Consider the following 97492-nt stretch of genomic DNA (forward strand, 5'->3'; position numbering starts at 1 on the left):
GTGCCACAACGCGTCCGGGCAGTACTTCTCCACGTCGCTCACACCAGCTCAACGAATGACCTTGCACTCCAACAACCCCAAACGACACACGGTCTAAGGGTCACCGCCGGCCGCCCGCTACGCCCGACGGTCAGGAGCGGCTGGCCGGCCAGATCCGGCGGGCGGGCCGGCCGTCGGCCGCGGGCAGCGGGCGGGTCGACTCCCACAACCGCCGCCACTCGGCGGCCTGCGGCCCGGTGGTGGAGGCGACCGCGGCGGCTGGCGGGGTACGCAGCGACTGGTACCAGCCGACCTCCTCCTCCACCCAGAGACGACCGATGGCGGCGGACATGCGCTCGTGGAAAGCCCGTGCCCCCTCGCCCTCGCGGGGCCACAGCGGCCGGCCGTAGCGCACCACCACCGTGCGCCGGCCGGGCACCGGCCAGTTCCGGCCGCGCGGCATGGCACCGAACGTGCCCCGCAGCGCGACCGGCACCGCCGGCACGTTGTGTGTGCAGCACAGGTGCGCGGCGCCCAGCCGCATCCCGCTCATCCAACCGTCGGTGGACCGACTGCTCTCCGGGAAGAGCAGCAGGCTCCAGCCGTCGCCGAGCAGCTTGGTGGCGAGGCTGCGCAGCCGCCGATCGCCCTGACGCTCGATCGGGAACGCGTTGAACACCAGCGACGTCACGACGGCGCGCCAACGCGCGTCGAAGAAGTAGTCGGCCGCCGCGCCGACGGCCAGCCGCCGCGCGAAGCGGCGCGGCACCGAGCCGAGGATCAGCGGCGTGTCCAGGTGACTCGCGTGGTTGGAGACGAAGACGGCGGGGCCCTGCAACCCGTCCAGGTATTCCGTGCCGCGGACGACCGGGTGGGTCTGGGTCCAGGCAATCGACCTGAGCACGCCCCGCTGCAGGCCGAAGCGGACCGCCCCCGCCGCCCGGGTGCGGGCCCAGGCGGTGGGGAACTCGGAACGCTCGCGGCGGACCTCGTACGGCTCGGCGGAGCGCGGGGTGGTGGCCCGGCCACGCCAGTCGCGGCGCCCGCGCAGCAGCCTCACCTCGTCGATCAGGCGCACATCGCCTCCCGGGTCATCGGACGTCCGCCAACGTCACCGGCGGGGCGTGCAGGTAGGTGATGCTCGGGCTCGACCCGACGGTGTCGCGTGCCATCTCCAGCGCGTCGGCGAGCGAGGAGGCCGCCCGGAAGCCCATCACCGCCGCCGTCTTCCGGTCGGCGCCAACGAAGATCACGTCGCCCAGGTGCTCCATCGCGTGCGCACCCCAATACCACATGTAGAACGGGTGCACGCCGTGGTACGCGTAGCTGGTCCGGTACAGGTGCCGGTACCAGGGGTCCTGCGCGTACTGCTGCTCGTACTTCGCCTCGATCGCCGCCGGGTCGGTGGTCTGCGGCAGGACCTCCTCGAAGAAGTCGATGTAGCTGGGGTGGTGCACCGGGTGGAACTCCTTCGGCATCGGGTGGTAGAAGATGCCGACTCCACCGCGCCGCACGATGGGCTGGTTGCGGTAGAGGTTGAAGAAGTAGCCCAGGCCCAGCGACATCACCAGGATCGGATTCATGATCGAGTTGACGTTGTACGGGCAGATGAAGGGCAGGCCCCAGACGCCGATGTCACTCTGACCCTGCACCTCGGTGAGCTGCTGACGGTGCACGTTGGCGAGGGTGAGCGGGTGGACCGAGTCCGGACGGCCCGCGTTGACCCCGGTCACCCCGTACGGCGCGTCGTTGTTCTGCCAGACGCGCCGGCGCAGCTTGGGCGGCGTCAGGTCGTTGGCCCGTTTGGCAGCCAGGTAGGAGAGCTGGTCACCGATCCCCCACTCCCACTCCCGGCGGTTGAGGAAGCCGACGTGGTTGGGGAACGAGTCGAGGTTGAGCGTGGTCTCGACCGTGAAGACCTTGACCGCCTCGCCCAGCACCTCGGCCATCCGGTCGTACGAGTGGTGCATGGCCGAGTTCGGCGGGTCGTTGAAGGACCGCGAGTGGCGCAGCGTGTGGACGTTGTGGTGGTGGCGCAGACTCTTGTAGGAGCCGAGCCCAACGGTGACCGACTTGCTGCCACCGCTCATCGCCGTGAGGTTGATGTTGGCGTACACGATGAGATCGCTCTCGGCCGCCCGCCGATTGATCTCCACGTCCTCGCCGTGCGGGGTGGTGCCGAGGTGGACCAGACCGTCCGGGTCCTCGGCGTCATGGTTGCGCAGGTGCTTGGGGAAGAACGCCCGGAAGACCCGCTCACCGACGATCCGCTTCAGCTCGGCCGGCGTCATCCGCCGGTGCAGCGAGTTCGCCGCGATCAGCTCGACGTCGTCCACGCCCGCCTCGGCGGCGAGTTCCAGCACGTTCTCGATCACCCGCTGCCGGATGTCCGGCGGGCGCATCTGCGGCAACGGGAGCGACAGGTCGTCGAAGACGATCGTCAGTCGCATCCCGGGGCGGAGCAGGTCGGGCAGCGGCGGGGAATCCACCGGATGCAGCAGCGCACGCTGGATGGCGGCGTCGACGTTGGCGATGGGCGGAAGCGAGTCCGGCGGGTACACCACCCGCGTGCCGAGCGGGAACCGCTCGAGGAGGAAGCCCTCCCCCTGGTGTACGAGCAGCGGCGGCGTACGCTCGTCGACCTCGAGCACGAAGCCAGGTCTGCTCATGAATTGTCCTCTCGTCGTTCCGGCTCGTGCGGGTGTGTCCGGCTGGTGGATCAGTTGCGGCTGGGGTCGAAGGCGACCTTGACGGCGCCCAACTGCCCAGCCTTGGCGGCATGACCGAGCGCCTCCCGCCAGCGCGACAGGGGGTAGACCGCGTCGACGTAGCCGTCCAGGGGCGCCTCGGCGGCCAGCGCCATCGCCTCGGCGAACGTGCCGCCTGCGGGCTCGCCGGCCCCCTGCTCGTCGGCCGCGCCCTCAGCGGTGGTGGTCCCGGTGGCCGGGCGACCGCTGGAGGCGTACGACCCCACGAGGTTCAGCTCCCGGAACCACACGGGCGTCAGGTCCACGCCGCCGGAGGGCATCCCGGAGAGCAGCACCGTGCCACCCGCCCGGACCAGCCGCAGCGCCATGTCCAGACCGGCCCCGGCACCGGTGCACTCGAACGCGACATCCGCCCCGCCGAGGAGGAAGTCACCGCCGATCATCGGCTGCTCCAGCGTGCCGCCACAGGCGCGGCGCACCGCCCGAGCCGCGCGGGACGGCTGGAACACCTCGGTGGCACCGAGCTCGCGCGCCCGAGCGTGCTGGTGCGCGTGCTTGGCGACCACGTAGATCGGGCCCGCCTTGGTCAGGGCGCGCAGCGCCAGCAGGGTCAGCAGGCCGACCGTGCCGGCGCCGAGGATCAGCACCGCCGACCCCTCCGGCACCTGCGCCCGGCGCACCGAGTGCACCGCGCAGGACAGCGGCTCGACGAGCACCGCGCGGCGGTCGTCCAACGTGTCCGGTACGGCGTGCAGCTGGGCGGCGTGGGCGACCATCTGCCGACCCCAGCCACCGCCGGTGTCGGTGCAGTAGCCGGTCTGCAGGCCGGCGGAGACGCGGCCGGCGGTGACCCGGTCGCACCGGCTGTGCTGCCCGGCGACGCACCAGCGACAGGGCTCTCCACCGCGCACCGCGCAGGACAGCACCGGGTCGACCACCACACGACTGCCCTTGGGCAGGCCGGGCAGGTCGTCCAGGGTCTCCGCGACCACCTCGTGCCCGGGCACGAACGGCATCGACACGACGGCGCCGAAGTACGGCGAGGAGCGGCCCGTCAGCAGGCTGACGTCCGAGCCGCAGATGCCCGACAGCAGCGGTCGCAGGCGGACCCAATCACCACCGGAGGGCAGGCTGGGCTCGGCCCGGTGTACCAGGCGGAGCGGCGCCACGTTGCTGGCCAGCACGCCGGACATCCGACCGCCGAGCTTCGTGGAGCTGGCGCCACGGGCGGCGAGGAAGCGAGGAGTCGACTGGCGGTACTCCAGGGCCGGCATCATCGGGCCGCTCCCCGCGCGCCGGGGCCGGCAGCCGAGGTGGTCAGCTCGACCATGGTCTCGACGGCCCCCACCGTGTGACCGCCCCACTCCTCGATGCGCCAGTTCTGACGCTTGGCATGGCGGTACAGCTTGGGATCGGGGTTGACTGCCACCGGGTTGCCCACCCCCTCAAGAAGTGATCGGTCGGAGAAGCTGTCGCCGTACGCGTAGGAGTTGCCCAGGTCCGCGCCGATGTCGTCGGCGTGGTGGCGGAGCCAGGCCAGCCGGGCCTCGCCCACCAGGGGCGGCGAGGCCAGGAAGCCGGTCAGGACGCCGTCGCGTACGTGTAGGCGGCTCGCGACCACGTCGTCGAAGAGCGGCCGCAGCGATTCGATGAGGATGTCCGCGGTACCGGTGATCAGGATGGTGCGGTGACCGGCCGCCCGGTGCGCGCGAATCTGCCGGATCGCCTCCGGCAACGCCCGGCGCAGCAACGCGTCACCCATCCGCTCCCGGATCAGCTCGCGCAGGGCCTCCTCGGAGGCACCGGCGTACCGCCGCATGAAGGTCCGGATGAACTCGCCGCGACTGCGCTGCTCGGCGCGCAGGTAGCGCGGCGCGGCGCCGGCGAGCGCGGCGAACTCCCGGGCCCAGCCGCCCTTCGGCCGGTCGGAGAGGCGGGCCCACAGGAAGGTCTCGATGAGGTTGGACGCCACCACCGTGCCCTCCAGGTCGAAGACCGCCACGGTGTCGCGGCCCTCGGGCAGCGGCCCGCGCCGGGTGGAGCGGGAACGCCGCGTCACCGACTGCCGCAGCAGCGCGGTGATGGCCGGGCAGTGCACCTCCTGGAGGTAGTGCGGCCAGTCCACCTCGGCGACGTCGAAGCTGCCCCGGCTGACCACCTCGTCGGGCAACTGGCGGTGCAGCGCCAGCACGTTGCCATCGGTGTAGATGGCCTCGACCTCGGTGTAGACGCCGTACAGGTCGGACAGCCGGCGCAGCGACTCGATCCGCTTGGTCTCCTTGTGCACCTTCGTCATCCAGTCGCGGGTGCGCGGTGACGCCGGAAGCCGCAGCAACGTCCGTTCGGCGAACGAGACGGCGCGCTCGCCGGCACGCAGCCTGCGCTCGATCTGGCTCGCGCCGGGAAAGCGCCACGTCGGCACGGCGATGTGGCCACGACCGGCCTCGGGCAGCGGGTGACGACGGAAGTAGTTGCGGATGTTCTCGTCGAGCTGGCGCTGGGTGAGCGGGTTCCGTGCGCCGGTGCCGACGTGGTAGTAGACCGGCGCGGCGGGCTCCGGCTCGACGGCCGCGACCGCCAGCAGGGCGTTGGTGACGAGGTCGATGGGGACGATGTCCACCACCGCGTCGGGCAGGCCCGGGAAGTCCGGAAGTGTGCCGCGCCCGTACGACAGGATGATCGGATCCACCATCTTGAAGGAGTCGAACCACCCGGGGAACGGATGACGCAGAGCGCTCTGCACGATCGCCGGGCGCACCACGGAGAGGCGCAATCCCTCGTCGCGAGCGTACTGCTCGGCGACCCGCTCCCCCAGGGCCTTGGTGAACGTGTAGACGTCCGGCCAGCCGACGCTGTGCGCCCGCAGCCGGCCGTAGTCGACCAGACGCTCGGTCACCTTGCGACGCCGCGCCTCCTCGGCGGCTCGCGCCGTCGCCTGCGGGCCCGCCTTGCCGTGCTCGGCGCGGGCCTCGGCCAACAGCGCGCGCAGCGCCTCGGGGCGGCGGGAAGCGCGCTCCACCTCGGCGCGGGCGGCCAGCGCGGCGGTCAGCTCGGCCTGCCAGTCGACGTCGTGGTCGAGTGGGGCCTCGGGCACCACACCCTTGCGGGCGCCGGCCACGTACGCCGTGGAGACGTGGACCACGTGCGGACGTCGCGGCAGCGCGACCACCGCGTCGTAGAGGTTGACCAGGCCACCGACGTTGACCTGGAACGCGTCGTCGATCGGCGGGTCGAAGGACACGGTGGACGCACAGTGCAGGACGGCGGTCAGGTCGTCGGGCAGCGCCGGAACCGAGTCGGTGAGGTCACCCTCGACAACGCTGACCCGCTCGGCCAGCAACTGCGCGAGCGCCGGTCCGCCGATCCGGCGACGCAGTGTGCGGAACACCGGCTTGCGCACCAACCCGGCGACGCGGTCGGCGCCCGACGTCGCGCCGCGCCCGCGCACCAGGACCGTCACCCGGGTGTTGGGATGGTCGGCGAGCAGCCGCTCCAGCGATGCCTGCCCCAGGAACCCGGTGACACCGGTGAGCAGGACGTGAGCACCGTCGAGAGACCAGTTCGGCGTGGCGGGTCGGTCACCCGGGTTGTAATTCACCAGATGAGGATAGCGTCATTCGGGCCGCGCGTCAGCCCACCGATTCGGAGAAAAACCGCGCCCTCCGTCAGCGCCAGCGATCCGGATCGTCGAGCAGCTCGTTCATCGATCCGGAGCGGAACGCCTCCACGGTGAGCGGCACGTCGGGAAACCCGGCCGCGCGGATCGCCGCCGCGAGCCGCTGGTCGGAACGGGCCCGCTCCACGACGGGCGCGTCGACCTCGAGACGGACGCCGTCGCCCAGGTCACGGACCCGCAGGTCGACCACCCCGTGCGGGTCCAACACACGGTGCGCGGCCAGCTCGGCCAGCTCCACCCGGGCCAGTCGGGCCGGCGAGATGGGCACGCCGTACGCGATGCGGCTGGCCAGGCAGGCTGCTGCCGGCTTGGCGGCCGTGTCGAGCTCCCAGAGCCCGGCTATCGCGCGTACCGCCGGTTTGTCCAACCCGAGGTCCGCCAGCGGCGTGCGGGCCGCACGTTCGGCGGCCGCGGCGATCCCGGGGCGGAAGCCGGCCGCCACGTCCGAGGCGTTGGTGCCGGTCACCACTGTCGCGAAGCCGAGCCGGTCGGCCAGCTCGCGCACCGTGTCGATGAGCGTGCTCTTGCAGAAGTAGCAGCGGCGGGGGCCGTTCTCGCGGTAACCCTCGACCTCCAACTCGCGCGTGCCGAGCACGTGGTGCGCCACGCCGAGCCGGGCGCAGAAGTCGCGGGCGGCGGTCACCTCCGCGGCGGGCACCGCGGCCGAAACCGCCGTCACCGCAGCGACATCGGCCGGCACCAGGGCCCGCACCGCCGCCGCCAGGGCGACGCTCGAGTCCACGCCACCGGAGAAAGCGACGAGCGTCTTGCCGTATCGTGTGAATTCCGCGACGAGCTGATCCGCGGCCCCCCAGGCCCATTCATCAGGTCTCACGGCTCGACAGTACTGGAAGGAGCGTGAGGTGTCCGCACCGGAATTCATCGACCTAGGATTCGCACGGATGGACGTGGACCGTCTGTCGCGCACCGGCGACCCCGAGGTGGTGTACGGCGCGGGCAAAACCCCTGAACAGGTGACCGGAGCGATGCACGCGTTACGCGTCGCCCACCCGGACACGCCGATCCTCGCCACCCGGCTCGCCGACGCCGCGATGGCCCGGTGTGTCGACGAGTTCGGCGCCGACGCGGTGGACCCGGTGAGCCGTACCGCGGTCGTGGGCCCGGCCCGGACACCCGTGGGCACGGTCGCCATCGCCTGCGGCGGCACGAGCGACCTGCCGGTCGCCCGCGAGTGCGCGGCCACCGTCGCCGTCTTCGGCGCCCGAGCGGACCTCGTGGTGGACGTGGGTGTGGCCGGCCTGCACCGACTGCTGGCCGAGCGGGACCGCATCGCCCGCGCCGACGTGGTGGTGGCCATCGCCGGGATGGAGGCCGCGCTGCCCTCGGTCCTCGGTGGACTCGTCGGCAGCCCGCTCATCGCGGTGCCCACCAGCGTCGGTTACGGCTGGCACCTCGACGGCCTCACGGCGTGGCTCGCCATGCTGAACTCGTGCGCGCCGGGCGTGCTGACCGTCAACGTGGACAACGGCTTCGGCGCCGGCGTCGCCGCCGCCAGGATCGCCCGCCGCACGCCGAGCTGCGCAGACGCGAATGGCTGAGCCGCGGACGATGGCCGAGGAGAGCACGACGACCGCACCGGCGACCGCCCTGTGGGTCGACCCCAGCAACGGCGCGGCCGGCGACATGCTGCTCGCGGCGCTGCTGGACGCGGGCGCGAGCCTGTCCGTCGTGGAGCAGGGCGTGGCGCGACTCGCGGTCGAGCCGGTGGCACTGAAGCTGGAGAGCGTACGCCGGCACGGCCTGCGCGCCGCCCATCTGATCGTCACCGCGCCCGACAGCGGCACCCACCGCGACCTGGCCGCGGTGACCGCCATCATCACCCGCGCCGCACTCCCGCCGGCGGTGCACGCGTTCGCCGTCGCCGCCTTCACCACGTTGGCCCGAGCCGAGGCGCGGGTGCACGGCGTACCCCTGGCGGACATCCACTTCCACGAGGTCGGCGCCCTCGACGCGGTGGTCGACCTGGTCGGTTGCGCCCTCGCGCTCGCCGACCTGGGGCTGCTCGACGCGCCAACCCGGGTCGTCGGTCCGGTCGCCGTGGGCTCCGGTGTGGTCCGCACCGACCACGGCCCGATGCCGGTGCCCGTGCCGGCCGTCCTGGAGATCCTCACCGCGGCGGGTGCCCCCATCGCCGCCCACCCGGCCACGATGGAGCTGTGCACGCCGTCGGGCGCCGCGCTGCTCGCCACCCTCGCCACCGGTTGGGGGCCGCCGCAGGCGCTGGTGCCCCACGCGGTCGGCGTCGGCGCCGGCACCAGGGACCCGGCCGGCCACCCGAACATCCTGCGCGTGCTGGTGGGCACGTCCGCCAGTCGGGATTCCGACGGCACGCCCTGGCAGGGCGAGCCGCTGCACCGGATCGACACGACAATCGACGACGTGGACCCGCGGGTCTGGCCGGACCTGCTGGAGCAGTTGCGGGCCGTGGGCGCGGCGGACGCCTGGTGCACTCCGGTGCTGATGCGCAAGGGGCGGCCGGGGCAACTGCTCAGCGTCCTGGTCGCACCGGCGCAGCTCGACCTGGTCTGCCGGCTGGTGTTCACCCGCACGGGCACGCTCGGCGTGCGGGTGTCCACCGTGCAGCGTCGCCGGCTGCGCCGCGACCAGATCGCCCTGCCGTACGGCGACACGGCCGTACGGGTCAAGCGCGGTTACCTGGGTGACCACCTGGTCAGTGTCCAGCCGGAGTACGACGACGCCCTGGCGGTCGCGCAGCGCGCGGACGTACCGGTCGCCCGGGTCCTGGACGAGGTACGCGCGGTGGCCCGCACCGCCGGCCCGTCTCCGGAGGCCGGCGCGCTCCCGGAGTCGGGGACCGCATGATCTGCCTCATGCCGCACTGCGGCTTCCTGTCCGCCACCTCCCGCATGCTGGAGATCTACCGGGCGCTCCGCCAACGCGGGGTGACCGCCCGCATCGCGACGCACGGCGGCACCTACGAGCACGTGCTCCGCGACGTCGGCGTCCCGTACGACATCGTCGGTGAGCGCATGACGCCACAGCGGTGCGAGCGGTTCATCCGCGACGAGATCGGCATGGGGTACGTCGGTCAGAGCATGTACACCGACCGGGAGATGCGCGACTACGTCACCGCGGAGACCGAATACTTCCGTCGACACGACATCCGGACGGTGGTCACCGGCTTCACCCTGACCACCCTGCTGTCCACCCGGCTGGCCGGCGCGTCGCTGGTCACCGAGCACGCCGGCAGTTGGGTGCCGCCGCTGTTCGAACGCGGGATGCTGCCGGCCCCCAGCCAGGCTCACTTCGGCCTGCTGCCGGCGTCGGCGCTGCGGTGGATGTCGAACTCCCTGCCACCCCGGGTCGGCTTCTACTGCGGCGGGTTCAACCGGCTGGCCGCCGACCTGGGCGTTCCGCGCGTGCCCAGCCTCGCCGCGCTCGTCCTCGGCGACCTGGCGCTCATACCGGAGGTGCCGGAGGTGCTGGGGGTGTCCGCGACGGACGTGGCCGACTGGCGGCCGAACGGCCGTTCCGGTTACCGCGCCAGCACGCGGCTGCGCTGCGTCGGGCCGCTCTACGCTCGACTGGACCTGCCGCTGCCGGAGCGGGTCGCCCGTTTCCTCGCCGAGCCCGGCCCGGTCGTCTACGTGGCGGTCAACTCGGCCGAGGTCGGCTTCGTGCGGCGCGTGGTGACGACCATCGCCGCGCTGCCGGTGCGCGTGCTGGTCGCCGGCACCCACCACGACCTGCACGACATGGCCGGCGACCGGGTCATGGTCGGCGGCGTGCTGCCGAGCCACCTGATCATGCCGGAGGTGGACCTGGCGGTCACCGCCGGCGGTCAGGGCAGCGTGCAGACAGCGATGGCCGGCGGCACACCGGTACTCGGATTCCCGCTCCAACCGGAGCAGGACCTGAACCTCGCGCTGCTGGAACGGATCGGCGCGGCGCGGCTGCTGGCCCCGAGGCACGTGGGCGCGAGGCTGGCCCCGCTCGTCGCGGAGATGCTGGCCGACCGGTCCTACCGCGAGGCGGCCCAGCAGGTCCAGCGCTGGTACGAGGCCACCGACGGGCCGGCGAACGCGGCCGACGCCATCCTGGCACTGCACGACGCCGACGAGGCCGACACGATCGGCCCCGCCGGCGTCCCGGGTTGATCCCGCTGGGTCGACCCGCTACGCGGCCGGTGGAGCGCCCGTCCCCGCCGGCCGTACGACCGGGCCGGTCGACCACTGCTCCTCGTGGTCGGCCTTGCGAAGGAGTTCGTCGGCGCTGTGCGCCACCCGGGACATCGCCAGCCGCAGCAGCGGAGGCGCCATCATCGACGTGACGATCGCGACGAGCGCGATGATGGTGAAGGTCGCGATGTCCAGGACACCGAGCCGCAGTCCCACCATGGCCACGACGATCTCGACGACGCCCCGCGCGTTCATGCCGGCGCCGACGGCCAGGGACTCCCAGTGGCCGAGCCGACTGGACCGCGCACCGAGGTAGGCGCCCGTGAACTTGCCGAGGATCGCCGCCGCCAGCACGACGATCGCGGCGATGGCCACGTCGCGGTCGAGCAGCACGCCGAGGTCCATCCGCAGTCCGGCGGAGGCCAGGAAGATCGGTGCCAGCACGGTGAGCACGATGGTGCGCAGCGGTGCCAGCACCGCCCGCCGCTCCCGGACCGCGTGCCCGACGAGGATGCCGGCGACGAACGCCCCGAACACCGCCTCCATGTGCAGGGACTGGGTGATCGCCGCGCCGGCGAGGACGATGATCACGGCCGTGACGATTGTCGGTCCGGTCTCCGTGGAGCGGCCGGCGAGGCGCAACGCGCCGCGTACCAGCGGCCGGCCGACGACGATCGCGGCGACCACGAACGCCACCAGCAGCAGCAGCGACAGCGCGACCTGGTTGGCGCGTACACCGACGGTCGCCATGGCCGACACGACCGACAACAGGAACCAGCCCACGGCGTCGTCGACCATGCCGGATGTCATGATCAGCTGGCCGACGTCGCGGTGGATGAGCTTCATGTCCGCCAGCGTCTTGGCGATCACGGGAATCGCCGTCACGCACATGGCGACGGCGAGGAACAGCGCGAACACCGGGCGCTCGGTGGTGTCCGGTATCAGGACGGCCGGGGCCAGATAACCGATCAGGATGCCGAAGCCGATCGGGATGGCCAGGCCGCCCAGGCTGATCCGAACGGCCGACGTGCCGCGGCGGCGGACGATCCGGGTGTCCAACTCGATACCGGCCACCCCCACCAGCAGCAGAACGCCGATCTGGGCGACCGCGTCCAGCAGGTGCATCTGCGCCGGGTCGGCGGGAAACAGCCAGTCGTGGACCGCCGGAACGGCGTGGCCGAGCAGCGACGGCCCGAGCACCACGCCGGCCATCAGCTCGCCGACGATCGGGGGCAGCCCGAACCGCGCCACCAACCGGCCCAGACCGAGGCCGAGCAGGAGCAGGGACGCGATCTGGACGAGCAGGATCACGACCTGTCCGCCAGCCAGCGGCATGATGGGTGCGTTCATACCGGCCTCACCTCCGAGATCAGGGCCGCCAGTCGGTCGAGCCCCTGCTCGATCTGCGGTGGCTGCAGAAGGCTGACCGACAGGCGGAGTTGATGACGTCCGCCCCCGTCGGCGTAGAAGTGGTGCATGGGTGTCCACAACACACCGAAGTCGCGGGCGGAGCGCTCCAGGAGCGCGTCGTCCACCACGAACGGCACCGTCACGACGACGAAGAAGCCGCCACCGGGGGTGTTCCAGGAGACGCCGGCACCCTGCCCGAAGCGCGCGGCCAGGCCGTCCAGCACGTGCCGCAGATTGCGCCGGTACGCCTGGGCCTCGCGCTCGTTGGCGCGTACGAGACTGCAGTCGTGCTCCAGCAACTTGCCGGCGATGACCGCCTGCGCCAGCGGTGAGGTGTTGACGGTCACCATGCTCTTGATCTTAGATAGCTCGTCCGCCAGCAGGCCCGTTCCCCCGGGCCCGGCCACCGGCTGGTCGGCGACCACGTAACCCACCCGGGCGCCGGGCATGCCGGTCTTGGCGAACGAGCCGAGATAGACGACACGACACTCGTCGTCCATGGCCTTGAGCGTGGCCGGGCGCTCGCCGCCCGCGTGGAACAGCCCGTACGGGTTGTCCTCGATGATCAGCAGGTCGTGTTCGGCGGCCGCGCGGAGCACCGCGACCCGGGTGTCGGTGTCCAGGCTCGCCCCGGCCGGATTGGCGAAGTCGGGCACCAGGTACAGCGCGCGAGGGCGCTGTCCCGCCGCCCGGGCGGAGCGCACCACCCGGGCGAGGTCGGCCAGATCGATGCCCCACGAACCGTCCCGCACCGGCAACGTGGTCATGTCGACGAGCGACGCGGCCCCCCGAATTCCCACGTAGTTGGGCGAGACCGCCAGCAGCACGTCACGCGGATCGGTGCGCAACGCCCGCACGACGAGGAACATCCCCTCCTGCGCGCCCACCGTCACCACGACGGCCTCCGGGTCGACGTCCATCCCCTCGTCGACCGACAGGTTGGTGGCCACCAGGTCGTGCACGATGCCCTTGGTCCGCCCGTACTGCAGCAGGACGCGGTTGACCTGACGCTCACCCATGCCGTGCTCGTCGCGCAGGTGGTCGCAGTAGCGGCGCAGATAGCGATGCACCGCCTCCACCTCGAAGAACTCCTCGTACGGCCGGCCCGCCGCGAAGGACACCGCGTCCGGGAACCGGCCGGCGATCTCGTTGAGGAAGGTCATCGAGTCGAGCACCGGATCGGCCAACGAACCGTGCAGGTCGGCCAGCGCGATCGGCGCGCGGGCCCCCACGGTGGTCGTCGCCGACACGCCCGTCACGGCGACCACCCCGCGAGGGTGTCACCGGACGCTCGGCCCCGCACCGTCGACCCGGAACCGCTGGCGGCCACCGTGGTGCCGTGGCCCAGCGCCCGCAGGTCGGCGCAGCCCATCATCGCCATCGCATCCTCCAACTCGGTCCGCAGCAACGACAGCACCCGGCGGGCGCCGGCCCGGCCACCCACGGCCAGCCCCCAGAGCGCGGGCCGGCCCACCAGCACGGCGGATGCGCCGAGGGCCAGCGCCCGTGCCACGTCCACACCGCTACGGACGCCGCTGTCCACCAGGACCGCGCACCGGTCGGCCACGGCCGCCACCACCGGCTCCAGCGCCGCGATGCTGGGCACCGCGCCGTCGAGCTGACGGCCACCGTGGTTGGACACCACGACCCCGTCGACTCCCAGGTCCGCCGCACGCACCGCGTCGTCCGGATGCAGGACACCCTTCACGACGATCGGCAGACGCGTCCGTCGACGCAGCCAGTCCAGGTCCCGCCAGGACAGCTTCGGGTCGAACGCGAGACCGGTGTGCACCATCAGCGCCGAACTGTGCGCGCTGCCGGAGTGCGCGGCCGCGCCGACGGCCGGCGGCAGGTTGGCGGCCACCACGTCGTCGGGCAGCGTGAAGCCGGATCGCATGTCCCGCAGGCGGCGGCCCATCCGCGGCACGTCGACAGTCAGCATGAGAGCCCGGCAACCAGCGGCCTCGGCCCTGGTCACCAGGTCGGCGACCAACCCGCGGTCGCGCAACCAGTAGAGCTGCATCCAGACCGCCGCCTGGGTGGCGGCGATCCGCTCGATCGGCTCGCTGCTGAGCATGCTGGCCACGAACACCGCGCCCTCGTCCCGGGCCGCCTCGGCGAGCGCCACCTCGCCGTCCGGATGCAGGAGCCGCTGGTAGGCCATCGGCGCCACCCCGACAGGCAGACCCATCGGGGTGCCCAGCAACTCCGTGCCGAGGTCGTAGGCGTCCGTGCCCGCCAGCACCCGCGGCACCAGGTGCACGCGGTCGAACGCGTCCCGGTTGTCCCGCAACGTCGACTCGGTGCCGCTGCCCCCGGCCACGTAGTCCCAGACCGGCTCGGCCAGCACCCGCCGCGCCGCCACCGCCACGTCGTCGAGGCAGAGCAGGGCGGCCAGGTCGGTTGCCCGATCCGCGATGGTGGTCACAGGACGTCGTGGGTCTTGGTCCGCTCCGCCTCGACCGCCTCGTACAGCGCCCGGATGTTTCCGCTGCCGAAGGTGCGCGCACCCAGCCGCTCGATGACCTCGAAGAAGAACGTCCGGCGCGGATGGGTGGACCTGGCGAAGATCTGGAACAGCTGCCCGTCGTGGTCCTCGTCGACGAGGATGTTGCGGGACCGCAGCTGGTCCACGTCGTACCTGGCGAGATCGAGTCGCTGGCCGAGCAGGTCGTAGTACGTCTCCGGCGTCCGCAGGAATTCCACGCCGCGATCGGTCAGCGCCGAGATCGCCGAGACGATGTCGGTGGAGCACATCGCCACGTGCTGCACGCCGGGGCCACCGTGCCCCTTGAGGAAGTCGTCGATCTGGCCGGCGGCCGCGGAGGCGTCCGGCTCGATGAGCGTGAGCGTGACCAGCCGGGACGGGCTCTGCACCACCTTGGAGAACATCGCCTGGCTGCCGACCAGGATGTGCTCCTCGAAGGTCACGTCGAAATCCAGCACCGTGCGGTAGAAATCCACCGTCGGGTCGAGGGTGCCCGCCTCGAGACAGACGGCGAGGTGGTCGACCACACCCAGTCCCGGCGTCGGGCCCGCCTCCGGCAGGTGACCGCCCGGAAGACCGGGAGTCAGGCCGGGCAGTACCAGCCCGGCCGACTCCTCGGGTGGTTGGACGAACGTGTGCGTCACGTCGCCGAAGCCGCCGACGGTGGCCGTGACGAACCCGTCGCGCACGGCCGGTTCGGCCACCGCCCGCGCGCCGCGGGACACCGCGACCTCGAACGCCGCCCTCGCGTCCGGGGTACGCATCGCCAGGTCGGCGACGCCGTCGCCGTGCTGTTGCACGTACAGGCTGGCCGGGTGCGCGTCAACGAGCCCTTCGGTGACCACGAGAACTGTCGAACCCTGCCGCAGCGCCACCGACACGTGGTCCTCGACGCTGCGCGAGCCGACGACGGCGAAGCCGTACTGTGCGGCGAGCTCGCGTGCCGCCCAGACCGCGTCGGTCACGTGGAATTCGACGTGGTGCACGGCCAGGTCACTGAACACACTGCTGCCCACGCTCACTGATGTCCCCCTACCGGGGCCGCACGGCCCCCCTTGTGAATCAGAAGATGGGAGCCGCCGTCGGAGCCGACAGCTCACCGAGATACGGATGCCAGAGATGTTCGGGGTCCTGCTCGACGGCCCGGATGGTGTTCCGCATCTCGACGAGCGCCTTGGGCTCGGCCTCGTCGTACATGTTGCCCTGCAACATCTTCAGCACGTCGAGTCGATACCGCGGGTCCTGGACGAACGCGGTGAACAGGATGTTGAGCCGGTAGTAGACCGAGATGAACTCGTACCAGTTGCGTACGCCGCGCCGCAGCAGCATCTCGTAGGTGGCGAACCGCTCGCGCTTGAAGTCGCCCGCCTCGGCCGCCGCGATGATGTCGTTGCAGGCCAACCGGGCGCTGTTGAGGGCGATGCTGACGCCGGTGGAGAAGATGGGATCGACGAAGCGGGCCGCGTCGCCGATCATGACGAAGTTGTCCCCGCAGATCTGCTTCATCGCGTAGCTGTAGTCGCCCTCGGCCTTGAACGGCCGCACCTGCTCCGAGCTGCGCAGGGCCGCCTCCAGCTCGGGCCGGCTGCCCACGCACTCCCAGAAGAACGCTTCGAGATCCTCCCGGGCCGCCTCGGCGAACCGGCTCTTCTGCGTGACGACGCCGATCGACGTGATCGTCTCGGTGATGGGGATCTGCCACACCCAGGTGTCGGTAAGCGGCAGGAAGTGGATGAAGATGAAGTCGGACTTCGACTGCTCCGCCGACAACGCCTGCCGATCGAAGCCGTCGAACCAGGTGTGGATCGCGTACTGGTTGAAGACCGAGTCGGCCACCTTCACCTTGAGCTGGCTGCCCAGGGTGGTGCTCCGGCCGCTGGCGTCGACCACCATCCGCACCGACACCTCGCGCTGCCCCTCGTCGGAGCGCGTGTGGATGACGGGATGCTCGCCGTCGAAGTCGACGCGGTTGACCCGTACGCCGTGGTGGACCTCCGCGCCGAGACTCGCCGCGTTCTCCAGCAGGATCTGGTCGAACTTGCCCCGGTCGACGTGGAAGGTGTAATCGCGGTCGACGCCGGCCTGGTCCCGCTCGTTGAACATGACCTCCGCGAGCCGGAAGTCGTGGGTGAGATTGGAGAAGCCCATGTGGCTCACGGGCCGCGACTCGGCCGACGTCCACGCCGCGCCGAACTTGCGGGGGAAGCCGGCTGCCTCGACGGCGGCCATCGCCCCGGTCTCCAACAGCACCGGCGTGGTCGCCGGTACCAACGACTCACCCACGTGTTCGCGGGGGAAGTGCGCGCTCTCGAAGACCACGACGGACAGCCCCGCCTTGGCCAGGTAGGCGGCGGCGGTCGACCCGGCGGGCCCGCCTCCGATGATGCCGATGTCCCACTCTGCTGGTTTGGTGTTCATGGCGCCTCCTCGGCAGGCCTGTCAGGCGCGGGGCAACGACAGGATCAGGTCGGTGATGGTGTCGAGACTGCGGAAGTGTCGTCCCGTGATGTGCGAGGGCGGCACGTCGACGTCGAGCTCCGCCCGGACGAACGCGATGAGCCGAGCCGTGTTCAGCGAGTTCAGGACGCCCCACTCCAGCAGAGGCGAGTCGGGGCGCAGGTCGACTCCGGTGACCCCCTCGTCCTGGTCGCCGATCAGCTCGTGGCGCACGTACACCATCAGTTGGCCGAGTATCTCGTCGCGTTGGTCTGTCGGCACAAACCCCTCCCAGGTCGCCGGACGTGGTCTCCCCGTTGAGCTGTCACCCGGGAGGCCGCGACATCCGGCGGCCCTTCCCCCTCTGATGACATCCCTACTCGGTGAATTCTAGAAGCCCGGACGGGTTCGTCAAGGGGGATGCTGTGCAAGGATCGACGCCAGCCACTGGCACGACGATGGTCGTGCCAGTTCAGCGCGGGCGGATCAGGCCAGGACGCCGGTGAGGTAGGTCTGGATCGCCTTGCCCGTGCCCGCGGCCAGCGCGGCGGCGGTGAGCTCGGCGATCGCCGGCACGCGGAAGACGTACCGGGTGGTGGCGAGACCGATCAGATGCGAGCCGACCATGGCGGCGCGCAGCTCCGGCTGGGTGTGACCCAGCGCCTGGGTCAGCGGCAGGATCACCTGGTCGCCGAGGAAGTTGCGGACGGCGTCCGCCGCCATGTCGTTGGCCGTCATCGACCGCAGGATGCCGCCGAGCCGCGCCGCCGTGTCCGGCTCGTCCCAGTGGCTGAAGAACAGCTCGACCGTGCGCCGGCCAACCTGGCCGCGCGGGCCCTTCATCACCCGCTCCACCAGGTCAGGCGGCTGCAGGGCGCCACGCACCGCCGCCTCGAACAGGCCCTCCTTGGTGAGGAAGAAGTGGTGCACCAGCGCGCTGTCCACCCCCGCCTCCTGGGCGATGGTACGCACCGTGGTGCCCTCGTAGCCGCGCTCGGCAAACTGGCCACGAGCGATCTCGAGGATGAGCTGATGGCTCACCGTCGGCCCGACACGTCGCCCCGTCCGTCGTCGTGGAGCACCGTTCGGGGACACCTCCGCGCCCACAAGTTCACCTTTCCCAGTTCATCGCATGCCCTATTCATCGTATGGGGGCAAAGGACATAGTATCGCCATCCTAGGTGCGGAAATACGGAGGATCTGCGGCGAGGCAACCACAACAGTACGTAACGATGCCTTGACACGGTGCCCCGCACTCGCCGTAGCATGGCGCAGTGCTACGAACACGGGCGGTTGTCGGGAGTCTTGTCTTCTTTTGCGCCGCACCGGGCGTGGTCGCGGGCCTCGGTCCATGGTGGATATCGGACTGGGAGGTCGAAACACCGTTCGCCTTCTACCAGCCGGTGCGAGTCCTCGGCGCACTGATGCTGGTTGCCGCGGTGGCGTTTCTTCTTCAGTCGTTCGTGCGGTTCGTCGTGGAGGGCCTGGGCACTCCGGCCCCGGTGGCGCCGACCGAGCATCTGGTGATCGGCGGGCCCTACCGGTTCGTCCGCAACCCGATGTACGTCGCGGTGGTGACGGCCATCCTCGGCCAGGCGCTGATCTTCGGCCAGGCCGCGCTGCTGTGGTACGGGTTGGCCATCGCCCTCATCCAGGCCGCGTTCGTCCGGTTCTACGAGGAACCCGGCCTGCGCCGACGGTACGGCTCCGAGTACGACACCTACCGCGCCGCGGTTCCGGCGTGGATTCCCCGGCTACGCCCATGGCAGGGTGCCAGCTCACCGCAGATGTGACCCGATCAGCGGACCACCCGAGGTGCGGCCGGTCCACCGAGCCGCCGACCCGCGAAGGGAGTGCGATGCCGTCGTCCCCGAGGGCTGTCCACCCCCCGCCGCACGACGGGGGGGCGACCAGCCCTTCTAGGACACCCGCTCCCGGGTCGGCAACTCCGCCTGCGTCACGGATGCCTGGCAACTGGCGGTCAACACCGGTAGCCGACCGGAGACCTCTGCGATCAACTCGCCTCGCAAGAGGTCGTCCCCGGCCGGTTCCCCCCAGATGATGAGCCGGCAGTTCACCTGCTCCGCGCGCACCGACGCCGAGGCCGTCCAGATGATGGGCATGCGGTGTCGTGCCGCTCCCAACAATTCCACTGTGACGAACTCGGGTGCCGTCTTGTCAGTGCCATCGCACTGCTCGAAGCCGACGTGCGCCGTAATCTCACCACTGCCCAGGTAACTCAATTGAAACATTACGCGATACTCGCGCCCACCTACATCCGCCGGTAATAATCCCGCTGTCAATAACAGCCCTTCCGGCTCGTAGAAGAGTACCTGGACATCCGTAACGGCTAGCGCTGATGCTTTCATATCCCTGGTGGCCCCATCCCCCATTAGCGTACCGCCAGTTCATCGATGGATGTTATCCTGTCGAGGACCTCGCTGTCCCCCCCTAATTGGGTAGGCCATGGCGCGGCACGGTCGGGTTGCGGACCGTTCCGGCCGGAACAGGTCTCATCGGGCATGGCGCGCCGAGGCCGATGTGTCGTACACGAATCCGAGCACGGCAATCGGCTGCGGCACGACAGTCTCGTTGACGTGGGACAACGCGATATCGAGCCCGACGTGCCGCGCACATCACACCCCGGCGACGCCGCCCGGACGCGCCCCGACCGTGCCGCCACACCTCTCGCGCGGCACCCGGATTCGTCCTTCGTACGGCCTGCCAGTATTCCGACACCGGGTGCCGGCGGCCCACCCCCGGACCGCTCGACACGACGCCGACACCCGCCCAAGCCGCCATCCGGCCTCGACGGGCGCCCGCGTCCCGGCCACGCCGGCGCCGCGCCTGTGGCCCACCGCCCGCTGATCGCTCAATTCGCCGCAGGCACCACCCTCAACGGGCGCGGCCGAGGCCCCGACCATGGGGGTCGGGGCCTCGATCCGGTAGGACCACTCAGGTCGGGGCGCCCGCGGCGAGGACCTCTTCCTCCTCCTCGACGGCGTGACCGTGCCCCTGTGTGCGCAGGTGCGGAATGAACAGCGCGATCAGCGCGCCCGCGGCGAGCGCACAGGCAGCCACCAGGTGGGCCTCCTGCAGACCGTTGACGAACGTGGCCACCGACTCGTAGCCGCCGTTCGCGCCGAGGATCGCGCCGCCCACCGAAACACCCATCACGGTGCCGGTCTGGCGGATCGCGTTGGAGACACCGGAGGCGACGCCCTCCAGCTCGGCAGGCGCGAAGCCGAAGGCCAACCGACCGATCGGCGCGAGGAAGATGCCCAGGCCGAGCCCGGTGATCACGAACGGCACCACCAGCTTCGAGTACGTCAGGTCGTCGACGACCGAGCCGATCCAGCCCACGCCGATCGCCTGCATCGTCAGGCCCAGGATCACCAGCGGCTTGCCGCCGATCTTGTCGGTCAGGATGCCGGAGATCGGGGCCGCGATCATCGGCATGGCCGTCCACGGCAACGTGCGCAGGCCGGCCTCCAGTGGCGAGTAGCCAAGGATGCTCTGCAGGTACTGGGTACCGAGGAAGACGGCCCCGAAGACACCGAACGGCATGATGATCGTCGCCACCATGGTGAGGCTGAAGCCTCGGCTACGGAACAACGACAGCGGCACCATCGGCGTACGCGCCCGCGACTGCCAGAAGATGAACACGAGCACGAGGATTCCGCCGACGATGAACCCCGCCAGGACGGAAGGGCTGTCCCAGCCGGCGCTGTTGCCCCGCACGAGGCTGGACACGATGCCGAGCATGCCGGCGGTGATCAGGACGACGCCCACCGGGTCCAGGCGACCGTAGCCGCCGCGGCTCTCGCGGACGCGCGTCATCACCGGCAACAGCAGCAGACCGATGGGCACGTTCACCCAGAAGATCCACTGCCACGACCAGGCTTCGGTCACCGCACCGCCGATGACCGGCCCGAGGGCGATACCGAGACCCACCATCGCGCCCCACAACCCGAACGCGTGGCCGCGCTGGCGTGCCGGCACCACGCTGGCCAACAGGGTGAGGGTGAGCGGGAGGACGACAGCGGCACCCAGGCCCTGCACCGCACGTGCGGCGATCAGGAATTCGATGTTGTCGGCGAGGCCCGCCAGCGCAGACGCGAGGGTGAAGACCAGCAACGCGATAGTGAAGATCTTCCGTCGACCGAAGCGGTCACCGAGCGCCGCGCCGGTCAACAGAAAGACGGCGAATGTGAGCGTGTAGGCGTTGACGATCCATTCAAGATCTTCAAGGCTCGCGCTGAGCTCGGTCCGGATGACCGGTAGCGTCGTCGTGACGACGAGGGTGTCGATCGCGACCATGAACACCGCGACCAGGGCCGCTATCCATGTCCATACGGTGCTGTGGGTCGCTGGTTGGTTCTTGTCCACTCTGTTTCCCTACTCGAGATGGATTGGCTGGGAAGGATCGCTGGGGCGCTGCCCGTTGCGCTCCTCTCGTCGGTAATGGGGTTGAGCGACCCGGACGTACGTCCCGCGCCAATACCCCAGCGGGAATCGGTCCGGCGTCGTCGCGCCGCCGACGAGGCGGCCGAGCACGATGACGTGGTCACCGGCGGCGATCACGTCGTGCAGCGCGCACTCGGTGAAGGCGACGGTGGGTTCCAGCCGCGGCATGCCGGCAACGTCGCCGGGACGCCAGGCCACGTTCGCGAACTTGTCGCTGTTGTAGCTGGCGAACAGGTCGGAGACCTCGTGGCCGTCCGCGTCGAGGAAGTTGACGGCGAATCCGCCGGTCTCCCGGATGGCGTCCAGGGTGGAACTCACCTGCCGCACGCAGAACAGCAGCAGCGGTGGGTTCTTGGAGACGCTGCACACCGACGACGAGGTCAGGCCGTGCGGCCGACCGGACGCGTCGAGCGCGGTCACCACGCTGACGCCGCTGGCCAGCGAGCCCATGATCGCTAGGAACGCACTCGGCTCCACGTTGACTAGTTCGGTGCCAGTAATGGTCCACCTCCTTCGATCGCCGCCAGAAGCGCGGCTCGATCGGTCTTTCCGTTCGGGGTGAGCGGTAGGCTCGTGGCCGCCTGGACGGAGTCGACGATCATGTAGGTCGGCAGTTGTCCCGCGCACCAACGCTTGATTTCCAACAGGCCGGGGCGGCGGTCGCCCGCCGGCACCACGACCGCGTGCAGCCGCGCGGCCAGCCCGACGCCGGCGACGACCACCGCGGCCGCCGCGACGTCCGGGTGCGCGGCGAGGACGGCCTCGATCTCGCCGGGCTCCACCCGGTTGCCGCGCACCTTGGCCATGTCGTCGCGTCGGCCCAGATATTCGAGAGTGCCGTCGGATGCCAGCCGCCCGAGATCACCCGTGCGGTACGGCCCACGCTGCGGCTCCCGGCCCCAGTATCCGAGCATCACCGTGGGCCCGTCGGCCACGATCTCGCCCGCCGGGACGTCGCCGCCACCGTCACCGTCGACACCGGTGGACGCCGGCGGGTCCAGGGTCAGCACCGCGCCGCTGGCCGGGCGGCCGATCGGCAGCGGACGGTCCCGCCCGGTGTCGGCGTCGGTCACCTCGTACGACGCACACACGTTGGTCTCGGTGGGCCCGTACCAGTTGAGCAGCCGTACGCCCGGCCAGGCGGCACGCAGCTCGTGCACGTACCGGATCGGCATCACCTCGCCGGCGAAGACGCAGGCCCGCAGTACCGGCGGCGGCCGGCCCTCCAGCATCCCGCCGTCCCGGATCATCAGCGTCAGTGCCGACGGCACCGAATACCAGATGGTGATGCCCTCCTCGCGCACGAATCGGGCCAACTGCACCGGCGCGTACGCCAACTCGGCCGGGACCAGGTGCACCGACGCGCCCGCGCGGAACGCCGCGTAGAGGTCGAAGACCGACAGGTCGAAGTTGAACGGGGCGTGGTTGGCCAGCCGATCCCCTGGCGACACCGCGAGCAGGTCACCGGCCCACTCGACGAACGCGGCCGCGTTGCGGTGGCTCAGGCAGACACCCTTCGGGGTCCCCGTCGACCCGGAGGTGTAGAGGATGTACGCGGGGTCGTCCGGGGCCGGCTGGTGCACCGGTGGCGCGTCGCCCTCGGCCCCCAGCCGCTCCAACTCGTCGAGCGTCACCAGCGGCGGCCCGCCCGGGGCGCCGCCCTTACGCGCGACCCGCTCGGCGGCCGGCCCGTCCGCGACGACGACAGTCGCCGCGCAGTCCTCCGCGATGCGCCACACGCGGGCGGGTGGATTCGCCGCGGACACCGGCACGTAGGGCGCGCCCAGCGCGAGCGCCGCCTGCATGACGGCCACCGCGGCGGCCCGCTTGTCGGACCAGAGCACCACCCGGTCACCCGGGGACACCCCTGCGCGCGCCAGCCCGGTCGCGAGGCGACGCGCGGCCGCCGCCAGCTCGGCGTACGTGAGCTGCTCGTCGTCCGCGATCACCGCCGGCGCGTCCGGTGTACGCCGAGCCCACGCGGCCACGTAGCCGTGGATGCCCGCGCCACCTGGCGTCTCGGACCGGTCCGCGTCCCGCACTGTCGGCACCTCCCTGGTCACGGTCGCCGCCCTCACAGACCCAGTTCGCGGGCGATCAGCAGCCGCTGGACGTCCGACGTACCGGAGAAGATGGTGCTGGGGACGGCGTCGCGGAGCACGGTCTCGATCCCGGCGTCGCGCAGATAGCCGAGGCCTCCGAACAGGCGCACCGCGTCCAGTGCGCTGGCGACGGCCGCCTCCGAGACGGCCAGCTTCGACAACGCCACGTTGAGCTCCGATCCGGTGCCGTTGTCCATCTCCCAGCAGCAGCGGTAGAGCAGCAGCCGCGCCGACTCGGTCCGCAGTTTCATCTCCACGATCCGGTTCGCCACCGCCTGGAAGTCGCCGATGCGTCGGCCGAACTGTCGGCGCGATCTCGCGTGCTCGACGCAGCGCTCGATCAGGCGGTCCAGCAGGCCGACGTATCCGGCGAACAGGCAGGCGCGTTCCCAGCGCATGGAATGTTGGAAGATGGCCGCGCCCTGGCCCGGCTCACCGAGCACCCGGTGCGCCGGCACCGGACAGTCCCGAAAGGACACCCGGCCGGCCGGCGCCGACACGAGCCCCATCTTGTCGAACGGCTCGCCGACCGTCAGGCCGGGAGTGTCCCGGTCCAGCACGAACGCGGTGACACCGAGGTGGCCGGCCGTCGGATCGGTGGTCGCGTAGGTCACCAGCACGTCGGCCACCGGCCCGTTGGTCACGAACGTCTTCTCGCCGCTGAGCAGGTACCCGTCCGCCGTCTGCGTCGCCGTCACGGCGAGCCGTGAGACGTCGGAGCCCGCGCCCGCCTCGGTCATCGCGTTGCCGGCCACCACCTCGCCCGAACAGATCCGCGGCAGGAGGCCCTTCTTCAGCTCCGGCGTGCCGAACCCGGCGATCGGCACCGCGCACGCGAACTGGTGTGCGCTGGCGGCGAACACCAGCCCGGTGTCCGCGCACCCCCGACCGAACGCCTCGACGCGCAGCGCGGTGTCCAGAGCGCCCAGCCCACCCCCGCCGTACTCTGCGGGAATGCAGAGGCCGAGCAGCCCCAGCCGGCCGAGATGCCGCCAGGCGTCACGGTCGTGCAGCCGGCTGGCATCGGCGGTCGGCGCGAATGTCTCCTCGACGCTCGCGCGCACCTCGTCGTACGCGTCCCGCTGTTCAGGCGTCCAGGCGAAGTCCACGCTGCCCCCTCGACCGCGCGATGAGACGGCGCGGCGAAATTGCCGGCTTGCAGGAGCAACCCGGACCGGACTGACATATCCTCAAAGGTCTAGACTTAGGCATTTGATCGGGTCGTGCGCTCGGGCGTACGGGAACTCGTAAGAGGTTGCCTTGACGACGCAGCAGGGATTCGACGGTGGCAACGGCATCCGGCAGGCGATCCTCGACGTCACCCGGCGGGAGATCTCCGAGTGCGGCCTGACCGGGGTGAGCATCCGCAGTGTCGCCCGGCGCGTGGGTGTCGACCCGCGGCTCGTCCGGCACTACTACGGTTCCAAGGAGCAGCTCCTGCGCCACGCGGTGCAGGTCGACGGCAACCCCGTTGAGCTGGCCGAACAGCTCCTGGGTGGCAGCCGCCGCCGGTTGGGCCGGGCCACCGCGACCGCCCTGCTCGCCCACTGGGACAGCCCTCGCACGACGATCTCCTACCGGGCCCGGCTCTCCGCCTCGCTGACCAGCGACGAGATCGCCGAGCTGATGCGCGACGAGTTCGTGCGGGCGTTCTTCGGCACGCTGGCCGAGGGCGTCAGCCCCGACCGGCACGAACTGCGGGCGGCGCTCGCCGCGTCCCAGGTGATCGGCCTGGCCCTGTGCCGCTACCTGATCGACGGCACCGAGCTGTCCCGGCACGACCGCGACGATCTGGCCCGGATGATGGGTCGCACGATCCAGCACTACCTCACCGCCGACCTGGCTGAGTGACGCCCGGCGCGTCGGCAGCCGAGCCGTCCGCCAGCCCGTCGTCGTGGGCGGCGAGCCGCCCGTCGTCCGCCGACGCCCGCTCCCGGACCGGCGACGGCGCGTCATCCCGCCGGCCGGTGACGTTGTCCTTGGTCAGCAGCCGCTTGAAGTCCCCGGGCGCCACCGTCATGACCCACGCCACCATGAGGAGGCGACGGGGCATCGTGAAGTGGTAGTACCGCGCATTCGGGTCGCCGAAGCGGTACAGCGGCGGCACGAAACGGGCTCTGCGCAGTTCGCGGAAGATCATGTCAGCCGCCTGGGCCTGCCTCAGCCCACCGTCGCGTACGCGGGCGAAGACCTCGAAGAACCAGTCCAGCATCTGGCGCAGGCCGTCCGGGGTGCGGAACCACAGCCCGCCGTCGGCGAACCGCTCGACCGGCTCCCACGTGCCGGCGGCGCGGGCATCGTTCGTGGCCCGCTTGAGCGACAGGTGGGCCAGGATCTGCCAGAGCAGCCACACCCGGCTGTACGCGTTCCACAACGCGAAGCTGCCGGCAGCCGTACGGGCCGCGGCCAGCATCTTGTCGTTGAAGTCGATCAGGGCGTCCTGGAACGCCGCCGCCTCGGCCAGTACGGCGCCCGCCGCCTGCTCGTCGCGTATCGCTCGCGGCAGCGCCGCCCCGAGCGCGTGGACCACCTCCGCGGTCATCGTCACGTCCCGGGACAGGAACTCGTCGGTACGGCACGCCGAGCGCTCCATGGCGAACCACCGCGGCCCGTGGGTCAGCGCCGCCCGGCGCTGCCACTGGGCCGAGGTGGTCCAGCCGCCCTCCGCCGTGGCGGACGCGAACTGCTCCGCCAGGCTCGGAAATGGCGCCACCAGCGCCCGGAACGCGGCGTCCGGGTCAGCCGGCAGATCGCCGAACCGGTCGTGGTCCAACCCCACCGTCACGCTGCACAGGTCGTTGGCCGCGTCATCGTGGTTGCGGAAGTCCACCACCTGGATCCAGCCGCCGTCGAAGAGGTGGTGCACCGTCCCCCGCGACCAGGTCGTCGCCCGGTGGTAGTCGCTGAGCCGGCTGCACTCCTCGAACTTCCGGACGTCACGCAGGTAGGCGTGCATCATCCGGGACCGCAACAGCAACGTGCCCGGATCGCCGTCGGCGGACGCCGCCCGCAGCGGTGACTCCTCCCCGCACGCGTCCACCACGAACCGCGCGCTCGCCGTCTCTCCCGAGGCGAAGGCCAGGTGTACGGCATCGGGCGCCAGCCGGACCTCGGTGGTGGACGCCTTCTCCGCGAGCACCGACGCGCCGTACCGGACGGCCAACTCCCGGGCGTACTCGTCGACGACCGGCCGGTAGAGGTGCCACTCGCTGTGCTCCCCCGGCACGTGGAACTGCACCGCGTGCGCCGGGTCGTGCCTGCGGCCCGCGGTGTGGTGCAGGAACGCGAGGCTCTTCTTGATCCCGCTGCTCCGGCGCACCGGCTCCGGGAGGTCCTCGAAGGCGGCGAAGGAGGCGATCTCCGGCACGTCGAACCGCTCGGCCAGCAGGTGCAGCACGGCGGTCGTGTACGGCACGGTGCTGTCGCCCGACGGCAGCACCGTGTCGTCGGGCGAGCCGACGAGCAGAACCCGCAGGTCCTGCTTGGCCAGTACCGTGGCGAGCAGGCCGGTCGCCAGATGGCTGCCCAGGATCACGACGTCGTACATCACCGGGGCGTCGCGTTCGGTGGTGGTCATTCGGTCTCCTAGAAGATTTTCCGGCCCATGAGCTGCTCCTTGCCGGCCTCACGCAGGAAGCCGAGCATCAGCCGCCGCACGTCCGGCGGCGCCTTGGTCGCCGCCCACAGCATCGTTCGGCCGATCTTGAGCGGAGTCGGGTTGATGAACCGCAGGTGGCGGTCCTTCCAGCCCCAGTGGTCCGGCACGAAGGGCGCCCGGTTGAGGTGGTCGTAGAGGGCGTCCGCCGCCTCGTCGCCGGTGATCTTCCCGGCCTCGAAGTCGCCGCACTGCTTGACCATGTCCTCGAACAGCTCGCCGTAGCCCTCGTGGTCGGACCAGTGCAGGCCCGGGTTCTTCACCTCTTCCAGCTCGTTCAGGTGCTTGTCGTCGCCGGTCGAGCGCCAGCGGCGGTACGCCTCGTGGGCGCGGAAGGTGCCGGCGTTCGAGCCCCACGCCCAGATCCGGAAGACGGCCGTCCACAGCGAGTAGTGCTCGAACGAGGCGTACGCGGCGTTCACCAGCTTGTCGTTGCCGTCGAACAGCGCCTGCTGGCGGGTGTTGACCCCCTCGAAGCGGTCGGCCGAGAAGTCGTCGTCGCCGACCGCCCGCAGGATCCGCCAGGCCAGCACGTTCACCGCTTCACAGGTGTTGGACAGGCCGCGGGAGAACAGCGGGTCGATGAACGCCGCGGCGTGGGCCAGCAGCACCCACCGGTCGCCGACGGTGGTCTTGGACGAGTACTGCACCCGGTCGGTGCCCACCCACTCCCGCATCGGCCGAGCGCCCTCGAACTGCGCAGCCATGCCCGGGAACCGCTGCATGTGCTTCCAGAAGTCCTCCTCCGGCGACATGCCAGGCGTCTTCGGGTACTTGCGCGGGTCCATGGTCAGACCGACGCTGCACAGCGGGTTCTTCGAGTCCTTGTGGTTGTTGAACGCGATGACCCACGACCAGCCCCGCGGGAACAGGTGGTGGACCGTGCCCTCGTAGAACGGCACCGGCGGCTTGTCCGCCCCGGTGCGCTTGAACACCTCGTCGGTGGTCTTGAGGTCGATCATGTGGTTCCAGACGGCCCGCGAGTGGTGCTTGTAGCGGCACGGGTCCTCACGCAGGCCGAACTTCTCGGCCAGCGGGGACCGGTAGCCGCTGGCGTCCACCACGTAGCGGCTGCGGAACTGCTCGCCACGGGTCGAGCTGACCGTCACGCCGGAGTCGTCGAAGTCGACGTCGGCGATCGTGAAGTTCACCCGGGCGGTGCAGCCGTACTTGATCGCCGCGTGGAACAGGTACGCGTCGGTGTCCTGCCGGTACATGTGCGGCGTCTCGTGCAGCAGGCTCGGGAAGTTGAACATCGTGACCTGCATCGGGTCCTGCGGCTTGCCCTCCTGGTGGTTCAGGAAGGCGAAGTGGTCCTTCTTTCCGTGCCAGGGCGAGATGATCTTCTGGCAGGCGGTCAGCGTCGCCAGGGTCATCAGCTCCGGCACCTTGTACCGCTCGGACATGGTGCGCAGCGACACCAGCATGTTGGGGATGGTGGACTCGCCGATGGCGAACTTCGGGTGCGCCTTGGCGTCGACCAGCAGCACCTTCGCGCCGTTGCGGGCCAGGATCGCGCCGAGCATCGAGCCGGCGAACCCCGCGCCGAGAATGGCGACGTCATATGTGGCCTTCTCAGCCTCGATCAATTCACTCACCGTGTGCTCCAATTCCTCGTTTTACTTCGGCTCGGGGACGCGCAGCCGGGAGCCGAACACCGGCCAGCCGGAGAGCTTCTGCTTGATTTCCTCGACCGGCTCGAACTCGCCCCGGGCGAAGCGCTTGCGCATGAAGAGGGTCAGACCCTCGTAGGTCAGCTCGCCGATCGCCGGCGGAGCGTCGCGCTTCGCCCAGCGCAGGGTGCCGAGCACCTTGGCGGCGGAGGCGCCCGTGATCCGGATCGCCGGGTCGGCCAGCCCGAACGCCGGCGGCACGAACCGCGCGCGGGCGAGCTGGTCGCGGATCTGCTTGGCGACGTCCTTGGGCTCCGCCTCCCCCGCGTCGACGGCACGCATCATCCGGCTGACGCCGGCCAGGAACTCGAGCACCTCGGCGTGGTCCGGATCGTCCACCTTGGATCTGTCGAACTCCCGCAACTCGACGCGCCACCACGGCCGTTCCATCCGCCTCAACACGGCGGGGTCACGGGTCTTGGAGTAGAGCGCGTAGCCTCGGTTGATCTCGAAGGTGGAGAGGATCTGGGTCAGCGCCCAGACCCGGAACCAGGCGTCCCACAGGTCCCAGTCCCGGAACGCGATGTACGCGTTGTTGACCAGGTCGTCGTTGAAGTCGAGCTGGCCCTGCTCGAGTTCCTGCACGTACTCGAACCGCTCGACGGCGAAGTCGTCGTCCTTGAGCGCGTCGAGCAGCCGCTGGGTCAGCGCGTTGATGATCTCCATCGTGTTCGACAGACCGCGCGAGAACAGCGCGTCGACGAAGCCCGCCGCGTGCGACATGAGGCACCAGCGGTACCCGACCGTCTGCTTCGGCGAGTACTGCAGGCGACCCGTCCGCACCCACTCGCGCACCGGCGTGGCGTTGGTGAACTGCTGCGCGATGCCCGGGTACCGGTCGAGGAACTGGCGGAACTCCTCCTCCGGCGAGCAGTCGGGCACCGGGTACATCCGCGGGTCGAACTGCACGCCGACGCTGCACAGGTCGTTGGTGGACCGGGGGTGGTTGTCGAACGGGATCACCCACATCCAGCCGCCCTCGAAGATGTGGTGCAGCGTTCCCTCGTGCCACCGGGTCGGGTTGCCGTACGTCTCGCGCGGGGCGAAGTCGTCGTACGGCCGCACACCGACCATGTGCGTGAACAGCGACCGGGAGTGGTGTTCCAGCCGGGTCGGCGCCTCCCGCAGGTCGAACTGCTCGGCCAGCGCCGAGCGGAAGCCGCTGGCGTCCACCAGGTAACGAGCCCGCACGGGTGCGCCGGGGCCGACGTCGAGCGTCACGCCGTCCTCGTCCACCTGCACGCCCACGATGCGCGTCTGCTGCCGGATCACGGCGCCGTACTTCGCGGCGACCGTGAGCATGAAGTTGTCGATGTCCTGCCGGAAGAAGTGGTTCTCGGTGTTCAGGATCTTCGGGATCTGGAACATGTTCGCTTCTTCGGGCCGCTGCTGCTCGCCCGGCCGCTGGTAGACGAAGCCGAAGTTCCTCTTCACCCCGCCGGTGGTGTTGATGTGCGCGTACACCGACTCGAAGGTGCTCAGGTACTTGATCTCCGGCACGCCGTACCGCTCGCTGATCAACCGCATCGCCATGGAGGTGTACGGGATGGTCGACTCGCCGACGGCGAAGCGGGGGTGCGTTCCGGCGTCGATCACCAGCGTGTGCGCGCCGTTGGCGGCCAGGCACGCCGCCAGGGTCGAGCCGGCGAGCCCGGAGCCGATCACCACCACGTCGTACATCCCGTTGTGCGCGGCAGCACCTTCCATCATGGACTCCTTATCCATCGGATTCACTTCGGCGTCGGGACGCGGAGCCGCTTACCGATCACGGGCCAGCGCGCGAGAAGGTGCTTGAGTTCCTCGCCCACGGCGAACTCGCCGGGCGAGAAGCGCTTCTTCATGAAGAGCGTCAGGCCGTCGTACGTGAGGTCGCCGACGGCCTTCGGCGCCTTCTTGCGAGCCCAGCGCAAGGTCTTGCCGATCTCGAAGAAGTTGGCGTCGGTCCACTGGTTGTCCGGGTCGGCGAGGCCCCACGCGGGCGGCACGAAGTCCGCCTCGCGCAGCAGCCGCAGCAGCTCGGCGGCCGTCTCACCGGAGTCGGCCCGCCCCTCCTGCACGGCTCGGGTCATGTCGTTGACCTGCTGCAACAGGACCATGACCGCTCCGTACGGCGAGTCCTGCGGGATGACCCGACCCCGCCACCACGGCCGCTCCAGCGGGGCCAGCACCGCCGGGTCGCGGGTGTCCAGGAAGCGGGCGTACGCCCGGTTCACCTCGAAGGTGGCGATGAACTGCCCGAGTGACCAGATCCGGAACCAGGCGTCCCACAGCCGCCAGTCACCGAACGACGTGTACGCGTTGGCGACCAGGTCGTCGTTGAAGTCCAGCAGACCCTGCTCGAACTCCTGCATGTACTCGAACCGCTCGACCGAGAAGTCGTCGTCCTCGATCGCGGACAGCAGGCGGTGCACGAGCGCGTGCATCGTCTCCAGCGAGTTCGACAGTCCCCGGGAGAACAGCGGGTCCAGGAAGCCCGCCGCGTGGGAGGTCAGGCACCACCGGTAGCCGACGGTCTGCCGCGACGAGTACTGCAGCCGGCCGGTGCGGGTCCAGTCACGCACCGACCGGGCCTCGGCGAACTGCGGCTCGATGTCCGGGTACTGCGCGATGAACCGGCGGAACTCCTCCTCCGGGGAGCAGTCCGGGACCGGGTGGATCCGCGGATCGAGCTGCAGACCGACGCTGCACAGGTCGTTGGTGCCCCGCAGGTGGTTGTCGAACGGGATAACCCACATCCAGCCGCCACGGAACAGGTGGTGCAGGGTGCCGTCGTGCCACGGGCTGGGGTGCCCGTACCGGGACTTGGGGGCGAGCTCGTCGTACGGCCGGATGCCGACCATGTGGGTGAACAGCGACCGCGACTGGTGTCGGAACCGGGTCGGCCCCTCCCGCAGGCCGAACTGCTCGGCCAGTACCGAGCGGAAGCCACTGGCGTCGACGACGAACTTGGCCCGGAAGTGGCCGCCGGTGTGATTGAGCGTCGCGCCGTCGTCGTCGATCTCCACGCCGGTGATCCGGACCTGCTGGCGGACCGTGGTGCCGTACTTGGCGGCGACCGTCAGCATCCAGTTGTCGATGTCCTGGCGGTAGAAGTGACTCTCGGTGTGGGTGACCTTCGGGATGGGGAACATGTGGGTCTCGCGCGGGTCCTGGCGCTCCCCCGGCCGGTGGTAGACGAACCCGAAGTTGCGCTTGACCCCGGACGTGGTGTTGATCTTGGACTGGACGCCCTCGAAGGTGGACAGCCACTTGATCTCGGGGACCCCGTACCGCTCGCTGACCAGCCGCATCATCATCGACGTCGCCGGGATGGTCGACTCGCCGATGGCGAACCGCGGATGGGTCGTGCCGTCGACGATCAGCACCTTCGCACCGTTGCGGGCCAGGCACGCGGCCAGCATCGTGCCGGACAGGCCGGACCCGATGATCGCCACGTCGTACTCCGGCGTGCTGCGCGGATGATCAGTCATGTCGATCGAGCTCCTTCATCGGCCGCTGTGGGAGCGGGCAGGTAGCCGGTCCGCACCATCCAGCGCAGGTAGGTGTCGAGTAGGTCGTCATCCAACGGCGGGCATCGGAGGTCGGTGTCCCGCAGTTGTTCCTCGGCGTTGCCGACGGCGTAGTGGACGGCCTCCTCGCCGCCGACCACGAACTCCTGGACCACCGGCATGACCGGGTGCAGCTCGTTCGTGCCGACGGCATAGGTCGCCTTGAGCGCCTGCCACCACTCCTCGACGGGCACGACCTCGACCGCGAAGCCGTGCCGGCGCAGCGCCCGCACCACGTCGGAGAACAGGGCCTTGTACGGGCTCACCAGGTGGTACGTGCCACCGAGGGCCGGGCCGTAGCGGGAGATGTGCACCAGCGCGCTCGCCACGTAGTCGACAGGTGTCATCTCCACCTTGATGTCGATGTCCGGAGCCAACCCGAGCTGCACGCAGCCCTTCATCACCCGAGTGGTGAAGTGGGTGGTCAGGCTCGCGCCGGTGCGAGAGTCGCCCAGCACCCGGCCGGGCCGGTAGATGTCCGCCGGCACGCCACGTGCGCGGGCCAGCTCGACCAACCGCTCCGACGCCCACTTGGTCTGCACGTAGCCGGTCACCAGTCGGCCGGCCGTGGCGATGTCGTCGTCCTCGCCGACGACGTCCCGGCCCGGGGTCGGCAGGCCCCAGATGCCGTACGTCGAGACGTGGTGGACCGCGGTCGGCCGGCCACGCGCGGCCAACCGCAGGATCTCCTCGGTCCCCGTGATGTTGTCGGGGCGGAGCTGGTGGTAGTTGTAGCCGAAGTGCACCCGGGCGCCGCAGTGGTAGATCCCGTCCAGGTGCTCGGACAGCTCGTCGTACCGGTCGTCGGACAGGCCCAGCCTGGGCTGCCCCAGGTCGCCCGGCAGCACCGTGATCCGGTCGACCGCCTCCGCTGGCAGCGGCAGGTAGCGCTGGATGTTGTCCAGCAGCCGCCGCAGGCCGGTCTCCTCGTCGGCGCACCGCACCAGGCACGACACCCGGGCCGTGGTCGTCTCGAGCAGGGTGTGCAGCAGGTAGCCGCCGACGAAGCCGGTCGCGCCGGTCAGCAGGACGTGCCGGGGGTCGCGTACCCGGGCCGGTGGATCGCCGACCACCCGGATGTCCGGCGCGAGGGTCACGTCGGCCGCGATCCACGCCGGGTCACCCGCCTGGTCGGCCGCGAGGTTGTCGCCGGCCTGGTCGGCGGTGGGCTCGCCGCCGTCGGCGGACGTGTCCACCGACCCGTCGGCCAGCAGTCCGGTGAACAGGTCCGCCCACTGTGCCGGGCTGGCGAGGGTGAGCAGGTCACCGGCGCGTACGGTGAGGCCGAGGTCCCGTCGACAGCGGCGGACCGCGTCCATGACCATGAGCGAGTCCATGCCGCTGGCCAGGACGTCGCTCTCCTCGTCGAGGGCACCCGAACCCGCGCCCAGGACGTCGGTCGCCAGCTCGACCGCGTACGCGCCGAGCATCGCCCGCACCCGACGTGAGTCGCGCTCGGCGCGCAGACCGGCCAACAGCGGCGCGTCACCGGCCTCGTCCGTCGCCGGTTCGTCGGCGGTGATCCCGCGCAGCATCGGCCGCTCCGTGCGGGCCTGCATGACCGGCTTGAACACCGACCAGTCCACCGCGCACACCACCCGCTGCGGGGCGTCACCAGCCGCGAGCGCGCTGAGCATCCGGATGCTCTGGTCGGCCGGCAGCGGGCGCAGCCCGGTGGCCTTCAGGAACGCCATCACCTCGGCGCCGAACAGCGCCGAGGGCAGGTCCCACGGGCCCCACGCGACGGACAGGGCCGGCAGGCCGGCGGCGTCGCGGTGCCCGGCCAGCGCGTCGAGGAACGCGTTGCCCGCCGCGTAACTGGCCAGGTGCTGCGAGCCCCAGGTCGCGGCGATCGACGAGAAGCCGATGAAGAAGTCCAGCTGGGCGTCGCGGGTGAGCTGGTGCAGCAGCCAACCGCCGACGACCTTCGGCCGCCACACCCGCCGGTACGCCGCAGCGGTGGCCGCACGGGCGAACTCGGGCTCGGAGACACCTGCCGCGTGCACGACCCCGCGCAGCGGAAGGGGGTTGCCCGCCAGCTCGGCGAACACGTCGGCCATCGCCGCCTCGTCGACCACGTCCGCGGCGACCACGTCGACCCTGGTCCCCAACCGCTCCAGCCGACGTACGGCCTCGATCCGCCGCGCCGCCTCCCCGGTCGCGTCCGCCCAGCCGTCCCGCTCCGGCAGTGGCGTGCGGGCGAGCAGCACGAGACGACCGGCGCCGGCGCGGGCCAGCCACTCCGCGACGGCCAGGCCGATCCCACCGAAGGCTCCGGTGATCAGGTACGTGGCCTCGCCGTCGACCGGCGGCCGACGACGGAGCGCCTCGGGTGGCAGCGGTGCGGGCACCAGGCGCAGCGCGTACCGACGGTCGGCGCGCAGCGCCTGCTGGTCGTCGTAGCCGTCCTCTGCGTCGGCGGGACCGCCGAGGGACGGATCACCGGTGACCAGCCCACCCGTGGTCAGCGCGGCCAGCAGCAGTCGGTCCTCGCCGGGCCGGCGGTCCGGGTCCAGGTCGAGCACGCCGCCCCACCGGTCCGGGTGCTCCAACGCCAGCACCCGACCCAGACCCCAGAGCGTGCCGGCGACCGGGGCAGCGGCGACCGGGGCAGCGGCGTCGGTCGGCACCCGCATGGCAGCCCGGGTCACCAGCGTGAGGCGCGCGTCGGCGCACTCCGGGTCGTCGAGCATCGCGCCGAGCAGGGCGAGGGTCGTCAGGTCCGCGCGCCCGGCGTACTCCTCCAGGCTTCCCGCGTCGCAGTTCGCCGACGCGGGCGCGTCGAGCCCGGTCAGGACCACCGCGAGCGAGGGGCGGACCGGGCCGGCGGACCAGGTGGTCACCAGCTCCCGGACGGCGTCGGGATCGGGCCGGCAGTCCGGACCCTCCCCCACCACCGGCGGCGCGGCCACCGTCACCTCGGCGTCCCGCTCGCGCAGCAGCGCGGCCAGCCCGGTCACCAGCGCGGCGTCCTGACCAGCCGGGTCGGCCACCAGCAGGTAGCTCCGTCCGGCCAGGTCGGCCGGCGGCTGCGGGTACGGCCAGGGCAGGGGCACCCAGGTCTGTTCGTAGAGCAGGTCGGCCGGATCGTCCCACTGCGCCGGCGCGGGCACCGGCGCGACGATCACGTCCTGGGCGTGGCCGATCGGGACGCCGTCGGCGTCGAGCAGGTCGACGGCGCCGGTCACCGTGTCACCGAGGGCGCGCACTGACCCGGCGCGGACCCGCACCGCACGTACGCCGCCCGGTGCCACGGGGCCACTGGCCGCTGCGGGCGCGCCACCGAGCGCGCCGCAGCCGGCGATCGTCGACCCAGCCTCCGGCTCCGCCCCGCCGGCCACCGTGACCGCCGAGCGCGCGGCGTCGAGCACCTCGTGCCAGCCCGCGCCGTCCGGCACCGGGATCTCCGGCATGGACGCCGCGTCCGGATCGGGGTACGGGCGGTCGGCCGGCCACCGACGACGCAACAGTCCGCTGGCGTGACGAATCCACGGCGCGGCCAGCGCCTCGCGTGCCGCCGTCGCACCGAGCAGCTCCCAGGCGGCCGAACCGTCGTCCCGTGCCATGACGGTGAGGCGCAGGTGCCCACGGTCGCCGCTCGGGAGGGACGCGTGGACGGTCAGATCCTCGGCGCACCGCCACACGCCACCCAGACAGTCCGCAGCGGCCCGGGTCGCCACGTCCAGCACCGCACCCAGACCCGGCGACTCGCCGGGCAGCGCCTCGGCCGTCACCTCGTACGCCGGCACCGGTCCCGGTAGGCGGCGGCCGACGCCCGGGATGTCCCCGCCCACGACGGCGGCCCCGGTCTCCTCGCTGTTGTCCGCCGCCGGCACCGGCGCGGCCACCGGCCCGACCTCGCGGAACCAGTAGTGCGCGCCGCGCCACGGCGTCGTCGGCAGCGGTACGGCGCGCAAGTCCGCGCCCTCGTGGAAGGCCCGCCAGTCCGGGCGCGAACCCCGCAGGGTCACGGTGCCGACCGCGCCCAGCACCCCGCGCAGGTCCTCGCCGCCCCGCCGCAGCGTCGGCACGAACGCGCACTCCGGCTCACCGGCGAGAGAACGGGCGGCGAGGGCCGTCAGCACCGGCGCCGGACCGAGCTCCACGAAGGTGCGGGCGCCCGCCTCGTGCAACGCGCGTACCCCGTCGCGGAAGCGGACCGCGCCGGCCGCGTGCCGCAGCCAGTAGTCCGGGCCGACCTCGTCGTCGCCCCACAGCCGGCCGGTCACGTTGGACGCCAGCGGAATGCGCGGCGGGTGGAACGACAACCCGGCCAGCACCGCGCGGAAGGGCTCCAGCATGGGCCGGATCAGCGGCGAGTGGAACGCGTGCGACACGGCCAGCCGCCGGGTGCGCACGCCGTCGGTCGCCAGCCGTTCCAGGACGGTGCCCAGGTGGGCGGCGTTCCCCGAGATGGTGACGTCGGTGGGCCCGTTGACGGCCGCGACGGCGACGGTGTCCGCATACCCGTCGATCGCCGCGACGGCGACCTCCTCGGTGCAGCCGGCGGCGGCCATCGCGCCACCCGACGGCAGCTCGGCCATCAGCCGCGACCGCGCGCTCACCAGGGTCGCGGCGGCGGGCAGGTCCAGCACGCCGGCGACGCAGGCGGCGACCAGCTCACCGACGCTGTGGCCGCCCACCGCCGACGGCCGCAGGCCCCAGGAGAGCCACATCTGGGCCAGCGCGTACTCGACCGCGAACAGCGCCGGCTGGGTGTACCGGGTGTCGTCGAGCGGAGTCGCGCCGTCGGCCCACAACACGTCCGCCAGGGGCCGGGGCAACCCGGTGTCGAAGAGCGCGGCGACCTCGTCGAACGCGGAGCGGAAGGCGGCGTTCCCCAGCAGTCCCCGGGCCATGCCCTGGTACTGGGCGCCCTGGCCGGTGAACAGCCAGGCGACCTTGCGATCGCGGCGGCGGGGCAGCGCGGCGACCGTCAGCCCACGCGGTTGGCGGCCCTGGGCGTACGCCGACAGGACGTCCGCCAGTTCGTCGGTGTCCGCCGCGGTCACCGCGAGACCGTGGGTCTGGACCGCGCGGCCGACATGCGTCGTGTAGCAGGCGTCGCCGAGGGACGGGGCGTGGGGACCGCGCAGCCACCGCGCGTGCCGCTCGGCCATCTCACGCAGCGCCTCCTCCGTGCGCGCGGACGCCAGGAACAGCCCGTACGGCTGCGGTGCGGCGGTGCGGTCGGCACCGACCGGCGGTGCCGCGAGCACGACGTGCGCGTTGGTTCCGCTGGCGCCGAAGCTGCTCACTCCACCGGTGCGCGGGTGACCCCGGTCCGGCCAGGGCGTGCACGAGACAGGCACGCGCACGTGCAGACCGGACCAGTCCAGGTTGGGGTTCGGCTCGCTCAGGTGCAGGTGCGGCGGGATCTCACCGTGCGACATGGCCAGGACGACCTTGAACAGGCCGGCGATGCCGGCGGCCGGCTCCAGGTGCCCGATGTTCGTCTTGACCGAGCCCACCAGCAGCGGGTCGTCGGGGCGGCGGTGCCGGCCGATGACGGCTTCCAGCGAGCGCAGCTCGATGGGGTCACCGAGCGAGGTGCCCGTCCCGTGCGCCTCGACGTAGTCCACGCCGTCCGGCCCGACGCCGGCCTGGGTCATGGCCGCGCCGACGACGTCCTGCTGAGCGAGCGGGTTCGGCACGGTGAGGCCGCTGGAACGACCGTCGTGGTTGACCGCCGAGCCACGGACGACGGCGACGATCGGGTCGTTGTCGGCCAGCGCGGCGGACAGCCGCTTGAGCACCACGACACCCGCGCCCTCCCCACGGGCGTACCCGTCGGCCGACGCGTCGAACGTCCTGCACCGTCCGTCGGCGGACAGCCCACGGAACTTGCTCATCATGACGAAGCCGTACGGGGACAGCAGCAGGTTCACCCCGCCCGCCAGGGCCAGGTCGCACTCCCGCAGCCGCAGCGCCTGGCACGCCTCGTGCAGAGCGACCAGTGACGACGAGCAGGAGGTGTCGACGACCTTGCTCGGCCCCCGCAACCCGAGCAGGTACGAGATGCGGCCGGCCAGGAAGCTGGGCTCGCCGGTGAGCTGGTAGAAGTCCACGTCGTTGATGTCGCCGACGGCCTGCCGGGCGCGTACGTAGTCGGTCGTGCTCAGCCCGAAGTAGACGCCGGTGCGCGAGCCGTCGAGCCGGTCGGGCGCGTAGCCGGCACGCTCCAGCGCCTCCCAGCAGATCTCCAGCGCGATGCGGTGCTGTGGGTCCATGCCCAGCGCCTCGCGCGGGGAGATGCCGAACGCCTCCGGCTCGAACCGGTCGACCTGGTCCAGGAAGGCGCCCCGGATCGTGTAAGCCTTGCCCGGCTCCTCCGGGTCCGGGTGGTGGTACGCCCGAGCGTCGGCGCGCTCCGGCGGGAACTCGGAGGTCGTGTCCACCCCGTTGCGCAGCAGGGTCCAGAACTCCTCCGGCGAGTGCGCCCCGCCGGGAAAGCGGCAGGCCATCCCGACGATGGCGATCGGCTCGTCGAGCCACCCGTCCCGGCTGTCGGCCAGACGACGGCGCAGATCCTCGATGGTGCGCAGCGCGTCGGCCATCAGCCGTCGGCTGTCCGGGGTACGCGGAGCGGTCGTCGTCATCTCAGCCTCCCTCCGCGAGCGCGGCCGACAGCCGCGCGATCAGCTCGTCCTCGGGCATCGCCGCCAGGTCGTCGTCGGCCTCGTCCAGCGCGCCGGACACCGTGGTGGTCGGCGCGCCACCGGCCGGACTCGCGACCGGGTCGAGCAACGTCAGCAGGTGATCGGTGAGCGCCGCCGCGTTGGGAAACTCGAACGTGAGCGTCGCCGGCAGGTCGACCCCCAGCGCGCGTTCGAGCCAGCCGCGCAGGCTCAGCGACATCACCGAGTCCATGCCGAGGTCGAAGAAGCCCTGGTGGGCCAGGACGTCCACGCCGGACGTCTCCCCCAGCACCTCGGCCACCGCGTCGAGCACCGCTTCCAGCAGGTGCTCGGCCCGCCGATCGGCCGGCAGCGCCAGCACGACGGCGGCCAGTGGCGCGTCGGGCGTCCCGCCCTCCGGCGTCCCGCCGTCATCCGCTGCGGGCTCGACGCCGATCTCGGCGAGGAACGCGCGGTCGGCCCGCTCCCGACACACCCGCGCGTACCGCGGAGCGTCCACGTCCGCCACCGTGACCCGGGTCAGGCCCGCCCGGAGCGCCACCTCGAAGGCCTCGCCCACGTCCGCGCCGGCCAGCGGCCGTAAGCCGCTGTCCACCATCACCATCCGGTCCCGGCGGGACAACTCGGCGGGGTCGTCGACGGGCATGAAGCGGACCACCCGCACGGGCCGACCGGCCCGCTCCCGGGCGGTGATCACCGCGTCGACCGCGCCCTCTGCCGCGGCCCGCGCGGCCATCCCGGTGGCTCCCCAGACCGCGGCCGCCGCGCCGGTCACGCAGAACAGCGGCGGCGCGAGGTCACGGGTCGCCAGATCCAGCCGGTGTACGACGTCAGCCCAGCCCAGCGCCCTCGACACCGCGTCCTCGTCGAGGGTGTCGATCGGGGCCGCCGACGCGGGCGACCCGACGATCAGCACGCCGCCGAGCGGGGCACCCAGCGCCTCCGGTGTCAGGTCGGCCGCGACCTGCGCCGCCGTACGGTCCGCAGCCGTCAGGTCGATGTGTCGCACCTCCACGCCGGCCGCCGTCAGCTCGCCGAGCCGGACGTCCCCGGGGGACGCGATGTCGGACGGCACGGCGTCCCCGACGATCAGCCGGGTGTCCCCGACGATCAGCCGGCGCAGGCCACAGCGCACGAGCACGTCGACGAACGGCCGGCTGGCCGGGCGCAGGGCGTCGGTCACCAGGTACCAGGCGTCCGGGTCGCAGTCGAAGTCGGGCAGCGCCACGGGCAGTGGGTCCGCCGTCGACAGCCGGGAGGCGTACCAGATCCCGTCACGCAGGCACACCTCGTCCTCGGCCGGCTCGGTGCGGGGTGCGCGCGATGCCGTGAGCGCGCCGGCCAGTCCGGCAGCGTCGCCGGGAGTCCAGCCGGCGTCCGCCTGACCGGGCTCGCCGTCCGCGTCGCGCGGGCCGGTGCCGAGTACCCGCAGGTCGACGTCGACCAGTCCGCCCCACACCGGTGCCGCCTCCATCGCGAGCACCCGCCCGGCCGCCCAGACCGCAGCCTGCGCCGGGTCGACCTCGCCGTCGCCGGTCGGCTGGTACGCCCCGGCGGTGACGACGCGCAGCCTGCCGGGTGCCGCGTCAAGCCCGTTGCGAAGGTGACGGGCCGCCCGCACCAGACGCGCGACCAGGACGTCGCCCGACACACTGCCGGGTACGGCCGCCGCGACCAGCACGATTCCGTGGTCCGGCGGAACATCGATCCACGGCGCGTCGTCCTCGGCTACGCCGTCGGTCGGCGTGCCCGCCCGGTCGTCGTCGCGGGCCGAGCCGACGGACGAGGGCCGCCAGATCGCCTCGACACCCGCGAGTCGCAGGCCGTCGACCACCCGCTGTCCCGTCTCGACGGACGCGCTCGTGAGTGGCACGACGAGCCACCGTCCGGTCGCCTCCGCGAGGGGCGCGGGGACGCGGCGCCAGCGGACCGCGAACGTACGCGCCGCCCAGCGGTCCCGGACGTCGTCGGACAGCGCGCGACCGACGGCGCCTCGGGACTGCACCTCGGGCACGACACTCGCAGTGACGGCGGTCGAGACCACGGTGGCGGCCGCACCGGTCGTGACGGCCACGGTCGCGGGGGCCGGCCGCTCCGCGACGGGTGCCGAGCCGTTCACCTGGTCCGGCGAGTCCACCCAGTGCCGGCGTCGCTGCCACGGGTAGCGCGGCAGCACCGCCCGGTACGGGCGGCGGCCGAACAGCGTCTCCCAGTGGATGCCGACCCCGCCCACGTGCAGTTGAGCGACGACGTCCAGGAAGCCGTCGGGGCGGCCCAGGTCCGTCCCGGCCGCCACGAGATCCGTCTCCCGTCCTGCCGCGACGGTCGCGGCGTCCGGCCCGGCGTCGACCGCGAGCAGCACCCGCTCCCCCGCCGCCACGAGTGGCCCGGCCAGCGCGTCCCAGTCGGGGGCCGGTGGGCGCAGGGCCAACGGGTGCTTACCGGAAACCGGCCCGCCCGTCGACGCCAGCCACAGCACGGGGGTCGCCGGCAGGTCGGCGGGCGTCGCCACGGTGACCGTCGCACCGTCGAGGGCCGCACGGACCGCCCGCGCCCGGTCCAGCGCACCAGCCGCACACGCCGCCGCCACCTCACCGACGCCCCGGCCGACGACCACGTCGGGCCGCAGCCCGTACGCCTCCCAGACGGCGGTCAGGGCGAGTTGGACGGCCAGCACCGCGGCGGGCCCGCCGCGCTCCGCACCCCCGGCGACCAGTGCCGCTCGCACGAGACCACCGTCGTCGAGCGCGTCCACCGTGTCCCGGAATGCGGGCTCGTCACGCTCCAGGGCACGCCAGTCCACCGTCACACGGTCGCCGTACACCAGCACCAGGCGCTCGGCCGCACCGGAGGCCACGCCCTGGTGCGTGCCGTCGCCACCGGACAGCCCGGCGGTGAGCGCGGCGAGCCCACGGCCGACCACCGCGAACCGGTGCTCCAGGTGAGCCCGGCGGGCCGCCGTGGCGTAGCAGATGTCGGCGAGGTCGGCGCTGGCCGAGGCGGAGAGTGCCCGGACGAAGCCGTCGCGCGCGCCGGCGAGGGCGCCCTCCCCGGCGGCCGACAGCACCAGCAGGTGTGCCCGGCCGGAGACGATCGCGCCGGCCCTCGACGCCGCACCGCCGCCCGACGTGAGGTGCCCGGCACCGTCCTGCGGCGACGACGCTGGAGCGGACGGCCCGCTGAGGACCACGTGGGCGTTGGTACCGGTGAAACCGAACGCGCTCACCCCGGCGACCCGGGACCGTCCACCGGTGGCCGGCCATGCCGTGGTGGACGTGGTGATCCGGACCGGGAGCCGCGCCCAGTCCACCTGGCCCGTGGGCTGGGAGACGTGCAGGTGCGCGGGCAGCTCGCCGTGTCGCAGCGCCAGCGCGGTCTTGATCAGCCCGGCGATACCGGCGGCCGCCTCCAGGTGACCGATGTTGGTCTTGACGGACCCCACCAGCAGCGGCCGGTCCGGCTCACGCCCGCCGCCGAGCGCACGGGCGATCGCCCGCACCTCCACGGCATCGCCGAGGACCGTCCCGGTGCCGTGCGCCTCCAGGTAGTCCACGTCCGACGCGGGGACGCCGCCCACCGCGAGCGCCGCCCGGATCAGCTCCTCCTGGGCCTCGCCGCCGGGCACGGTCAGCCCGCCGCTCGCACCGTTGTGGTTGACCGCGCTGCCGCGGATCACCGCGTAGACCCGGTCGCCGTCACGCTCGGCCTGCGCGAGTGTCTTGAGCACCACCACGCCGGCGCCCTCACCGCGCCCGTAGCCGTCGGCGCTCGCGTCGAAGGTCTTGCAGCGCCCGTCGGGCGACAGTGCGCCCGCCGCCGACATGGCCAGGTGCACGGTGGGCCGCACCATCACGTTGACCCCACCGGCGAGCGCGATGTCGGCCTCGCCCGCGCGCAGGCTCTGCACGGCCAGGTGCACCGCGACCAGCGAGGACGAGCACGCCGTGTCGATCGCCAGGCTCGGGCCGCGCACGTCCAGGAAGTACGACAACCGGCCGGCCGTCCCGCTGAAGGAGTTGCCCGTGCCGTAGTAGAGGTCGACGTCCCGGGCGCGTCGGGTGAGCAACTGCTGGTAGTCGGTGGTGTTCATGCCGACGTACACGCCGACGCGGGCGGAGCGCCGGTGTTCGAGCGTGACTCCGGCATCCTCGAGCGCCTCCCAGGCCACCTCGAGGAAGAGGCGCTGCTGCGGGTCCATGGCGCGGGCCTCACGGGCCGAGATCCGGAAGAACGCGTTGTCGAACAGGTCGATCCGGTCCAGGAAGCCGCCACGGCGGGTGACCACCGTGCCGGGTGCCCCGGGCCCCGCGCCAAGCAGCGCCTCCGCGTCCCACCGGTCCGCCGGGACGTCGCCGGTGGCGTCGACGCCGTCGCACAACAGCCGCCAGAACTGTTCCGGGCCGTCGGCCTGCGGCAGGCGGCAACCGATGCCCACGATCGCCACGGGCTCGGCCGGCCCACGCGGGGTCGACGCGACCGCTCCGGACGGCCGCGACACGACCGACGTAGTCGTACCCGACGTGCCACGCCCGAGCACGCTGGCAGCCGGCGCGATCGCGTCACGGCTCGGTAGCGGTGCGGGCTGGAGCGTCGGCCCTGCCGTGAGGAGTGACCCGGCCTGACGCGGCGGCTCGACTGCGCGCGAGGGCTCGGCCTGGACCGGCAGCTCGACTGCGCGCGAGGGCTCGGCCTGACGCGAGGGCTCGGCCTGACGCGAGGGCTCGGCCTGACGCGAGGGCTCGGCCTGACGCGGGGGCTCGGTCGGAAGGGCCTCGGTGAGGAGGTGGTCGGCGAGTGCGTCGATGGTCGGGTGCTCGATGCCGACGGCGGCGCCGAGGACGGTCCCCAGCTCCCGTTCGAGCCGACTGACGAGCGAGACCAGGGCGAGCGAGTCCATCCCCAGTTCGAAGAACCCACGCCCGCGCGCCAGGCGCCGGCCGGGCTCATAGCCGAGAGCCTCGGCGGCCGCGTCGTTGACCAGGGCCGCGATCCGCTCCCGTTCCCACGCCGTGCCGGCGCGGGTGCCGGAGCCGTTGGTGGCGTCGCGGCCGCCGACACCGACCCCGCCACCAACGTCGCCGCCACCGACACCCGCGCCCGCCGCACCAGCGCCGTCGCCCGTCGCGCCGCTGGCCGTCGCGCCATTGGCCGTCGCGCCGCTGGCCGTCGCGCCGCGGGTGTCCGCGCCGGTCGTACCCGCGCCGTTGGTCTCGGCGCCGTTGGCTCCCGCATCGGTGCCGAGTCCGTCGCCGAGGGCTCTGCCGTCCCGGCCACCGCCGCCGTTACGCGCCGATGCCGCCGGCACTCCGACCCCGGCCAGTGTCTGAACGACGGTGCCGTCCGGAGCGATGAGGCGTACCTCGGCTCGCAGCTCGCCCAGGGCCACCCCGGCGAGGGCATGCTCGGACCCGGCATGCCCCGGGGAACCCGCCCGCACCGTCTCCGGCGACGCCGGGACGACGGACGCCGCAGTCGGGACCGCCGGGCTCGGCAGCCAGTACCGCTCGCCGCTCAGCCGGACCGGCGGCAGCGGACTGTACCGCCGACCCTCGCCGTGCACCGCAGCCCAGTCCACCGCGACACCGGCGGTGTACGCCTCGGCGAGGGCTCGTGTCAGGGTCTGCACCGGCGGTCGCCCCCGCACCAGGCTGCCGATCGCCGCGCCCCGGCGGGACCGGGCCGCGAGTGACGCCGTCAGCGGCCCGGTCAGGACCGGGTGTGGGCCCAGTTCCAGGAAGACCGCCGGCCGCCGGGACAGCAGCCGGTCGATCGCCGGCCAGAACAGCACGGGCGCACGCACGTTGCGACCCCAGTAGGCCGGCCCGAAATCTGTTACAACCCCGGTCGGGTCGACGCTGGACAGCATCGGCACCCGGGGCGCGGTCCATGGCAACCCGTCGAGCTGGCGCTCCAGCTCGTCGCCGTACGCGGAGACCGCCGGGCTGTGGAACGCGTAGTCGCCGGCCAACGGCACGCACCGCGCTCCGGCGGCGGTCAGCTCGGCGAGGAGGCGGTCCAGGGCGGTGGCCGGGCCGGCGACGACGACCGAGCGCGGCCCGTTGACCGTGGCGATCACGACCTCGGCGTGCCGTTCGAGGGCGGCGGTGACCTCGTCGGCGGACAGCGCGACGGCGGCCATCCGCCCGCTGCCGGAGGCGGGCTGCAACAGCTCTCCGCGCAGCACGATGACCCGCAGCGCGTCCTCCAGCGACAGCGCGCCGGCGGCGCAGGCCGCGGCGACCTCGCCCATGCTGTGGCCGACCACCGAGTCCGGCGGAACACCCCACCGCGCCCAGAGCCGGGAGAGCCCGATCTGGATCGCGAAGATCGCCGGCTGGGCGAACCGGGTGTCGGACAGTTGGCTGCCCGTACGGCGGCCCAGTTCCTCCAGCAGCGACCACCCGGCGATCCGCCGCGTCACCGCGTCGCACTCGTCGAGCGTGGCCCGCATGGTCGGGTCGGCGCGGTAGAGGTCGAGGCCCATCTCCGGGTACTGCGAGCCCTGGCCGGAGAACACCTGCACCACGTACGCCGGCGCGTCGTGCAGCAGCTCACCGCTGACCGTGCTGGCGGACCTCTCACCGCGCTGGTGACCGGTCAACGCACCGCGCAGGTCGGCGGCCGTCGCGCCGGTCACGGCGAGCCGGTACGTGTGGTGGCTGCGCCGGGCGCCGGTGCTGAACAGCAGGTCGCCGAGCTGGTCGGGCTCTGCCGTCGCGGAGTCGTCGAGGAGCTCCGCGTGCCGCGTGACCTGGTCCGCCAGTGCCGACTCGGTGGGACCGGACAGCACCAGCACCGGCCAGGACACGGGTGCCGGGGTCGGGGCCGGGCGGTCCTGTTCGGGTGCCGCGAGCACGACGTGGACGTTGCTGCCGGACAGGCCGAACGCGCTGACGCCGGTCAGGCGGTGCGGGGTGTCCGGCAGCGTCGTACGGGTGGTGGGGACCGCCAGCCCGGAGCCGGACCAGCCGAACCGGGGCGTCGGCTGGGCCAGCTTGATCTGCGGCGGCACCACGCCGGTACGCGCGACGAGAAGCCCCTTGAGCAGGCCGAGGATGCCGGCGGCGGAGTCGAGGTGGCCGAAGTTGGCCTTGTGTGAGCCGATGAGCAGCGGGCGTTCCGGTGCACGCTCCGGACCGAAGACCGCCGCCAGCGCGCTGAGCTCGATCGGGTCGCCCAGCGGTGTGCCGGTGCTGTGTGCCTCGACGTACCCGACGTCCGCGGGCGCCACGTCGGCATCGCGGAGCGCGGCGCGCAGCAGCTGCTCCTGGGCGACGGCGTTCGGCGCGGTCAGGCCGGCGCTGCGGCCGTCGTGGTTGGTCGCGCTTCCCTTGATGACGCCCCAGATCCGGTCGCCGTCGGCGATGGCGTCGGCGTACCTCTTGAGGACGACCACGGCCCCGCCCTCGCCGCGTACCACGCCGTCGGCGGCCGCGTCGAACGGGCGGCAGAGCCCCTGCGGCGAGAGCGCCTGGATGTGCCGCATGTAGAGGGTCAGCTCCGGACCCACCATCAGGTTCACACCGCCGGCCAGCGCGGTGTCGCAGTCGCCGGCCGCCAGGGCGCGCGCCGCGAGGTGCACCGCCAACAGCGAGGACGCGCAGGCGGCGGTCAGGGTCATGCACGGCCCGTTCAGGCCGAACGTGTACGCCACGCGCCCCGAGCCGAAGCTGAACTCCTTGCCGCTGGCGTAGTGCGCTCCCACGTGGTCGACACCGAGGGTGCGGGCGTGCAGGACGGCGTAGTCCATGGCCAGGATGCCGAAGTAGACCCCGGTGTTGCTGCCGGACCAGGTCGACAACGGCACACCGCTGTGCTCCATGGCCCGCCACGCGAGTGTGAGGAGGAGGCGCTGTTGCGGGTCCATCTCGCGCGCCTCGCGCGGCGAGACACCGAAGAACTCCGCGTCGAACAGGTCGATGTCGGGCAGGAACCCGCCGACGCCGACCGTGTCGAGCGAGGCCGCGCCGGGCCGCCCGGCCGGCACGCGGCCGGTGACGTCGCGGCCCTCTTCCAGGACGCGCCACAGCGAGTCGAGGTCGTCCACGCCGCCGGGAAACCGGCAACCGACGCCCACCACCGCGATGTCGGTGACGCCTGCCCTGGAGGCTGGGCGACGGTCGCGGCGCATCCCCACGGCACCCCCCACGTGCATCCGCCTTGGTGAACCACGGCGACCATTCCCCGCCTGATGATTTCCCTGTACGTTGAAGTACATCGGACGAGAAGCGAGATGTCAATGCTGATAGATCACGTCCCGATGGACGAAAAAGCTCTGGCGAACGGCAGTTCAGCCCTGTCGTCCCTGACCGTGTTCGGCTTCCCGGCCGCGGGCGGCTCGGCAGCGCATTTCACCAGGTGGAGGCGATGGCTTCCGGCCGGAGTGACAGTCGAGCCGGTGGAGTTGCCCGGGCACGGCACCCGCCGGCAGGAGCCGGCGATCGACGAGTGGCCCCGGTTGGTGGCCACGACGTGCGACATGTTGCGCGACCGGGTGTCCGGTCCGTACGCCCTGGCCGGGCACAGCTTCGGCGCGCTGCTGGCGTACGAGGTTGCGGCGACGCTGCCCCGCACCGGCCCGGGCCCGGCGTTGTTGATCGCCGCGGGCCGTAACGGGCCCGCCGCCGGTCTCGCCCACCGCCCCCTGCACGCGTTGGACGACGACCGGCTGATCGAGTCGCTGCGACGTCTCGGCGGCACTCCGGCCGACGTCCTCGCCGAACCGGCGCTGATGCGGCTCGCCCTGCCGGTGCTGCGGACCGACCTGCGGCTGGCCGAGACCTACGCCCGCCCGCCCCGGCCGGCGTTGACGTGCCCGATCACCGCGGTGGTGGGCCGGCACGACCGGATGGCCGACGCAGCGGGCGCACTGGCCTGGCAGCAGGAGACGGTCGACCGCTTCGACCTGACCGTTGTCGACGGGGGGCACTTCATCCTCGACCATCCGCAGGTCATCGCGGCGGTGACGGCGCGAACGACCGAGCTGCTTCGTCCGGCGAGTCGGTCCGGGGCCGGTACCACCAGCGGTTGACCCGTCCCGCCACCACCACTGCCAGCAGCGCGAGGGCCGTCCCGGCCAGCAGGTCGACGGCGTAGTGCTTGCGCAGGTACAGCGTGGACAGCACCAGCCCCAGGCCGATCGGCAGGTACCACCAGAACAGCCGACGGGCGTCGCGCCACAGGTACACCATCAGCACCACCGTCATGGCGGTGTGCAGGCTCGGAAAGAGATCCCGCGCCGGGCCCTGGACCGCGGTGATCGCGTCCAGTGCGCCACCGATCGCCCCCTCCTGACCGGGAAGCGGGTCGGCGTACGTGTCGGTCTGGTAGATGTGCGGACCGACCCCGGGCACCAGCACGTAGCCGGAGTAGCCGACGACCGCCGTGATGGAGATCGCGAGCGCGAAGTCGTGGTACTCGCGCGCATGGCCCCGCAGGTACGAGGAGATGGCCCACGCCGCCTGGGACAGGCCGTAGCTCAGGTAGCAGAACGCCATGAACAACGTCAGCGCGGGTGAGCCGAGGGTGTCGTTGAGCCAACGGCTGACGTCGGTGCCGAAGACGGCCCGGTCGAACTCGATCAACGCGGGGTCGACGAGTGGGAAGTCGAGCTCCGGGGTGACGACGCGCAGGCTCGAGTAGATCACCACGCAGGACAGGAACGGCACCGCCGTCCTGGCCACCCCACCGACGGTCCTGACCAGCCTGGCCGCGCCGCTCGCCCGCACCGGGACGCCCGACGCGGCGTTGCGCCGCCGCCTCGACAGCGCGAGCCCGGCGATCAGCGCGCCGACCAGCACTGCCGACGCGGCGAGCAGCGCCCACGAGAGCGCGCCGGTGAGCAGGGCGAGCCCGGCGACGAGCGTGAGGGCCACCGCGAACAGGCACTCCTCCGGCCAGAGCAGTGGGTCACGCCGGCCATCGCCCCGGTCCCGTGCGACTGCCACGGGCCGGGGCGTGCCAACGGTCATGCCGTCTCGCCGGGAGCGGACGACGACCGCCACAGCACCGGGCAGAACTGCGGGTCGCTGTAGTCGGGCAAACCCGCCTCGTCACGACGTACCAGGGAATCGTGGTTGTAGACGACGAGGTCGCCGTCGGAACGGTGGAACCGCCGGTACTGGTTGTCGCCGTCCTGCAGGTGCAGCGAGATGGCCCGTCGGGGACCTGAGCTGCGGTTGGCGCCGCTGCCGTGGTAGGTGCGGCAGTGGTGGAAGCTCATGTGTCCCTTGGGGATGTGCATGGGGATCTTGTTGACCTGAGCGCCGTTGAACTCGGCGTTGGCGACGAGCAGATCCTCCAGCTCGGAACGGTCCCGCTCGGCGAAGTGCTTCGTGGTCTTGTCGTCGCCGCCGATCTCCTTCCAGGTGTTGCTGCCGTCGACCATCGTGATCGTGCCCATCTCCTCGGTGCACTCGTGCATCGGGATGAACGCGGTCAGCATCCGCTCGGACGTGCAGGTCTGCCAGTAGTGGCGGTCGAAGTGCCAGGGCACGATGTTGGTCGGCTCACCGGGGCTCGGCGGCTTGAGGATCAGCGTGCTCTGGAACACCCGGATCTCGGCCGCCTCCGCCAGCCGGGCCGCCACCGCCCCGATGATCGGCTTACGCAGGATCGCGGCGACCTCGTCGCTCTCGTAGTGCACGTAGTCGTTGTGCCGCTGCACGTCGCCGTGCTCCGGCTCCCAGTAGGCCAGCTTCGCCGGCCGCCGGGGCAGCCGCCGGTCACGGTGACCCGCGTAGAACCGCTCGCTGGCCTCGACGAGCGTGTCCACCTCGTCGTCCGTGAGCAGCTTCTGGCTGAGGTACCAGCCCCGCTCGGCGTACGACCGGACATCCTCGTCGGTGGGCAGCGCGGCCCGCTCCGCGTCGGTCAGCGTGAATTCCGTCGTTGTCATCGCGCTCCTCTCATGGTTGATCCCTTGTGGTGACCGCCCCCGCGTCCGCCTCCCGGGCCCGCGCCGTCGACGGAGGGCCGAACATCAGGCTGACGTTGTGTCCGCCGAACGCGAAGGAGTTGGACAGCACCGCGCGGGGCCGGACCGCTCGCGCCTGACCCCGCACGTGGTCGAGGTCGCAGGCCGGGTCCGGCTCGTCCAGGTTGTGAGTCGGCGGCAGCATCCCGTGGGTGATCGTGAGGGCGGCCGCCGCCGCCTCCACGGCTCCGGCGCTGCCCAGCAGGTGTCCGGTCACACCCTTGGTGGAGCTGACCGCGGGGGCGTGCGCGCCGAAGGCGATGTGCACGGCCCGGCTCTCGGCCACATCGCCCAGCTTGGTGCTCGTACCGTGCGCGTTGATGTAGTCGACGTCGGTGGGCGCGACGCCGGAGTCGGCGACCGCCCGGCGCATGCTCTGCGCGGCGCCGACACCGTCCGCGCGCGGCGACGTGGGGTGGTGGGCGTCCGTGGTGGCGCCCCACCCGATGATGTCGGCGTAGCCGGCCGCCCCTCGCGCGTCCGCGTGCTCGGCGCGCTCGACGACCATGATCCCGGCCCCCTCGCCGAGCACGAAGCCGTTGCGACGCCGGTCGAACGGGCGGCTCGCCTGCGTCGGGTCGGACCAGCCGGTGGCGAGCGCCCGTGCGTTGGCGAAACCGGCGGTGCCGGTCGGCCCGAGCGGCGACTCGGCGCCACCACACACGACCACGTCCGCGTCGCCGACCCGGATCAACCGCAGCGCTTCCGCCACCGCGTGGGCGCTGGCCGCGCAGGCGGTGGCGATGCAGGAGCTGTAGCCCTGTATGCCGTACCGGATGGCGATGCGGGCGGCCGCCATGTTGGGAAGGAAACCCGGATAGAGGTACGCGCTGACGGCGGTACGGCCGCGCGCCTCCCGCGCCTTCGCCTGGGCCTCGTAGGTGGTGAGGCCGCCCGCGCCGCTGGAGACGACCACGGCGACCCGAAGTGGGTCGACGTCGCGGCCGACCTCCAGTCCGGCGTCGCGCATCGCGTCGTCGGCGGCGGCCAGTGCCATGATCAGGAATCGGTCGGCGACCAGCACCTCGTTGCGCGGGAGCACGGTGGTGGGGTCGATGTCCGGAGCGATCCCGACCGCCTCCGTGGCAGCGGCTGCGCCGTGCCCCTCGGGCGGGCGCACCAGCCCGGAGCGCCCGTTGCAGATCGCCGCGAAGAAGTCCTCCACGCCCCGCCCGACGGGCGTCACCAGCCCCATGCCGGTGATGGTGGCCGAGGGTCGGGTCGATCCGGTCATGTCAACCGCCTTGTCCGCCGCCGGTCGGCGGCCTGGTCGTCTCGTGGTCCGGCGTCAACAGCAGGGCCGTCGCGCCGGAGGGCGTGGCCGGGTCGACGTCGTGCTCGACGACGATCACCAGGGCCTCGATCGCGTCCCCGTCGGCGAACAGGCCCTCGGCCACCGCCCGACCCTCGCCGAAGGGATCGCCGGCTGGACTCAGGCACACGACCGGGCCGGTCAGGGCCCATTCGGTGGCGACGTGCCCGAGGACCGAATTCGGCACCGACTGAAAGAAGTACATCGGCGACACCCGGCGGCCCCCGTCCACCTCCGCGACGATGGCCGCTGCGGTGGCCTGGTCGGCGTAGGCGCTGACCAGCACGACGGCGGTCGGCCCGGCGGGCCCGGCGCCCGTGCGTCGTTGTAGGCAGCGACCGGCGACGGCCACGACGAGCGGGGGGAACGGCGAGGCGACGAAGCCGCGGATCGCGGGTGGCCGGCCGACGTCGCCGGGCTCGGGCCACGCCGCGCGGGCGAGCTCGCGGATCGCGCCGGGCGCGGTGTCGAGGCCGCTCACACCGTCTCCAACACCAGCGCGGTGTTCGCGCCGCCGAAGGCGAGGTTGCAGCTCAGGGCGTACCGGCCCGTCAGCGGAGCGGGCTCGCGCACCACCCGTACCGGGCACTGCGGATCAGGCTCCCGGAAGCCGGCGTTGACGGGCAGCCGGCCGGCGTCGAGAGCCAGCGCGGTGACCGCGAACTCCAGCAGGCCGGACGCCTCCAGGGCGTGGCCGTGGACGGACTTGGTCGAGCTGACCGCCACCGACGCCGCCGCCGCGCCGAGGCCGACGCGCAGCGCGCTGCTCTCGGCGGCGTCGGCACGTGTCGTGCCGGTGCCGTTGGCGTTGACGTACGCCACCTCCTTAGGAGTCACCCCGGCCCGGGCCAGGGCGGCCCGGATGGCCGACCCCATTCCGGCCCCGCCCGGGTCGGGTTGGCAGACGTGGTAGGCGTCGCCGGCCCGGGCCCAGCCGGCCAGCCGGGACCGCACCCGAGCGCCGCGCCCCTGGGCGCTGGCCGCCGACTCCAGCACCACGGCGACGATCGCGTCGCCCAGCAGCATCCCGCGCCGACCGTTGCTGAACGGCCGCACGGCGCCGTCGTCGGCCAGGGCCCGTCCGGCGTCGAACAGGCCCTGGTGGTCGGCGTCGACGAGGAAGCCCCCGGCGACCACGGCGCGATCGCACCGACCCCGGGAGATCATCGAGGCGGCCTCGGCCAACGCGGTGCTGCCCGCCACGCAGGCCGACGTGTAGACCCGTGCGACGCCGGGAAGCCCGCAGCGCCGGGCCACGGTGGCGGCCAGTTCGGCCGGCCCGTTGCCCGACCCGCCCGAGCGGGCCACCGTCGTGCCCGTGCCGGTGGCGAAGAACAGCGGGCACTCGGCACGGCGGTACGCCAACCCCGCGTCGTCGCAGGCGGCCGTCACGATGGCGACCAGCTCCGTGCCCAGGTCGCCGGCGTCGGCAAGCGTCGCCGCCGCTCGGACCCGGCTACGGCCGGGGTCGAAGCGACGGACCTCGCTGAAGGCGGGCTCGCCGGCCAACACCGCCGCCAGCAGCGGTGCCGGGCCACGGCCGTGAGCCGTCAGCAGGCCCAGGCCGGTGACCACGACAGGCGAACCGGTCACTCCGGCTCCGCCGCCGTCAGGGTGAGGCGGTCGAGGATCTCCGCCGCACCGGTCACCGTGGACATGGTCGCCAACTCGTCGTCGTCGAGGTCGAGGTCGAGGCCGTAGCGCCGCTCTATCTCGTAGACCAGTCGGGCGAGTTCCAGCGAGTCGATCCGCTCACGCGAGGCGTCGACCGTCCGGTAGCCCACGTCGGCGAGGATCGACAGGATCTCGTCGCGGCGATCGCTGCCGCCCACCGTCACTCCGCCGCGGCGGCCGGTGCGGCGGGTGCGCTCCGCGCCGGCTCCGCACGCCCGGCCACTTCGGCGGCGAACCGGTCGAGGGAGTAGTCGGCCAGCTTCTCCAACTCCTCGTCGGTGAACTTGACGCCGAACGTGTCCTCGACGCGGACGGCGAGTTCGGCGACGGCCAGCGACTCCAGGTCGAGCCCTGCCGGGCCGAGCACCGTGTCGCCGGTGACGTCGTCGACGTCGTAGTTCATCTGTGCCAGCGCATCGACGATGGACTGGCGAACCTCATCTGACATTGCTTGACTCCTCCCATGGAATGGGTCGTGGTGCGGATTGCGACGATCACCGGCGACCCCAGGGGTCGGGCGTCGGAACATCTGGTGAGCACCGCCGCCGACCTGCTGGGCGCGCCGGCCGGCGAGGTGGGCGTGGTACGGGACCAGACCGGCCGGCCGAGGCTCACCGGCGCCGCGCGCGGGTTGCACGCGAGCATCAGCCACGGACGTGGCGTGGTGGCGGTGGCCGTGTCGGCGGTGACGCCGGTCGGCGTGGACGTCGAGCGCGACCGCGAGCTGCCCGGTGCGGCGTTGGCCCGACGCTGGATGGCAGCGGCCGACGCCGACTGGCTGACCGACCAGCCGGCCCCCCTGCACACCAGCGCGTTCCTGTGGCTGTGGACGCAGAAGGAGGCCATCGGCAAGGCACGCGGCACCGGCCTGCGCGGCGGCGGTCTACGGCAGCAGCTGGTGCTGCCGGCCCGCTGGCCGGACCCACCGGGGTCGCTGCCGCTGCGCCCTGTACCCGACAGTCGCGCCGGGGTGGCCTGCGGAGCGCTCGCCGGCGGCCTGGTGCTGGCCGTCGCCGGGCAGGAGCGGCCGCGCCCAGGCGACATGGACGGCATCCGGCTGCTCACCGGTCCACCGGAGGCGATCGCGTCCTGACGAGCCGTCGACGGTCGCGCCACACGCGTCCCTCGTCGGCGCGTCATGACGGCGTCGGCTCGGCCGACGCACGGCGCAACACGGCCACGTCGCGCACCAGCTTGCCGCTGGACGTACGCGGCAGACGCTCCAGGAACTGCCATCGCAACGGCCGCTTGTACGGAGCCAGCGCGTCCTCCAGGGCGGCGTCCAGCTCGGGCCCGGTGAGCGGCTTGTCCACGGCCGTGTACGCCTCGATCGCGCCACCGTCGAACGTCACCACCGCCTCGGTGACACCGGGCAGGTCGAGGATGGCCTGTTCGACTTCGGTCAGGTCGACCTTGAGGCCTCCGATGGAGACCTGCGAGTCGAGGCGGCCGCGGATCGTGACCAGGCCCGTCACCGGGTCGATCGTGGCCGCGTCGCGGGTGCGCAGCCAGCCGTCGGCCCAGCGACTCTCGTCGACGAGCCCCACGTAGGGTGTGATGGGCCGGTGCACCTGAAGCTCACCGTCGACGACCCGTACGTCGATTCCAGGCGCCGGGCGCACCTCGGGCCGGTGCACACCGAACAGGTCGGTGGCGATGACGCCGACCTCGGTCATCCCGTACATGTTGCCGAGGACGGTGTCGTAGCACTCGGCGAAGCGCTCGGGGACGCCTGGCCGGACCAGCTCGCCCGCCGTGGTCATCCGAACGAACTGCGGCAGCGGCCCGGCGGGGCGACCGGCCATCAGCATCTCGAGATGGACGGGGACGCCGATCACCGTGGTCGGCGTGGAGTCCCCCGCGATGACGCCCAGCACACCGCCGACCGTCATGCGCTCAGGCAGCGTGAGCGTGACCCGGGCGTGCAGGGCGTAGAGCAGGCCGCCGACCAGACCGAGCACGTGCGCCATCGAGGCGAGCAGTACGAGCCGCTCGCCGGGCCGGGGCACGCCGTCGGTCAGCGTGTAGCGCTCGATCTCGGCGACCAGGTCGTCGATAGTGCGTCCGATGACCTTCGACGGGCCGGTGGACCCGGAGCTCAGCTGGATGAGCGCGTGCGGCGTCGACGCCGGCCGGCCGGCCGGGCGCGCGATGACCGTCTCGTCGACGGTGACGAAGCCGCGCAGCGGTGGGAGTACGGAGTCGACGGGCTGCACGAGGAACTGCGCGCCGACGCGTTCGAGTGCCCGCTCGACCTCACCACGGGACAGGCGGTGGTCGAGCAGCGTCACCTGGGCCCCGATCCGCCAGGCGGCGAGCAGGTTGGCCACGTACGCCAGCGAGGAGGGCAGCCGTAGCGCAATCGCTCCGCCGGGGCGCAGCCCGGCATCGGTGAGTCGGGCCTGTCGGGAGGCCACCTCGGCGCGCAGCTGCGCCCGCGTGATCGGCGCTCCGAGGACGAGGCAGGTCTCGTTGCCCGGGCCGGCCAGCAGGACGTCGTCGACCCAGCCCGTGCCGAGGGCGGGCAAACCATGCCGCGCGGAAGCCAGGGGTGAATCTATAGTGGACACAGGGCCTCCACGCTGCTCGAACGGCGGGCCGGCTCGACTCGACGGGTAGGTACGCGCCGAACGGAGGAGCTTCCTCATCTGATGACATCCCGGTTCGATGAATTATATCGGCGCGGTCCCTACCGTCAAGCGCCCGACGGACCACGTGCGGAGACGATGACCACACAGAGTTACGGGGGTGGGGAATGGCACCGGACGTGTCGCCGCGCAGGGCCAGGGCCATGCTCGTCACGCTCTCCCTGGCCGCGTTCGCGTTCGTCACGACCGAGCTGCTGCCTGTCGGCCTGCTGACCCACATCGCGGTCGATCTCGACCGGTCCCGCTCGCGGGTGGGTCTGCTGGTCAGCGGGTACGCCGTCGTGGTCGTGCTGGCGTCCGTCCCGCTGGCCCGACTGACCCGGCGAATCCCCCGTCGTCACCTGCTCGGCGTCACGATGGTCCTGTTCGCCGCCGCGAACGGCACCGCCGCGCTCGCGCACACGTACACCGTGCTGGCCGGTGCCCGCCTCGTGACCGCTGTCGCCCAGGCGCTGTTCTGGTCCATCGCCACGGCGACGGTGATCGGGCCCTTTCCCCTGGCGGTGCGGGGCAGGGTGGTGGCGCTGTTCGGGGCCGGAGTGACGCTCGCGCCGGTGCTCGGCGTACCCCTCGGCACCTGGATCGGACAGCAGGCCGGTTGGCGCGCGTCGTTCGCGGCGCTGGCGGGGATCGGTCTGCTGATCGCCACCGCGGTGCTCGGCCTCCTGCCCACCTACCCGCCGGAGGCTGGCGGCGCGGCCCGGGGCACCGCACCGGACAGGCGGCGCTTCGGCGTGCTGCTGACAGCCACCGCCCTCGGCATCGGCGGCTTCATGGCCCTGCAGACCTACATCTCGCCGTTCCTACTCGACGTGAGCGGCTTCACCGACGCGGCCCTGACGCCGCTGCTGTTCACCGCCGGCGTCGCGGCCGTCGTCGGCACCCTGTTCTCGGCCCGGACCCTGGACAGTCGGCCGATCGCCTCGCTGCTGACGCCGCTGGGCATCGGTACGGCCGCGCTGTTCGGCATGTACGGGCTCGGCGCGCTCCGACCCGGCGCGGTCGCGTTCCTCGCCGGGCTCGGCCTCGCCTACGCGGCGTTCGCCTCCGCCGTGCAGAACCGGATGCTGCATCTGGCTCCCGGCAGCACCGACATTGCCTCGGCCGGCGTCAGCACCGCCTTCAACGTCGGCATCGCCGGCGGTTCGCTGCTCGGCGGCGCCCTCCTGCCCACGTCGGGGGCGCGCGTGCTCGCGCTCGTCGGCGGACTGCTGACGCTGGCCGCGCTCCTGCTGCTCAGCCAGGATGCGAGGACGTCCACCCGGTCCGACAGACTTCAGAAAATGTCAACTGGCTGACGTCAGTATGTCCGCGCAAGGCATCCCTCCGCGAGGACAAGGCACCATGACCACGTCAGAGAACAGCACCCGGCTCCAGCCGGCGTACCCCGGCATCCACGACGAGCCGGACGAACCCCAGCGTGACGCTCCAGCGCAGCGGGCTACCGCCGCGCGGTCGGGTCCCCGACCGAAACTGACCCTCTTCGCGCTGGCCCTGGGCACCTTCGCCATCGGCACGGGCGAATTCGGCAGCAATGGGATCCTGCAACTCTTCGCCGCCGACCTGGACGCTTCCATCCCAGTCGCGACGTACGCGATCAGCGCCTACGCGTTCGGCGTCATGATCGGCTCGCCGGCGATCACGCTTCTCGCGGCGCGCGCCAACCGCCGTACCCTCCTGCTGGGTCTGATCGCGCTGTTCCTGGTCGGCAACGTCCTGTCGGGCCTGGCCCCGAACATCGCCACTCTCGTCGTCTTCCGCTTCATCACGGGAAGCGTGCAGGGCGCGTTCTTCGGCGCGGGGGCGGTCGTCGCCGCGTACGTCTACGGCCCCGGCAAGGGCGGCAGGGCGTTCGCCACCGTGATGGGCGGTCTGACGGTGGCCACCATCCTGGGGTCGCCTCTCGGCACCCTCGTCGGCCAGCACGCTGGATGGCGTGCGACCTACTGGACCGTTGTCGGCCTGGGCCTGCTGGCCGGCGCGGCGCTCCTGGCCTGGCTGCCCCGCACCGACGATCTGCACGGCAGCTCGGTGGGACACGAGCTCGCGGCCCTGCGACGACGCGAGGTCTGGCTCATGGTCGCGGTCGCGGCACTCGGCATCTCCAGCATCTTCGCCGTCTACACCTTCATCGGGCCGTTCGTCACCGACGCGGCCCGGCAGAGCACGTCGCTCATCCCGGTCGCCCTGGCTGTCTTCGGCCTCGGCATGGCCTTCGGGAACTACTTCGGCGGGCGGGCCGCCGACCGGCACGGCAACCGGCCGCTGATCTACGGCTTCGGCTACGTCCTGGTGCTGCTCGTGGTCATCGGTCTGCTCGGCCGTGAGGTCCTGATCCTCCTGCCGACGCTGTTCGGCGTCGGCGCGACCATGATGTTCGCCATTCCCACCATCCAGGTACGGCTGACCGAATTCGCACCCGACGCGCCGACCCTCATGGGTGCGCTGAACTTGGCCGCCCTCAACCTCGCCAACTCGCTCGGGGCCATCGGTGGCGCCGTCGCCCTCGGCGCCGGGTGGGGAACCCTCTCCACGGTGTGGGCGGGTTTCGTCCTCACCAGCGCCGGCCTGGTTCTCTTCCTCACCACCGTCGGTCGGACCAGGCCAGCCGCCACGCCCGCGTAGTCGCCGACCGGCGTCGGCCACAGGTTGGCCGACGCCGGTCGCGGTATGCAGCCCGACAGAGATCAGTGGGCGGTTCCGTCCGCCTGGCCTCCGGTCCCCCGCAGCTGGCTCCAGGGGCGGCCATCCGCACCGGGAAGCCGGGTCGTGGCGAAGCGCTGGTCGACCTCGGCGAGCTGCTCCGGCGTGGGGTTCGGGCCCAGGCTGCCGAGTTCCTCGAAGAGTTGCTCGTTGCCGGCCGGCGCGCTGACGAACAGCAGCTTGCCGCCGGTTGGGGTGACGAACGTGTGGTAAGCGCCCCGTGGTACCACGACAGTGGTACCCGGACCACCGGAGAATTCGGCGTCGCCCACCCGGAAGTGGTACTCCCCTTCGAGGACGTAAGCGATCTTCATGAAGTCCTGGTGCGCGTGGGGTGGGTTCTCGGCAATCACGTCGTGATGGAACAGAAAGGCACCCAACGCCCCATCCACCTCGGCGCCCCGGACGAGGATCTCAGGCCGGTGCGGGCCGCCGAGTTCGATCAACTTCCCCTCGCCAGGCTGCACCGCCCACCCGTCCCGGCCCCAGCTCGCTTGGTGTGTCAAGACTGCCCCTCTCTCGTGCTTTCCATCAGCGCGTCTACTCAACGCCGGGGCACACGATTTCCAGTGACCAGCAAGTTACCGCTGGCCGAGGCCGTCGCGACGGTGAAGCCACCGAAGCCACCCGTCGGGAGGTGTCGACGCAAGTCAGTGAGGGTCCAGTTCTCGTCAACACCGGCCGTCTACTCTTCGAGGGTGAGTACCGGAGACGCCGACGGTCCTGTCCTGGACGCGGAGCAGTTCGACCGCCTGGCCAGCTACGGCACCGAGGAAGAGGTCCGCCAGGGACAGCACCTGTACGCCGCCGGCGACAGCTCCTACGACTTCTTCCTGCTGCGTACGGCGACAGCGGAGGCGGTGCGCAACGCGACGTCGCTCGAGCCCGAGCGGCTCATCTACCGGCGTGGGCCGGGCGAGTTCCTCGGCGAGCTGAGCCTGTTGACCGGGCAGCAGGTGTTCCTCACGGTCCGTGTCGTCACCGCCGGGACGGTCGTGCGGATCACCGCCCCCGACCTGCGCCGCGTACTCGCCGACCAGGTCGACATCGCCGACGTGCTGATCGAGACCTTCCGTGCCCGGCGCGAGCTCATGCGCGGAGCGGCCGGCAATGCCCTGGAGATCGTCGGTCGACCGAACGTGGCTGGATCGCTGGAGCTGCGGACGTACGTGAACCAGATGCTCCTCCCGCACGCCTGGCTCGACGCGTCATCGCTACCCGGGCGGGCACTCATGCGGGCAGAGGGTGTCGGCGAGGACGAACTTCCGGTCGCCGTCACCAGCAACCGCGTACTGCGTCACGCCACTCCCGGCACGGTCGCCGAGGCGCTCGGCCTGACCTACGTACCCACGGCGCGCGACCCCGACCTGGTCGTCGTCGGCGCCGGGCCGGCCGGGCTGGCCGCGGCGGTGTACGGCGCCTCCGAAGGTCTCGTGACGGTGCTGCTGGACGGCACCGGTATCGGCGGTCAGGCTGCCAAGAGCGCGCGAATCGAGAACTACCTCGGCTTTCCCGAGGGTGTCAGCGGTGAACAGTTGGCCCGGCTGGCGATGCTCCAGGCGTTGAAGTTCGGCGTCCAGATCTACGCGCCGTGCGCGGTGGTCGGCCTGGACGTCTCCGACGAGAGCCGTCCCGTCGTGGAGTTGGAGGACGGCACCCGGATCGCGACGTCCGCGGTCATCGCCGCCACCGGAGCGCGTTACCGACGCCTCGACATCGAGCGGTGGGCGGAGTTCGAGCAGAGTGGCTGCGTCCGGTACGCGGCAACGGAACTGGACCTGCGCGGGTACGAGTCCCAGCCGGTCGCCGTGTTGGGCGGCGCCAACTCGGCCGGGCAGGCGGCGCTCTCCCTGGCCGCGCGCGGCTGCTCCGTACACCTGGTGGTGCGCTCGACCGACCTCGGAGCGAAGATGTCGGCCTACCTGACCGACCGGATCCAGGCCAACCCGAGGATCACCGTCCACACCGGCAGCACGCTGCGTGAGCTTCAGGGGGAGGACACCCTGGCGGCGATCGTCGTGGAGAGAGAGGGTGAACCCACGAGGCTGGACTGCCGGGGGCTGTTCTGCTTCATCGGTGCCGAACCGGAGTCCGCGTGGATGAAGGGCATCGCGATGGACGAGAGCGGTTTCGTGCTGACCGACAGCCGGCTGCCGTCCGGCACGCACCAGTCGCCACTGCCGTTCCAGACCAGCGCTACCCGCGTCTTCGCGGTGGGCGACATCCGCTCCGGCTCCACGAAGCGGGTGGCGACAGCCGTCGGCGAGGGGGCCGGCGCGGTTTCCGCGGTCCACACCGTGCGCGCCCGCTGAGGTCGCCTACGACGCGTCACGGCCGGGATCACCCGGTACTCCGTCCGGCGGGAACCACGCGTGTGGCCCCGCCGGACGGAGGTGACCGGCGTTATTCGCCGGCCACCAGTGAGATCAGCTGATCCGCAGCCGGACCCGAGGATGCCGGGTTCTGGCCGGTGACGAGCAGCCCGTCGCTCACCACGTACGGCTCGAAGTTGCCCGCCTTGGAGAAGTCGCCGCCCTTCGCGACCAGCTCGTCCTCGACGAGGAAGGGCACGACCTTCGTCAGGCCCATGTACTCCTCCTCGCTGTCGGTGAAGCCGGTGACCCGCTTGCCGGCCACCAGAGGCTCGCCGTCGGGCGTCACGCAGTGCCGCAACACCCCCGGGGCGTGACACACCAGCGCGATCGGTTTGCCCGCCGCGACGACCTGCTCGATCAGCTTGATCGAGGTGTCGTCCTCGGCGAGGTCCCAGAGAGGGCCGTGGCCGCCCGGGTAGAAGACGGTGTCGTAGTCCGCGACGGAGACCGAGTCGAGCCGTACGGTCGTCGCGAGCTGACGTTCCGCCTCGGCGTCCGCCGTGAACCGGCGGGTCTGGTCGGTCTGGAAGTCCGGCTCATCGCTCTTCGGGTCCAGGGGCGCCCGTCCACCCTGGGGCGAGGCGAGCGTCACCTCCCACCCGGCGTCCCGGAACCGGTAGTAGGGCGTGGCCAGCTCCTCCAGCCAGAACCCGGTCTTGCGGCCGGTGTCACCCAGCTGGTCGTGCGAGGTCAACACCATCAGAACCTTGGTCATGCACCGCTCCTTGACATCATCAGGCCGTTCCGCGCAGGAATGAGCTCCTGCGTCATGTCGAGTACGACGATGGCGGACCCCTGCGGGCCGCCACCGCCGTCCGCCGTGCCGGCGGACATACCCACGGTCCGGCGACTCAGACGCCGAACGCGACAACCTCGAGCTGGATGTTGTCGATGTCCCGGAAGACGACTGTCGAGTAGAGGAACGGGTCCCTCGCGGTCTGGATGCCGGAGTGCGCGACGCCCAGGCTGTCCAGCCAGGCCGACCAGGCCTCGAGCCCCTCGCGCGTCTCGACGTTGAGGGAGAAGTGGTCGAGGCCCGTGCGAGCCTCGTTGAACTCCTCGCCCTGGTTGCCCTCGTTGTGGTGCAGACCGATGGAGAAGCCGGTGCGCGGATCGATGACCAGTTCGGCGTACCCGGACCACTCGCGCCCGTAGTGCGGAAGCTTGCCGTCCGCGAGCGTGGCCTGGAAGACCTTCTGGTACCAGGCCACGCTGGCCTCGAGGTTCCGAACGGTGAAAGCGACGTGGTGCACGCCGCTGAACGACGGTGCGGTGACGTCGGCCATGAATACTCCTTCGTGCTACGTGATGAACACTGCACCAGGAGTTGTAGGCAACGTGAGTTGAGGAGCAGTTGACAGGAGCTGAACGAGCGCCGTGCGGTGAAACGCACGGCAGGCCACCCCGCCGAGAGTGGGAAGTGGCGCGCCGCGACGGTGCTCAGCCGACCTCGGTGACATGAACGCCTGCCTACTTTCCGAAGATCTCCCCGTCGCAGCAGCGGCGCCCCCCATCACTGGAATGAGCCAGCCGGACCAGGGCCATCAACCCAGGTCCGACTGGCTCAAAACTACTCACCAGATCACGCGCGGCGTGCAGGTGCTACAGCTATTCCGACCCCCGCACGCACCTCGATCTTGCTCGATATCGACGAGCCATCATGCTACGCGTCCTCACCGCCGCCGTAGTTGGCCGTAAGCGCAGCAACGTAGCCGTCCGGCGCGGCGCGGCGCCTGAAGGTCCACGGAAAGAACGAATTCACTGCATCGGATACGTCCAGGAGTGGCCCGAACTGGGCCTGCCATTCACTTCGGGTGGCCGCATTCGGGAAACCCCGAAATACGGCAACTTCGTATCCCCGCTCACCCCAGCAGCCCCATTTTCCCGAAGGTCCGGTAACAGCAACCACGTTCGCCGACAAAGCCATCGAGGAATAATTGTGACCGGGTGGATCAGTGCCGATTGCCGCCCAGTAGTCGTCCTCGCCAGCCTCCACAGGAAGAGAGATCGCCGGATAGAGTCCATACTTCGGGACGAAATACGCCTCACCATCAGGTTCGAGCACGAGCAGTTCAATTCGCTCATCACCATGCCACCGGGCCGCAGCACAGAACGCCGGCCAGAACTCCGGGACGAGGATCGAGTCAAACTCGCAGAAGAGGGAATCGCTGGCGTCTGCTCTGAAGACCTGATCGGGGAGTCTCGCATCAAGATGGAAGACCGTCGCCGCGTGCGATCGAATCGACGCGTAGCCGTCGGGATCGACGATCGAACCAGATTCCGACATCAGTCTTCCCCTAACCTAATCTTGAGGTCAGACTGCTTCGACCCAGGATTGAAGAACTCCGCCGTCCATCCGTCAACAGACTTTGCGTGGTCACGAAGCTGATACCTTGACCCATCCTTTGAGTAAACGATACCCCACCCCACGTCTTCACGGATCCAACCGTTCGCTTCGAGGTTCGCACCGAATTCTACGGGACCGACGTCCGTCTGCCTGTTCGGCTTACTCTTGCCGATGGTAATGTCTTCGTATTTCGAAACAGTGCGGCAAGCCGGCCCGTTGTTGTGCACGAGCACCGGGGCGTCCCCGGCGAGCACATAGTACGTGTGGGATTTTCACCCCGTCACGCAGTGTGACTTACGTTCTCATGGCGCTTCACCTGGCCTTTTGCGTGTGGCACCAACTCGCCGCATCGAAGCTTATCGGGGTTGACGGCGACGGTGACGGCAACCTGGGGAGACGTCCGCGCTCACCGGCAGCCGATGCTTCGATGAGCGACGCTATCCGAGATATGGGGTGTCGCGGTGCTCGGCGTGGTGTTGGAGGCGGAGGCGGACGGTGTCGTGGATGGGGATGTGATCGAAGTCGGTGGGGTGGATGAAGCGGACCTCGGTGGACTCGTCGCTAACGGTCAGCGTGCCGTCGGTGACTCGCGCGAGGTAGGTCACGGTGAACTCCTGCCGCACCTCACCGTCGGCGTATGCGATGACGTGCGCGGGGTCGGTGTAGATGCCGAGCAGGCCGGTGATGGCGATGTCGAGGCCGGTCTCCTCCTTGACCTCGCGGATGGCGCACTGTTGGAGGGTTTCGCCGATGTCCATGGCGCCGCCGGGTAGTGCCCAGTTGCCGGAGTCGGTGCGCCGTTGCAGCAGGACGCGGCCGTGCTGGTCGGTGACGAGGGCGGCGGCGCCGGGGACGAGGCTGTTGGCGGTGGGGGCGTTGGGGTCGTGGTAGTAGTCGCGCCGGCCGGTCACCGGGTCTCCTTCGGGTAGGTGGTGGTGGTTTGCCAGATCTGTTCGAACTGGTCGGCGTGGGCGGCGAAGATGCCGTGCGGGGACAGTTCGCGTAGGTGCAGGGCGGGGTGTTGGTAGCCGCGGGCGCGGTACAGGTGTGGGGTGACGATCATTTGGTGGTCGAAGCGGAACACCGAGTTGTACAGGTGCACGGTGTGCAGGCCGATCTGGACGCCGGGAACCTCGTGGAGGGGTTCGCAGAAGTTGAGGGCGTTGCGGATGCGGCCGGGTAGGGTGCCGCCGATCTGTTCGAGGGCGTCGCGTTCGGCGACGTGTGGGCAGTCGGGGTCGGCGAACGCGAGCCGAACGTGTGCGCCGTTGGTGGCTTTGTCGGTGATGAGTTGCATGGTGTAGGGCAGCAGTTCCAGTAGGAACGGGTAGGCGTAGCCGAGCAGGTCGATCCGGGTGGTGGCGCCGGTGAGCAGGGCGGCCCATACGTGGTGGGGGATGTCGGCGCGGTGGGCGTAGGCGGCGACGACCTCGGCGGTGGCCTCGGCGCCGGGTGCCTGGTCGGGGCGGGTCTGGGGCCACAGGTCGGCTTCGGTTTCGCCGAGGGCGTCGGCGACGGCGAGGCGGGTGCGTTGGTGGGGGACGCGGCCGGTGAGCCACCGGGTGACGGTCTTGACGTCGACGCCGACGGCTGTGGCGAGGGCGGCCGGGTCGAGGTGGGCGCGGAGCATGGCCGCGCGCAGGCGGTGACTCATACCGTCCCACGGTAGTGGACGCGGTGGGACGCGCCAGGGTCGTGAAAGTGTCCGGGCTGGTGTCCGTCGGGACGTTGGGGTGCCCGGGGCTGGTTCGTAGGTTCTGCGGCAGGGCCTCGCCGGTTCGCTTGCGGTAGATCGCCGGGCTGGTGGGTGTCAGGGGGAAGGGGTTGTCGCCGGCCCTGGGAGTGGTCGGGTCGGGCGTCGGCGGCAGTCCCTTCCCTCTTCCAACGAGCCGGAGGGGTGGTGGGGTTGTTGTCGGCGCATCAGCCGGTACGGCCGCAGTGGATCTGTGCGGGGTGCGGGGCGGCGTGGCCGTGTCGGACTCGTAAGCGGCAACTCGTGGCGGAGTTCACCGGAGCGCGAATCTCGCTGATGCTGCACCTGTCGGCGTACCTGGTCCAGGCATGCGAGGACCTGCCACACACCCCGTCGGGGATCCTGCACGCGCGGTTCCTCGCCTGGCCACGCTCGGCGGCACTGCGCAACGAGTAGCGGCACCCCGACCAGGATCATGGGTCCGGGTCGGGGCGCCGGTGGTCGGCTGTCAGTCGTCGGCGGGTGGGGCGTCGTCGTCGGGGTCGGTGTCGTCGGGGTGCAGGGCTCGGTTCATGGCTTCGATGGCGTTGCGGTGCAGGCGGGGTCGGACGTGGGCGTAGATGTCGGCGGTGACGTGCAGCCGGGCGTGGCCGAGGAGTTCCTTGATGGTGACGAGTTCGACGCCCTATTCCAGCAGCAGCGTGGCGCAGGTGTGTCTGAGGTCGTGGAAGCGGATGTAGCGGACCTCGGCGAGGTAGCAGATCGTCTCGTGCTGGCGGTGCACGTTGGCGGGGTCGAGCGGCCCTCCCGTAGTTGAGGCGAACACCAGGTCGAGATCTGCCCAGGTGTTGCCGGCTTCCCGCCGGTCGATGTCCTGCCGGTGGCGGTAGCGGGTCAGGGAGGTGATGCAGTCTCGGGGTAGCAGGATCCGCCGTTGTGAGGCTTCGGTCTTGGGTGGTTGGAAGGTCATGCCGCCTTTGGTGCGGGCGAGGGTGCGGCGTACGGACAGGTGCCCGGCGTCCAGGTCGATGTCGGACCATTGCAGGCCGAGGATTTCGCCGCGCCGCATGCCGGTGCGTAGCGCGAGTTCGAACAGCGGCCCGTGGCGGTGGAACGCGGCGGCGTACAGGTACTTGCGGGCCTCGCCGGCGGTGAACGGCTGGTATCGGCTGCGGGCAGGGGTGGGAAGTCGGACCGGGGAGGCGACGTTGCGGTACAGCAGTTCCTCCCGTACGGCGTGGGCGAGGGCTGCGGACAGGACCGCGCGGATGTACCGGACGGTCGCCGGCTTTACGTGGCGTTGGCAGCAGGCGCCGACGGCGCAGCAGCGGGGCCGCCGGTCCTTGCGCGGGTGGTGCGGGTCGCGGCGGGCGTCCCAGCCTCGGGCGCAGCACTGACACACGGTCTGGATGGTGTCAAGGAAGGTGCGGACCTCGGTGACGGTAAGGGCGGCGAGCCGGCGGTGACCGAGTGCGGGGATGAGGAACTGCCGGCGTAGGTGTCGTAGTTGGCGTAGGTGGTGGCCCGGACCTGGTGGACCGCCACGGTGGTCAGCCACCGGGTGAGGTAGTCGGCGACGGTGATCGTCGGGTCGGCGGTCGCGGGTAGGCCCCGGTGGGAGTCGGCGAGTTTGACGGCCAGCTTGTCGGCGGCTTCCTTGCGGGTGGCGCCGTAGACGCGGACCCGTCGGCTGCTGCCGTCGGCGGCTTGGACGTAGCCGGCGCCTTCCCACCGGCCGTCGGCGCGCTGGTAGACGGTGCCTTCACCGTTGGCGCGTTTCCTACCGGCCATGTCCGGTCACCTCCCCGCTCAACTCGCGCAGGTAGGCGGCCAGGGCCGCGTGGTGGGGATGCGGCGGCATCGGCCGATGCGGACCGATCGGAGTCGTCGGGTGCGGATGAGGTGGTAGACGGTGTGCTTGGAGACTTGGAGCCGGTCCATGACCTGGGCGACGGTGAGCAGGTCAGCGGTCACGCCCCACCTCCGGGTCCGGCGTAGCGCCAGTCGCCGACGACGAGCACGCCGGCCGGGTTGACGCCGGCCCGCTCGGCCTGCCGGTCGGCCATCCAGTTGCGGCGTTCGGCGCGCAGGGCGGTGAGGGTGGTGGAGTAGGTGCGTGAGGTGGTGGCGAAGTGGCCCCGGAAGCCGAGGGTGTGCGCGTACCGGCGCAGCCGTAGCCGGCCGAGGCCGGGTTGGGCGCCCAGCCACCAGCAGGTGTCGACCAGCCGGCGGGCGTGCCCGCTCAGGTGCCGCAGGCGGACGCCAGGTCGCCTGCCAGTGCCCGCGCAACGGTGACACAGCACCGTCGTTGTGGGGTTGATGCCGTGGCCGTCGCAGGCGCGGCAGTAGATCGGGCCGAGGTCGATCCCGGCTACCTCGGCGGCCTTGGTGGCGTACTTCGCCACGTACCGGGCCACCACTGTCTCCGACAGGTCCCCGGCGCGGGTGATCGGGCGGACGTCGAGCTGCCGGCCCCACCGCAGCCGCCGAGCCGGCACCCGTCGGCAGGCCGGGGTGGTCACCTCTACCCGCCGGATCGCGGCGCGAATGGCGTGGTCGAGCAGGTCGACGCTGGCCCAGCCGGCCGGGGCCGAGGACGGGCCGTCGGCGCCGTCCAGGCGGACGATCGCGGCAGGTGCACCACGCCTCGGGCCTGGAACTCGGCGACCTTGGCGAACACCACCCGCGCCTGCCGGGCCGCCACCGCGCGGGGCAGGCCGGCTGCGGCGGCCAGGCCACGACGGGTTTCGGTCGTGAACAGCGCTCACGGTGGCCCGACGTGCGCGTTGAACAGCACCTGACCGGGGTAGTCGTAGCCGGTCGGGTCCAGGGGGGTGCCGAGTCGACCAACTACCCGCCCGGGACGACCCATCGGGCGAGGCCGTAACGATCCCTTTACAACGCGACCTGGACGAGTGGTTCCGGGGATCGACGCCGCACCGCTACGCGGCACAGCACCGCATCTCCGGTTGTCAGCTCCGGCGACCTCCTATCACTCGATTTCGATGTATGCGATGTGCGTGGCGGCAACCTTGACGGCAACCGGGACAAGCATTGGCAGACGTGAGCACCCTTTCAGGCACTCCTGGTAAGCAGCCCCAGTGCGAGCTCAACGTTCAACTTCCTGCGATCGGCACCCACTCCGCTCGCAAGTCCTGGCACGCCACCACTATTGTTCCACCCGTCATCTGCACCTCATGCAAGCATCCGTTAGGCGCCGGCAGCACTTCATCAAGCTGTACGTCTCCCAGACGACGACTCTCTGGCCAGATACGCACACCCTCGCCGAGAGGGCTTACTGATATCTCCCACCGGGTCACGTCCACATACCGAATCAGTAGAGATGCATCGTGCTTGAATTCGTTAGCCTTGAACTCAATATCGATGCCGATCTGGGCATGCCCAGCTTCCCGCAGGGCTATAGACCCTATCCTAAGATCTTTAACACAGCGCAGCGAGGCAAAGTCGTAGTGGCCCGGGTCCGATGCATAAGCACGTGCACCCGTGGGGAGCTGCGGCAGGAGCTCCGGCAGCGCCTCCAGGTACGGAGCCGGATCGAGAACATTAGAAGGCCACCCCTCGGGCTCTGACCGGATGTTCACGAACCGCATCAGCAGCCACCACCCGTTCCGATCATCGGGCGCTTCCAAGCGTCACCCTTGATGTCAGCCCCAGGACGAAGCTGGCCAAGCTTTCGCATCTGGTCTACCGCGATACCCTTGAGTCGATTGTGCACCTGATCCGGCACATTGACCTTGCTGGCATCTACTCCATGCTTGTTAAAGAACCCGTTACTGCCATAGATGCCAACTTCAGAGCCACGATGGTATACGTGAACTTCAAAAGATGCCTGTCCCCGCACGTTAAATTGATCCATTCGCGCCGTGTAATCGCCGTAGAGGCGGATGTCGTCACCGAGGCCCCCGCCGCCCGCGTTATGTACCAACACCGGCGTATTGCCGGCGAGCACATAGTACGTGTGGATCCCGGCAACGGTCAGGTTGTACGCATTGCCCCGCTCCGACGATGCTGCGACCCCCTTGGCGACCTTCACCGCGACGCCGTCTGGCGTCAACAGCTTGTCGCCCGACCGAAGCGACTGCGCCGGCTGCCACTCCCGCTTGCTGGCATTCCAGAACGGGTGGTCCTCGGTCGTCGTCAGCTCCGCGCCGTCGACGTCGAGGGCGCGAAGGTCGTCCTCGTGGATCCACAGGTTGGTGACCCTGCGGTTCCCCTTCTCCCCCGTCTCCGGATCGGCGGCCTGCACCTCGTCTCCGACCTTGAGTTCGCTGATCGGTTTGGTGCTGCCGTCGGCCATGAGGACCCGGGTCTCGCCGCTGAAGCTGCAGAGGCCCAAGGTCACCGACTCGACGTTCACCGCACCTCGCGCGGACAGGTTGCGCAGCGCTCCGAGCCCGGAGCCTCCGCTGATGAGGGCGCCGGTGGCAGCGAACTCACCCTCGGCCGCGGCGGCCTCCGCGACACAGACGGGGCCGGTCATCGCACAGGCCAGGGCACCGACGATCAGCGCGACCTGCGCCAACTGCTCAAGCTTCGAGAGCTTGTGGAACGGGTTGTCGATCCCGCACTTGAGCCGGTCGTTGCCCATCACGTCCGCGCACAGGAAGATCCAGTTGTCGTGGTACTCCGATGCCCAGTCGCGAAGGTCGCCCCAGGTCATGTTGGCCGAGCCCGTGTAGCCACGGGCGCGGATCATGTCCCGCTTCGTCTTGTCGAGCGGCGCCTTGTAGGTCATGACGTCGTTGACCGTCGGCGGCTTCTTGTGGGCGTACGGGTCCACGGTGTTGCTGCACCCGTTGCAGCCGTCGTTGTGCCCGTCGACGTAGTGATAGACGCCGTTGACGTCCTCGTAGTCCGCCCCTGGGCCGCAGGCGTCGTCCGAGCACGCCTTCTCGCCGGTCGGGTCGCTGAACGTGATTGGGCTGTTGTTGCCGTAGGCGTACGCGTTCCACTGTTGGGGATCGGTGACGTCCTGCACGGGGTCGACCGAGATGAACCGGCCCAGTTGCGGGTCGTAGTCGCGGACACCGATGTGGGTCAGGCCGGTGGTGTCGATGTCACCGCCGACGAAGCCCTTCTTGTTCACCCAGGTCGGCTGCTGGCCGCGCGGAGCGCCGTACGGCGTCTGCCGCCGGACCGTCACCGTCTGCGTCAGCGCGTCGACGGCCACGCTCTGCGTGCCCTGGTGGTCGTCGAAGAGCCAGGTGAGCCCCGCGCCGTTGCGGGAGGCGACGGTGCTGCCGGCGAACCCGTAGTAGCGGGTCCCCGACGTGAGGCCGTTCTCCCGCCGTACCTCCTGGCCGGGCAGGTAGAGGGTTGCTCCGGTGGCGTCGCGGTGGACCAGTCGGCCACCCTCGGCGTCGTAGATGTTGCTGCCGGCGGAGGCCGCCGAGCCCGACACGGACGTCAGCCGGCCCTCGGAGTCCCAGCTCAGCGACTGGGCGTTGACGTCCGGAGGACAGGTGTTGGCCGTCGTACCGGCCGGACGGCAGGTGGTGTTGCCCGCCTTGTCGTAGTCGAAGCGGGTGGTCACCGGAGACTGGCCGGGCGCCGCCACGGTCACCGACTTCACCGCGTGCGGCCGGACGACGCCCTTCCCCGGAGTGGGCACCTCGTAGGTACGGGTGGTGTCCCCGCCGAGCGCGTGCGAGATCTCCTTCGTCCGGTTGCCGATGCTGTCGATCGTCCAGTCGGTCCAGTACGGAGCCGGGCCGCCGAGGTTGGCCACCGTCGGCGACGAACCGCAGTTCACTCCGGCCTTGGGGGTCCAGGCGGAGGTGAGCCGGCGCAGGTCGTCGTACCCGAAGCACTGGGTGTCGGCCTGCCCGACCGCCGGGGCGTCGGCGACGGAGGTGATGTTCCCCGCGTCGTCGTACCCGTAGGTCAGATCCGCGACGGTGCCGGTGGCGGTCTCCGGCTGCACGCGGCTGCGGGCCAGCCGGTGGGTGGTGAGGTCGTAGTCGAAAGCCCGCTCGACGTAGACCCCGCCGTCGATCTTCCGGGTGTTGATCGTCGGCTCACCGTAGATCGTGTACTGCTGCCCGATCACGTACCGACCCACGTTGATCAGATTGGTGTCCAGCGACGTCGGCAGACCGGTCACCTGGTCGTACCTTGTGGTGACGGTCTCCGTGGGAAGGTTCGCGACCGCAGGCGTCGTGACCGAGGTCGGGCTGCCGTCGTACGGCGAGTAGCCGTAGCCGTAGGACCAGGTGCCGGTGAGCCCCGTCCCCTCCGCCGACGGGATCACGTACTGCATCCCGGTCGGCTGGTATCGGGTGTTGAAGCCGGTCGGACGGATCGTGTACGCGTTCACCGAACCCGGCGGGTCGTACCGCGTGCTCTGGGTCAACTGCCCACGCAGGGTCTGACCCGTGTACAGCGTGTCGTACTTCCACTCGGCGCGCTTCGTGGCGGCCGACTTACTCCCGTCGTACAGGCCGACCTTGCGGCCGATCGGGTCGTAGTCGTAGACCAGCACCTTGCCGTTGGCGTCGGCAGACTCCGTCACGTCACCGAAGGCGTTGTGCTTGGTGGTCGTGGTCCCCTTGTCGGGGTCACTGACCGAAGCCTGCCGGCCCTGGATGTCGTACGTGTAGGTCCACTCGTCGCCGGCGGTGTCCCGCATGCCCGTGAGCTGCCCCTTGCGGTTGAAGGAGTAGCTGGTCGAGTGTTGCGGGTTGACGTGCTGCCGCAGTTCGACGGTGTTGCCCCGTGCGTCGGTGACGGTCGTGACCGGAGCGTTCTTCGCCGGCGGCGTCACCTTTGTCGAGTCGCCGAAGTACTCGGTCGTGGTGCGCCACTTCTCCACGAGGTTGGTGACGCCGTCGGTGCCGTAGAAGATCGAGGCCCTGGTGCGGCCCGCGTCGTCGTAGACGGTTCGGCTCAGCGCCGGAACCGACCACTCCGGCTCCCACCAGAGACCACCGGAGGGCGCGCCGGGCTCGCCGTGCGCGGCGTAGCTGGTCACCGCCCGGCCGGCCTTGTCGTAGAGGGTGTCGGCGACGACCCGGCCGCCGCCCACACCGGGGGTCTGGGTCTGGCGCGGCCGGAACAGCGCATCCTGGATCTGGTACGAGACCAGATAGCCGCCGCCGGCGTGCAGGGTCTTGGACATGGTGTACGGGTAGGCGTCCCGGTTCGCGGCGAACACGTAGCTGTGTTCCACCGACGGGCTCGTGGGGTGATCGGCCTTCGCCCACCCGACCTGCCACGCGCGGGCCAGTCGCCCGAGGGCGTCGTATTCCCGCTCGCTGGTCCGCCCGTTGAGATCGGTGGACCTGGTGGGGGCGCCCCGGTACGGGTCGACCTCGATCGACGAGCTCCAGCCGGTGGTGCCGCCGGCGGGATCGGGGGCGGTGGTGGTCACCTTCAGCAGGGGGCCACCCGAGGCCGGGGTGTAGCCGGTCTTTGTGACGTTACCGCGGACGTCGGTGGTGGTCAGCGGGCGCCAGAAAGCGTCGAAGGTGCCCTTGCTGACGACCTGCCAGGTCGTACCGGTCGCCTTGCTCCAGTCCTTGAGCGTTTCGCGCTGGGTGACCGCGCCGAACGTCGGCAGGGTGTCCACGCTGGTGGCGCCGTCGTAGTAGTTCCGCTCGTCGGAGATGACGTCGTCGGTGGTCTGCGGCGCGCTGCCGCAGGCGAGGGCGAGTTCGGGGGCCTGGGCCTGCGCACACCCGGCCACGAGTACAGCCCGAACGGGCAGTTCTTCGCCTACGAGTGGCAGCCCACCTCCGGTGCGCTCACCGACCGGTACGTAGGGCTGGTGGAGGGCGCGCGGAACCTGATGCTCGGCAAGGGTCTCAGCGCCTCGATCTACACCGAGATCGCCGACCAGGAGGGAGAGTTGAACGGCTTCCTGACCTACGACCGGCAGGTGGTCAAGATGGACCAGGCACGCGTCCGCGCGGCCAACACCGCCCTGGTCAACGCGTCCAGGGCGATCGGCAGTTCCGCCCCCGTCGCCCTGCCGGTCGATACGCGGCGCTCGTTGCAGGTGACCACCCCCGGCTACACCAACCGGTACCTGCGCCACCAGAACAGCCTGGCGTACACGGAGGTGGTCGACGCGGGTAGTTCGGCGCTGCTCAAGAACGACGCGACGTACACCATCCGGCCCGGCCTGGCCGACGGCGCCTGCTACTCCTTCGAGTCGGTCAACTATCCCGGCCAGTACCTGCGGCACCAGGATTCCCGGGTCCGCAACTCGCCCAACGACGGCTCGGCGCTCCTGCGGGCCGACGCCACCTGGTGCGCCCGCGTCGGACTGACCGGAAGCGGGGTGTCGCTGGAGTCGTACAACTTCCGCGGAAAGTACCTCCGGCACTACGACTCGGAGGTCTGGCTCAGCAACGGCACGGGCGGTGACGCCTACAACAGCCCCACCCTCTGGGCGGCCGACACCACCTGGAACATCGCCGCCCCCTGGGCACCCTGACGGCTGACCGTACCTGGACGATCGGTGCGGGCCGGCGGAGAGCCGCCGGCCCGCACCGGTTCACTTGTCCGCCTGCGCGTCGCAGAGCACGTCGAGGTGCACGATCCGCGACGTGCCGTCACGCACCGCCTGCTGCTGACTGCTGATCAGGTCGTCGTCGAGGTAGTCCACGGCCTTGGCCCGGTCCCGGATCTCGTACACGGTCACCGAACAGGTGCCCGTGTCCGAGTCGGTGCCCTGGCCGGTGGCCAAATAGTCGTAGAACAGGTAGGACGTGTCCGTGCCGCCCGAGGTCAGGGTGAGCCCGGGGGCGGTTACCGGGGGTGCCCCCTCGCCGGCCGGCCCGAGGTAGGACCGACCTTCGCCGTTCGCGTACGCCGTCTTGACCAACGTGAATCCGTCGACCCGCACGCGGTCGGCGTACCGCTCAGTCTCATTGCCGTCGCCACAGCCAGCCGCGCCGACGGTCAGTAGTACGGCCGTCACCGCGGTCAGGCCCCGGCAGGGCACCGACGTCAGGAACACGTGAACACTCCGGAGTGACAGACCAGCCTGTGGGCCGTCCGATGGTAACGGCGAGAGCGGCGTTGAACTGCTCCGTCGGTGTCGATCAGGCGATCGCCGACGCGCGGCCCCCCGCTGTCGAGGTCCGTAACACTCCCGAAACTACCGGTTGAAAAAGCCGGAATTTTCTGCGAGCCTGAGACATCGATCAGCATGAACGTACCAATGATCCTGTCTGCATCGGAGGCGCCGGTCGAGCGAGCTCAACACCGTGATCACAGCCATTCCAGCAGGGTCAACCACCCGAACAGCGACCGCGCTCCCCCACCCCCACCACTGGAGGACCACCATGCTTTCCCGGCCCCGTCCCACCGGGCGTACCCGACTTCGAACGTTCGCTCTTTCCGGAACTGCCGCGATAATTGTGGCCCTTGTCGTATCGCTGCTGCCCAACCTGGCACAGGCGGCCGAGACGACCCTCGGCGCGGCGGCGGCCCAGTCCGGCCGGTACTTCGGCGCCGCCGTCGCCGCGAACAAGCTCGGCGACGGCGCGTACACGACGATCCTGAACCGCGAGTTCAACGCCGTGACGCCCGAGAACGAGATGAAGATCGACGCGACCGAGCCGCAGCAGAACAACTTCACCTTCGGCAACGCGGACCGGATCGTCAACCACGCCCTCTCCCGAGGTTGGAAGGTCCGCGGCCACACCCTGGCCTGGTACTCCCAGCAGCCGGGCTGGATGCAGGGCATGGAGGGCACCGCGCTGCGCAACGCCATGCTCAACCACATCAACCGGGTGGCCGGTTACTACCGGGGAAAGATCTACTCCTGGGACGTGGTGAACGAGGCGTTCGAGGACGGCAACAGCGGGGCCCGTCGTAACTCGAACCTCCAGCGCAGCGGTAACGACTGGATCGAGGCGGCGTTCCGCGCCGCCGACTCGGCGGACCCGGACGCGAAGCTCTGCTACAACGACTACAACACCGACAACTGGACGTGGGCCAAGACCCAGGCCGTGTACAACATGGTGCGGGACTTCAAGTCCCGTGGCGTACCTATCGACTGCGTCGGGTTCCAGTCGCACTTCAACGCCAACTCGCCGTACAACAGCAACTACCGCACGACCCTGTCCAGCTTCGCCGCCCTCGGGGTGGACGTGCAGATCACCGAGTTGGACATCGAGGGTTCCGGTACGACGCAGGCCAACACCTACCGCAGCGTGGTCAACGACTGCCTCGCCGTGGCTCGCTGCAACGGACTCACGGTCTGGGGAGTGCGGGACTGCGACTCGTGGCGCTCCAGCGGCACTCCGCTGCTCTTCGACTGCAGCGGCAACAAGAAGGCCGCCTACACGGCCGCCCTGGAGGCGCTGAACAGCGCCGGCCCCGGGACCACCCCCACGCCCACCACGCCGGGTCCGACCCCCACCGTCACGCCGACCGCCCCACCCGGCTCCGCCGGTGCGATCGTCGGCACCCAGTCGGGCCGGTGCGTCGATGTGCCGAACTCCTCGACCACCAACGGCACCCGGGTACAGCTCTACGACTGCAACCGGCAGACCAACCAGCAGTGGACCTACACGTCGGGCAAACAACTACAGGTGTACGGCACCATGTGCCTCGACGCCGCAGGTTCAGGCAACGGCGCGGCCGTGCAGATCTACAGCTGCCACGGCCAGACCAACCAGCAGTGGAACCTCAACTCCAACGGCACCATCAGCAGCGTCCAGTCCGGACGCTGCCTCGACGCCTGGAGCACCGCCAACGGCGCCCAGATCCAGCTCTACGACTGCCACGGCCAGACCAACCAGCAGTTCCGGCTCTCGTCCAGCGGCGCGTAAAGCTCTACCAGGGACGTCCCGCCCAGACAAGGTCGGGGCGGGCGGTCTCGGCACCTGACGAACCCGCCCGCCCTCGTCTCTCCACCACCACCCCCAGGAGGTACCGACAGTGCGAGGACCCGCAGACCATCCGCCGCCCCCGGCGAACACCCCTGTCGACCGCAGGTCGCCCGGCATCCGGGGACGCCTGTTCACGTTGGCCGCGGCCGGGATCGCCGCCGCGGTCGGGCTGCTCACCATCACCCTGGCGACCGGGTCGGCGTCGGCCGCCGACAACCCCTACCAGCGCGGCCCGGACCCCACCCGGACCAGCGTCACCGCCGTGAACGGTCCGTTCGCCAACACGTCGGTCAGCGTCCCGACGGGGTACGGCTTCAACGGCGGCCGGATCTACTACCCGACCGACACCAGCCAGGGCACCTTCGGGGCCATCGCCATCTCGCCGGGTTACACCGCGTTGTTCTCCGCCGAACTGGCCTGGATGGGACCGTGGCTGGCTTCCCACGGCTTCGTCGTGATCGGCATCGAGACCAACAGCCGCAACGACTTCGACACGGCCCGGGGCACCCAGTTGCTCGCCGCGCTGGACTACCTGACACAGCAGAGCCCGGTACGCGACCGCGTCGACCCCAACCGGTTGGCCGTCGCCGGCCACTCCATGGGCGGCGGCGGGGCGTTGAGTGCCGCGATGCGGCGGCCGTCGCTGAAGGCGGTCGTCGGCATCGCGCCGTACTCGCCGTCGTCGAACCTGGCCAACGACCGGGTACCCACCATGATCTTCGCCGGCCAGGCGGACACGGTGGTCACCCCGTCCTACGCCACCGGGCTGTACAACAGCATCCCGACCACCACCGAGAGCACCTACCTGGAGGTCGCCGGCGCGGATCACGGCTTCATGGTCGGACGGTCGAACCCCGTGCTGGTCCGGACCATGCTGCCGTTCGTCAAGATGTTCGTCGACAACGACGCCCGGTACAGCCAGTTCCTCTGCCCGCTGCTGGACAACAGCGGCGTGGTCACCTACCGCAGCACCTGCCCGCTGCTGCCGTCGACGCCGACCAGCCCGACGCCGACCACGCCACCGACGAGCAGCCCGACACCGACGCCCACGGTCTCGCCCACCACCCCACCCGGCTCGGCCAGCCAGATCGTCGGCACCCAGTCGGGCCGGTGCGTCGACGTACCCAACGCCTCACGCACCAACGGCACCCGGGTCACCCTCTACGACTGCAACCGGCAGACCAACCAGCAGTGGACCTACACGTCGGGCAAACAACTACAGGTGTACGGCACCATGTGCCTCGACGCGGCAGGTTCAGGCAACGGCGCGGCCGTGCAGATCTACAGCTGCCACGGCCAGACCAACCAGCAGTGGAACGTCAACTCCAACGGCACCATCAGCAGCGTCCAGTCCGGACGCTGCCTGGACGCCTGGAGCACCGCCAACGGCGCCCAGATCCAGCTCTACGACTGCCACGGCCAGACCAACCAGCAGTTCCGGCTCACCGCCCTGACCTGATGGTCCTGACCGACCGGCAACGAGCGGGCCCGGCGTCACGCCGGGCCCGCCCGCTCGTGCGGCGGTGACCGTGGCTCACGTACCGGTCCGCGGCGCCGTACTCTCCCGCACCACGAGCGTGGGTACGACGAGCGGCAGAGGCTGTGGCACCGTGTCGTCGATGGCCTGGGTGACCGCCGTGATCGCCCGTCGACCGACCGCGCCGAAATCCTGCTGGATCGTGGTCAACGGCGGAATCAGGTACGCCGCTTCGGGAACGTCGTCGAATCCGACGACGGAGATGTCCTGCGGCACCCGCCGCCCGCGCTCGTGCAGCGCACGCAGCACACCGATGGCCATCTGGTCGTTGGCCGCGAAGACCGCGGTGGTCCCGCGCATCTCGCAGATCCGCAGCCCGGCCAGATAGCCGCTGTGGGCCATCCAGTCACCCTCGACCGGCTCGGGCGGCCGGATGCCCGCCGCGAGCATCGCCGAATGCCAGCCGTCGCGGCGGGCGCGCGCCTCGGCCCAGTTGAGCGGACCGGACACGTGCACGATCTCGGCGTGCCCGAGGCCGAGCAGATGCTCGGTCGCCATCCGGGCGCCGAGCACCTGGTCCACGCCGACGGTGAGGCTGGCCCTGGACAGGTCACCCTCCACCACCACGAAGGGCACGCCGGACCGGGTCATCCGCACCACTTCGAGAGCCTCGTCGTTGCCGGCGATCATCACGACGCCTTCCACGCCCACGCGCATGAGGTGTTCGGTGGCGTCGCTGAGCGCCCGTACCGTCACCTCCGACAGGCTCACCGAGGTGGCGAAGTAGCCGGCGGCGCGGGCGGCGTCCTCGACGCTGCGGTGGATGCTCGTCGGACCGAACAGCGTCCTGGCCGTGCCGATGATGCCGATCATCCCGGAACGTCCCCGCACCAGCGCTCGGGCGGCGGTGTTGGGGCGGTAGTCGAGCCGCCGGATGGCCTCGAGAACCCGCTCCCGCGTCTCGCGTCGGATGGCGGGTGCACCGTTGATGACCCGGGACACCGTCTGGTGCGACACGCCCGCCAGGCGGGCGACGTCCGCCATGACCGGGGGCCGATGGGCGGTCGTCACAGCTTTCTCCGCGTGAACTCGCACTGGCGGGCCGTCCGTTCTTCCATGGGTGGGTTCCTCGTACGTTCCGCGCCCGTCAGTGTGAGTGGCGGGGCACCGCGCTGCCGCTACCACCGACGAGGAAGTCGAGATCGGCTCCGCTGTCGGCCTGGAGAACGTGCTCGCTGTACAGCCGTACCCAACCACGGTCGGCCACCGGCGGCGGTGGCTTCCAGGCGGACCGGCGCTCGGCGAGTTCCGCCTCCTCGACCAGGAGTTCCAGGCGGCGCGTGGCGACGTCGACCTGGATCTGGTCGCCGGTGCGCACCAGCGCGAGAGGGCCGCCCACGGAGGCCTCCGGTGCCACGTGCAGGACGCACGTGCCGTAGCCGGTGCCGCTCATGCGGGCGTCCGAGATCCGCACCATGTCCGTGATGCCGGCGGCGAGCAGCCGGCGGGGCATCGGCACGTTGCCCACCTCCGGGAAGCCGGGGTAGCCGCGCGGGCCGGCGTTGCGGACGACGATCACCGTGTCGGGGGTGACGTCGAGGTCCGGATCGTCGGCGGCGACGACGTACTCCTCGATCCGGTCGAACACGAGCGCCGGACCGGTGTGGGAGAGGAGGTGGGGCGATGCGGCGGAGACCTTCAGCACCGCCCCGGACGGCGCGAGCGACCCGCGCAGCACCACGGTGCCCGAGCCGGCGGCCTGGAACGGCTCCTCCAGGGTGGCGATGACCTCCCGGTTCCAGCACTGGGCGCCGTCGACGTTCTCCGCCACACTCCTGCCACTGACCGTGATGTGGTCGGTGTGCAGCAGCGGCGCGAGCTCCTTCATCACCACCGGAAGGCCACCCGCGTACGCGAAGTCCTCCATCAGGTACGCCCCGGACGGCATGAGGTTGACGAGCAGGGGCACCTCCGCGGTGAGGGTGTCGAAGTCCTCCAGCGACAGGGGCACACCGAGGCGTCCGGCGATGGCGAGCAGGTGTACGACGGCGTTGGTGGAACCGCCGATCGCGGCGTTGACCCGGATGGCGTTCTCGAACGCCTCGCGGGTGAGCACCGACGACAGACGCTGGTCCTCGCCCACCATGGCGACGATCCGACGTCCGGCAGCCTGCGCGAGGGCGTACCGCCGGGAGTCGACGGCGGGCACGGCGGCGGCCCCCGGCAGCTGCACGCCGAGCGCCTCGGTCACGCAGGCCATGGTGGAGGCGGTCCCCATGGTCATGCAGTGGCCCCGGCTGCGGGACATGCCGACCTCTGCCTCGGCGCAGTCGGCGGCGGTCATCCGGCCGGCCCGCATCTCCTCCGTGAAGCGCCAGACGACAGTGCCCGAGCCGATGTCCTGGCCGCGGAACTTGCCGTTGAGCATCGGGCCGCCGGTCAGCATCAGCGTCGGCAGGTCGACGCTCGCCGCACCCATCAGCAGGCCGGGAGTGGTCTTGTCACAGCCGGAGAGCAGGACCACGCCGTCGAGGGGGTTGGCGCGGACCGACTCCTCCAACTCCATCGCGAGCAGGTTGCGGTAGAGCATTGTGGTGGGACGCATGAGCGGCTCGCCCAGGCTCATGGCCGGGAACTCCAGCGGTAGGCCGCCGCTCTCCCACACGCCCCGCTTCACCGATTCGGCCAGGTCCCGCAGGTGAGCGTTGCAGGGTGTCAGCTCCGACCAGGTGGTGGCGATGCCGATGACCGGGCGACCATCGAAGACGTCGTCCGCGAAACCCTGGTTGCGCATCCAGGACCGATGGATGAACCCGTTGCGGCCCTCCGCGCCGAACCACTGCCCGCTGCGCAGCGGTCCATCTGTCGTCGACATCAGCAGCACACCTCTCTGTCATTCCTGAAGATCGCGCGGCGCGACCTAGCGAAGGCCTCCGACGGACAATCCGCCGCGCCAGTGTCGTTGGAGGCTGAAGAACGCGATGACCAGTGGGATCACGGACACGAGCGAACCCAGGATGATGAGGCTCCACAGCGAGGTGCCTCCCGAGTTGTTCGCCGACGCGATGCCCTGCCAGAGACCGAGGCCCACGGTCACCGGGAAGAGTCGGTTGTCCGAGAGCATGGCCAGGGGCAGGAAGTAGTTGTTCCAGGACGCCACGGCCGACAGCAGCAGCACGGTGACCACCGCCGGCCGCATCAGTGGAAGCGCGATCTGAAGGAAGGTCCGGATCTCCCCCGCGCCGTCGACCCGCGCCGCGTCCAGCAGCTCGTCCGGCACCGCGTCGCGCGCGTACACGTGCATCAGGTAGACGCCGAACGGGTTGAGCAGCGACGGGAGGATGACCGCCCAGACGGTGTTCGTCAGGCCCAACCGGGAGAACATGATGAAGGTCGGGATGACCAGGGCGGTGGCCGGCACCATCAGCGCGCCGAGCACGACGGCGAAGCTGAAGCGCCGCGCCGCGAACCGGTACTTGGCGAAACCGTAGCCGGCCATCACCGCCAGGACCGTGGCGCCGACGCCGCCGGCGATGGCGTACAGCGTGGAGTTGAGGATCCACCGCAGGTAGATGCCACCGTCGTAGGTGAAGAGCTGCCGGAGGTTCCCGAGGTAGTCGACCTGGTCGGTGAACCAGAGGGTGTTGCCGCCACCGAAGAGGCCCGGCGCGTCCTTGGAGCTGTTGACGATGACCCACCAGAACGGTACGAGGAAGTAGATCACCAGGAAGCCGAGGAGTATCTGCAGAGGGAGGTGGCGCTGCGGCCGGCGAGCGCCTGCGCGGACGCTTGTGTGGTCGGTCATCTACCGGAAGCTCCTCCGCTTGCGGGTGAAGAACAGGAAGGCATACACGCAGATGAAGACGATGCCGCCGAGGGCGAAGGAGATCGCCGACCCGTAGTTGAAGTTGGCGAGTGAGAACGCCTGCTGGTACGCGTACATGTTGGGGGTGAAGTCGGTCCCGATGGTGCCTGCGGCGAGGTAGCGCAGGATCTGCGGTTCGTTGAAGAACTGCAGGGTGCCGATGAGCGAGAAGACCAGGATCAGGATCAACGCCGGCGCGATCAGCGGAATCTTGATCCGCGTCGCGATCTGCCACCGCCCGGCACCGTCCATCCGGGCCGCCTCGTAGAGCGTCGGGTCGACTCCCTGCAACGCCGCGTACAGGATGATCATGTAGTAGCCGGCCCACTGCCAGGTGACGACGTTGAGCAGGCCGTAGAAGATCAGGTCGCTGCTCAGGAAGTCGGGTGCGCTGGCGCCGAAGAGCCCGAAGATGTCGGTGAGCGGGCCGAAGCCCTTGCTGTAGAGGAACCCCCACATCACCGCCCCGATGACGGTGGGGATCGCGTACGGGAGAAAGATCATGAGGCGGGAGAAGCGGGCGAACAGCGTGGTCACCGCGTCCAGGATGAGGGCCAGCGCGAGCGCGAGGACGATCTGCAGCGGGATCGAGACGAGCGAGAAGCGAAGGACGAACCACGCACCCGACAGGAAGCTCGGGTCGGTGAACGCCTTCACGTAGTTGTCGAAGAGGACGAAGCTGGTGCCGCCGATCAGCTTCTTCTGGAACAGACTGAGGTACAGCGCGTACGCCAGCGGCGCGATGAGGAACGCCAGGAAGACGATCGCGAAGGGCCCGACGAAGAGCCACCCCATCAGGTGTTCGCGGAGGTGCACCTTGCCGCGGATCTTGGGCTTCTCGTGCTGACTACGCGGTGTGCGCTTCTCGGTCAGGGTTGTCATCTCGGTCTCCGGGACGTGGACGCTGCGGGGTGGAGGGTGGGCCGGCCAGGGCCGGCCCGCCCGAAGCGGTCACTGGACGGTGAAGCCCTGCTCCTTGGCGTACTTCGCCACGTCGTCCTGGAGCTTGTCCGCGGCCTGTGAGCCGGTGACGGAACCCTTGATGACCTCGCTGATCTGCTTCGTCATGGCGTCCAGGTAGTACTGGCCGAAGGGCGCGTAGGCGACACCCTTGTACGCCTCGGCGGCGGGAAGGTAGACCTCCTTGTTGGCCTGCTGGCCGTCGAAGAACGCCACCTTCAGGTCGACGAACGCGGGGTCCTTGAGCGCCGTGAGGTTCAACGGAAAGATGATCTGGTTGGTCCAGCCGTCGGTGAGCGACTCCTTGTCGGCGTAGAGCCCGTACGCGACCTTCGCCGCCAGCTCCGGCTTCTTCGCCTGCTTGGTCACCGAGAAGGCCGACCCACCCCAGTTCACCTGCACCGGGTTGACCGGATCCCACTGCGGCAGTGGCGCCACCGCGAACTTGCCGGTGTCCTGCCCCTTGCCGACGCCAGCGCCGGTGAGGTAGCCCGGAGCCCACGCCGCCGAGATGTACGTCGCGTAGTTCCCGTTGATCACACCGGAGATGTACTCCGGGGTGAACTGGTCCTGCGTACCCACCAGGCCCTTCTTGGCGAGGCCGCCCCAGTAGTCCAGCACGTCCTTGGACGCCTGGTCGTCGAGCTTCACGCCGATCGACTTCGGCTGTGCCGGATCGAAGGTGAAGGGCGAGGCGCCCTTCTGGATCTGCAGCGCCATCAGGACCGCCGGGACGTTCGCGCCGAGATCCCCGAACAGCGGACCGCCGGCGTCCTTCACCTTCTGCGCGGCCTGCTCGTACTCGGCCCAGGTCTTCGGCGGCGTGATCTTGTACTTGTCGAAGATGTCCTTCCGGTAGATCATGCCCATCGGGCCGCCGTCGACCGGGACGCCGTAGACCGCGTCGCCGACCGACACGTCCTTCCAGGCGCCCTCGCCGTAGTTGGCCTTGACCGCGTCGTAGCCGTACTGCTTGATGTCGACGAGCGCGCCCTGAATCTGGAAGGTCGGAATCCGGTCCGCCTCGACCATGATCACGTCGGGCGCGCCGGTGCCCGCCGAGATGGCCGTCTGGAACTTGTCGTACTCGTCACCGCCCTGCCCGACGTTGGTCCAGCAGACCTGCACGTCGTCGTGCAGCTTGTTGAAGTTGTCGACGACGAGCTGGGTGTTGGGGTACCAGCCCCACATCGTCACGACCGGCACGTTCTGCTTGGTGATGGTGTTCGTGCAGTTGCTCGCGTCGCTGCCGCCGTCGTCCGAGGAGCAGGCGACCAGGCCGCTCACTGCCGCGAGCAGGGCCACCGTGGCGAGTGTGCGTCTTCTCTTCATCGAGATGGTTCCCTTCGAGGTGGCGGTGCACAAACATCCATGCGCTGGCGGGGCGCCACCGGGGCAGGTCGTCGTCCTGCTCCCGGTGGCGTCGCCGGGACGGCTCCTAGCGCTTGAACAGACGCGGCGCCAGGTCGATGAGGTTCTTCTGCCACACGTCCCAGCCGTGCGGTCCGGGGGTGACCCCGTCGAACTCGTAGCGGATGCCGAGGGTGTCCAACGTGGTCAGCGATGCCATGAAGCTCGGGTACACGAAGTCGGTGCGGTCGCCGACGTACAGGCGCAGCATCGTGGTGCCGTTGTTGATCGCCTCGACGTCGACACCGGTGCCGCTGCCGAACCCGGCGGAGAACGCTGCCACGTAGGCGAACTGGCCCGGGTAGGCGCGCAGGATGCCGAGCGCCTGCCCGCCGCCCATCGACAGGCCGGCGATGGCCTGCTGGGACGGGTCGCTGGAGATGTGGTAGCGGGATCGGGCCGTCGGCACGATGTTCTCCAACAGTTCCCGGTTGAAGTTCGACGAGTTGCCGTTGCCCATCACGACCACCATCGGCGTGAGGTCGCCGTCGAGGAACTGGTGGTCGAGGATCTGCTTGGCCCGGCCCATCTCGACCCAGTCCGTGTAGTTCTGGCCGCCTCCGTGTTGGAGGTACAGGACGGAATAGGGCTGCGCCCGACCAGGGTCGTACCCGGGTGGAGTCCACACCAGCGCGGTACGGTCCTGGCCCGCCACCGTGCTGGCATAGGTCATGCTCTCCACCTTTCCGCCCTGGCCGGCGGGCACGTCCGTCAGCAGTCGAGCCTCCGGGCCCGGGACGAGGAAGGTGCTCCACATCGGTTCCGTGGTGACCTTCGTCGGGTTCGAGGTGTCCTTGAACGGCACCCGGTCGACGATCAGCCGGTAGTAGTAGAACCAGGGCTTCAGCGGCCCGACGGTCGCCCGCCACCGGTCGCCGTCACGCGTCAGCGGCACGCGCAGCCAACTGCCGCCCGGCGCGATGTTGGCCCACACCGTGACGTGCTGGGCGTCCGCGAAGTCCGTGGTGGTCTCGAAGGTGACGAACCCGTCCTCGGTGACGAACGGCGTCGGGGTGGTGCCGGCCGGCGGAGGCGTGAACTCGCCCGTGAACCGACCGTGGCCCGGGCTCGGCCCGTGGTCCGCCACGTGCCGGAACAGCCGTGGCACGAAGTCGACCAGGTTCTCCTGCCAGGTGGTCCAGTTCCCGCCGCCGTCGGGGTTGACCCCGTCGAACTCGAACCGGACGTCGGCCCGGTCCAGCGCCTTCGTCAGCCGGTAGGTGGTGTTGTACGCCGGGTCGGTGACGTTGCCGGTGTAGAGCCGCAGCAGCTTCAGGCCGTGGTTGACCGCCTTGGCGTCCTCGCGGTCGATCGTCGGAGTCGACGTGCCCGAGAACCAGCCGACATAGCCGAACTGGCCCGGCCTCGCGAACGCCGCCCGTACGGCCCGCGCCGCGCCGTCGGTGACGCCGGCGATGGCCTGGTGCGCCGGATCGCGAAGGACCCGGTAGTTGGCGGCGACCGCCTTGCGGAGATCTGTCAGCTCCCGGTCGTCCGCGCTGTCGGCGATCACCACGACCATCGGCTGCATGACGCCGGCCGCCGAGAGGTTGTCGAGGATCTGCTTCGTGCGGCCGAGGTCGAGCCAGTCGGTGGCGGCCGCACCGGCACCCGACTCCAGGAAGAGCGTCGGGAAGCCCTTCGGCTTCCTGGCCGCGTACCCGGGTGGTGTCCAGACCAGGGCCGAGCGCTGCTCGCCGCGGACCCGGTACGTCAACGTCCCGACCGTGCCGCCGGTGCCGGCGGGCGCGTCGGCCAGCCAGCGCGCCGAGTCGCCCGCCACCAGGAAGGTGCTCAGGAGCGGATTCGACGCCACGCTCGTGCTGTTCGTCGGGTCCTTGATGGTCCTGGTGTCGTCGGCGGTCACCTGGTAGCGGTACAGCCCCGGCGTCAACGCGCCGAGCACACCGGACCACACGTCACCCCGGCGCGTCAGACCGAACTCCGCCCAGGAGGCGGACGGCCCGAAGTTTCCCTCGACGACGACCTGCGAGACCTCGCCCAGGTGCTCCTGGACGTACGCGGCCGGAACGGTGAACGAGGCGTACCGGTCCGGGGAGACCTCCAGCCACGGCGTGTCCGCCGCCGCTGCCGGTTGCGGTGTGAGCAGGGCCGCCGCCATGGCGATGACCCCGGCGGTGAACGCCGCCGAGAGCCGGCGTACGCCCAGACGGCGTAAGCGCCCGTGATAGTGTTCCGTTGTCACGCTCCACTCCTTTCCTGTGCCGGCAGCGGATGCCACCCGCTGGCCAGCTCAACCCATCGGTGGATCTCGCCGTGCGGTTGCGCTCACCTCCTCTGGTCGCTCGTCGGTGCCGCGGTCGAGCCGCGCACCACGAGACTGGTCGGGAGCACTATCTGGTTCGGCTCGTCCCACTCGCCGGTCACCAGCGACTTGAGCATCCGCGCGGCTTCGTACCCGAGCTGGTACATCGACTGGTCCACGGTGGTCAGACCCGGCTCGGTCGACGCCGACTCGGGGATGTTGTCGAAGCCGACGACGGACAGGTCACCGGGGACGGCGAGTCCCAACTCCCGGGCGACCTCCAGCACCTTGAGGGCCATCCCATCGCTCGCCGCGAAGATCGCCGACGGCCGGTCCGGCCGTTGCAGCAGGGCGCGCGCCAACGGCACCGCCGACTCGGGGTTGAAGTCCCCCCTGCCGATCAAGGTCGGGTCGACAGGCACGCCGGCACCGTCCAACGCCGCCCGGTAGCCCTCCTCCCGGGACCACGCGGAGGCGAGGCTGTCGCGCCCGGCGATGAACCCGATGCGTCGATGACCCAGGTCGAGCAGGTGCGCGACAGCTGTGGTGGCACCGGCGAGGTTGTCGGCCATGACGGAGGGCCCCGTCGATCCTCGCACCGGGTCGATGGCCACGACCGGGGTACGGCTGCGCATCTCACCCCAGGGCGTGACGACGATGCACCCGTCGGTGAGGGTGCCCGACAGGCGCGTCAGGTGCCGCTGCTCCCAGCCCTCCGAGTAGGACCCGTAGAGGTCGCTGTTGGCGTAGATGATGAGGTCGAAGCCGGAGCGACTGAGCGCCTTCATGACGCCCTTGAGCACCTCCGCCGTGTACGACTGGAAGCTGTGCGCCACGAGGCCTAGAACGTTGGTGCGGCTGCGGCGCAGGCTCGACGCCACCAGGCTCGACTCGTAGCCGAGTTCCTGGATGGCGGTGCGGACCTGGGCGATCGTGCGGGCGCTGACGCCGTAGTGCCCGTTGACGACACGCGAGACGGTGGCGGTGGAGACGCCGGCGATCCGGGCGACATCACTCATCGTTACCGGCGCATTGGCTTCTATCATGCCGCTCTCTCTGGACTGCAATCGTTATCGGTTACGTTTCCAGGATGTTGCCAACGTAACGGACCACGATTACGAACACAAGAGCCTTTCGCCTCGCCAGCGTTCCGCGCGCGGGGTCCTAACGGGATGTTCACAGCGTGAACTTCCCACCTCTCGCAGCGGTGCCGAGAACGCTACCGGCCACCTCAGTGGATCGCTATTTCGCGCGATCGATCCACCCGCTGACAACGCAACGACACTCTCCGCCAGGCACCATTCCGGGACGGGTGTTCCCTCACGCGAGCATGATCGGTAACGTTTACATAGATCGGGAACGTAATCGATGATCATGGTGATGTCCAGAGGTCACACCGACCCACCACCCCTCGGCCCCGGCACCGCGACGCGGATCTCGACGTCGGAGGTCTCGCACGAAGGGAGACCGCCCTGAACACCCACCCCGCCTCAGCGCCGCACCCACTCCCCCGCCGCGCCGCCTCGCCCGTCCGGCCCCGTCCGAGCCGGCCGGGAGGGCAGTCGTGAACACCGCGCGCCTGCTCCTGGACCCACGTCGACGCGTCGCACCGGTGCCGCGCCGGCTCTTCGGCTCGTTCGTGGAGCACCTGGGCCGCTGTGTCTACACCGGGATCTACGAGCCCGGCCACCCGACCGCCGACGCGGACGGCTTCCGGGGCGACGTCCTCGCGCTCGTCCGTGAGCTGGGCATCACCACCGTCCGCTACCCGGGCGGCAACTTCGTCTCCTCCTATCGCTGGGAGGACGGCGTCGGTCCGGTCGACCAACGACCAGCCCGGCTCGACCTCGCCTGGCACAGCCTGGAGACCAACGCGTTCGGGTTGGACGAGTTCATGCGCTGGGCCGGTAAGGCGGGCGTCGACCCGATCATGGCGGTCAACCTCGGCACCCGTGGCACCGCCGAGGCCGTCGACCTGCTGGAGTACGCCAACCACCGCGGCGGCAGCCACCTCGCCGACAAGCGTCGCGACAACGGCGCCGTCGACCCGTACGGGATCACGCTGTGGTGCCTGGGCAACGAGATGGACGGCCCGTGGCAGGTGGGCCAGCGGAGCGCGACCGAGTACGGCCGGCTCGCCGCGCAGACCGCGAAGGCGATGCGCCGCTTCGACCCGGACCTCGAACTCGTCGCCTGCGGTTCGTCCCACCTCGGCATGCCGACCTTCGGGAGCTGGGAGCGCGACGTGCTGACCGAGGCGTACGACGACGTCGACCTGATCTCGCTGCACGCCTACTACCAGCCGGTCGACGACGACCTGCCCAGCTTCCTCGCCTCGGCCGAGGACATGGACAGGTACATCGACGCCGTCACCGCCATCGCCGACTCGGTCGGTGCGATCCGCCGGTCGAGCAAGAAGATCATGATCGCGTTCGACGAGTGGAACGTCTGGTACCAGTCCGCGGCGCCGTCCACGCCGCCGAGCGGCGAGGACTGGCCGGTCGCTCCGCCTCTGCTGGAGGACCACTACAGCGTGGCCGACGCCGTCGTCGTCGGTGGCCTGCTCATCAGCCTGCTGCGGCACAGCGACCGGGTGACCGCGGCGTGCCAGGCCCAACTGGTCAACGTCATCGCGCCGATCATGAGCGAACCGGGGGGTTCGGCCTGGCGGCAGACCATCTTCCACCCCTTCTCCCGGACGGCCCGGCACGCCCATGGCGTCGTCCTCGACGTGCTGCGGGACGGCAGCACCACGACCACCGACCGCTACGGCGTCATCGACGCGGTCGATGCGGTCTCCACCTGGGACGACAGCACCACGGAGTTGACCGTGTTCCTCGTCAACCGGGTCGTCGACACCCCGGCCGAGGTGACCGTCGACCTCGCCGGCATCCAGGTGGGCGGCATCATCGAATGCGTCACCGTCGGGGGCGACGACCTCGGTGCCAAGAACACCGCGGGCGGTCCCGACCACGCCGAGCCGCGTCCCAACGACACGGCCCAGGCGGGCGGCGGCAGCGTCCGGCTGACCCTTCCGCCCGCGTCCTGGACCATGCTGCGGCTGCGCGCCACCGACGCGACGCCGTAAGACCAACCCCGGCCGCGCGCCCCCGGCTACACCAGGGGGTGCGCGGCCGGAGCCTTTCCCCACCACAGGGAGTACGGAGAATCGCGTCGACGGTCAGACCAGGACCGGATAATCGCGTCCGACAATGGCACCGGGAGCGCCCGCACAACTGGCGCGAATTATCTGCTCGGGTTCGTTCCGCAAAGGAATCCGCGCGTCACCCGCAGGTGACGGAAAAACGCTCCCGAGTGACCCGTGGACGCAATTATTCGACCGCTGGCGTCAACCTCCCGTCGACCCGTCGCGCAATGGCGGTGTACTCGTCGCGCAACTCCTCGGGTAGGACCCAGGCCGGGGCGTCCTGCCATGCCAACGGCCGGAGGAACCGCCGGATGGACGTGGCGCCCACCGACGTGTGCACGGCGTTCGTCGACGGCCAGGGTCCACCGTGGTGCTGGGCCCACGACACCCGCACACCGGTGGGATAGCCGTCGAAGACGATGCGCCCCGCGCGGGCGGAGAGCACGTCGACCAGCCGGCGTACGACGTCGGCGTCGTCCTGGACACCCCGGTGGACGGAACCGGTCAGCGACGGCGGGACGGCGTCCAGCGCGGCGTCCAGTTCGGCGGCGTCCTCGTACCGGACAATGACCATGAGCGGACCGAAGCACTCGTCGGCGATCTCGGGGGTCAGGCCCGACAGGTCGACCTCCAGGAGCCTCGGCGCGACAGCGAAGCCCGCCCCGGGGTCGACCTGGGCCTGCGCCGAGACCCGGGCACCGGCCCGCTCGAACCCTGTGGCGCGGCTCTCGAACGCGTCCCGGATGCGCTCGTTGAGCAGGATCGCGCCGCCCGAGCTGGCGACACTCCGCCGCAGGGTGTCCACCAGCAGGTCACCGCCCGGACCAGCCGGGACGAACGCCAGGCCGGGCTTGGTGCAGAGCTGACCGCCGGAGGCCGTGAAGGAGGCGAACAGGCCTTCGGCGATCTCCTCGGCCCGGTCGACGGTCGCGCCGGGCAGGACCACGATCGGGTTCACGCTGCTCAGTTCGGCGTACAGGGGGATGGGATCGGGTCGTTGGTCGATGGCCGCCTGGATGGCGCGGGCGGCGTTGACCGAGCCCGTGAGGGCGGCCGCACGGATCGCGGGGTGCCGCACCAGCGAGCGGCCGGCCTGCTCCCCGTACACGGCCGCGATGACACCGTCGGGTCCGCCCAGGTCGCGGACGGCCGAGGAGATCGCGGCGGCGGACGCGTGCGACGTCAGCGGGTGGGACGGGTGGGCCTTCAGGACCGTGGGACAGCCGGCGGCGAGGGCGGCGGCTGTGTCACCGCCGGCGACCGAGAAGGCGAACGGAAAGTTGCTGGCGCCGAAGACGGCGACCGGTCCGAGGGGTACGAGCATCCGCCGCACGTCCGGACCGGGTCCGAGTGGTGTGTCGGCGGCGTGGTCGATGGCCGCTTCGACGTACGCGCCGTCGCGCAGCACGTCGCCGAACATCCGGAACTGGACCGCGGCCCGGGTGAGCTCGGAGTCCAGTCGCGCGTGGGCCAATCCGGTCTCCGCCTCGGCGGCCGCGACCAGCTCCTTCCGACGGGATTCCAGGGACGCGGCGATGGCGTCCAGCAGCTCCGCCCTGCCGATCCTCCCCAGACCGGCCAACCAGCGCGTCGTCCGGGACGCCTGGCCGGCGACCTCGTCCAGGCGGGACTCGTCGGTCTCGCTGAGATCCGTCGCGCGACGCTGACCGTCGCGCGGATCGACGGTGCTGACCACGTTCACAGCAGTCCTCTCCTTGCCAGATTGCCCATCAGATCGCGGACGCCGAAGTGCCAGGGTTCGCACTCCTCGGCGTGCCGCACCCGGTTGACCAGGGTGCCGAGGGCCGGGCAGCTGATCCGTACCACGTCGTCGACCTGGTGGGTGAAGCCCTCGCCGGCGCGGCCCCGGTCCTGGACCGGCGCGAACATGGTGCCGAGCATCAGCGCGGCGCCGTCGGGATAGTGATGGTGCGGGCCGATCAACTGCCGCACCAGGTCCTCCGGGTCGCGCGACATCTGCGTCATCTGCGAGACCGCCTCCAGCCGGAAGCCGTCCGCCCCGCAGACCTCCAGGCGCACCTCGAGCTCGCGGACCCGCTCCATGCCGAACCGGTCGTCGAAGAGCCGGATCAGCGGGCCGAGGGCGCAGGACGCGTTGTTGTCCTTCGCCAGGGGAAGCAGGAGCGCCGAGCGGCCCTCGATGTCGCGCAGGTTGACGTCGTTGCCGAGGGTGGCGCCGACGATCCGGCCGCTGGACTGGACGATGAGCGTGATCTCGGGTTCCGGGTTGTTCCAGGTCGACGCGGCGAGCACACCGACGTCGACGGCGGTGCCGACGGCGGAGAGGATCTGCCCCTTGGTGAAGATCTCGGCGTCCGGGCCGATCCCCACCTCCAGGTACTGGCTCCACATGCCCTCGGCGACCAGCATGCTCTTGAGCCGATCCGCCTCGCCCGAGCCCGGCTTCAGGTTGTGCAGGTCGACACCGATGTCGGCGAACATCCGTTGCCGGATGTCCGCCGCGAGCGCCAGGTCCCCCCGTGCCCGCTCCTCGATGACCCGTTCGATCATCGAGATGGGGAAGGTCACGCCGGCGGCCTTGAGCGCCTGGAGGTCGACCGGGGCGAGCAGCCAGGGGCTGCCACCGTCTCGGGTCGCGCCCACCGTGTTGGCCAGGATCTCGCCGAAGTCGCCGACCCGCGCCCCGTCGAGCCCGGCCACGGTCGCGGCGGGGTCGGGCAGCTCGCAGATGTCCCGGACGGTCGCGAACCGATGGCTCAGGTCGATGACCACACCGTCGCGCACGGCGACGGGCGTCGGGCCGTCGACGGACGGGTCCCAGATCCGGCCGACCAGGACACCGTCCACGTCGTCCGGTAGGGCCTCGGCGGCGGTACCGACCCAGTCGGCGCGCGGAGATTCGCCGTCGGTGGTCGGCGCCAGCCGCTCGTGGGTGATCTCAGGACGCGAGGGCATGGTGGTCGCCGTCATTCGTCGCCCTGGCGAAGCCGATACGAGCGCGCTGCTTACCCATCGTCGCTCCACCATGACGAGTTGGAGTCAAGTTCATAAATTGCAACGATCGTAGCGACATGTGCAACGTTGTCAAGTGGCGATTGCGCATTGCGTCAACTACATTGCACATGATGCAACGACAGCGGCGTAGCCGCGCGTCGCGCGAGGGGAGACAGAGCCTTGGCGCAATCGATTCGCCGCGCGATCGACCTCATCCGTCGATCGGCCGAGCATCCGCTGTCCCTGACGGAGGCCGCGGACGTGCTCGGGGTCCACAAGTCGACGGCCCTGCGGATTCTGCACACACTGGAATCCGCGCGCTTCGTCCGTCGTACCGGCGCGGGCACCTACGTGCTCGGCGGCGGGCTGATCGAGCTGTCCGAACTCGCGCTCGGTTCGATGGACCTGCGCCAGCCCGCCGCCGCACACCTGCGTGCACTGCAACGCGAGACCGGCCACACCGTGCACCTGGCACAGCTGACCGGTGACGAGATCATCTACATCGACAAGGTGGACAGCCCGGCGTTCGACGCCGTCAAGCTGCCCTCGCGGGTCGGGCGCGCGGTGTCGATCTACGCGAGCGCCGTCGGGAAGACCATCCTGGCGTACCTGCCCCGGGACGATCGTGAGCGGCTGCTCTCCCCCGTCGTCTTCGAGAGGTTCACCGACACGACCTTCGCCGACCGTGAGGCGCTCGACGCCGAACTCGCCCGCATCCACGATCGCGGTTGGGCCGTGGACGACGGCGAGCACGACGCGTACGTGATGTGCGTTGCCGCACCCATCAGGGACTCGCGCGGGCAGGTCGTCGCCGCCGTCTCGATCACGGCGATCGAGGTCATCGCAAGCCTCGACGAGTTGAAGGGCAACCTGCCACTCCTCCTGGACACCGCCAGCCAGATCTCGTACGAACTCGGCTACCCGCGGCCCTCCGCGACCTGACCGCGCTCCCGTTGCGCGGGGTCGCCGTCGCGGAGGCGGTCCAGCTCGGCGAGGTACAGCGCGTGCATGCGGTCGTAGTGCCGGACCAGCAACTCGACCTCCTCGGCACGGTAGCCCTCGACGAGCCGCTCGACGCGCCCGGCGAACCGCTCGTACGGCCGCGTCAGCTCGGCGACCCGGTCCGGTCGCAGGGCGACGACCACCCGCCGCCGGTCCGCCGGATCGCGCTCGGCTGTCACGTAGCCCGCCTGCTGGAGCCGGCGCAGCATGCTGGTCACCGCACCGGTGGTGAGGTTGGTCCGCTCGGCGACCTGCCCCGCCGTGGCGGACCCGACGTCCGCCAGGTAGTCCAGGCACTCCAGGTCGCTCACGGTGAGGCCCAACTGTTCTGCGATGGCGTACCGGAACACCATGGACAGCCGCGACATCTCCCGGCCGGCGCGCATGAGGTCGGCGATCGCGGACGCCCTGGCCGGCACATGGGACATGCCCGCAATCATGCCTCCGGCACGGTGACCCGGTGCAGCCGAGGTAACACGCGGGTCAGCACCCAGTGGGGTGCGGCCGCGCCCCCGGTGAGGCGGCGCATCAGCCGACCGGCGGTGTCGACGGCACGGAAGGCGTACGGAACCATCTCCTCCTGGTAGGCGGCGATCGCCTCCTCCACTCCCCTGCCGCTCGCGCGGGCCTCGACCAGCTTGCGGCCGAGCAGGGCGGCGTCGCGCAGCGCGGTGTTGCCGCCGTGCGCGCCGAACGGCGGCATGACGTGCACGGCGTCGCCCATCATCGTCGCCCGGGGCACCGCCCAGCGACGAGGTCGTCGGCCCGTGGCGAAGAGGTTGAGCACCGTGGCGTCCAGTTCGGCCGTGGCGACCAGCCGCCGGATGAGCGGGTGGAAGTCCGTTGTCATACCGGCGGCCAGTCTCCACAGCGCCAACAGGTCCCCGCGGACGCCGATGGGCACCTCCTCCTGGCGAAGCAGCAGTCCCCACATGACGTAGTCGTCGCCGGTGGGCGCGTAGTTGCCCGGTGCCAGACGCGCGAACGCCTCCCGTGGGCTCTCGCCGAACCGCATCGAGGTGAAGAAGAAGGCGCGACCTGGCCGGTCGCCGATGGCCAGGACGCCGCTGCTGCGCAGCGCTTCCGGGATCATGCTCTCGCCGTTGCGGCGCAGGGGCGACCGGCCGTAGATGCCCGCCAGTGCAGCGCTCGCCGGATGCGCGTCCGGCATGAGCTGCGCGCGCAACGCCGAGCCGACGCCGTCCGCGCCCACGACGACCGTCGCCGCCACGGCCCCGCCGTCGGAGAACCGCAGCCGCAGACCTGCCGGGCCGCCGCTGTCCACCGCGACGGCCTCCTTGCCGTAGTGGATGCGTCCGTTCAGCCCGGACTGCAGGATCGACCGCAGGGTCAGCCGGTCGACCTGGCGGGTCGCGTACGGCTCGTCCTTGAAGGTGATGGTGAACGCGTCCCGCAGTCGACTGTCGGTGAAGCGGAGGTGCCCGCCGGGCTCGTCGCCCGTGGCCAGCGCCAGGTTGTACAGCTGGCGGGGCAGGCTCTCGCGCAGCGCCTCCAGCCCGTACCGGTCGAGAATGATCCGGTAGCCCTGTCGCCGGACGAAGGGGCCCGGGTCCCGCTCGTAGACATGCACCTCGATGCCGGCGCGCATCAGGTACTGGGCGAGGCAGAGGCCGGAGAGGCCACCGCCGGCGATTGCCACCGAGAAGTCTGTCGATATGCCCATGGAATTTATCTTAATCATTAAGATGATTTCCGCAAGCCGACTCGGGGCGAGGCGTCGCGATGGTCTTGTGTCCGGGCACGGAAAGGCGAGATCATCACGCATGCTCGACCCCTCACCCGAGGACGACGGGACTGCACCGACCGTCTCCACGCCGCGCTTCGTGGGCCGCGACCGGGAGATGGCAGCCCTCCGCGGCGCCCTGGCCCGGCCACCGGCGATCGTGTTGGTAGAGGGCGAGGCGGGCATCGGCAAGAGCCGACTGCTGCGCGAGTGGCTGGTCGCGCCGGACCAGCGCACGGCCCTGGTGTCGGTGTGCCCGCCCCTTCGCGAGTCGCTGACGTTGGGGCCGATCGTCGACGCGTTCCGGGGGATCGACCGTCCGGTGTCGCGCGTGCGGCTCACCGAGCTGGCGGGCGCCCTCCGGCCCCTGTTCCCGGAGTGGTCCTCGGACCTGCCGCCCGCGCTGCCGCCCCTGGACGACGCGAAGGCGGCCCGGCACCGCCTGTTCCGCGCCCTGGACGAGCTGCTGCGGGCGCTGCGTGTCGACGTCCTCGTCCTGGAGGACGCGCACTGGGCCGACGAGCTGACCCTCGAGTTCCTGCTGTTCGTCATCTCCCGACAGCAGTCGGACGGGCCGAGCCTGGTGGTCTCCTATCGGCCCGAGGAGGTGGACGACGGATCGCTGCTGCTGCGGCTGACGTCCCGGTTGTCCGCGGGCGTGACCCAGCTGAGGATCGCCCTGGCGCCCATGCGACCCGACGACACAGCGGCGCTGGTGTCCTCGATGCTCGACGGCAACCCGATCTCTGCGGAGTTCACGACGTTCATGCACGAACGGACCGGAGGCGTGCCGCTGGCCCTGGAGGAGTCGGTCCGCCTCATGTGCGACCGCGCCGACCTCGTCTTTCGTGACGGACAGTGGGTCCGGCTGAAGCTGCGCGAGCTACAGGTGCCGCCGACGGTGCGCGACTCCACCCGGGAACGCGTGAGCCGTCTGTCGCCGACGGCGCAGCAGGCGTTGCGCGCCGCGGCCACGTTGGCGGTGCGGTCCTCGGTGGCGACGATCGCGATGACCGCCGACCTGTCACCGGCCGCGTGTCGGGGCGCCATCGCCGAAGCGGCCGGCGCCGGTGTCCTGGACGGGGACGACCGCGGCCGGTGGCGGTTCCGGCACGTGCTGGCCGCCACCGCTGTCTACGAGTCGATCCCGCTGACCGATCGCAGGCACGTCCACCTGCTGGCCGGCCGGGCCCTGGAGCACCTCCAACCGCCGCCCGTGGCACGCCTTGCCCACCACTTCCGCGAGGCCGGCGAGACACGGTCCTGGGCGCGGTACGCCGAGCAGAGCGCCGAGTTGGCCATGGCGTCGGGCGACCACACCAAGGCTGTCGACCTGCTGGTCGACCTGCTGTCGTGGGCCGTACTGCCGCCGGTGGACCGGGCGCGGGTCGCGCGCATCGCCGGCGTGGCCGCACTGGGCCGCCGAGAACAGGTCGACGAGGTCTACCACCGCGTGATCCGTACCCTGCGTTCGGTGCTGGAGACGCCGGGCCTCTCCGCCCGGCAGCAGGCCGAGATCCGCAATCCCCTGGGTCGGCTCCTGATCACCGGGGGTGAGGCGCAGGCCGCGCTCAGCGAGCTGGAGCAGGCGGTCGCCAACCTGGACCATGAACCCGTCGAGGCGGCTCGGGCGATGACCTACCTCGGCTGGGCCTACGCGGGACCGTGGCCGGCAGCGACCCACCGGCGCTGGCTGGATCGCGCCGCCGAACTCACCGCGGGATTCGATTCGCCCGCGGAGCGGCTGAACCTGGCCGGGAACCGGGCCGCTGCGCTGCTCATGCTCGGCGAGGAGGAGGCCTGGGACGTCGTCGCCGATCTGCCCGTCGACGGCGCGACCCCGGCGGAACGTCTCGACGTGGCCCGCATCCACACGAATGTCGGTACCGGCGCGCTGCTCTGGGGCCGGTACGCCGACGCGGAGGAACACCTCGCCGTGGCCATGCGCCTCGCCGAAGTCGAGCAGGCCTCCCGACTACAGCACAACGTCCGCCTCGAACAGGCCAACCTGGCGTGGCTGACCGGCCGGTGGGACGGTCTCGCGGAGAGGAGCGCGGCGCTCGCCGACGCGGACCGGGACCGGCCGGCGCACTACCTCGGCAGCATTCGCCTCGCGGCCCGGCTGGCCGCCGCAGCCGGCCGACGACGCGCCGCGGAGGAGCAGTTCCGGCTGGTCCTCGAGGAGTCCGCCCGTCTCGGCGCGGCCGACGACACGATGGAGGCCGCCGCCGCGCTGGCCCGGCTGTGGCTGGCGGACGGGAACAGCGCCCGGGCGCTGCGGATCACGAACGAGCCGATGGAGACCGTCCGGCGAAAGGGCATCTGGGTCTGGGCGACGGACCTCGTCCCCGCCCGGATCGAGGCGCACCTCGCCACCGGCGACCTGACGGCCGCGACGCGCCTGGGTGACCAGTTCGCCCGAGGACTGCGTGGCCGGACGGCGCCAGGGCCGCGCGCGGCGCTCACCGTGTGCCGGGCCCTGCTGCTCGCCGCCGCCGGAGAGCACGCGCGCGCGGCCACGGCGTACGACCGGGCGGCGCGCGCCTGGAGCGCCCTGCCGCGCCCCTACGACGCCCTGCTTGCCCGCGAGCGCCAGGCCGAGGCGCTCCTGGCGCAGGGCCAGGTCGACCGGGGCCGCGAGCTGCTGGCCGCGCAGTACGAGCAGCTCTTCAGGCTCGGCGCCCGCGGCGACGCGGACCGGGTCGCGCAGCGGCTTCGCGAGCGCGGCGCCGAGGTCCCGCGACTGTGGCGCGGCGGCCGACGCGGGTACGGCGACCAGCTCTCACCCCGCGAGCTCGACGTCGTCCAGCTGGTCGTCGCCGGCAAGACGAACCGGGAGATCAGCCGGATCCTGGCCAAGTCTCCGGCCACGGTGGACCAGCAGCTCCGCGCGGCGATGCGCAAGTTGAAGGTGAGTTCCCGGACCGCGCTCGCGGTCAAGGCGGTGGAGGCCGGCGTGTTCGCCGAAGAGGACTCGCTCGACGACGCGTCGTGAAGATTGACGTATCCGCTGGATAGCTAAGACCGTGTGTCGTTTGGGGTTGTTGGAGTGCAAGGTCATTCGTTGAGCTGGTGTGAGCGACGTGGAGAAGTACTGCCCGGACGCGTTGTG

General features: G+C 70.8%; 68 protein-coding genes and 3 pseudogenes. 17 read left to right on the top strand and 54 right to left on the bottom strand.

What is annotated here, in order from left to right; all coding sequences use genetic code 11:
- Positions 1-130: 130 nt before the first annotated feature.
- The 5 genes from ACGFH9_RS22525 to larE all read right to left on the bottom strand — a co-directional run bounded on the left by ACGFH9_RS22525 (position 131) and on the right by larE (position 7198).
- A complete protein-coding gene (locus ACGFH9_RS22525) occupies positions 131-1057 on the bottom strand; it encodes a lysophospholipid acyltransferase family protein (protein ID WP_393222445.1) in 927 nt (308 codons plus the stop codon).
- 13 nt (positions 1058-1070) lie between these two features.
- Positions 1071-2648, bottom strand: coding sequence for a lactate racemase domain-containing protein (locus tag ACGFH9_RS22530; RefSeq protein WP_355236300.1), 1578 nt, complete (start codon positions 2646-2648; stop codon positions 1071-1073).
- 50 nt (positions 2649-2698) lie between these two features.
- Positions 2699-3964: a zinc-binding dehydrogenase gene (locus tag ACGFH9_RS22535; RefSeq protein WP_393222448.1), complete on the bottom strand. Its 1266-nt coding sequence runs from the start codon at positions 3962-3964 to the stop codon at positions 2699-2701.
- Positions 3961-6285: an HAD-IB family hydrolase gene (locus tag ACGFH9_RS22540; RefSeq protein ID WP_393222451.1), complete on the bottom strand. Its 2325-nt coding sequence runs from the start codon at positions 6283-6285 to the stop codon at positions 3961-3963. Before ACGFH9_RS22540 ends, ACGFH9_RS22535 begins: the two co-directional genes overlap by 4 nt.
- Positions 6286-6352: 67 nt before the next feature.
- Entirely contained in the window at positions 6353-7198 is an 846-nt protein-coding gene (larE, locus tag ACGFH9_RS22545) for an ATP-dependent sacrificial sulfur transferase LarE (protein ID WP_393222453.1), read from the bottom strand.
- Between the two features lie 28 nt (positions 7199-7226).
- On the opposite strand from larE, the gene larB reads away from it, so the two are divergent.
- From larB to ACGFH9_RS22560, 3 genes are read left to right on the top strand one after another with little or no spacing between them, the layout of a single operon-like run.
- Positions 7227-7922 carry a nickel pincer cofactor biosynthesis protein LarB gene (gene larB / locus ACGFH9_RS22550; protein ID WP_393222456.1) on the top strand — a complete coding sequence of 232 codons (696 nt, stop codon included), beginning with the start codon at positions 7227-7229 and terminating at the stop codon, positions 7920-7922.
- Positions 7915-9207 (top strand): nickel pincer cofactor biosynthesis protein LarC, encoded by a 1293-nt coding sequence (gene larC / locus ACGFH9_RS22555; RefSeq protein ID WP_393222459.1) that lies wholly within the window; start codon positions 7915-7917, stop codon positions 9205-9207. Before larB ends, larC begins: the two co-directional genes overlap by 8 nt.
- Before the next feature lie 8 nt (positions 9208-9215).
- Positions 9216-10502 (top strand): glycosyltransferase, encoded by a 1287-nt coding sequence (locus tag ACGFH9_RS22560; protein ID WP_393222462.1) that lies wholly within the window; start codon positions 9216-9218, stop codon positions 10500-10502.
- Between the two features lie 18 nt (positions 10503-10520).
- Here ACGFH9_RS22560 and ACGFH9_RS22565 read toward each other — a convergent pair whose 3' ends face one another.
- The 7 genes from ACGFH9_RS22565 to ACGFH9_RS22595 all read right to left on the bottom strand — a co-directional run bounded on the left by ACGFH9_RS22565 (position 10521) and on the right by ACGFH9_RS22595 (position 17898).
- Positions 10521-11873 (bottom strand): cation:proton antiporter, encoded by a 1353-nt coding sequence (locus ACGFH9_RS22565; RefSeq protein ID WP_393222464.1) that lies wholly within the window; start codon positions 11871-11873, stop codon positions 10521-10523.
- Positions 11870-13201 (bottom strand): PLP-dependent aminotransferase family protein, encoded by a 1332-nt coding sequence (locus tag ACGFH9_RS22570; RefSeq protein WP_393222467.1) that lies wholly within the window; start codon positions 13199-13201, stop codon positions 11870-11872. The genes ACGFH9_RS22565 and ACGFH9_RS22570 overlap by 4 nt, the downstream gene beginning before the upstream one ends.
- The gene (locus tag ACGFH9_RS22575) at positions 13189-14352 is read right to left on the bottom strand and encodes an alpha-hydroxy acid oxidase (RefSeq protein ID WP_393222599.1); all 1164 of its coding nucleotides are present in this window, start codon (positions 14350-14352) and stop codon (positions 13189-13191) included. Before ACGFH9_RS22575 ends, ACGFH9_RS22570 begins: the two co-directional genes overlap by 13 nt.
- Positions 14353-14357: 5 nt before the next feature.
- Positions 14358-15437: a 4-hydroxyphenylpyruvate dioxygenase gene (hppD, locus tag ACGFH9_RS22580; protein ID WP_393222469.1), complete on the bottom strand. Its 1080-nt coding sequence runs from the start codon at positions 15435-15437 to the stop codon at positions 14358-14360.
- 46 nt (positions 15438-15483) lie between these two features.
- Positions 15484-16839: an NAD(P)/FAD-dependent oxidoreductase gene (locus ACGFH9_RS22585; protein WP_355236273.1), complete on the bottom strand. Its 1356-nt coding sequence runs from the start codon at positions 16837-16839 to the stop codon at positions 15484-15486.
- A gap of 21 nt (positions 16840-16860) precedes the next feature.
- Positions 16861-17139, bottom strand: coding sequence for a phosphopantetheine-binding protein (locus tag ACGFH9_RS22590; RefSeq protein WP_355236270.1), 279 nt, complete (start codon positions 17137-17139; stop codon positions 16861-16863).
- Positions 17140-17343: 204 nt separating this feature from the next.
- Positions 17344-17898 (bottom strand): TetR family transcriptional regulator, encoded by a 555-nt coding sequence (locus ACGFH9_RS22595; RefSeq protein WP_393222472.1) that lies wholly within the window; start codon positions 17896-17898, stop codon positions 17344-17346.
- A 362-nt stretch (positions 17899-18260) separates the two neighbouring features.
- Here ACGFH9_RS22595 and ACGFH9_RS22600 point away from each other — a divergent pair, with 362 nt between their 5' ends.
- Positions 18261-18650 (top strand): methyltransferase family protein, encoded by a 390-nt coding sequence (locus tag ACGFH9_RS22600; RefSeq protein ID WP_393222475.1) that lies wholly within the window; start codon positions 18261-18263, stop codon positions 18648-18650.
- Positions 18651-18776: 126 nt separating this feature from the next.
- Here the strand turns inward: ACGFH9_RS22600 and ACGFH9_RS22605 are convergent, their stop codons facing one another.
- The 5 genes from ACGFH9_RS22605 to ACGFH9_RS22625 form a co-directional block, all read right to left on the bottom strand.
- On the bottom strand, positions 18777-18980 hold the full coding sequence (locus tag ACGFH9_RS22605) for a hypothetical protein (protein ID WP_355236262.1): 204 nt from the start codon (positions 18978-18980) through the stop codon (positions 18777-18779).
- A gap of 832 nt (positions 18981-19812) precedes the next feature.
- On the bottom strand, positions 19813-21246 hold the full coding sequence (locus tag ACGFH9_RS22610; RefSeq protein WP_393222477.1) for a DHA2 family efflux MFS transporter permease subunit: 1434 nt from the start codon (positions 21244-21246) through the stop codon (positions 19813-19815).
- Between the two features lie 9 nt (positions 21247-21255).
- Positions 21256-21801, bottom strand: a complete 546-nt coding sequence (locus ACGFH9_RS22615; protein ID WP_355236256.1) for a flavin reductase family protein — start codon at positions 21799-21801, stop codon at positions 21256-21258.
- Between the two features lie 5 nt (positions 21802-21806).
- On the bottom strand, positions 21807-23387 hold the full coding sequence (locus ACGFH9_RS22620; RefSeq protein ID WP_393222479.1) for an amino acid adenylation domain-containing protein: 1581 nt from the start codon (positions 23385-23387) through the stop codon (positions 21807-21809).
- Positions 23388-23398: 11 nt separating this feature from the next.
- Entirely contained in the window at positions 23399-24535 is a 1137-nt protein-coding gene (locus tag ACGFH9_RS22625) for an acyl-CoA dehydrogenase family protein (RefSeq protein WP_393222481.1), read from the bottom strand.
- Between the two features lie 151 nt (positions 24536-24686).
- Between ACGFH9_RS22625 and ACGFH9_RS22630 the strand changes: the two genes are divergently transcribed.
- The gene (locus tag ACGFH9_RS22630; RefSeq protein ID WP_355236247.1) at positions 24687-25277 is read left to right on the top strand and encodes a TetR family transcriptional regulator; all 591 of its coding nucleotides are present in this window, start codon (positions 24687-24689) and stop codon (positions 25275-25277) included.
- Here the strand turns inward: ACGFH9_RS22630 and ACGFH9_RS22635 are convergent.
- The 6 genes from ACGFH9_RS22635 to ACGFH9_RS22660 are packed head-to-tail and all read right to left on the bottom strand — an operon-like array spanning position 25255 to position 47071.
- Positions 25255-27003, bottom strand: coding sequence for an NAD(P)/FAD-dependent oxidoreductase (locus ACGFH9_RS22635; RefSeq protein WP_393222484.1), 1749 nt, complete (start codon positions 27001-27003; stop codon positions 25255-25257). The genes ACGFH9_RS22630 and ACGFH9_RS22635 overlap by 23 nt on opposite strands.
- 8 nt (positions 27004-27011) lie before the next feature.
- Positions 27012-28679 carry an NAD(P)/FAD-dependent oxidoreductase gene (locus ACGFH9_RS22640; protein WP_393222487.1) on the bottom strand — a complete coding sequence of 556 codons (1668 nt, stop codon included), beginning with the start codon at positions 28677-28679 and terminating at the stop codon, positions 27012-27014.
- A gap of 21 nt (positions 28680-28700) precedes the next feature.
- A complete protein-coding gene (locus tag ACGFH9_RS22645; RefSeq protein WP_393222490.1) occupies positions 28701-30479 on the bottom strand; it encodes an NAD(P)/FAD-dependent oxidoreductase in 1779 nt (592 codons plus the stop codon).
- Positions 30480-30484: 5 nt separating this feature from the next.
- Positions 30485-32224, bottom strand: a complete 1740-nt coding sequence (locus ACGFH9_RS22650) for an NAD(P)/FAD-dependent oxidoreductase (protein WP_393222492.1) — start codon at positions 32222-32224, stop codon at positions 30485-30487.
- A complete protein-coding gene (locus ACGFH9_RS22655; protein WP_393222495.1) occupies positions 32221-38901 on the bottom strand; it encodes a thioester reductase domain-containing protein in 6681 nt (2226 codons plus the stop codon). Before ACGFH9_RS22655 ends, ACGFH9_RS22650 begins: the two co-directional genes overlap by 4 nt.
- 1 nt (position 38902) lies before the next feature.
- A complete protein-coding gene (locus ACGFH9_RS22660; RefSeq protein WP_393222498.1) occupies positions 38903-47071 on the bottom strand; it encodes a beta-ketoacyl synthase N-terminal-like domain-containing protein in 8169 nt (2722 codons plus the stop codon).
- A 129-nt stretch (positions 47072-47200) separates the two neighbouring features.
- On the opposite strand from ACGFH9_RS22660, the gene ACGFH9_RS22665 reads away from it, so the two are divergent.
- Positions 47201-47971, top strand: a complete 771-nt coding sequence (locus ACGFH9_RS22665) for a thioesterase II family protein (protein WP_393222500.1) — start codon at positions 47201-47203, stop codon at positions 47969-47971.
- Here the strand turns inward: ACGFH9_RS22665 and ACGFH9_RS22670 are convergent.
- Genes ACGFH9_RS22670 through ACGFH9_RS22700 form a run of 7 tightly spaced genes read right to left on the bottom strand, consistent with a single transcriptional unit; the run spans position 47892 to position 53349 of the window.
- Complete coding sequence (locus ACGFH9_RS22670) at positions 47892-48887, bottom strand: phosphatase PAP2 family protein (RefSeq protein WP_393222503.1); 996 nt, start codon at positions 48885-48887, stop codon at positions 47892-47894. The genes ACGFH9_RS22665 and ACGFH9_RS22670 overlap by 80 nt on opposite strands.
- 20 nt (positions 48888-48907) lie before the next feature.
- Positions 48908-49837 (bottom strand): phytanoyl-CoA dioxygenase family protein, encoded by a 930-nt coding sequence (locus tag ACGFH9_RS22675; RefSeq protein WP_393222506.1) that lies wholly within the window; start codon positions 49835-49837, stop codon positions 48908-48910.
- 10 nt (positions 49838-49847) lie between these two features.
- The gene (locus tag ACGFH9_RS22680) at positions 49848-51149 is read right to left on the bottom strand and encodes a beta-ketoacyl-[acyl-carrier-protein] synthase family protein (protein WP_393222508.1); all 1302 of its coding nucleotides are present in this window, start codon (positions 51147-51149) and stop codon (positions 49848-49850) included.
- Between the two features lies 1 nt (position 51150).
- Positions 51151-51708 carry a beta-ketoacyl synthase chain length factor gene (locus tag ACGFH9_RS22685; protein ID WP_393222511.1) on the bottom strand — a complete coding sequence of 186 codons (558 nt, stop codon included), beginning with the start codon at positions 51706-51708 and terminating at the stop codon, positions 51151-51153.
- Positions 51705-52820 (bottom strand): beta-ketoacyl-[acyl-carrier-protein] synthase family protein, encoded by a 1116-nt coding sequence (locus ACGFH9_RS22690; protein ID WP_393222514.1) that lies wholly within the window; start codon positions 52818-52820, stop codon positions 51705-51707. The genes ACGFH9_RS22685 and ACGFH9_RS22690 overlap by 4 nt, the downstream gene beginning before the upstream one ends.
- Positions 52817-53059: a hypothetical protein gene (locus ACGFH9_RS22695; RefSeq protein WP_355236210.1), complete on the bottom strand. Its 243-nt coding sequence runs from the start codon at positions 53057-53059 to the stop codon at positions 52817-52819. Before ACGFH9_RS22695 ends, ACGFH9_RS22690 begins: the two co-directional genes overlap by 4 nt.
- Before the next feature lie 2 nt (positions 53060-53061).
- Positions 53062-53349 (bottom strand): acyl carrier protein, encoded by a 288-nt coding sequence (locus tag ACGFH9_RS22700; RefSeq protein ID WP_355236207.1) that lies wholly within the window; start codon positions 53347-53349, stop codon positions 53062-53064.
- A 15-nt stretch (positions 53350-53364) separates the two neighbouring features.
- Between ACGFH9_RS22700 and ACGFH9_RS22705 the strand changes: the two genes are divergently transcribed.
- Positions 53365-53994: a 4'-phosphopantetheinyl transferase family protein gene (locus ACGFH9_RS22705; RefSeq protein ID WP_393222519.1), complete on the top strand. Its 630-nt coding sequence runs from the start codon at positions 53365-53367 to the stop codon at positions 53992-53994.
- A 43-nt stretch (positions 53995-54037) separates the two neighbouring features.
- Here the strand turns inward: ACGFH9_RS22705 and ACGFH9_RS22710 are convergent, their stop codons facing one another.
- Positions 54038-55462, bottom strand: a complete 1425-nt coding sequence (locus ACGFH9_RS22710) for a class I adenylate-forming enzyme family protein (RefSeq protein ID WP_393222602.1) — start codon at positions 55460-55462, stop codon at positions 54038-54040.
- Positions 55463-55656: 194 nt separating this feature from the next.
- Here ACGFH9_RS22710 and ACGFH9_RS22715 point away from each other — a divergent pair, with 194 nt between their 5' ends.
- Entirely contained in the window at positions 55657-56847 is a 1191-nt protein-coding gene (locus ACGFH9_RS22715; RefSeq protein ID WP_393222522.1) for an MFS transporter, read from the top strand.
- 46 nt (positions 56848-56893) lie between these two features.
- The gene (locus tag ACGFH9_RS22720; protein WP_393222525.1) at positions 56894-58174 is read left to right on the top strand and encodes an MFS transporter; all 1281 of its coding nucleotides are present in this window, start codon (positions 56894-56896) and stop codon (positions 58172-58174) included.
- 62 nt (positions 58175-58236) lie between these two features.
- Here the strand turns inward: ACGFH9_RS22720 and ACGFH9_RS22725 are convergent, their stop codons facing one another.
- The gene (locus tag ACGFH9_RS22725) at positions 58237-58698 is read right to left on the bottom strand and encodes a cupin domain-containing protein (protein WP_393222528.1); all 462 of its coding nucleotides are present in this window, start codon (positions 58696-58698) and stop codon (positions 58237-58239) included.
- Positions 58699-58950: 252 nt separating this feature from the next.
- Between ACGFH9_RS22725 and ACGFH9_RS22730 the strand changes: the two genes are divergently transcribed.
- Positions 58951-60564 carry an FAD-dependent oxidoreductase gene (locus tag ACGFH9_RS22730; RefSeq protein ID WP_393222530.1) on the top strand — a complete coding sequence of 538 codons (1614 nt, stop codon included), beginning with the start codon at positions 58951-58953 and terminating at the stop codon, positions 60562-60564.
- A 91-nt stretch (positions 60565-60655) separates the two neighbouring features.
- Here ACGFH9_RS22730 and ACGFH9_RS22735 read toward each other — a convergent pair whose 3' ends face one another.
- The 5 genes from ACGFH9_RS22735 to ACGFH9_RS22755 all read right to left on the bottom strand — a co-directional run bounded on the left by ACGFH9_RS22735 (position 60656) and on the right by ACGFH9_RS22755 (position 64604).
- Entirely contained in the window at positions 60656-61342 is a 687-nt protein-coding gene (locus tag ACGFH9_RS22735) for a type 1 glutamine amidotransferase domain-containing protein (protein ID WP_393222533.1), read from the bottom strand.
- A 136-nt stretch (positions 61343-61478) separates the two neighbouring features.
- Entirely contained in the window at positions 61479-61913 is a 435-nt protein-coding gene (locus tag ACGFH9_RS22740) for a VOC family protein (RefSeq protein ID WP_355236185.1), read from the bottom strand.
- A 377-nt stretch (positions 61914-62290) separates the two neighbouring features.
- Complete coding sequence (locus tag ACGFH9_RS22745; protein WP_393222536.1) at positions 62291-62914, bottom strand: hypothetical protein; 624 nt, start codon at positions 62912-62914, stop codon at positions 62291-62293.
- Positions 62915-63411: 497 nt separating this feature from the next.
- The gene (locus ACGFH9_RS22750) at positions 63412-63885 is read right to left on the bottom strand and encodes an NUDIX domain-containing protein (RefSeq protein ID WP_393222539.1); all 474 of its coding nucleotides are present in this window, start codon (positions 63883-63885) and stop codon (positions 63412-63414) included.
- Positions 63882-64604, bottom strand: coding sequence for an XRE family transcriptional regulator (locus ACGFH9_RS22755; protein WP_393222605.1), 723 nt, complete (start codon positions 64602-64604; stop codon positions 63882-63884). Before ACGFH9_RS22755 ends, ACGFH9_RS22750 begins: the two co-directional genes overlap by 4 nt.
- Positions 64605-64874: 270 nt before the next feature.
- Here ACGFH9_RS22755 and ACGFH9_RS22760 point away from each other — a divergent pair, with 270 nt between their 5' ends.
- A complete protein-coding gene (locus ACGFH9_RS22760; protein WP_393222608.1) occupies positions 64875-65123 on the top strand; it encodes a flavin reductase in 249 nt (82 codons plus the stop codon).
- 52 nt (positions 65124-65175) lie between these two features.
- Here ACGFH9_RS22760 and ACGFH9_RS22765 read toward each other — a convergent pair.
- From ACGFH9_RS22765 to ACGFH9_RS22785, 5 genes and pseudogenes are all read right to left on the bottom strand, one after another.
- Positions 65176-66458 (bottom strand): annotated as a pseudogene (locus ACGFH9_RS22765) (tyrosine-type recombinase/integrase).
- A pseudogene (locus ACGFH9_RS22770) lies at positions 66448-66608 on the bottom strand (helix-turn-helix domain-containing protein). The pseudogenes ACGFH9_RS22765 and ACGFH9_RS22770 overlap by 11 nt, the downstream one beginning before the upstream one ends.
- A 29-nt stretch (positions 66609-66637) precedes the next feature.
- Positions 66638-67509 (bottom strand): annotated as a pseudogene (locus ACGFH9_RS22775) (replication initiator); the annotation flags it as partial.
- A 274-nt stretch (positions 67510-67783) separates the two neighbouring features.
- Positions 67784-68278 carry a hypothetical protein gene (locus ACGFH9_RS22780; protein ID WP_393222542.1) on the bottom strand — a complete coding sequence of 165 codons (495 nt, stop codon included), beginning with the start codon at positions 68276-68278 and terminating at the stop codon, positions 67784-67786.
- A complete protein-coding gene (locus tag ACGFH9_RS22785) occupies positions 68278-72372 on the bottom strand; it encodes an RHS repeat-associated core domain-containing protein (RefSeq protein ID WP_393222545.1) in 4095 nt (1364 codons plus the stop codon). The genes ACGFH9_RS22780 and ACGFH9_RS22785 overlap by 1 nt, the downstream gene beginning before the upstream one ends.
- Before the next feature lie 81 nt (positions 72373-72453).
- On the opposite strand from ACGFH9_RS22785, the gene ACGFH9_RS22790 reads away from it, so the two are divergent.
- A complete protein-coding gene (locus ACGFH9_RS22790) occupies positions 72454-73125 on the top strand; it encodes an AbfB domain-containing protein (RefSeq protein ID WP_393222548.1) in 672 nt (223 codons plus the stop codon).
- A gap of 60 nt (positions 73126-73185) precedes the next feature.
- Here the strand turns inward: ACGFH9_RS22790 and ACGFH9_RS22795 are convergent, their stop codons facing one another.
- The gene (locus ACGFH9_RS22795) at positions 73186-73650 is read right to left on the bottom strand and encodes a hypothetical protein (RefSeq protein WP_393222551.1); all 465 of its coding nucleotides are present in this window, start codon (positions 73648-73650) and stop codon (positions 73186-73188) included.
- A gap of 328 nt (positions 73651-73978) precedes the next feature.
- On the opposite strand from ACGFH9_RS22795, the gene ACGFH9_RS22800 reads away from it, so the two are divergent.
- Positions 73979-75472, top strand: coding sequence for an endo-1,4-beta-xylanase (locus ACGFH9_RS22800; RefSeq protein WP_393222553.1), 1494 nt, complete (start codon positions 73979-73981; stop codon positions 75470-75472).
- A 109-nt stretch (positions 75473-75581) separates the two neighbouring features.
- Entirely contained in the window at positions 75582-76991 is a 1410-nt protein-coding gene (locus ACGFH9_RS22805; RefSeq protein WP_393222556.1) for a ricin-type beta-trefoil lectin domain protein, read from the top strand.
- Positions 76992-77066: 75 nt separating this feature from the next.
- Here the strand turns inward: ACGFH9_RS22805 and ACGFH9_RS22810 are convergent, their stop codons facing one another.
- The 7 genes from ACGFH9_RS22810 to ACGFH9_RS22840 form a co-directional block, all read right to left on the bottom strand.
- Positions 77067-78080 carry a LacI family DNA-binding transcriptional regulator gene (locus ACGFH9_RS22810; protein WP_393222559.1) on the bottom strand — a complete coding sequence of 338 codons (1014 nt, stop codon included), beginning with the start codon at positions 78078-78080 and terminating at the stop codon, positions 77067-77069.
- Positions 78081-78156: 76 nt separating this feature from the next.
- Entirely contained in the window at positions 78157-79884 is a 1728-nt protein-coding gene (locus tag ACGFH9_RS22815) for an IlvD/Edd family dehydratase (protein ID WP_393222562.1), read from the bottom strand.
- Positions 79885-79929: 45 nt separating this feature from the next.
- Positions 79930-80814: a carbohydrate ABC transporter permease gene (locus ACGFH9_RS22820; RefSeq protein WP_393222565.1), complete on the bottom strand. Its 885-nt coding sequence runs from the start codon at positions 80812-80814 to the stop codon at positions 79930-79932.
- Positions 80815-81756, bottom strand: coding sequence for a carbohydrate ABC transporter permease (locus tag ACGFH9_RS22825; protein WP_393222568.1), 942 nt, complete (start codon positions 81754-81756; stop codon positions 80815-80817).
- A 69-nt stretch (positions 81757-81825) separates the two neighbouring features.
- The gene (locus ACGFH9_RS22830; RefSeq protein ID WP_393222570.1) at positions 81826-83166 is read right to left on the bottom strand and encodes an ABC transporter substrate-binding protein; all 1341 of its coding nucleotides are present in this window, start codon (positions 83164-83166) and stop codon (positions 81826-81828) included.
- Between the two features lie 106 nt (positions 83167-83272).
- On the bottom strand, positions 83273-85450 hold the full coding sequence (locus ACGFH9_RS22835) for an alpha/beta hydrolase-fold protein (RefSeq protein WP_393222573.1): 2178 nt from the start codon (positions 85448-85450) through the stop codon (positions 83273-83275).
- 83 nt (positions 85451-85533) lie between these two features.
- Positions 85534-86529 carry a LacI family DNA-binding transcriptional regulator gene (locus tag ACGFH9_RS22840; RefSeq protein ID WP_393222576.1) on the bottom strand — a complete coding sequence of 332 codons (996 nt, stop codon included), beginning with the start codon at positions 86527-86529 and terminating at the stop codon, positions 85534-85536.
- Between the two features lie 545 nt (positions 86530-87074).
- On the opposite strand from ACGFH9_RS22840, the gene ACGFH9_RS22845 reads away from it, so the two are divergent.
- Positions 87075-88598, top strand: a complete 1524-nt coding sequence (locus ACGFH9_RS22845) for an alpha-N-arabinofuranosidase (protein WP_393222579.1) — start codon at positions 87075-87077, stop codon at positions 88596-88598.
- A 244-nt stretch (positions 88599-88842) separates the two neighbouring features.
- On the opposite strand, the gene ACGFH9_RS22850 is transcribed toward ACGFH9_RS22845, so the two are convergent.
- Positions 88843-90360, bottom strand: coding sequence for an aldehyde dehydrogenase family protein (locus tag ACGFH9_RS22850; protein ID WP_393222582.1), 1518 nt, complete (start codon positions 90358-90360; stop codon positions 88843-88845).
- Positions 90357-91595, bottom strand: coding sequence for a fumarylacetoacetate hydrolase family protein (locus tag ACGFH9_RS22855; protein ID WP_393222585.1), 1239 nt, complete (start codon positions 91593-91595; stop codon positions 90357-90359). The genes ACGFH9_RS22850 and ACGFH9_RS22855 overlap by 4 nt, the downstream gene beginning before the upstream one ends.
- Before the next feature lie 219 nt (positions 91596-91814).
- Between ACGFH9_RS22855 and ACGFH9_RS22860 the strand changes: the two genes are divergently transcribed.
- Complete coding sequence (locus ACGFH9_RS22860) at positions 91815-92576, top strand: IclR family transcriptional regulator (protein ID WP_393222588.1); 762 nt, start codon at positions 91815-91817, stop codon at positions 92574-92576.
- Here the strand turns inward: ACGFH9_RS22860 and ACGFH9_RS22865 are convergent.
- Both ACGFH9_RS22865 and ACGFH9_RS22870 read right to left on the bottom strand, forming a co-directional pair.
- Positions 92552-93064: a MarR family winged helix-turn-helix transcriptional regulator gene (locus ACGFH9_RS22865; protein ID WP_393222591.1), complete on the bottom strand. Its 513-nt coding sequence runs from the start codon at positions 93062-93064 to the stop codon at positions 92552-92554. The two genes, ACGFH9_RS22860 and ACGFH9_RS22865, sit on opposite strands and share 25 nt — an antisense overlap.
- Before the next feature lie 8 nt (positions 93065-93072).
- Positions 93073-94320, bottom strand: a complete 1248-nt coding sequence (locus tag ACGFH9_RS22870) for an FAD-dependent oxidoreductase (RefSeq protein ID WP_393222594.1) — start codon at positions 94318-94320, stop codon at positions 93073-93075.
- A gap of 100 nt (positions 94321-94420) precedes the next feature.
- On the opposite strand from ACGFH9_RS22870, the gene ACGFH9_RS22875 reads away from it, so the two are divergent.
- The gene (locus ACGFH9_RS22875) at positions 94421-97375 is read left to right on the top strand and encodes a helix-turn-helix transcriptional regulator (protein WP_393222596.1); all 2955 of its coding nucleotides are present in this window, start codon (positions 94421-94423) and stop codon (positions 97373-97375) included.
- Positions 97376-97492: the final 117 nt, after the last annotated feature.

Origin of the sequence: Micromonospora sp. NPDC049102, from assembly GCF_043197485.1 — a bacterium.
Taxonomy (GTDB): Bacteria; Actinomycetota; Actinomycetes; order Mycobacteriales; family Micromonosporaceae; genus Micromonospora.

Excerpts from the sequence above, each read along its gene's own strand:
- ACGFH9_RS22700 (WP_355236207.1), bottom strand. The coding sequence starts at position 53,349 with ATGTCAGATGAGGTTCGCCAGTCCATCGTCGATGCGCTGGCACAGATG.
- ACGFH9_RS22605 (WP_355236262.1), bottom strand. The coding sequence starts at position 18,980 with ATGCCCATCATCTGGACGGCCTCGGCGTCGGTGCGCGCGGAGCAGGTG.
- ACGFH9_RS22645 (WP_393222490.1), bottom strand. The coding sequence starts at position 30,479 with ATGGATAAGGAGTCCATGATGGAAGGTGCTGCCGCGCACAACGGGATG.
- ACGFH9_RS22635 (WP_393222484.1), bottom strand. The coding sequence starts at position 27,003 with ATGACCACCACCGAACGCGACGCCCCGGTGATGTACGACGTCGTGATC.
- ACGFH9_RS22815 (WP_393222562.1), bottom strand. The coding sequence starts at position 79,884 with ATGTCGACGACAGATGGACCGCTGCGCAGCGGGCAGTGGTTCGGCGCG.
- ACGFH9_RS22530 (WP_355236300.1), bottom strand. The coding sequence starts at position 2,648 with ATGAGCAGACCTGGCTTCGTGCTCGAGGTCGACGAGCGTACGCCGCCG.
- ACGFH9_RS22680 (WP_393222508.1), bottom strand. The coding sequence starts at position 51,149 with ATGACCGGATCGACCCGACCCTCGGCCACCATCACCGGCATGGGGCTG.
- ACGFH9_RS22735 (WP_393222533.1), bottom strand. The coding sequence starts at position 61,342 with ATGACCAAGGTTCTGATGGTGTTGACCTCGCACGACCAGCTGGGTGAC.
- ACGFH9_RS22720 (WP_393222525.1), top strand. The coding sequence starts at position 56,894 with ATGACCACGTCAGAGAACAGCACCCGGCTCCAGCCGGCGTACCCCGGC.
- ACGFH9_RS22780 (WP_393222542.1), bottom strand. The coding sequence starts at position 68,278 with ATGCGGTTCGTGAACATCCGGTCAGAGCCCGAGGGGTGGCCTTCTAAT.
- ACGFH9_RS22585 (WP_355236273.1), bottom strand. The coding sequence starts at position 16,839 with ATGAACACCAAACCAGCAGAGTGGGACATCGGCATCATCGGAGGCGGG.
- ACGFH9_RS22755 (WP_393222605.1), bottom strand. The coding sequence starts at position 64,604 with ATGCTCCGCGCCCACCTCGACCCGGCCGCCCTCGCCACAGCCGTCGGC.
- ACGFH9_RS22840 (WP_393222576.1), bottom strand. The coding sequence starts at position 86,529 with ATGAGTGATGTCGCCCGGATCGCCGGCGTCTCCACCGCCACCGTCTCG.
- ACGFH9_RS22820 (WP_393222565.1), bottom strand. The coding sequence starts at position 80,814 with ATGACCGACCACACAAGCGTCCGCGCAGGCGCTCGCCGGCCGCAGCGC.
- larC (WP_393222459.1), top strand. The coding sequence starts at position 7,915 with ATGGCTGAGCCGCGGACGATGGCCGAGGAGAGCACGACGACCGCACCG.
- ACGFH9_RS22740 (WP_355236185.1), bottom strand. The coding sequence starts at position 61,913 with ATGGCCGACGTCACCGCACCGTCGTTCAGCGGCGTGCACCACGTCGCT.
- ACGFH9_RS22825 (WP_393222568.1), bottom strand. The coding sequence starts at position 81,756 with ATGACAACCCTGACCGAGAAGCGCACACCGCGTAGTCAGCACGAGAAG.
- ACGFH9_RS22855 (WP_393222585.1), bottom strand. The coding sequence starts at position 91,595 with ATGCCCTCGCGTCCTGAGATCACCCACGAGCGGCTGGCGCCGACCACC.
- ACGFH9_RS22560 (WP_393222462.1), top strand. The coding sequence starts at position 9,216 with ATGCCGCACTGCGGCTTCCTGTCCGCCACCTCCCGCATGCTGGAGATC.
- ACGFH9_RS22715 (WP_393222522.1), top strand. The coding sequence starts at position 55,657 with ATGGCACCGGACGTGTCGCCGCGCAGGGCCAGGGCCATGCTCGTCACG.
- ACGFH9_RS22660 (WP_393222498.1), bottom strand. The coding sequence starts at position 47,071 with ATGCGCCGCGACCGTCGCCCAGCCTCCAGGGCAGGCGTCACCGACATC.
- ACGFH9_RS22875 (WP_393222596.1), top strand. The coding sequence starts at position 94,421 with ATGCTCGACCCCTCACCCGAGGACGACGGGACTGCACCGACCGTCTCC.
- ACGFH9_RS22655 (WP_393222495.1), bottom strand. The coding sequence starts at position 38,901 with ATGACGACGACCGCTCCGCGTACCCCGGACAGCCGACGGCTGATGGCC.
- ACGFH9_RS22665 (WP_393222500.1), top strand. The coding sequence starts at position 47,201 with ATGGACGAAAAAGCTCTGGCGAACGGCAGTTCAGCCCTGTCGTCCCTG.
- ACGFH9_RS22650 (WP_393222492.1), bottom strand. The coding sequence starts at position 32,224 with ATGACTGATCATCCGCGCAGCACGCCGGAGTACGACGTGGCGATCATC.
- ACGFH9_RS22675 (WP_393222506.1), bottom strand. The coding sequence starts at position 49,837 with ATGACAACGACGGAATTCACGCTGACCGACGCGGAGCGGGCCGCGCTG.
- ACGFH9_RS22830 (WP_393222570.1), bottom strand. The coding sequence starts at position 83,166 with ATGAAGAGAAGACGCACACTCGCCACGGTGGCCCTGCTCGCGGCAGTG.
- ACGFH9_RS22870 (WP_393222594.1), bottom strand. The coding sequence starts at position 94,320 with ATGGGCATATCGACAGACTTCTCGGTGGCAATCGCCGGCGGTGGCCTC.
- ACGFH9_RS22565 (WP_393222464.1), bottom strand. The coding sequence starts at position 11,873 with ATGAACGCACCCATCATGCCGCTGGCTGGCGGACAGGTCGTGATCCTG.
- ACGFH9_RS22865 (WP_393222591.1), bottom strand. The coding sequence starts at position 93,064 with ATGTCCCATGTGCCGGCCAGGGCGTCCGCGATCGCCGACCTCATGCGC.
- ACGFH9_RS22705 (WP_393222519.1), top strand. The coding sequence starts at position 53,365 with ATGGAATGGGTCGTGGTGCGGATTGCGACGATCACCGGCGACCCCAGG.
- ACGFH9_RS22535 (WP_393222448.1), bottom strand. The coding sequence starts at position 3,964 with ATGATGCCGGCCCTGGAGTACCGCCAGTCGACTCCTCGCTTCCTCGCC.
- ACGFH9_RS22745 (WP_393222536.1), bottom strand. The coding sequence starts at position 62,914 with ATGTCGGAATCTGGTTCGATCGTCGATCCCGACGGCTACGCGTCGATT.
- ACGFH9_RS22800 (WP_393222553.1), top strand. The coding sequence starts at position 73,979 with ATGCTTTCCCGGCCCCGTCCCACCGGGCGTACCCGACTTCGAACGTTC.